We start from the raw sequence: 97398 nt of genomic DNA on the forward strand, positions 1-97398 counted from the left end.
ATCACCAAGAAGAACCGGCGCAACGACCCCGACCGCCTCGCCATCAAGAAGTTCTGCCCGAACTGCGGCACCCACCGGGAACACCGCGAGACCCGCTGACGTGCCCGACCCGTCCTACGTCGGACGGAGCCTTCCTCCGGCCGAGCCGTACCAGGTCAGCAGAGAGAAGATCCGCGAGTTCGCCTCGGCCATCGGGGAGGACGCGCGGATCTGTCATGAGGTGGACGCCGCGCGCGCCGCGGGCCACCCCGACCTCGTCGCCCCGCCCACGTTCGCGGTGACGTTCACGATGCCGCTCATCGAGGCGTTCCTGCGCGACCCCGACTTCGGCTGGGACTACAGCCGGATGGTCCACGGTGACCAGTCGATCACGCTGTACCGGCCGATCCGCGGTGGCGATGAGCTGGTCACGACGATCCACGTCGAGGACCTCAGCACCCGGGCGGGCAGCCATCTGTTGACCCTGCGGTGCGAGATCGCCGGACTCGCCGGCGAACCCGTCGCCACCACCAAGGCCTTGCTCGTCACCCAGGCGGCATCGTGAGCGCCTCCGGCACCGACTGGTCCGCGATCGCCAAGGGCGATGAGCTTGCACCGCTTCAGCTGCGCATCACCCGTGCCGATCTGGTCCGGTACGCCGGCGCCTCCGGCGACTTCAACCCGATCCACTGGAGCGACCGCACCGCAGCCGCCGTCGGGCTGCCGGGGGTGATCGCGCACGGGATGCTGACGATGGCGCTCGCCGGGCGGTTGGTGACGCGCTGGGTCGGCGACCCGGCGGCGGTGCGCAGCTACTCGGTGCGCTTCACCCGCCCCGTGATCGTTCCCGACGACGACACGGGCGCCCTGCTGGAGCTCAGCGGAAAGGTCGGCGACGTCCACGCCGCGGACTCGGACGGCCGCCGGGTCGCCCGCATCGACATCACCGCCCGGTTCGACGGCAAGACCGTGCTCGGGCGGGCCGCGGCCGAGGTCGTCCTCCCGAAGTGAACCTCGACTTGCCCTGATCGCCCGTCGGGTCGATGCTGCCGAGGTCACCATTCCCGGCGGAGGGAGCACGACGTGAAGTTCGGCAAACTCGTGGACAAGGCCTGGGAGGACAAGACCGCGTCGGAGATCCTGGCCGCGCCCCCTTCTGCTCTCGAAGGTCTCACCGAGAAGCACGACGATCAGCTGAAGGCGCTCGGGATCACGACCATCGGCGACCTGGCGAACTGGAAGTACGCGAAGCGGGCGGCGGCGCTGGCGATGCTGGCCGAGACCGATCGGTGAGGGGCCGGACCGGGGCGAGCCCGAGCCGGCTCGCCCCGGTCCGGGCCGCTACTGCGCCTCGGCGAGCAGTTCGGCCATCCGGGCCACGCCGGTACGCAGGTCGTCGTCGCCCAGCGCATAGGACAGCCGGAAGAAGCCGGGGGTCCCGAAGGCCTCGCCCGGGACGACGGCGACCTCGGCGTGTTCGAGCACCGCGGCCGCCAACTCGACCGTGGTCTCCATCCGGGCGCCCCGGATCTGCTTGCCCAGCAGCCGGCGGACCGAGGGGTACACGTAGAAGGCCCCCCGCGGGGTCGGGCAGTGCACGCCCGGGATCGCCGAGAGCAGGTCGACGATGGTGCGCCTACGCCGGTCGAACGCGAGGCGCATCTGCGCCACGGCGTCGAGCGGACCCGACAGCGCTTCCAACGCGGCACGCTGCGCGACGTTGCAGACGTTCGACGACAGGTGGGACTGCAGGTTCGTCGCGGCCTTGACGACGTCGGAGGGCCCGGCCATCCAGCCCACCCGCCAGCCGGTCATCGCGTAGGTCTTCGCGACACCGTTGAGCACGACGCAGCGGTCGGCGATCTCCGGCACGACGACGGGCATCGAGACGGCCTCGGCGCCGTCGTAGACGAGGTGCTCGTAGATCTCGTCGGTGATCACCCAGATGCCGTTGTCGGCGGCCCAGCGTCCAACGGCCTCGGTGAGGGCGCGATCGGCCACCGATCCGGTCGGGTTGGACGGCGAGCACCACAGCAGCACCTTGGTCCGCTCGGTTCGGGCGGCCTCGAGCTGCTCGACGGAGGGCAGATAGTCGGCCTCGGGCTCGGTCTGCACGACGACGGGGACGCCACCGGCCAGCGCGATCGTCTCCGGATAGGTGGTCCAGTAGGGGGCGGGCAGGATGACCTCGTCACCCGGGTCGACGAGCGTGGCGAAGGCCTGGTAGACGGCCTGCTTGCCACCGTTGGTGATGAGCACCTGGCCCGCGGTGATCTCATAGCCGGAGTCGCGCCTGGTCTTGGCGGCGACGGCCTCGCGGAGCTCGGGAAGCCCGGCCGCGGGCGAGTAGCGATGGTTGCGGGGGTCCGCACAGGCGGCCGCCGCGGCGGCGACGATCGGCTCCGGGGTCGGGAAGTCGGGCTCGCCCGCGCCGAAGCCGATGACCGGCCTGCCCGCCGCCTTGAGCGCCTTGGCCTTCGCGTCGACGGCCAGCGTGGCTGACTCGGCGATACCACTGATGCGGGCCGAGATCCGGTTTCTGGTGTGGGTGGGCGAAGCGGTGGCCATGGGGTCATCCTTCCGCACCGGGCGGCGGTGCTCGGCAATGGGTTTGCCGAGGGTTTCCCGACCGGTTCCCGATGTGTGGGTGTGCGATTTCGGGTGTCGATGCGGGTGCCGTACACTCGGCGGAGCCGGGCGCATCCGACTGGTTCTGGTGCGCCCGCCCTGTGTCGGCCGAACAGGGCTCAAGGCTGGCTTAGGGGTGTAGCTCAATTGGCAGAGCAGCGGTCTCCAAAACCGCAGGTTGCAGGTTCAAGTCCTGTCACCCCTGCCACCGTGACATGCAGGGAGATCAGTAGGGACGGTGTGGACGAGCGGCGGGCAGCACACGCGCGCTGCTGAGCGGAGGAAACGGGTGTGAGTGAGCGGGCGAGCCCACCACCCGACGCGGCAGCGATGCGTACACGGCCGACGAGCGGCAGCGAGGAGATCCCGTGAGCGAGGAGCGCGAGCCGGGCCGGCTCGGGCGGGAGCGCCCGAGCACCGCGGCCGACCGGCGCGGGCGGCGTACCGTTCCGACATCCGCGATGGGCGGCGGGGTGGCCAAGGGCCGCCCCACACCGGCCCGGGCCACCACCCGCCCGGCGAAGGGCTCGCCGCTGGAGCGGATCAGGCGGTACCTGCGCGAGGTCGTCGCCGAGCTCCGCAAGGTGATCTGGCCGACACGCAACGAGATGGTGACCTACACCATCGTCGTGTTGATCTTCGTGTCGTTCATGGTCGCGCTGGTGGCACTGATGGACTTCGTGTTCGGGCAGGGCGTGATGTTCCTGTTTGGAACGTGATCCGGCCGCCGAGCGCGCGAAGCACGCAGACGAAGGAAGCGAGACGCAGGTGACCTCCTCAGAAGGCGGCCAGCGGCTGACCGACAGCGAGCTCGAGGCCGAGCAGGCCGACGAGGCCGCGATCGAGGCCGCGGCCGACCACAGCGACACCGGGACCGAGGACGTGTCCGCGCAGGAAACGGCCGAGGCCGAGGACGGCGGCACCGCCGAGGCCGGGGCGCCCGACGAGGATGAGGTCGACCCGGCCGAGGAACTGCGCGCCGCGCTGCGCCGTGCGCCCGGCGAATGGTATGTCGTCCACTCGTACGCGGGCTACGAGAACAAGGTCAAGACCAACCTCGAGACCCGGGTACAGACCCTGGGCGTCGAGGACTACGTCTATCAGGTCGAGGTGCCCACCGAAGAGGTCACCGAGATCAAGAACGGTCAGCGCAAGCAGGTGCAGCGCAAGGTGCTGCCCGGCTACATCCTCGTGCGCATGGAGCTGAACGACCAGTCGTGGGGCGCGGTGCGCAACACGCCGGGCGTCACCGGGTTCGTCGGCGCGACCTCGAAGCCGTCTCCGCTGAGCATCGACGACGTCGTCAAGTTCCTGGTGCCCAAGACCGAGCAACCGCGCAAGGACGTCGCGGGCAAGTCCGCCGCCGCGGCCGCCGCGGGCACGACGCCGGTCGAGGTCGACTTCGAGGTCGGCGAGTCCGTGACGGTGATGGACGGCCCATTCGCCACGCTGCCCGCGACGATCAGCGAGGTCAACGTCGACGGGCAGAAGCTCAAGGTGCTGGTCTCCATCTTCGGCCGGGAGACCCCGGTCGAGCTCACCTTCAGTCAGGTCTCGAAGATCTGACCCCGTTACCCGCGCCCGGCAGGCAGGTCCGCGGCGTACCCCCGAGCAGGGATCGAAGAGGAACACGACATGCCACCCAAGAAGCGGAAGCTGTCCGCGATCATCAAGCTCCAGATTCAGGCGGGGGCGGCCACCCCCGCCCCGCCGGTCGGCCCCGCGCTGGGTCAGCACGGCGTCAACATCATGGAGTTCTGCAAGGCCTACAACGCCGCCACGGAGGCGCAGCGCGGCAACGTGGTGCCGGTCGAGATCTCGGTGTACGAGGACCGCTCGTTCACCTTCGAGCTCAAGACCCCGCCCGCGGCCAAGCTGCTGCTCAAGGCGGCCGGCGTGGAGAAGGGCTCCGGTGAGCCGCACCGCAACAAGGTCGCCACGGTGACCATGGACCAGGTGCGGGAGATCGCCCAGACCAAGATGCAGGACCTCAATGCCAACGACCTCGACCAGGCCGCGAAGATCATCGCTGGCACCGCGCGGTCGATGGGGATCACCGTTTCGGGCTGAGGCGTCCGTACGCGTGGGAGAGCCGGGCGCGGCTCGAACCACGACCTGACCAGCGGTCCCGCCCAGGGGCCGCGGAACCGAGGACAGAGATGAAGCGCAGCAAGAACTACCGCAAGGCCGCCGAACTGGTCGACCGCGATCGGCTCTACAGCCCGCTCGAGGCCGCCGGACTGGCGAAGGAGACCGCCGCCCTCTCGAAGATGGACCCGACCGTCGAGGTCGCGATGCGCCTGGGCGTCGATCCGCGAAAGGCCGACCAGATGGTCCGCGGCACCGTGAACCTGCCGCACGGTACCGGAAAGACCGCGCGCGTGATCGTGTTCACCACCGGTGACAAGGCCGCCGAGGCCGAGGCGGCCGGGGCCGACGTGGTGGGCGCCGAGGACCTCATCGAGCGCATCCAGGGTGGCTGGCTCGAGTTCGACGCCGCGATCGCGACGCCGGACCAGATGGCCAAGGTCGGCCGGATCGCCCGGATCCTGGGCCCGCGCGGCCTGATGCCGAACCCGAAGACCGGCACGGTCACTCCGGACGTCGCCAAGGCGGTCGGGGACATCAAGGGCGGGAAGATCAACTTCCGGGTCGACAAGCAGGCGAACCTGCACCTGATCATCGGTAAGGCGTCGTTCGACACCACCAAGCTGGTGGAGAACTACGGTGCCGCGCTCGAGGAGATCCTGCGGGCCAAGCCGTCGGCGGCCAAGGGGCGGTACATCAAGAAGGTCACGATCTCCACGACCACCGGTCCGGGTATCCCGGTGGACCCGAACCGCACGCGAAACCTGCTCGTCGACGAGGCGCACGGCGCCTGAGTCACCCCGTGAGTGCGTAACAGTGTTAGAACACTGTTACGCACTCACGGGGCGGGACCACGTGCGGAGAATGTCGTCGAGGGTCTCCGTGGCGCCCGGCTGTGGCGGGACGGCCGCCGGTGTGCGGGAGAAGCGTGGGGCGGGCGCGGCCTGTGGCACCCCGTCCGGCGCGACGATCGTCGAGCGCGCGGCGAGCTGCGGATGCTGGGCGGCCTCGCCGAAGGCCAGCACCGGCGTCACACACGCGTCGGTGTCGGCGAACACCTCGGCCCACTCGTCGCGGGTCCGGGTGGCGAAGGCCTCGGCGAAGCGGGCGCGAATCGCCGGCCAGCCGTGCGGGTCCAGCTGCTCGGGCAGTTCGTCCGCGGCGATCCCGAGACCCACCAGGAGCTGGGCGTAGAACTGCGGCTCGATCGCGCCGACGGCCACGTGCCTGCCGTCGGCGCAGGTGTAGGTGTCGTAGAACGGGGCGGCGCCGTCGAGCAGGTTGCTGTCCGGTCGGTCGGTCCAGACCTTCTTGGCCAGCATCGACCAGATCATCTGGGTCAGCAGACTCGCGCCGTCGATCATCGCGGCGTCGACGACCTGACCCTGTCCGGAGCGCTCGGTCTCCCACAGTGCCGCGAGCACGCCGATGACCAGCAGCATCGAACCCCCGCCGAAATCACCGACCAGGTTGAGCGGGGGAACCGGGCGTTCCCCGGTGCGTCCGATGGCGTGCAGCGCGCCGGTGAGCGAGATGTAGTTGATGTCGTGGCCGGCCCGTGGGGCCAGCGGACCGTCCTGGCCCCATCCGGTCATCCGGGCGTACACCAGTCGGGGATTGCGGGCGTGGCAGTCGGTCGGGCCGACGCCCAGCCGCTCGGTGACGCCGGGTCGGTAGCCCTCGAGCAGCACGTCGGCGTGCTCGGCCAGGCGCAGCACGGTCTCGCGGCCCGCCGGGTCCTTGAGATCGGCGGCGACCCGGCGGCGACCGCGCAGCAGCGGGTCGACGGCCTCGGGGGAGCCGAGCGTCAGACCGCCCGGCCGATCGATGCGCACGACGTCGGCCCCGAGATCGGCCAGGATCATCGCCGCGTGTGGTCCGGGTCCGATCCCCGCCAGCTCGAGCACCCGAAGCCCTGCCAGTGGTCCGTTCCGCAGCGCCACCGCTACCTCCAACCGATCGACCGTTCATCGGACCTTAGGGCAGCGCGACCCCCGTCTCGGCATGACTCAGACCACGGCGACCGGTTCGGTCTCACCGGAGCCGGCCGTGGCGTCCAGGCCGTTCCAGGCCGTGGCCAGCCGCACCAGCGCGATGTCCATCCGCTCCCGGCGCAGCGTGTAGGGGAGTCGGAGAAACCGCTCGAACGCACCGTCGACGCCGAACCGGGGACCGGCGGCGAGCAGCACACCGCATCGGCGGGCGGCCGAGGTGAGCAGGCTGGACACGGGAGCGCCGAGATCGACCCACAGGCTCAGCCCACCGGTCGGACGGGACGGCCGCCAGCCGGGGAACAGCTCCTCGAGCCTGCTCAGGAGGTGATCGCGCGCCACGGTGAGCTCACCGTGGCGCGCGGTCCGGATGGAGTCGATGCCGTCGATCAGCCGGGCGGTGACGAGCTGGTCGAGGACCGCGCTGCCGAGGTCGAGAGCTGGGCGCAGCGCGCTGAGCCTGCGGATGATGGGCGCCGACGAGCGGATCCAGCCGATCCGCAGGCCGCCCCAGAAGATCTTGCTGGCCGAGCCGATGGTGAGGACGAGCGGTGAGTCCGCGGCCCCATGCGCCGCGACCGGCACCGGCGACGGTACCGAGAGCGACAGCTCGGCGAGGGTCTCGTCGACGACGAGCGGGGTGCTCGTCCGGCGAGTCAGCGCGACCAGACCGGCGCGGGTCTCGGGGTCCATGAGCGCGCCGGTGGGGTTGTGAAAGTCCGGGACGACGTAGGCCAGGCGCGGTGCGGTGTCCCGGACCGCCGCGGTCACCAGATCGAGGTCCCAGCCTCGGTCGGGGGTGAGCGCGACCGGTACGGCCCGCGCACCTCGGGCGCGGATCGCATCCAGGGCGTTGGGATAGGTCGGGTGTTCGACGAGTACGCGGTCGCCGGGCCCGCTCAGCGCGGTGAGCACGAGCGCGATGGCCTGCTGCGCACCCGCGGTGACGAGCACCTGGTCGGCGGTGGTGGGCAGGCCGCGGTCGGTGAACCGCTTCGCGATCGACGTCCGCAGCTCCGCCAGCCCGGACAGGTGGACCCCATGGCCGCCGAGGTGGCCGTCCAGCTCGGCCACCGCTGCGGCGGCCGCCGAGCGGATCTCGTCGGCGGATCCGGGCAGCGCGGCGTGCGCGAGATCGAACAGGGTGTCGTCGGCTGCCGGGGAGAACGGGGTGACCGCGGATGCCGCGACGGCGGCGGCCGTGGCCTGCGGCGCGGGCAGCCGGGTCCAGCTGCCCGCGCCGCGCCTGCTGTGCAGGAACCCGGTCGCGCGCAGCGCGTCGTAGGCGGTCGCCACGGTCGTGCGGCTGAGCTCCAGTGCGGCCGCCAGCTCGCGCTCGGCGGGCATCCGGGTCTGGAGGGGCAGCCTCCCGTCCAGCACGAGCAGCCTGATCCGGTCGGTCAGCGCTGCGGCGAGCCGTCGGCCCTCGGGCGCTCGCCAGTCGCCGAGCAGCCGCGCGAAGCTGTGCGCGCCGATGCGCCGCTCGATGCTGACGCCCGCGTCGGGGCCGACCTCGCTGCACTCCCGGAGGGGGTCCACCGGTCCACTCTCTCAGAATTGGCCATCGAAAATAGGGCCAATACTCGGCACGATCGGGTGGTGACGATGCCACCTTGGCTCCTGTTGGCGATCCTCATCGTGATCGCACTGGCCGCGCCGCGCTACGGCGCCGACACCCGCGACGGTGCCGACTGGACGGCTCGTCCTGGTCCTGCGGCATGTCCGCCGCCACGTCCGGTGCTTCAGCACACCGTGACCGGTGATCTCGTGCGCCTGGCGCGCGCTTGCCGCCGGGTGTTCAGGGGGCCGCGGCGGTCCTGATCCGGGCCCAGCCGAGTAGACCGCTCCGTGCCGGGGCACCGCGGGCTCGGGTCGTCACCGGTGCGCCCCATGATCGGCTCTTGGGAACCGGTAACCGCGATATCCGCGGGTCCCGGCGCCCAAATGCTGATCAAGAAGCAGGGGTGGCTGCCGGCGCCCCATGGCCGATGTCCCGGCCCCGCGGTCGCTGACGTATCCTCGACGCCGGTTCCACCGAAGACCGCAGGTCTGCACCGCCCGCCCGGGCGGTGCGCGAAGGTCCCGCCACGGCGGGCGGCCCGCGCAGGAGGACGAGGTCATCCGGGCCGTTGCGGGCCCGTTCCGCCCCGTGCGCTCCTGCGCCGGGGCGTTCGTCGTTCTCGGGGCCGGAGGCGGTGGTACCCGCACCGACACCGAGAGGAGGCAAGGGATGGCCCGACCCGACAAGGTCGAAGCGGTCGACGAGATCGCCGACCGTTTCCGGGGCGCGACCGCCTCGGTGGTCACCGAGTACCGCGGCCTCACCACGGCACAGCTCACCACGCTGCGTCGCGCGCTCGGCCCTGACACCACGTACCGCGTTGCCAAGAACACCCTGGTCAAGCGGGCGGCCAAGGATGCAGGAGTCGAGGGTCTCGACGCGCTGCTCACCGGCCCGACGGCCATCGCCTTCATGCAGGGCGAGCCCGTCGACGCGGCCAAGGCGCTGCGCGACTTCGCCAAGGACAACAAGGGCCTGGTGATCAAGGGCGGCTTCATGGACGGCCGCGCGCTGACCGTCGACGAGGTCAACCGGCTCGCCGACCTGGAGTCCCGCGAGGTTCTGCTGGCCAAGCTGGCCGGCGCGATGAAGGCCAACCTGAGCAAGGCCGCGGCGCTGTTCCAGGCGCCCGTGGCGCAGGTCGCCCGGCTCGCCCAGGCACTGGCGGACAAGCGCGAATCGGAGGGCGGCGCACCGGCCGCCGCGGACAGCGAGAGCTGACCACCACCACCCACATCACCCAGTCGCAGAGAAGAGAGGCCAACAATGGCGAAGCTGTCCACCGACGAGCTGCTCGAGGCGTTCAAGGACCTGACGCTGATCGAGCTGTCGGAGTTCGTGAAGAAGTTCGAGGAGACCTTCGAGGTCACCGCGGCCGCCCCGGTCGCCGTCGCAGCCGCGCCCGGTGCGGCCGCCGGTGCCGCCCCGGCCGAGGCCGCCGAGGAGAAGGACGAGTTCAACGTCGTCCTCGAGGCCGCAGGCGACAAGAAGATCCAGGTCATCAAGGTCGTCCGCGAGCTGGTGTCGGGCCTGGGCCTGAAGGAGGCCAAGGACCTGGTCGAGTCGGCTCCGAAGCCGATCCTGGAGGCCGTGGCCAAGGACGCCGCCGAGGCCGCCAAGACCAAGCTCGAGGAGGCCGGCGCCAAGGTCACCGTCAGCTGACCTCGCGCACCCGCGGCAGTACACGAGGGGCGGCACCCGATCGGGTGCCGCCCCTCGCGGCTGTGCGGGCCGCAGGTCCGCTCAGGCCTGCTCGCGGGCCCGCAGCTCGCGGCGCAGCAGCTTGCCGGTGACGGTCTTGGGAATCTCGTCGAGGAACTCGATCTGCCGCGGGTACTTGTAGGCGGCCATCCGTTCCTTGCAGAACGCGATGAGCTCCGGCTCGGTGGCGGTGCGGCCCGGCCGCAGGCTGACGAAGGCCTTGACGGTCTCGCCGCGGTACTCGTCGGGCACCCCGACCACGGCCGCCTCGCGGACCGCCTCGTGCTCGTAGAGCACGTCCTCGACCTCGCGCGGCCAGATCTTGTAGCCGCCGACGTTGATCTGGTCCTTCTTGCGGTCGACGATGTAGAACCAGCCGTGGGCGTCCATGTACCCGACGTCGCCGGTGTGCAGCGCGCCGCCCGGGATCGCGTTGGCGGTCTCGTCCGGTTTACCCCAGTACCCGGGAACGACCATCGGCCCGCTGGTGACGATCTCGCCGATCTGTCCGGCCGGGAGGTCGTGGCCGTCGTCGCCGACGACCCGCACCACCGTGTTGAAGATCGGCACCCCCACCGAGAGCGCCCCCGACGCTTCGTCCACCGGCGCCTCGGCGTGGAAGGGCACACCGTGGCTCGGCGAGGTGGTCTCGGTCAGCCCGTAGATGTTGTGGATGTACTGGCCGAACGCCGCGGAGAACGCCTTCACCGTCGACGGCGGGATCGGCGCCCCACCCGACCAGATCTTGGTCAGCGAGGTCAGGGCGTCCGGGTCGGCGTTCGGCGCGTTCATCAGCGCGATGAACACGGTGATCGACCCGACGGTGAACGTCGGCCGCTCCGAGCGGATGGTGTCGATCGCGACGGACGGCTCGAATCGGTGGAACAGCACCAGCGGGGCACCCAGCAGCAGCGAGATCGTGATGTGCGCGATCAGGCCGGTGATGTGGAACAGCGGGGCCACCCCGAGGATGACGTCCTCGTCACCCAGCCCGCACCACTGCCGGTAGGCCTGGGAGTTGAACACCACATTGCCGTGGGTGTTCATGGCACCCTTCGGCGGCCCCGTGGTTCCGGAGGTGTACGTGAGAATCGCCGTGTCGTCCGGGGTGAAGGACATCGGCGGCGGCCGGCGGCCACGGAACCGGCCGATCAGCTCCGTCATGTCGAGGGTGTGCCCGTCGCGAATGCGTTCCACCCCGGCGAACACCCGCTGGTCGTTGCGGGTCTGGTACTCCAGCTCGGAGGTCGTGATGACGGTCTGTACGTCGGTCCGGCCGACGACCGTCGCCGCGACGTCGCGGTGCAGGCTCTCGAGCGCGACCAGCACCCGTGCCCCGGAGTCGCGCAGCAGCAGTTCCAGCTCGCGCTCGCGGTTCATCGGGTTGATCGACACGGCGATCCCGCCGGCCTTCCAGGTCCCGACCAGCCCGATGACGAACTGCGGCACGTTCTGCAGGTACAGCGCCACGCGGTCACCGGGCGTGACCCCGCTGTCGAGCAGGCCGACCGCGAACGCGTCGGTCAGCTCATCGAGCTCGCGCAGCGTGATCCGCCCGTCGAAGTAACGGATGGCGTCCCCGTCGGGATTGCGGGCCACGGCCGCGGCGAACATCGCCAGCGCGTCGGTGAACTCAGGCGTGATCTCGTCGGGCTGCCCCTTGTCGTATATGCCCAGCCAGGGCTTGTCGTCGTAGATGGTCATGACCGTGTCCTCGCCGGTTACCGGATGGCGAGCGGGTTGACCGGCGCCCCGGTTCCCTTGACCACCTTGAGCGGCGCCGCCGCGTACAGGAAGCTCCACCGCCCGTCCGCGGCGCAGGCGTCGGCGAGGTCGTCGAGCCAGGCGATCTCGGTGAGCGCCACGCCGAGGTTGCGCATCAGCGCGCAGTGCAGCGGCAGCGCCACACCCGTCTCGGGTTCGTAGGTGACCTCGTTGGCGATGGTGTCGGTGACCAGGTTGGGGATCTCCCGGCTCTGGAACCACTCCACCAGCTCGCGGGAGTAGGTCAGCCCGGGCTCGTTGAACCCGTCGTAGAACTGTTCCTTGTCGTTGAGCTCGTACCAGTACCTCAAGAACCCGGTCCGGACGCACAGGATGTCGTGCGGCTCGATCTCCACGCCCTGGGCCTTGGCCGCGGCCTCCAGGTCGTTGTGGTCGAAGGTCTCGCCCTTGTCCAGCCAGTCCTTGCCGCGGTGGCGGGCCATGTCGATCAGCACCCCGCGCCCGACCACGCCCTTCTCGGCGATCGGCAGCACCGAGGCCTTCTCCATCCCCTCCACGGTGGTGCGCGCGTCGTAGCCGTTCCAGAGCTTGCCGTCGTACCAGACGTGGCCGAGGGCGTCGTACTGGGTGGAGCCCTGCAGGAAGATCAACGCGGTGTCGTCGGCGTAGTGCAGCCCGCCGGGGAACTGCGGCGCCCCTTCGCCGTCCCAGGTCGACTCGTCCAACACGTTCTGCCGCCTGATCCCCTCGCGGCCGGGCCACAGCGGGTCGCCCGGACCGTCGGTGCGACCCATCTGGATCTGCAGCGTGAACACCTCGCCCGACCTGATGTGCTGCACCCCGCGCAGCACCTCCCCGGGGTCGAGGTAGTTCAGGCAGCCCAGCTCGTCGTCCGGACCCCACTTGCCCCAGTTGCTCGGCGCATCCGCGCCCAGGAGATCCCGCATGGCAGGAGCGTCGGACATCGTCGTCCTCCTCGGGTCGATGATTCATGCGACTGCTTGATCGTTGTTCTGCCACTCCTGGCGTGTCAAGGACGGCTGACGAGTCCGCTCGACATGCCGCCGACCTCCGGTTCCCGGGGGTGATGGGTGCGGCACTACGGGTGATCGGTACGATCCGGCACGGTCGGCACGGCGACGGATGGCGCGAGTCCCGGCGTCCGGGTGAACGGGTCGTCGCGGCTGCCGGGGTCTGGGTGTCGCCGGAGCGCTCCGCGTTGCCTGCCTCCGAGGGACCATTACCGGTCGTCCTTCGAAACAGACCACTTATCGACGCGTAGAGTCTTGACTCACTGCGCCGCGCAGGTCACTCTTAGATCTCTGATGGTTACCTTGGTGACCTGTCTCGACAGCGGCTGCGATTGCGGCTAGACTGGCTCTTTGCGCTGCCTTCGTCCAGGTACTGCGCGCGCCGCCGGAAACCCGACCCGGAAGGTCTGGCCGCGAGCGTGGGCCCTGGCTGTCGGCTGCGCCACGACAACAGACGGCGTGCACCAGATCCAGGCAGCTCGACGGCCGCCGCCCGGCCTCCCACTCCGGGCGATCCGACCAGACGGTAGCGCGAAGGACGGGGTGCCGCCAGACGAGAGCGTAGTTCTCGGAAGGACGCATCTTGGCTGTCTCCCGCGCCACCGTGACCACTGCGACCCCCGCCTCCGCTGTTTCGGCGAACCCGAACTTCCCGGGTGCACCGACCCGCGTCTCGTTCGCGAAGATCCGCGAGCCGTTGGAGGTGCCCGACCTCCTCGATCTGCAGATCCAGTCCTTCCAGTGGCTGATCGGTGACGAGGCCTGGTTCCAGCGGCGGATCGACGCCGGTGACGACGATCCCGTCGGTGGCCTCGAGGAGATCCTGGCGGAGATCTCCCCGATCGAAGACTTCTCCGGCTCCATGTCCCTGTCGTTCTCCGACCCTCGCTTCGACGACGTCAAGGCCTCCGTCGAGGAGTGCCGCGACAAGGACATGACCTACGCGGCCCCGCTGTTCGTCACCGCGGAGTTCACCAACAACACCACCGGCGAGATCAAGAGCCAGACGGTGTTCATGGGCGACTTCCCGATGATGACCAACAAGGGCACGTTCATCATCAACGGCACCGAGCGGGTCGTCGTCTCCCAGCTCGTCCGGTCGCCGGGCGTGTATTTCGACCACACGATCGACAAGACGACCGAGAAGGACGTCTACTCGGTCAAGATCATCCCGAGTCGTGGCGCGTGGCTGGAGTTCGACGTCGACAAGCGGGACACCGTCGGCGTCCGGATCGACCGCAAGCGCCGCCAGCCGGTCACCGTGCTGCTCAAGGCGCTGGGCTGGACGGCCGAGCAGATCCAGGCCCGCTTCGGCTTCTCCGAAACGGTCCTCGCCACGCTGGAGAAGGACCACACCGCGGGCCAGGACGAGGCGCTGCTGGACATCTACCGCAAGCTGCGCCCGGGCGAACCGCCGACGCGCGAGAGCGCGCAGACCCTCCTGGAGAACCTGTTCTTCAAGGACAAGCGCTACGACCTCGCCAAGGTGGGCCGGTACAAGGCCAACAAGAAGCTCGGCCTCTCCATCGACACCTCGGTCGGCACGCTCACCGAGGAGGACATCGCGACCACGATCGAGTACCTCGTGCGGCTGCACGCGGGCGAGACCTCGATGACGGTGGGCGAGGGCGAGGACGCGGTCACGATCCCGGTCGAGACCGACGACATCGACCACTTCGGCAACCGCCGCCTGCGCACGGTCGGCGAGCTCATCCAGAACCAGGTCCGGGTCGGCCTGTCCCGGATGGAGCGGGTCGTCCGCGAGCGGATGACCACCCAGGACGTCGAGGCCATCACGCCGCAGACCCTGATCAACATCCGGCCGGTCGTGGCCGCGATCAAGGAGTTCTTCGGCACCTCGCAGCTGTCGCAGTTCATGGACCAGCACAACCCGCTGGCCGGGCTGACCCACAAGCGCAGGCTGTCCGCGCTCGGCCCCGGTGGACTGTCCCGCGAGCGCGCGGGCTTCGAGGTCCGCGACGTGCACACCAGCCACTACGGCCGGATGTGCCCGATCGAGACCCCGGAGGGTCCGAACATCGGCCTCATCGGGTCGCTGTCGACGTTCGCGCAGGTCAACCCCTTCGGCTTCATCCAGACGCCGTACCGCAAGGTCTCCGACGGCCGGGTCACCGAGCAGATCGACTATCTGACCGCCGATGAGGAGGACCGCTTCGTCATCGCGCAGGCCAACGCGCCGCTGACGGACGACGGGCACTTCCAGGAGGACCGGGTCCTGGTCCGGCGCAAGGGCGGCGAGGTCGACTACATCTCGCCGAGCGGCGTCGACTACATCGACGTCTCGCCGCGGCAGATGGTCTCGGTCGCGACCGCGCTCATCCCGTTCCTCGAGCACGACGACGCGAACCGCGCGCTGATGGGCGCCAACATGCAGCGCCAGGCCGTGCCGCTGCTGCGCAGCGAGGCGCCGCTGGTCGGCACCGGGATGGAGCTGCGGGCCGCGGTCGACGCCGGCGACGTGCTGGTGGCGGACAAGCCCGGTGTGGTCGAGGAGCTGTGCGCCGACTACATCACCGTGATGTCCGACGAGGGCGACCGGCAGACCTACCGGCTGAACAAGTTCCGCCGGTCCAACCAGGGCACCTGCAACAACCAGAAGCCCATCGTCGACGAGGGCCAGCGGGTCGAGGCGGGTCAGGTGCTCGCCGACGGGCCGTGCACCGAGAACGGCGAGATGGCGCTGGGTAAGAACCTGCTCGTGGCGATCATGCCGTGGGAGGGTCACAACTACGAGGACGCGATCATCCTCTCGCAGCGCCTTGTCCAGGACGACGTGCTGACGTCGATCCACATCGAGGAGCACGAGATCGACGCCCGCGACACCAAGCTGGGCGCCGAGGAGATCACCCGAGACATCCCGAACGTCTCCGAGGACGTCCTCGCCGACCTCGACGAGCGCGGCATCGTCCGCATCGGTGCCGAGGTCCAGCCCGGCGACATCCTGGTCGGCAAGGTCACGCCCAAGGGCGAGACGGAGCTGACCCCGGAGGAACGGCTGCTGCGTGCGATCTTCGGGGAGAAGGCGCGCGAGGTGCGCGACACGTCGCTGAAGGTCCCGCACGGGGAGAACGGCAAGGTCATCGGCATCCGGGTGTTCTCCCGTGACGACGAGGACGAGCTCGCCCCGGGCGTCAATGAGCTGGTGCGGGTCTACGTCGCGCAGAAGCGCAAGATCTCCGACGGTGACAAGCTGGCGGGCCGTCACGGCAACAAGGGCGTCATCGGCAAGATCCTGCCCGTCGAGGACATGCCGTTCCTGCCGGACGGCACCCCGATCGACATCATCCTGAACACCCACGGGGTTCCGCGCCGGATGAACATCGGCCAGATCCTGGAGACCCACCTCGGCTGGATCGCCAAGTCGGGCTGGGAGATCGAGGGCAAGCCGGACTGGGCGTCGAAGCTGCCCGAGGAGCTCTACTCGGCGACCCCCGGTACGAACACCGCGGTGCCGGTCTTCGACGGCGCCCGGGAGAACGAGATCACCGGGCTGCTCGGCGCGACGCTGCCCAACCGGGACGGCGAGCGGATGGTCGGTGCGGACGGCAAGGCCACCCTGTTCGACGGGCGCTCCGGCGAGCCGTACCCGTTCCCGGTGGCGGTCGGCTACATGTACATCCTGAAGCTGGCTCACCTGGTCGACGACAAGATCCACGCACGGTCGACCGGCCCGTACTCGATGATCACCCAGCAGCCGCTCGGCGGTAAGGCCCAGTTCGGTGGCCAGCGCTTCGGGGAGATGGAGTGCTGGGCGATGCAGGCCTACGGCGCGGCCTACACCCTGCAGGAGCTGCTCACCATCAAGTCGGATGACGTGGTGGGCCGGGTGAAGGTCTACGAGGCCATCGTGAAGGGGGAGAACATCCCCGAGCCGGGCATCCCGGAGTCGTTCAAGGTACTGCTCAAGGAGCTGCAGTCGCTGTGCCTCAACGTCGAGGTGCTGTCCAGTGACGGTGCGGCCATCGAGATGCGCGACGCCGACGACGAGGACCTCGAGCGGGCCGCGGCGAACCTGGGCATCAACCTGTCCAGCCGCCCGGGTTCCGATTCGATCGGCGTCGACGATGTCGTCAACTGATGCCGGCTCCGTCCTGGTCACCACGTGACAACCGCTATTGATTCAACTTCGGGGAAACTGAGGACACACGTGCTCGACGTCAACTTCTTCGACGAGCTGCGCATCGGCCTGGCCACCGCCGACGACATCCGCCAGTGGTCCCACGGCGAGGTCAAGAAGCCCGAGACCATCAACTACCGGACGCTGAAGCCGGAGAAGGACGGGCTGTTCTGCGAGAAGATCTTCGGCCCCACCCGGGACTGGGAGTGCTACTGCGGCAAGTACAAGCGCGTCCGGTTCAAGGGCATCATCTGCGAGCGCTGCGGTGTGGAGGTCACGCGCGCCAAGGTGCGGCGCGAGCGGATGGGGCATATCGAGCTGGCCGCCCCGGTCACGCACATCTGGTACTTCAAGGGTGTGCCGAGCCGGCTGGGCTACCTGCTCGACCTGGCGCCGAAGGATCTAGAGAAGATCATTTACTTCGCCGCCTACGTGATCACGTCGGTGAACACGGAACTGCGGCACAACGACCTGACCACGCTCGAGAACGAGATGAGCGTGGAGCGCAAGCGGGTCGAGCAGCGTCGCGACACCGATGTGGAGGCCAGGGCCCAGAAGCTGGAGGCCGATCTGGCCGAGCTCGAGGCGGAGGGCGCCAAGAGCGACGTCCGTCGCAAGGTCAAGGAGGGCGGCGAGCGTGAGATGCGCCAGCTCCGCGACCGCGCCCAGCGCGAGCTCGACCGGCTCGACGAGATCTGGACGACCTTCACCAAGCTCGAGGTCCAGCAGCTGATCGCCGACGAGGGGCTCTACCGTGAGCTCTACGACCGCTACGGCGACTACTTCACCGGCGCCATGGGCGCCGAGGCGATCCAGACCCTGCTGCAGAACTTCGACATCGACGCCGAGGCCGAGAACCTGCGCGAGGTCATCCGCAGCGGCAAGGGGCAGAAGAAGCTGCGCGCGCTCAAGCGGCTCAAGGTCGTCGCGGCGTTCCAGGCCACCGGTAACTCGCCGATGGGCATGGTGCTCGACTGCGTTCCGGTCATCCCGCCGGACCTGCGCCCGATGGTGCAGCTCGACGGTGGTCGCTTCGCGACGAGCGACCTCAACGACCTGTACCGGCGGGTCATCAACCGCAACAACCGCCTCAAGCGGCTGATCGACCTCGGCGCGCCCGAGATCATCGTCAACAACGAGAAGCGGATGCTGCAGGAGGCCGTCGACGCGCTGTTCGACAACGGCCGCCGCGGACGTCCGGTGACCGGTCCGGGCAACCGCCCGCTCAAGTCGCTCTCGGATCTGCTCAAGGGCAAGCAGGGCCGGTTCCGCCAGAACCTGCTCGGCAAGCGCGTCGACTACTCCGGCCGTTCGGTCATCGTGGTCGGCCCGCAGCTCAAGCTGCACCAGTGCGGACTGCCCAAGCAGATGGCGCTGGAGCTGTTCAAGCCGTTCGTCATGAAGCGGCTGGTCGACCTCAACCACGCGCAGAACATCAAGTCCGCCAAGCGCATGGTCGAACGCGGCCGCTCGCAGGTGTGGGACGTGCTCGAGGAGGTCATCACCGAGCACCCGGTGCTGCTCAACCGCGCGCCGACGCTGCACCGGCTCGGCATCCAGGCGTTCGAGCCGCAGCTGGTCGAGGGCAAGGCCATCCAGCTGCACCCGCTGGTCTGCGAGGCGTTCAACGCCGACTTCGACGGTGACCAGATGGCGGTCCACCTGCCGCTGTCGGCCGAGGCCCAGGCCGAGGCCAGGGTGTTGATGCTCTCGAGCAACAACATCCTCTCGCCGGCGTCGGGCCGCCCGCTGGCGATGCCGCGGCTGGACATGGTCACGGGGCTGTTCCACCTGACCCGCGAGCGCTCCGGGGCCCCGGGCGAGGGACATTACTTCAGCTCGCCCGCCGAGGCGATCATGGCCTTCGACCGCAAGGTGCTCGATCTGCAGGCGAAGATCACGGTCCGGCTCGCCGACGTCGTGCCCGGCGTGGGCGTGACGCTCGCCGACGACGAGGCCTGGCGGGCCGAGACGACGCTGGGCCGGGTGCTGTTCAACGAGCTGCTGCCGCCGGACTACCCGTTCGTCAACGAGCCGCTGCCGAAGAAGCGCCAGGCGGCGATCATCAACGACCTGGCCGAGCGGTACACGATGACCGAGGTCGCCCAGGTCCTCGACCGGCTCAAGGACGCCGGCTTCTACTGGGCCACCCGCTCCGGCGTGACGCTGGCGATCGATGACGTCGTGGTCCCGCCGACCAAGCAGGAGATCCTCGACCAGTACGAGGCCAAGGCCGACCAGGTCAACAAGCGCTACCAGCGGGGCGCGCTGTCCCACCAGGAGCGCAACGACGAGATGGTCAAGATCTGGTCCCAGGCCTCCGAGGAGGTCGCCAGGGCCATGGAGGAGAACTTCCCCGAGGACAACCCGATCCCGACGATCGTGAAGTCGGGTGCCGCGGGCAACATGACCCAGGTCCGGCAGCTGGCCGGGATGCGGGGTCTGGTGGCCAACCCGAAGGGCGAGTACATCCCCCGTCCGATCAAGGCCAACTTCCGTGAGGGCCTGTCGGTGCTGGAGTACTTCATCTCCACGCACGGCACCCGCAAGGGTCTGGCGGACACCGCGCTGCGGACCGCGGACTCGGGCTACCTGACCCGGCGCCTCGTCGACGTCTCGCAGGACGTCATCGTTCGCGAGGTCGACTGCGGGACCGAGCGCTCCATCGTCATGCCGGTCACCGAGGACGCCGGCGATGGTTCGCTCATCCCGCATCGGTACCTGCGGACGTCGGTGTATGCGCGCTCGGCGGCCGAGGACGTCGTCGGGCCCGACGGCGAGTTCGTCGTCCGGCGTGGCGACGACCTGGGGGATCCGGCGCTCGATGCCCTGGTGGCGGCGGGCGTGCGGCAGATCAAGGTGCGCAGCGCGCTGACCTGCGCGTCGGCCACCGGTATCTGCGCCATGTGCTACGGCCGATCGATGGCCACCGGCAAGCTGGTGGATGTCGGCGAGGCCGTCGGCATCGTGGCCGCGCAGTCGATCGGCGAGCCCGGCACGCAGCTGACGATGCGTACCTTCCACACCGGTGGTGTGGCCGGTGACGACATCACGACCGGTCTGCCGCGTGTCCAGGAGCTGTTCGAGGCGCGTATCCCGCGCGGTAAGGCGCCCATCGCCGACGTCGATGGCCGGATCCGGATCGAGGACGGCGACCGCTTCTGGAAGATCACCCTCATCCCGGACGACGGCGGCGAGGAGATCGTCTACGACAAGCTGTCCAAGCGGCAGTGGCTGGCGATGACCACGGTCGACGGCCAGGAGCGTCCGCTGGCCGACGGTGACCATGTCCAGGTGGGCCAGCTCCTGCTGGAGGGCACCGCAGACCCGCACGAGGTGCTGCGCGTCATGGGCCCGCGCGAGGTGCAGCTGCACCTGGTGCGTGAGGTGCAGAAGGTGTACCGCACGCAGAGCGTGGACATCCACGACAAGCACATCGAGGTCATCGTCCGGCAGATGCTGCGCCGGGTGACGATCATCGACTCGGGCTCGACCGAGTTCCTGCCCGGTGCGCTGGCCGAGCGGGCCGAGTTCGAGGCGGAGAACCGGCGGGTGGTGGCCGAGGGCGGCGAGCCCGCCTCGGGTCGCCCGGTGCTGATGGGGATCACGAAGGCGTCGCTGGCGACGGAGTCGTGGCTGTCCGCGGCGTCGTTCCAGGAGACGACCCGGATCCTGACCGATGCCGCGATCAACGGTAAGCGCGACAAGCTTGTCGGGCTGAAGGAGAACGTGATCATCGGCAAGCTGATCCCGGCCGGTACGGGCATCAGCCGGTACCGCAACATCCAGGTGCAGCCCACCGAGGAGGCCCGCGCGGCCGCCTACGCCCTGCCGAGCTACGACGACGGGTACTACAGCCCCGACGTGTTCGGCACCGGGACCGGTGCGGCGGTTCCGCTGGACGACTACGACTTCGGGCGCGACTACCGCTAGCCGGTAGCGCCCGAGGTACGGCCCACGACGGGGCCGGTGACCGTTCTCCCGCGGCGGTCACCGGCCCCGTCGCTGGTTCCGGCCGGATCGGCCTCGTCTCTTCAGCCGGCTCAGCCCGGCCGATGATCGGCGTTCCGGCGCCGCGAACTGCGGTTTCCGCGGTGGAGCATTCCCAACCGTCGATCGTCATGACTCGGTCGGGCCAGGTCGTGAGGGCGACGTGGGCGGGGTCACGCAGCGCCTGTCGGGGAGCGACGCGGCTGCGGCGAGTGGACGTTGTTGCGCGGCGAACGGGCGAGTCGGCTTGCGAAGCGGATACGGGTGCGGCACCCTGCGCACAACGACCGGCATTGACCACGGACCCGTTTTGACCCCCTTGCCGCGGGGCGAGTACGCTGTGGTCTTGCGCTCGACCATGGTCGAGCCGATCCGTGTGCCTGTTGGTCACCGGCTCCGCGCGCCAGCGTCGAGCAGGTTCTCGCGGGCAGCGGGCCCCGGACTCGCTGCAGGGTTTGGTTTCTCGATCCTGACACGAGGCCCCCGGGTGCGACACGCCCGACCTCGGGTACGGGGGGCCGGTTTCCGCCGGTCGCTCGCCGAGTCTCCAGAGCACGAGATCAGTACAGCCGAGCAAGCCGACGGGAAGAAGTAAACGGTCCATGCCCACGATCCAGCAGCTGGTCCGCAAGGGCCGTCAGGACAAGGTCACCAAGACCAAGAGTGCCGCGCTCAAGGGGAGTCCTCAGCGCCGCGGGGTCTGCACGCGCGTGTACACCACGACGCCCAAGAAGCCGAACTCCGCGCTGCGCAAGGTGGCCCGCGTCCGGCTGACCAGTTTGATCGAGGTCACGGCCTACATCCCCGGTGAGGGGCACAACCTGCAGGAGCACTCTATCGTGCTCGTGCGCGGCGGCCGGGTGAAGGACCTCCCGGGTGTCCGCTACAAGATCGTCCGCGGGTCGCTGGACACCCAGGGCGTCAAGAACCGCAAGCAGGCGCGTAGCCGCTACGGCGCGAAGAAGGAGAAGAGCTGATGCCCCGCAAGGGTCCCGCCCCGAAGCGGCCGCTGGTCTCCGACCCGGTTTACGGCTCTCCGCTGGTCACCCAGCTGGTGAACAAGGTGCTCAAGGACGGCAAGCGCTCGCTCGCCGAGCGGATCGTCTACGCCGCTCTCGAGGGCACCCGGGAGAAGACCGGAACCGACCCGGTCGTGACGCTCAAGCGGGCGATGGACAACGTCAAGCCGGCCCTGGAGGTCCGCAGCCGCCGGGTCGGTGGCGCGACCTACCAGGTGCCGGTCGAGGTGCGTGCGCCGCGGCAGACCACCCTCGCGCTGCGGTGGCTGGTGACGTTCGCGGGGCAGCGCCGGGAGAAGACGATGGTCGAGCGGCTGATGAACGAGCTGCTCGACGCCAGCAACGGGCTGGGCGCGAGCGTCAAGCGGCGCGAGGACATGCACAAGATGGCGGAGTCCAACAAGGCCTTCGCCCACTACCGCTGGTGACGGGCCGACCGTCCGCGCCGACTGACTGGGGAGAGCGACAGACGTGGCACGGGACGTGCTGACGGACCTGGGCAAGGTTCGCAACATCGGCATCATGGCGCATATCGACGCCGGCAAGACCACCACCACCGAGCGGATCCTGTTCTACACGGGGATCAACTACAAGATCGGTGAGACGCACGACGGCTCCGCGACGATGGACTGGATGGAGGAGGAGCAGAAGCGCGGCATCACGATCACGTCCGCCGCGACGACCTGCTTCTGGAAAGACCACCAGATCAACATCATCGACACCCCGGGTCACGTGGACTTCACCGTCGAGGTGGAGCGGTCGTTGCGGGTGCTCGACGGTGCCGTCGCGGTCTTCGACGGCAAGGAGGGCGTCGAGCCCCAGTCCGAGCAGGTCTGGCGGCAGGCGACCAAGTACGACGTCCCGCGCATCTGCTTCGTCAACAAGATGGACAAGCTGGGCGCGGACTTCTACTTCACGTTGCGCACCATCGAGGAGCGCCTGGCCGCCCGGCCGCTGCCGCTGCAGCTGCCGATCGGCTCCGAGAGCGACTTCATCGGCGTGGTCGACCTCGTCGGGATGCGCGCGCTGACCTGGCGGGGCGAGGTCCAGAAGGGCGAGGACTACGCGGTCGAGGAGATCCCGGCCGAGCTGGCCGACCGGGTCGCCGAGTACCGGGAGAAGCTCATCGAGGCCGTCGCCGAGACCGATGACGCCCTGATGGAGGCCTACCTCGGCGGCGAGGAGCTCACCGTCGACCAGATCAAGCACGGCATCCGGAAGATCGTGAACGACCGGATCGCCTACCCGGTGCTGTGTGGCTCGGCGTTCAAGAACAAGGGCATCCAGCCGATGCTGGACGCGGTCATCGACTACCTGCCCTCGCCGCTGGACCTGCCGCCGGTCGCGGGCACGCTGCTGGACGGGGAGACCCCGGCCAACCGCGCACCCAGCAAGGACGAGCCGTTCTCGGGGCTGGCGTTCAAGATCGCTGCGCACCCGTTCTTCGGCAAGCTCACCTATGTCCGGGTCTACTCCGGCCGGGTCGCTGCCGGTACCCAGGTCCTCAACTCGACCAAGGACCGCAAGGAGCGCATCGGGAAGCTCTTCCAGATGCACGCCAACAAGGAGAACCCGGTCGACGAGGCCCAGGCCGGGCACATCTACGCGGTCATCGGCCTGAAGGACACGACCACGGGCGACACGCTGTGCGATGCGCAGGCGCCGATCGTCCTGGAGTCGATGACCTTCCCGGACCCGGTGATCGAGGTCGCGGTCGAGCCGAAGACGAAGGCCGACCAGGAGAAGCTCTCCACGGCGATCCAGAAGCTCGCCGAGGAGGACCCCACCTTCCAGGTCGCCCTCGACGAGGAGACCGGCCAGACGATCCTCAAGGGGATGGGTGAGCTCCACCTCGAGGTGCTCGTCCACCGGATGAAGAGCGACTTCAAGGTCGAGGCCAACATCGGAAAGCCGCAGGTCGCCTACCGGGAGACGATCCGGCGCACGGTGGAGAAGTTCGAGTACACGCACAAGAAGCAGACCGGCGGCTCGGGCCAGTTCGCCCGGGTGATCATCAAGCTGGAGCCGCTCGGCACCGCCGACGGTGCGCTGTACGAGTTCGACAACCAGGTCACCGGTGGCCGCATCCCGCGGGAGTACATTCCCTCGGTGGACGCCGGTGCCCAGGACGCCATGCAGTACGGCGTGCTGGCGGGCTACCCACTGGTCGGCCTGAAGGTGACGCTGCTCGATGGCCAGTACCACGAGGTGGACTCGTCGGAGATGGCCTTCAAGGTCGCCGGTTCGATGGCCCTGAAGGAGGCTGCGCGCAAGGCCGACCCGGCGCTGCTCGAGCCGATGATGGCCGTGGAGGTCACGACGCCCGAGGACTACATGGGCGACGTGATCGGCGACCTGAACTCCCGCCGCGGCCAGATTCAGGCCATGGAGGAGCGGGCCGGCGCCCGCGTCGTGAAGGCGCTGGTGCCGCTGTCGGAGATGTTCGGCTACGTCGGCGACCTGCGGTCGCGGACCCAGGGCCGGGCGAACTACACGATGGTCTTCGACTCGTACGCGGAGGTTCCGACCAACGTGGCCAAGGAGATCATCGCCAAGGCGACGGGCGAGTGAGCGGTGCTGGCCGCGGACCGGTAGGGTCCGCGGCCGTTCCGGCGACGGACCCCGCACGAATCACCAGACCTGCCGTCAGCACGGCGGACAAGAAGAACTGAAGTCCAGGAGGACCCTGCAGTGGCGAAGGCGAAGTTCGAGCGGACCAAGCCGCACGTCAACATCGGCACGATTGGTCACATCGACCACGGCAAGACCACGCTGACGGCGGCCATCACCAAGGTTCTGCACGACAAGTACCCGAACCTGAACGAGGCGTCGGCATTCGACATGATCGACAAGGCGCCGGAGGAGCGCCAGCGCGGCATCACGATCTCGATCTCGCACGTCGAGTACCAGACCGAGAAGCGGCACTACGCGCACGTCGACTGCCCCGGCCACGCCGACTACATCAAGAACATGATCACCGGTGCGGCGCAGATGGACGGCGCCATCCTGGTGGTCGCCGCGACCGACGGCCCGATGCCGCAGACCCGCGAGCACGTGCTGCTCGCCCGTCAGGTCGGCGTGCCCTACATCGTGGTCGCGCTGAACAAGGCCGACATGGTCGACGACGAGGAGATCCTCGAGCTCGTCGAGCTCGAGGTCCGCGAGCTGCTGTCGTCCCAGGAGTACCCGGGTGACGACCTGCCGATCGTGCGCGTCTCCGCGCTGAAGGCCCTCGAGGGCGACGCCGAGTGGGGCGCCAAGCTGCTCGAGCTGATGGACGCGGTCGACGGGTCGATCCCGGAGCCGGTCCGCGACACCGACAAGCCGTTCCTCATGCCCGTCGAGGACGTCTTCACGATCACCGGCCGCGGCACCGTGGTCACCGGCCGCATCGAGCGCGGTGTGGTCAAGGTGAACGAGGAGGTCGAGATCGTCGGCATCCGCGACAAGTCGCAGAAGACCACCGTCACCGGGGTCGAGATGTTCCGCAAGATCCTCGACGAGGGCCGTGCGGGTGAGAACGTCGGTCTGCTGCTGCGCGGTATCAAGCGCGAGGACGTCGAGCGCGGCCAGGTCGTGGTGAAGCCGGGTTCGATCACCCCGCACACCGAGTTCGAGGGCCAGGTCTACATCCTGTCCAAGGACGAGGGCGGTCGGCACACGCCGTTCTTCAACAACTACCGTCCGCAGTTCTACTTCCGGACGACGGACGTGACGGGCGTCGTGACGCTGCCCAGCGGCACCGAGATGGTGATGCCCGGTGACAACACCTCGATGAGCGTTCAGCTGATTCAGCCGATCGCCATGGAGGAGGGCCTGCAGTTCGCCATCCGCGAGGGTGGTCGGACCGTGGGCGCCGGCCAGGTCACCAAGATCATCAAGTAGCACCCCCGGTCGAGGACACCGCACGCCGGTGTGGCATCCTTGACGGGTTGCGCGTAGGACGCGGCGCGTGGGACCTCGGTCTCGCGCGCCGCGTCCGGCGCCAGCCCAGACCACCGCACCCCCCCAGGGGTACGTGACCTGGGGACCAGTGTGAGGTTCAAGCGCGACACGCCCGACCTCGTGGACCGGAGCCCGGCGACTGCAGACCTGTACGGCAGGGCGCGCGCCGGCCCCGGTGGCCGGAGGCCCCGCGGGCCACGTGGCCGGCGCCGCGGGAGTTCCCGGCGCGGTAGCCGGCGGAACGAGGACGGACGCCGGCGGGGCGGGTAAGACATAGCGGCAGAAGAAGAGGACGACCGACGACCATGGCGGGACAGAAGATCCGCATCAGGCTGAAGGCCTACGACCACGAGGCAATCGACGCGTCTGCTCGCAAGATCGTCGAGACGGTGACGCGTACCGGTGCCAGGGTCGTCGGGCCGGTGCCGCTGCCGACGGAGAAGAACGTCTACTGCGTCATCCGCTCGCCGCACAAGTACAAGGACTCGCGCGAGCACTTCGAGATGCGCACCCACAAGCGGCTGATCGACATTCTCGACCCGACGCCCAAGACGGTCGACGCGCTCATGCGCATCGACCTGCCGGCCAGCGTCGACGTGAACATCCAGTAGGGCTGACCACGCGATGACTGCATCGATTTCCAAGCAGACCAGGCAGATCACCGGGATTCTGGGCACCAAGCTCGGAATGACCCAGGTGTTCGACGAGAACAACCGGGTGGTGCCGGTCACCGTGGTCCAGGCCGGGCCGAACGTCGTGACCCAGATCCGCTCCCCGGAGAAGGACGGATACAGCGCCGTCCAGCTCGCCTACGGCGCGATCGACCCGCGCAAGGTGAACAAGCCCGAGACCGGCCACTTCGCCAAGGCGGGTGTCACGCCGCGTCGCTACACGGTCGAGCTGCGTACCTCGGACGCCGGCGACTACACCATCGGCCAGGAGATCACGGCTGAGGTGTTCGAGGCGGGCGCCACGGTCGACGTGGTCGGCACCAGCAAGGGCAAGGGCACCGCGGGCGTGATGAAGCGCCATGGCTTCGGTGGCCTGGGCGCCAGCCACGGCACCCAGCGCAAGCACCGGTCGCCGGGCTCGATCGGCGGCTGCGCGACGCCGGGCCGGGTCTTCAAGGGCCTTCGGATGGCCGGGCGGATGGGTGTCGCACGGGTGACGACCCAGAACCTGACCGTGCACCGGGTCGACGCCGAGCGCGGCCTGCTGCTGATCAAGGGCGCCGTCCCCGGGCCGCGCGGTGGTCTCGTCGTCGTGAAGACGGCTGCGAAGGGTGGTTCGGCGAAGTGACCAGTAGCAACGTCATCGAGATCAAGACCCCGGACGGCGCGTCGAGCGGAACCGTCGAGCTGCCCGCGTACGTCTTCGACGTGGCGGTGAACATCCCGCTGATGCACCAGGTCGTCGTGGCCCAGCAGGCGGCCGCGCGCCAAGGCACCCACGACACGAAGACCCGTGGTGAGGTCCGCGGCGGTGGCCGCAAGCCGTACCGGCAGAAGGGCACCGGTCGCGCCCGCCAGGGCTCGATCCGGGCGCCGCAGTTCACCGGCGGCGGGGTCGTGCACGGGCCGACGCCGCGCGACTACTCGCAGCGGACCCCGAAGAAGATGAAGGCCGCGGCCCTTCGCGGAGCCCTCTCCGACCGGGCCCGCGCCGGCCAGGTGCATGTCCTGTCCGGGATCGTCGCCGGGGACACCCCGTCCACCAAGGCCGCGCGCAAGGTGATCGAGAACGTGGTGACCTCCGAGCGCACCCGGGTGCTGGCGGTCGTCGGCCGCGAGGACACGGTCAACCTGCTGAGCCTGCGCAACCTGCCGAACGTGCACCTGATCGCGCCCGACCAGCTGAACACCTACGACGTGCTCGTCAACGACGTCGTGCTGTTCACCGCGGACGCGCTGAACACGTTCCTGGCCAGCCCGGTGGCCCAGCCGAAGCCGAGCAGGCGCGACGCCGGCGCTGACGCTGTGTCCGGTGAGGAGGAAGGCAAGTGATCCCCGACCCGCGCGACGTGCTGCTCGCACCGGTCGTCTCGGAGAAGAGTTACGGGCTGCTCGAGGAGCGGCAGTACACCTTCCTCGTCCGGCCCGACGCGAACAAGACAGAGATCAAGATCGCCGTGGAGAAGGTGTTCGGGGTCAAGGTGCTCAGCGTCAACACGCTGAACCGCCCGGGCAAGCGCAAGCGCTCCCGCACCGGCTACGGCAAGCGCAAGGACACCAAGCGCGCGATCGTCACGCTTTCCGCGGAGAGCCGGCCGATCGACGTGTTCGGCGGCCCGGCGAGCTGAGGGAGCGAGTAGAGCATGGGCATTCGCAAGTACAAGCCGACCACCCCGGGCCGGCGCGGCTCATCCGTCTCCGACTTCGCCGAGATCACCCGCTCGACCCCGGAGAAGTCGCTGGTCCGTCCGCTGCACAGCAAGGGCGGCCGGAACGTGCACGGCCGGGTGACCACCCGCCACCAGGGCGGCGGCCACAAGCGTGCGTACCGCGTCATCGACTTCCGGCGCCACGACAAGGACGGGGTCCCGGCCAAGGTGGCGCACATCGAGTACGACCCGAACCGCACCTCGCGGATCGCGCTGCTGCACTACGCCGACGGGGAGAAGCGCTACATCATCGCGCCGTCCCGGCTCAAGCAGGGCGACGTGGTGGAGAGCGGCCCGAAGGCCGACATCAAGGTCGGGAACAACCTGCCGCTGCGCAACATCCCGACCGGCACCGTGGTGCACGCGATCGAGCTTCGCCCCGGCGGCGGCGCGAAGATCGCGCGCGCGGCGGGTTCCGGGGTGCAGCTGGTCGCCAAGGACGGGCCGTACGCGCAGCTGCGCATGCCGTCGGGTGAGATCCGCAACGTCGACGTGCGCTGCCGCGCGACCGTCGGCGAGGTCGGCAACAGCGACCACGCGAACATCAACTGGGGCAAGGCGGGCCGGATGCGCTGGAAGGGCAAGCGCCCGGTGGTCCGCGGGGTCGCCATGAACCCGGTGGACCACCCGCACGGTGGTGGTGAGGGTAAGACCTCCGGTGGCCGCCATCCGGTGAACCCGGCCGGTAAGCCGGAGGGCCGTACGCGCCGTCGCAAGGCGTCCGACGCGTTGATCGTCCGCCGGCGTCGTACCGGCAAGAAGCGCTGAGCAGGGAGGTAAGAGATGCCGCGCAGCCTGAAGAAGGGCCCCTTCGTGGACGACCACCTGCTCAAGAAGGTGGACGCCCTCAACGAGTCGGGCAAGAAGACCGTCATCCGGACCTGGTCCCGGCGGTCCACCATCATCCCGGACATGATCGGTCACACGATTGCGGTGCACGACGGCCGCAAGCACGTGCCGGTGTTCATCTCCGATGCGATGGTCGGCCACAAGCTGGGGGAGTTCGCTCCCACCCGGACCTTCCGGGGCCACGTCAAGGACGACCGCAAGGCGCGCAGGCGCTGAGGCGGCCGAGTAGCGACAGGAGAAGGTGGAAGTAGATGGCTGAGAGCCAGAACGCCGCCGGCGCCGCGCTCGAGCTGCCTCGCGCGTTCGCCAGGGCACGGTTCGTCCACATGTCCCCGACCAAGGTGCGGCGGGTGGTCGAGCTGATCAGGGGCCGAACGGTCCAGGAGGCGCTGAGCGTGCTGCGGTTCAGCCCGCAGGCGGCGGCCGAGCCGGTGGCGAAGGTCGTGGCCAGCGCCGCGGCCAACGCCCAGAACAACTTCGACATGGATCCCGACACCCTCGTGGTGGCCACGGCGTATGTCGATGAGGGCCCGACGCTCAAGCGCATCCGGCCGCGCGCGCAGGGCCGCGCGTACCGGATCCGCAAGCGGACGAGCCACATCACCATCGAGGTCGAGTCGCGGCCTGCGGCCTCATCCGGCCGCCGCGGCGCTCGGGGTGCGAAGGGGAGGGCCCGCTGATGGGGCAGAAGATCAACCCGCACGGGTTCCGGCTCGGCATCACCACGGACTGGAAGTCCCGCTGGTACGCCGACAAGCAGTACGCCGAGTACGTCAAGGAGGACGTCGCGATCCGCCGCATGCTCTCCAAGGGCATGGAGCGGGCCGGCATCTCCAAGGTCGAGATCGAGCGGACTCGCGACCGCGTGCGCGTGGACATCCACACCGCGCGTCCGGGGATCGTGATCGGCCGCCGTGGCGCCGAGGCCGACCGCATCCGCGGTCAGCTCGAGAAGCTGACCGGCAAGCAGGTCCAGCTGAACATCCTCGAGGTGAAGAACGCCGAGTCGGACGCGCAGCTCGTCGCCCAGGGCGTCGCGGAGCAGCTGTCCAACCGGGTGGCCTTCCGCCGCGCGATGCGCAAGGCGATCCAGTCGGCGATGCGTTCGCCGCAGGTCAAGGGCATCCGGGTGCAGTGCTCGGGCCGCCTCGGCGGCGCCGAGATGTCGCGCTCGGAGTTCTACCGCGAGGGGCGCGTGCCGCTGCACACGCTGCGCGCGGACATCGACTACGGCCTGTTCGAGGCCCGTACCACCTTCGGCCGGATCGGCGTGAAGGTGTGGATCTACAAGGGTGATGTGGTCGGCGGCCGCCGCGAGGGCGTGCCCGCTGCGGCCGAGCCCAGCCGTGGTGGGCGTCGTGAGCGTCCGCCGCGCCGCCGTTCCGGTGCCTCCGGCACGACGGCCACGAGCACCGATGCCGGCCGGGCGGCAGCCGGTCAGGGTGGCGGCGGGGTCGCCACCGAGACCGGGCCGGCCGACAGCCCGCAAGGGGAGGCCTGAGCCATGCTGATCCCGCGCAAGGTCAAGCACCGTAAGCAGCACCGTCCGCACCGGACGGGGATCGCGTCCGGCGGTACCCGGGTCACCTTCGGTGACTTCGGGATCCAGGCGCTCGAGCCGGCGTACGTGACCAACCGGCAGATCGAGTCGGCGCGTATCGCGATCAACCGGCACATCCGCCGCGGTGGCAAGGTGTGGATCAACGTCTTCCCGGACCGGCCGTTGACCAAGAAGCCTGCGGAGACCCGGATGGGTTCCGGTAAGGGTTCTCCGGAGAAGTGGGTGACCAACGTGAAGCCCGGCCGGGTGCTCTTCGAGATGAGCTACCCGAACGAGCAGACCGCTCGCGAGGCGCTGCGTCGCGCCATCCACAAGCTGCCGATGAAGTGCCGGATCGTGACCCGGGAGGGTGGTGACATCTGATGGCACGCACGGGGACGGGGACCTCCGCCGCCGAGCTGCGGGAACTCTCCGACGAGGAGCTCGCGCTGCGCGTGCGGGAGGCCAAGGAGGAGCTGTTCAACCTCCGCTTCCAGATGGCGACCGGGCAGCTGGACAACAACCGGCGGCTGCGGACCGTCCGGCACGACATCGCGCGGATCTACACCGTGATGCGCGAGCGCGAGCTGGGTCTGTCCTCGGCGCCGACCGATGACGAGGGCGCGGCATGAGTGAACAGACGACCCAGCAGGGTGGAACGGTGACGCGCGGGGAGCGGAAGGTCCGCGAGGGGCTCGTCGTGTCCGACAAGATGGACAAGACGATCGTCGTCTCCCTCGAGGACCGGGTGAAGCACCCGCTGTACGGCAAGGTCATCCGGCGGACGAGCAAGGTCAAGGCGCACGACGAGAACAACTCGGCGGGTATCGGCGACCGCGTCCGGCTGATGGAGACCCGGCCGCTGTCGGCCACCAAGCGCTGGCGGCTGGTGGAGATCCTGGAGAAGGCGAAGTGATCCAGCAGGAGTCACGGCTGCGCGTCGCCGACAACACCGGGGCCAAGGAGATCCTGTGCATCCGGGTGCTGGGTGGTTCGGCGCGGCGCTATGCGGGGATCGGCGACACCATCGTCGCGACGGTGAAGGACGCCATCCCGGGGGCCGGGGTGAAGCGCGGTGACGTGGTCAAGGCCGTCATCGTGCGCACCGTCAAGGAGAAGCGTCGTCCGGACGGCAGCTACATCCGGTTCGACGAGAACGCGGCCGTGCTGATCAAGCCGGACGGCGAGCCGCGGGGGACCCGCATCTTCGGACCCGTCGGTCGCGAACTGCGCGACAAGCGGTTCATGAAGATCATCTCCCTCGCCCCGGAGGTGCTCTAGTGAGCGAGCGCAGCGAGGTGATCGCATGAAGGTGAAGAAGGGCGACACCGTACTGGTGATCGCGGGCAAGGACCGCGGCGCGAAGGGCAAGGTCATCCAGGCCTACCCGCAGCGGGACCGGGTGCTCGTCGAGGGCGTGAACCGGATCAAGAAGCACACCCGGGTCAGCCAGAACCAGCGCGGTGCGCAGTCCGGCGGCATCGTCACCCAGGAGGCGCCCATCCACGTCTCGAACGTGATGGTGATCGACTCCGACGGCAAGCCGACGCGGGTGGGCAAGAAGGTCACCGAGGACGGCAAGCGCGTGCGGATCTCCCGCCGGACCGGGAAGGAGATCTGACGTGACCACCGTCGAGAAGACCACCCCGAGGCTCAAGCAGCGCTACCGCGACGAGATCGCGGCCGGGATGCGCGAGGAGTTCGCCTACCCGAACGTCATGCAGATCCCGGGCGTCGTGAAGGTCGTCGTGAACATGGGCGTCGGCGAGGCCGCCCGGGACTCGAAGCTGATCGACGGCGCGGTCCGCGACCTCGCGACCATCACCGGTCAGCGTCCGCAGATCCGGCGGGCGACCAGGTCGATCGCGCAGTTCAAGCTGCGCGAGGGCATGCCGATCGGGGCCAAGGTGACCCTGCGCGGTGACCGGATGTGGGAGTTCCTGGACCGGCTGCTGACGATCGCGCTGCCGCGTATCCGGGACTTCCGGGGGCTCTCGCCGAACCAGTTCGACGGCCGGGGCAACTACACGTTCGGTCTCAACGAGCAGTCGATGTTCCACGAGATCAACCCCGACACGATCGACCGGCCGCGGGGGATGGACATCACCGTCGTGACCACCGCGACCACGGACGAGGAGGGCCGGTCGCTGCTGCGCAGGCTGGGCTTCCCCTTCAAGGAGAGCTGAGCAGGCGATGGCCAAGAAGGCGCTGATCATCAAGGCGGCCAAGAAGCCGAAGTTCGCCGTCCGCGGCTACACCCGCTGCCAGAAGTGCGGGCGGCCGCGTGCGGTGCTGCGCAAGTTCGGGCTGTGTCGCGTCTGCGTGCGCCAGATGGCGCACGCGGGCGAACTGCCCGGTGTGAGCAAGAGCAGCTGGTAATGCACCTCGGGTCCGTGAGTGCGCGGTGGCGTCGTGTCCACCGGCACTCGCGGGCACGGAGTCCAATCGCCACAGGCCCCGCGGGGAACCAGGGCGGGAAAGTGACGTCACCATGACGATGACCGATCCGATCGCAGACATGTTGACCCGTCTGCGGAACGCGAACTCGGCGTACCACGACCGTGTCGTGATGCCTCACTCCAAGCTGAAGGTGGCGATCGCCGAGATCCTTCAGCGGGAGGGCTACATCGCCTCGCACCGCACCGAGGACGCCGAGGTCGGCAAGTCCCTGGTGATCGAGCTGAAGTACGGGCGCAACCGGGAGCGCAGCATCGCCGGCGTGCGTCGGGTCTCCAAGCCGGGGCTGCGGGTCTACGCGAAGTCCAACAACCTGCCGCGGGTGCTCGGCGGCCTCGGCGTCGCGATCATCTCGACGTCGAAGGGGCTGCTGACCGACAAGCAGGCCAACCGCGACGGCGTGGGCGGGGAAGTCCTCGCCTACATCTGGTGAGAGGGGAGGAGTAGCGATGTCTCGCATCGGGAAACTGCCGATCACCGTTCCGTCCGGCGTCGACGTGACCATCGAGGGCCGCACGATCACCGTCAAGGGCCCCAAGGGCACCCTGTCGCACACCGTGGTCGAGCCGATCACGGTGGAGCGCGGCGAGGACGGCGCGGTGCTGGTGAAGCGCCCGGACGACGAGCGCAAGACCAAGGCCTACCACGGCCTGTCCCGCTCGCTCGTGAACAACCTCGTCATCGGCGTGACGGCCGGTTACGAGAAGAAGATGGAGATTCACGGCGTGGGCTACCGCGTCGCGCTGAAGGGCTCCAGCCTCGAGTTCGCGCTGGGCTACAGCCACCCGGTCCTCGTCGAGGCCCCGGAGGGCATCACCTTCGCGGTGGAGTCACCCACCCGGTTCTCCGTCTCGGGAATCGACAAGCAGGTGGTCGGTGAGACCGCCGCGAACATCCGGAAGCTGCGCAAGCCCGACCCGTACAAGGGCAAGGGCGTGCGGTACGCCGGTGAAGTGGTCCGCCGCAAGGTCGGGAAGACGGGTAAGTGATGGCCGACACGAGTTCCGCAGCCACGATCTCGTCGGCTGCCAACAAGCGGTCCGGGTCGACGGTGTCGAGCAAGCGCAGGCTCGCCAGGACGCGCAGGCACGCCCGGCTCCGCAAGAAGATCCAGGGCACCCCGCAGCGTCCGCGGCTCGCCGTTCACCGCAGCTCGCGGCACATGTTCGTGCAGATCATCGACGACCTTGCGGGCCGTACGCTCGCCTCGGCCTCGTCGATGGAGGCCGACGTCCGGGCTCTGGAGGGCGACAAGAAGGCCAAGGCGGCCAAGGTGGGTGCGCTGCTCGCCGCGCGGGCTCGCGAGGCCGGTGTGACCGCCGTCGTCTTCGACCGGGGCGGTTACAACTACCACGGCCGGATCGCGGCGTTGGCGGACGCGGCGCGCGAGAACGGGCTGGAGTTCTAGTGCAGGCGAGGATTCGTGCGGCTGGCTCGAAGGGCCGAACCATCAAGACAACGGAAGGGAACGCCTGATGCCGGGACGTGCACGGCGTGACGGCGGAGGACCCGGTGGCGGCGGCGAGAGCCGGGACCGCCGGGACCGCCGGGACGGAGGCCGTGGCGGGGCGGCCCAGGACAAGACCCCGTACATCGAGCGGCTGGTCACGATCAACCGCGTGGCCAAGGTCGTCAAGGGTGGTCGGCGCTTCAGCTTCACCGCTCTGATGATCGTGGGCGACGGCGACGGCCTCGTCGGCGTCGGCTATGGCAAGGCCAAGGAGGTGCCCGCGGCGATCGCCAAGGGTGTCGAGGAGGCGAAGAAGAACTTCTTCCGCGTCCCGCGGATCGGCGGCACGATCGTGCACCGGGTCCAGGGCGAGGCGGCCGCCGGCGTGGTGCTGCTGCGTCCGGCCAGCCCGGGTACCGGTGTCATCGCGGGTGGTCCGGTCCGGGCGGTGCTGGAATGCGCCGGCATCCACGATGTGCTCTCGAAGTCGCTGGGCAGCGACAACGCGATCAACATCGTGCACGCCACGGTGGCCGCGCTCAAGCAGCTGCAGCGTCCTGAGGAGGTCGCGGCCCGCCGCAACCTGCCGCTGGAGGACGTCATGCCCGCCTACATGATGCGTGCCCGGGCCGCCGCGGCCCAGGGTTCGAGGGCGTGAGCACCATGGCGCAGACGGCTCAGAAGCTGAAGATCACCCAGGTGCGAAGCGTCATCGGCAGCAAGCAGAACCAGCGGGCGACCCTGCGGTCCCTCGGGCTTCGCAAGATCCGCCAGAGCGTGGAGCGCGAGGACACCCCGCAGATCCGCGGGATGATCAATATGGTGCGGCACCTCGTGACGGTGGAGGAGGTCGGAGCCCGATGAGCGAGCCCATCAAGATCCACCACCTGCGTCCGGCGCCCGGGGCCAAGACCGCGAAAACGCGGGTCGGCCGGGGTGAGGGGAGCAAGGGTAAGACGGCGGGACGCGGAACGAAGGGCACCAAGGCCCGGAAGAACGTCTCCGTCGCCTTCGAGGGCGGGCAGATGCCGCTGCACATGCGGCTGCCCAAGCTCAAGGGCTTCAAGAACCGGTTCCGGGTGGAGTACCAGGTCGTGAACGTGGGCGATCTCGCGGAGCTGTTCCCGCAGGGCGGCACGGTCGGCCCGGACGAGCTGGCCGCAGCCGGCGCCGTCCGCGCCAACCGGCCGGTCAAGGTGCTGGGCAACGGTGACATCGACGGGATCGCGCTGACGGTGCGTGCGCACGCGTTCTCCGGCAGCGCTCGCGACAAGATCACCGCCGCCGGCGGCACCGCCACCGAGCTGTAGCCCCGAACCCGCCGCCCGTGCCCGCCCTCATGGACACCGTCCATGAGCCGGGGGTACGGGCGGCGGTGTCGTTGGCCGGGGCCGCTGTTAGAGTCGTTCGCGCGCCGCGACCGCAGGTCGGTCTCGGGTGCAGGGCGGAAGCAGGTGGCAGCGCTGAGCGAGCCGCCTCCCGTCCCCGTGGGCCGGAGGGATCCGGCCAGCGGCGGCAGTGCGCCGCTGACGTACAGGAGGGGCCCGAGTGCTCAGCGCTTTCCGGTCGGCACTTGCGACGCCCGACCTCCGGAAGAAGATCCTTTTTACCCTGGGCATCGTCGCGGTGTACCGCCTCGGCGCCAACATCCCCTCGCCGGGAGTCTCCTATCCCAACGTGCAGGAGTGCATCCGGCAGATCGAGGGGGAGAACTCCAGCGTCTACTCGCTGATCAACCTGTTCTCCGGCGGGGCGCTGTTGCAGCTGTCGATCCTCGCCCTGGGGATCATGCCGTACATCACGGCCAGCATCATCATCCAGCTGCTCACCGTCGTCATTCCGCGGTTCGAGCAGCTGAAGAAGGAAGGGCAGTCGGGTCAGAACAAGCTGACCCAGTACACCCGATATCTGACGATCGCGCTGGCGATTCTGCAGTCCACGAGCATCGTGGCGCTCGCCGACCGCGGCCAGCTGTTCGGCAACTGCTCCCTGCCGGTCATCCCCGACTCGAGCGTGTACAACCTCTCGATAATCGTCATCGTGATGACGGCCGGCACCGGTGTCGTGATGTGGCTGGGTGAACTGATCACCGAGCGGGGCGTCGGTAACGGCATGTCGTTGCTGATCTTCACCTCGATCGCGCACCGCATCCCGGCCGAGGGCAAGAACATCCTCGACAACTCCGGCGGCCTGGTGTTCGCGGGTGTCTGCGTCTTCGCACTGGCGATCTTTGCCAGCGTGGTGTTCGTCGAGCAGGGCCAGCGGCGGATCCCGGTGCAGTACGCCAAGCGCATGGTCGGCAGGCGCATGTACGGCGGCACGTCGACCTACCTCCCGTTGAAGGTCAACCAGGCCGGCGTCATCCCGGTCATCTTCGGCAGCTCCCTGCTCTACATGCCCCAGCTGTTGTCCCAGCTGGCCGGCAGCGAGGGCGGTGGGTTCCAGCAGTTCGTGCAGACCTACCTGGTCGACCAGTCCAACTGGCTGCACATCACGCTGTACATCGCGCTCATCGTCTTCTTCACCTACTTCTACGTCGGAATCACGTTCAACCCCGATGAACGGGCCGACGAGATGAAGAAGTTCGGCGGCTTCATCCCGGGCATCCGGCCGGGGCGCCCGACGGCCGAGTACCTGCATTTCGTGCTCTCCCGCATCACGCTGCCCGGATCGCTGTACCTCGGCATCGTCGCCGTGCTGCCGAACTTCTTCCTCGGCATCACCGGAAGCGGCCAGAACCAGAACTTCCCGTTCGGTGGCACCGCCGTGCTGATCATGGTCGGTGTGGGGCTGGACACAGTGAAACAGATCGAGAGCCAGCTCATGCAGCGCAACTACGAGGGGTTCCTGCGTTAAGGTGCGGTAACGGATTCCCGGCCATGCGGCGTTGCGGTGGTGCTGTGCGCCTATGCGGGGCTCGGACCCGCGCCCTGCCCCTCGGCAACGGCGACCCACAGGACAGAAGATCGACCAGGGAGGTTTGGTTCGCGTGCGACTCGTTCTGGTTGGCCCGCCGGGAGCGGGCAAGGGCACCCAGGCGGAGCGTCTGGCCGAGCGCCTGGACATCCCCCACATCTCGACCGGCGACCTGTTCCGCGCGAACCTTCGCGACGAGACGCCGTTGGGTCTCGAGGCGAAGCGTTACATGGACGCCGGCGAGCTCGTTCCCGACTCGGTGACCGTGGGGATGGTCCGCGATCGGCTGGCGCAGCCGGACGCCGCCAAGGGCTTCCTCCTCGACGGGTTCCCGCGCACCGTGCCCCAGGCCGAGTCCCTGGCGAGGCTGCTGGCGGAGAACGGCGATGAGCTCGACGCGGTCGTCGAGTTCGTCGTGCCGGAGGACGAGCTGGTGCAGCGACTGCTCGGTCGCGGCCGCTCCGACGACACCGAGGACGTCATCCGGCGCCGGCAGCAGGTCTACCGCGAGGAGACCTCGCCGTTGCTGGACTTCTACCGCGACCGGCTGCTGACGGTCGATGCGGTGGGAACGGTCGAGGAGATCACCAACCGGGTGTTCGAGGTGCTGCCGGACCGGCGCTGAGGCCGTCGGCGTCCTGGGCAGGGCGGGGCGCCGCGCAAATGTACGCTGCGGATGGCGGCGCCGATCACACCGGCGCCGGGACGACGGACAGACGGGAGCACGGCCGTGAACGGTGACCGAGTGGGTGTCCGCCGGGCACTCGCCCGGTTGCGCGGCCGCGACATCGAGATCAAGAGCCAGGGCGAGCTCGAGGTCATGCGGGCCGCCGGCGCGCTCGTGGCGAAGGCGCTGGCGGCGGTGACCGCGCTGGCGCGGCCCGGGGTCACCACCGCCGAGCTGGACGCGGTGGCCGAACAGACGATTCGCGACGCCGGCGGGGTCCCGTCCTTCCTCGGCTACCACGGCTACCCGGCGTCGATCTGCGCATCGGTGAACGACCAGATCGTGCACGGGATCCCAGCGGCGTCGACGGTGCTCGCCGACGGCGATATCGTCTCCGTCGACTGCGGAGCGGCCCTCGACGGCTGGCACGGTGACGCCGCGGTCACCATCCCGGTCGGAGCGGTCTCGGAGGCCGACCTCGCGCTGTCGGCGGCCTGCCGGGAGTCGCTGCGCGCGGGGATCCGTGCCGTGCGGGCCGGCGGTCGCCTCTCGGACATCTCACACGCCGTGCAGGTGGCCGTCGAGCAGGCCGCGAAGGCCAACGGCGCCGACTACGGCATCGTCGCGGAGTACGGCGGCCACGGCATCGGCTCGTCGATGCACATGGACCCGTTCCTGCCCAACTTCGGCAAACCGGGCCAGGGACCGCGCCTGCGCCCGGGCATGGCGCTGGCCATCGAACCGATGCTGACCGCGGGCGACCCGCAGACCCAGGAGCTGGCCGACGGCTGGACGGTCGTGACCGTGGACGGGAGCCGTGCCGTGCACTGGGAGCACACCGTCGCGGTGACCGAGGACGGACCCTGGCTGCTCACCGCCTCGGCCGACGCCTCGCTCGAGGCAACCGGCTAGAACGCTCACCAAGGAGGCCCTGACAACGTCCTCGCCGACACGTCGGTGGGCCGGCTTGGTGAGTCCGACGAGGCCGCTCGCGCGCCCGGGCACCCCTCGTCGGCCCGAGACCGGATTCCGCACCGGCCAGAGCTACTCGGTCAACGGCGGCCGACACATGTGACCGGCGCCCGGGCCATGACCCTTAGGGTGGGCCAGCGCACGACTCGAGGTATGGAGCTGACAGTGATCATCGGTGTGGTTCGGGAGTCCAAACCCGGTGAGACGCGCGTGGCGGCGACCCCGGCGACGGTGCGGCAGTTGCTGAAGCTGGGGTATGAGGTGGTGGTCGCCCCGGGAGCGGGGGACGGCGCGGACTTTCCGGACGCGGGGTTCGCCGACGCCGGCGCGACCCTGGGCGACCCCTGGAAGTGCGATGTCGTGTTCGCGATCAACACGCCGTCGGAGGACGAGCTCGAGCAGATGAAGCCCGGCTCGACGCTGATCGCGCTGCTGGCTCCGGCGTTGAACGCGGACATCGTGGATGTGCTGGCCCGCCGCCCGATCACGGCGCTGTCGATGGACGCGGTCCCGCGGATCTCCCGGGCGCAGTCCCTGGACGTGCTCAGCTCGATGGCCAACATCGCCGGCTACCGGGCCGTGATCGAGGCCGCGCACGAGTTCGGCCGGTTCTTCACCGGTCAGGTGACCGCCGCCGGCAAGGTGCCGCCGGCGAAGGTACTGGTGGTCGGTGCCGGGGTTGCCGGGCTGGCGGCGATCGGCGCGGCCGGGTCGCTGGGCGCGATCGTGCGGGCCACCGACCCGCGGCCGGAGGTGGCCGACCAGGTGCGCTCGCTCGGCGGGGAGTACCTGGCGGTCTCGGACGAGACCGAGGTCAGCACGACCGGCTACGCCAAGGAGATGGGCGAGGACTACAAGGCGCGCGAGACGAAGCTCTACAGCGAGCAGTGCCGCGACGTCGACATCATCATCACCACCGCGCTCATCCCGGGACGGCCGGCGCCGCGGCTGATCACCGCCGAGATGGTGGAGTCGATGAAGCCGGGTTCGGTGATCGTCGACATGGCCGCGTCCAACGGCGGCAATGTCGAGGGCTCGGTGGCCGGGGAGAAGGTCGTCACCGCGAACGGAGTCACGATCATCGGCTACACCGATCTGGCGGGCCGGTTGCCGGCGCAGGCGAGTCAGCTGTACGGCACGAACCTGGTCAACCTGATGAAGGTGCTCACCCCGGGCAAGGACGGGCAGTTGGTGCTGGACTTCGATGATGTCGTGCAGCGCTCGATGACCGTGGTGCGCGACGGCGAACGGACCTGGCCACCGCCGCCGGTGTCGGTGTCGGCCGCTCCGGTGGCAGCGTCCGCCGTGAGCCCACCGGTCGAGGCGCCCGGCACACAGGTCACGCAACCCATGTCCCCGGCCCGCCGGTACGGCATCGTCGGCGCCGCCGGGCTCGCCCTGTTCGCGATCATCGCGCTGTCGCCCCCCGCGTTGATCGGGCACCTGGTCGTGTTCGCGCTGGCCATCGTGATCGGCTTCTACGTGATCGGGAACGTGCACCATGCGTTGCACACCCCGCTGATGTCGGTGACCAACGCGATCTCCGGAATCATCGTCGTCGGCGCGTTGCTGCAGATCGGACGGCACAGCCTCGAGGTCACGATCGTGGCGGCCGCCGCGATCCTGTTGGCCACCATCAATGTCTTCGGCGGTTTCGCCGTGACCCGCCGCATGCTCGGCATGTTCCGTCGGAGCTGATCGAAATGACTGTCGACACCGCGGCCACCGCCGCCTACATCGTCGCCGCACTGCTGTTCATCCTTGCCCTTGCCGGGCTGTCCCGACACGAGACGGCGCGGGCCGGCAACGCGTTCGGTATCGCCGGGATGGCGATCGCGCTGGTCGCCACCCTGGCCCTCGCGCTGGCCCGCGGGATCGATCCGGTCGGGATCGGGTTGCTGATCGGGACGGTGCTGATCGCCGCGGTGATCGGCCTGATCCGGGCCGCCCGGGTGCCGATGACCGGCATACCCGAGTTGATCGCGCTGTTCCACAGCTTCGTCGGCCTCGCGGCGGTTCTGGTCGGCTGGAACGGCTATCTGGAGGTCGAGGCCCGCGGCGGCGCGGGCTTTCCCGCGGAGTTGCTCGGCATCCACCACGCCGAGGTGATGATCGGCGTGTTCATCGGGGCGGTCACCTTCACCGGTTCGATCGTCGCGTGGGGCAAGCTGGCCGCACGGTTCTCCTCGCGCCCGTTGATGCTGCCCGGCAAGAACGCACTGAACCTCGGCGCGCTGGTGGTGTTCGTCGCGCTCACCGTCTGGTTCGTGATCGACCCGACGCTCACCGCGCTGGTGGCGGCCACCGTGATCGCGCTGGCGTTGGGCGTGCACCTCGTCGCCTCCATCGGCGGCGGCGACATGCCGGTCGTGGTGTCCATGCTCAACAGCTACTCCGGGTGGGCTGCCGCCGCCTCGGGCTTCCTGCTCGGCAACGACCTGCTGATCATCACCGGCGCCCTGGTCGGCTCCTCCGGTGCCTACCTGTCCTACATCATGTGCAAGGCGATGAACCGCTCGTTCATCTCCGTGATCGCCGGCGGATTCGGCATCGTGGCCTCGTCCGGCGCGGAGAAGGACTACGGCGAGCACCGTGAGTCCACCCCCGACCGGGTGGCCGAGCTGCTCGCCAACGCCTCCAGCGTCATCATCACCCCCGGCTACGGCATGGCCGTCGCCCAGGCCCAGTACCCGGTCGCCGAGCTCACCCGACGCCTGCGGGAGTCGGGTGTCACCGTCCGGTTCGGCATCCACCCGGTCGCCGGCCGTCTGCCCGGCCACATGAACGTCCTGCTCGCCGAGGCCAAGGTGCCCTACGACATCGTCCTGGAGATGGACGAGATCAACGACGATTTCGCCGACACCGACGTGGTCCTGGTGATCGGGGCCAACGACACCGTCAACCCGGCGGCCGCCGAGGACCCGGGCTCCCCGATCGCCGGCATGCCGGTCCTCAAGGTCTGGGAGGCCAACGACGTCATCGTCTTCAAACGGTCGATGGCTGCCGGTTACGCGGGCGTTCCCAACCCCCTCTTCTACCGCGAGAACAGCCAGATGCTGTTCGGTGATGCTCGGGACCGCGTCGAGGACATCGTCAAGGCCCTCTAGCGCCTACCCCAGGTGCAGCCGTGGGCGCAACACCCGTACACTGGAGCCTCGGCGCACCTCGTGTCGCCGGTTCCGGCCGTGCCCTCTCGCACTCCTTCGGTTCCGTCGCCCCGTCGTGCGTCGTGCGCCGGCCACCGCGTCACCGCGCCGGTGCGGCACGAGACAACCGACAATCTGTCATGGAACGCGGAGGACATGGCCAAGAAGGACGGGGCGATCGAGGTCGAGGGCCGGGTCGTCGAACCCCTGCCGAACGCGATGTTCCGCGTGGAGCTGGAGAACGGGCACCGGGTCCTCGCTCACATCAGCGGGAAGATGCGGCAGCACTACATCCGAATCCTCCCCGAGGACCGGGTGGTCGTGGAGCTCTCTCCCTACGACCTGACCCGCGGCCGCATCGTCTACCGCTACAAGTGACGTCCGCGGGGACGCAGCTTCTGCGAACCCCAGAAGAGAAAGATCGACGACGTGAAGGTCCAGCCGAGCGTCAAGAAGATCTGCGACAAGTGCAAGGTGATCCGCCGGCACGGCCGGGTCATGGTGATCTGCGAGAACCTGCGCCACAAGCAGCGTCAGGGCTGAGCGGCACCACCTGAGCACGTCGCGGTCCTCTCGACCGCCCCAGCACAGCAAGACAGGCAACACCGCGGAACTCCGCGCACCTGCCGCGCCATCCGGGCGCGGTCCACCCCCGGAACCAGGCCGGGGCCGGGTCCAGCCGAGCGAGTCGGACCCGGGACGGGCGCGGAGCAGACCTGGGACCAGAGTGAATCAGGAGAACCCGCCGCATGGCACGACTCGCCGGCGTCGACCTCCCCCGCGAGAAGCGGATGGAGATCGCGCTCACCTATATCTACGGGATCGGCCGGTCTCGCTCGAAGGAGATCCTCGAGGCCACCGGGATCAGCGCCGACCTGCGTACGCGCGACCTGAGCGACGAGGACCTCGCGAAGCTGCGCGAGTACATCGAGAACAACTACCGCGTCGAGGGCGACCTGCGCCGCGAGGTCCAGGCCGACATCCGGCGCAAGATCGAGATCGGCTGCTACCAGGGGATCCGGCACCGCCGGGGCCTTCCGGTGCGCGGCCAGCGCACCAAGACCAACGCCCGCGGCCGCAAGGGACCGAAGAAGACGGTCGCCGGCAAGAAGAAGGCAGGTAAGAAGTAATGCCGCCCCGCACGCGCACCGGCGCCGGCCCCAAGAAGGTCCGGCGCAAGGAGAAGAAGAACGTCGCGCACGGCCATGCGCACATCAAGAGCACCTTCAACAACACCATCGTGTCCATCACCGACCCGAACGGTGCGGTGATCGCCTGGGCCTCGGCCGGGCACGTCGGTTTCAAGGGCTCGCGCAAGTCCACCCCGTTCGCCGCGCAGATGGCGGCGGAGAACGCCGCCCGCAAGGCCGCCGAGCACGGGATGAAGAAGGTCGACGTGTTCGTGAAGGGCCCGGGATCGGGCCGCGAGACCGCGATCCGTTCGCTGCAGGCCGCGGGTCTCGAGGTCGGCACGATCTCCGACGTCACCCCCCAGCCGCACAACGGTTGCCGTCCGCCCAAGCGGCGCCGGGTCTAGGGAAGGGAGCACTTCGACATGGCTCGTTACACCGGACCCATGACCCGCAAGTCCCGTCGGCTGAAGGTCGACCTCGTCGGCGGCGACCAGGCGTTCGAGCGTCGTCCCTACCCGCCCGGCCAGCACGGCCGGATCCGGATCAAGGAGACGGAGTACCTCCTGCAGCTGCAGGAGAAGCAGAAGGCGCGCTTCGCCTACGGTGTGCTGGAGAAGCAGTTCCGCCGGTACTACGAGGAGGCCAACCGGCGGCCCGGCAAGACCGGTGACAACCTGCTGCAGATCCTCGAGTCGCGACTGGACAACGTCGTGTACCGGGCAGGCCTCGCGCGCACCCGCCGGATGGCGCGTCAGCTCGTGAGCCACGGCCACTTCCTGGTCAACGGCGCGAAGGTGAACATCCCGAGCTACCGCGTTTCGCGCTACGACATCATCGATGTCCGGCCGAAGTCGCTGAACACGGATCCGTTCATCATCGCCAAGGAACTGCTGGGCGACCGGCCGGTTCCCGCGTGGCTGCAGGTCGTCCCGTCGAACCTGCGCATCCTGGTCCACCAGCTGCCGGAGCGGGCCCAGATCGACACCCAGGTCACCGAGCAGCTGATCGTCGAGCTCTACTCGAAGTAGCGCGTCGACCCCCCTGGCTCCGCAGGGAGGAGCCAGGGCACCGCGCGCGGCATCAAATAGCGGTTGCCGCGTGGAGAAGGAGGCACCACACCCATGTTGATCTCTCAGCGTCCCACTCTGACCGAGGACTCGGTCACCGACACCCGGTCGCGGTTCGTCATCGAGCCGCTGGAGCCGGGCTTCGGCTACACGCTGGGCAACTCGCTGCGGCGCACGCTGCTGTCCTCCATCCCGGGGGCCGCGGTGACCAGCATCCGAATTGACGGCGTGCTGCACGAGTTCACCACCGTGCCCGGCGTCAAGGAGGACGTCACCGACATCATCCTCAACCTCAAGGAGCTCGTCGTCAGCTCCGAGGAGGACGAGCCGGTGACCATGTACCTGCGCAAGCAGGGCCCCGGCCCGGTGACCGCCGGTGACATCGTGCCCCCGGCCGGCGTCACGGTGCACAACCCGGACCTGCACATCGCGATGCTGAACGACAAGGGTCGGCTGGAGGTCGAGCTCGTCGTCGAGCGGGGCCGCGGCTACGTCCCCGCGATGCAGAACAAGGCCACCGGCGCCGAGATCGGCCGGATCCCGGTCGACTCGATCTACTCGCCGGTGCTCAAGGTGACCTACAAGGTCGAGGCCACCCGGGTCGAGCAGCGCACCGACTTCGACAAGCTGGTGCTCGACGTCGAGAGCAAGCCCTCGATCACCCCGCGGGACGCGCTGGCCTCGGCCGGCAAGACCCTGGTCGAGCTGTTCGGGCTGGCCCGGGAGCTCAACGTCGACGCCGAGGGCATCGAGATCGGTCCGTCGCCGCAGGAGGCGGACACCATCGCGGCGTTCGCGATGCCGATCGAGGAGCTGGACCTCACCGTCCGCTCCTACAACTGCCTCAAGCGCGAGGGCATTCACACCGTGGGCGAGCTGGTGGGCCGCAGCGAGGCCGACCTGCTCGACATCCGCAACTTCGGTGCCAAGTCGATAGACGAGGTCAAGATGAAGCTCGTCGGCCTCGGCCTGGCCCTCAAGGACAGCCCGCCCGGATTCGACCCGTCGGCCGCCGCCGCGGACTTCGGCTCCGACGGGTTCGACCCCGACACCTTCGGGGACGACGGCCAGGACTATGCAGAAACGGAGCAGCTGTAGCCATGCCACAGCCCACGAAGGGGCGCCGTCTCGGCGGCTCGCCCGCCCACCAGCGGCTGATGCTGGCGAACCTGGCGACCTCGCTGTTCGAGCACGGCCGGATCACGACGACCGAAGCCAAGGCCCGGCGGCTGCGCCCCTATGCCGAGCGTCTGATCACCAAGGCCAAGCGTGGCGACCTGCACAACCGCCGCGAGATCCAGAAGGTGATCCGGGACAAGGACGTCGTGCATCGGCTCCTGGCCGAGATCGGTCCGTTCTTCGCCGACCGGCCGGGTGGCTACACGCGGATCACCAAGACGCTGCCGCGTCAGGGTGACAACGCCCCGATGGCCGTGATCGAGCTCGTCTCGCAGAAGACGGTCACCGACGAGGCCGAGCGGGCCCGCCGGGTCGCTGCCTCCCAGGCCGCGGCGCAGGCTGCGGCCGAGCCGGTGGCGCCGCCCGCCGCGGAGGCGGCGAGCGATGCCCCGGCGACCGAGGTGGAGGAGTCCGCGTCCACCGACGAGGCTCCCTACGGCGAGGGCAGCCACGCCCCGCTGGCCGATCCCGCGCAGGCCCCCGAGGGCTTCCCGATCAAGGGCAACGAGGATTCGATGCTCTACCACGTCCCCGGTTCGGCGCACTACGACCGCACCGTGGCCGAGGTCTGGTTCGCCACCGCCGAGGCCGCCGAGGCCGCCGGATTCTCGCTGCCCGGCTCGCAGCAGGAGGCCTCCGCGGAGGATGGGTCCTGACCCATCAGCCCAGCCGCAGCGAGCCCGTCGTCCAGCCGGACGGCGGGCTCGCTGCCGATTGCGACGCGGTGCGCCGGTTCCGCCTCGACATCGGATACGACGGCACCGGCTTCTCCGGCTGGGCCATCCAGCCGGATCGGCGCACGGTCTGTGGGGTGCTCACCGACGCGCTGACCCGGGTGCTGCGCAGGCCCGTCGCCCTGACCGTGGCCGGGCGGACCGACGCCGGGGTGCATGCCAGCGGGCAGGTCGCGCACGCCGACCTGCCGGCCTCGCTGGATCCGGAACGGCTGCCCCGGCGACTGGCCCGGCTGCTGCCCGTGGACCTGCGGGTCCGGGCGGTGCGGGCGGTACCCGAGGCGTTCGACGCCCGGTTCTCGGCGCTGCGCCGCCACTACGCCTACCGGATCGCGACCGCGCCCTGGGGCGCCGAGCCGCTGCGGGCCCGGGACACACTCGCCTGGCCGCATCCGCTCGACCTCGATGCGCTCAACGCCGCCTCCGCCGGTCTGCTCGGCGAGCACGACTTCGCGGCCTTCTGCAAGCGCCGCGAAGGGGCGACCACCATCCGGCACCTGCAGCGCCTGAGCTGGACCCGCGGAGCCGACGGGGTGGTCGTCGCCGCGGTGGCGGCGGACGCGTTCTGCCATGCGATGGTCCGTAGCCTCGTCGGCGCGCTGCTCGACGTCGGGCGGGGGCGCCGGGCGGTCGAGTGGCCCGCGCGGCTGCTGGCCCGCGGTGAGCGGGTCAGCGACGTCGCGGTCGCCCCGGCGCACGGGCTCACGCTGGTCGGGGTGGACTACCCGCCCGACGACGAGCTCGCCGCCCGCGCCGCGACGACCCGCAACCTGCGGCTGCCCCGCCCGTGACTGCGCGACGGTGTGCTGCCGCCGTTGTCGCGCCGAGGGGATTTCTCCGAACCGGCCATGACTCCGCTGCCGTGCGGCTAGCGTCCGTTCGTGCCACGCGACACCGCCACCCGGGCCCCGGCGACCCGCGACCACGCCGACGCCTACCGCTACGGGGTGCGCCGGCTCGAGTGCGCTCTCGTCTCCGGTGATCCCGTCCCGCTGCACGAGCAGATCCGCTCCCAACGCCGGGCCGCGTTCGCCGGGGTCCTGCTCGGGCTGCTCGCGCTCGGCGGGGTCGCGATCTACGCACTGATCGTTCCGCGTCCGGACTGGACGCGACAGGCGCTCGTCGTCGGTGACCGTTCGGGATCGATGTACGTGGTCGCCCACGATCCGGATCGGCTCGTCCCGGTCGCGAACCTGGTCGCGGGGCGGCTCGTGCTCGCCGCTCTCGGGGACGGGGCCGGCGCCACGGCCGTTCCGGTGGTCGTCCGCGACGAGGACCTCGCCCCGGCGCCCCGCACCCCCACCGCGGCGGTGGCCGGCGCGGTGGGGGTGCAGCCCGACGGCCCGGGCATCGTCCCCCGCTGGGCGGTCTGCGACCGTACGAGCACCACGGGAAGGCCCCGGCTTCTCGGCACGACGGTCATCGCGGGCGCCGCAGCCACCGCTCCCACCACCGGGGTGGGTGTGCTGCTCAGCGTGCCGGACGGGGGCACCTACGCGGTGATCGACGGGCATCGGCATCGCATCGGACTGTCCGACCGGCCGGTTCTCGCCGCGTTGGGCCTGGACGGGCGCAGCCCGCGGCCGGCAAGTCCCGGGATGGTGTCCGGTATCCCGGAGGGCGCGCCGCTGGCCACGCCCGACCTGCCGGACGGACGCGGCCCCGCGGGGGTGCCTGGCCAGGTCGGTGACGTCCTCACCGCCCGCCCGATCGGCGCCCCCGCGCGCTACTACGTGGTGCTACCCGGTGGGCTTCAGGAGGTTCCGGCGCTGGCCGCAGCGGTGATCGCGGCGGCCGCGGGCAGCGATCCCGTCGAGGTCGCGACGGGCGTCCTCGCGAGCGTCCCGTTCGTGGACACCCTCGACGTCACCGGATGGCCGGCCCCGCCCACCCGCTGGGCTGAGCCTGCCGACGCCCCGGCGCTCTGCTGGACGTGGACCCTGGAGGCCACGTCGGTGCACGTCGGGAGCGATGTCCCGGCACCGGCCGGGGCGGTGACCCTCGAGCTGGCGCAGGCCGACGGCCCCGGGGCCCGAGCGGACACGGTGATCCTCGGGCCCGGTGGCGGTGGACCGGTCCGCTCGACCGCACCCGGACAGCCGGCCGGGACCGGCAACCTCTGGCTGATCTCGGCCACCGGGGTCGGCTACGGCGTGGCGGATCCCCGCTCGGCCGAGGCACTCGGTATCACCCGCGCCGAACCCGCCCCGGAAACGGCCCTGCGGCTGCTGCCGACCGGACCGACGCTGGACCTGGCGGCCGCGGCTCGGGTGGTCGACGTCGTGACACCCGCCATCCCCCAAGCCGTGCCGCAGTGATCGCCGCGACGCCGAGCAGGAGGGCCGCGACCGGGACCACTGAGGGCGCCTGATCGGTGCGGGCGGTCGGGTTCGCCCCGGCCCCGGTCAGCTCGGCGGTGGGCCGAGCCGCGGGCTCGGTCGGGTGCTGCGCGGCCGCCGGCACGAGCGGCTCCGCGGTGAGCGCGGCAAGCGGATCGACCACGCCGTGCCCGACGGTGTCGCCGACCCCGGCGGCCGGCCTGCGTGCCGTGGTGACGATCCGGTCGACCACCTGGCGGGCGGTGAACCGCGGGAACCGTTCCCGCACCAGCGCGGCGGTGCCGGCCACCCACGGGGCGGCGAAGCTCGTTCCACCCAGTTCCGGTCGGGTCATGCCGCCGTCGGCCGCCAGCGACCGCAGCCCCGTCCCCGGCGCCGCGATGTCCACCCACGGGCCGGGCAGACTGACCGCCGCCGGCGCCCCGCCCGGCTCCACCGCACCCACGGTGAGCACCTCGTCCGACAAGGCGGGCAGCGGCACCAGCCCGGCATCCCCACAGCCGCCGACACCGATGTTGCCCGCCGCGGCGACGACCACGACGTCGGATGCGGCGGCGTGACGCAGCGCGGCCTGCAATCTCGTCCCGGCCTGTGCCGCCTGGGCCGGGGGCAGGCAGACCGCGCTGGAGATGTTCACGACCGTCGCGCCCCGCCGCACGGCGAGCACGACCGCGTCGGCCAGCGTGTCGGTGTTGCCGCCCGGCTCCGCGGTGCCATCGGCGCCGCGGACGGTGAGGACGGTGCTGGACTGGCGGATCGACAGCACCCGTGCGCCGGGTGCCATCCCGGTGAAGTCGTCGGTGTCGCCGGGCGCGGCGGCGAGCAGCCCGGCGACGGCGGTGCCGTGCCCCTCGCAGTCGTCGAGGCCGTCGCCGCCCAGCAGGTAGTCCCCGACCCCGGTCAGCCGTCCGGCGAGCCGCGGGTGCGGACTGACCCCGGTGTCGATCACGGCGATCCGCTGTCCCTCCCCGGTGGCCAGCCGGTGCACGGCGTCGAGTTGGAGGCCGGCCGCGGCGACGTCCACGCCCGGTTCGGCGTCGCCGGTCCCCGCGGGCGGCGCGCAGCGTTCGGGTACCTGGAGTCCGGCGGTCGGCCCGGGCGCGCGGTCGGCCGGGAGGTCACCGCCGCCCGGTGGGGGAGTCGGCGTGATCGCGAGGGCGAGCGTCACCAGGATCGCCGCACTCACCATCCGCGCACCAGTCCGTAGAGCCCGGCCGCACCCACCGCCAGCGGGATCGCGATGACGACGAGTCCCACCTCCAGCAGGTCCATGGCGCGGCGGGTGACCGGCGACCAGGCGCGCTCGGCGCGGGAGACGATCGTCGCCGTCCCGGCCGCGGCAGCCAGCAGCGCGAACCCGACGGCGCCCCGGACCCCGGGACCGGTGGTGAGCGCGACCGGCGCCAGGGCGCCGAGGGCCGCGGCGGCCCCGCCGAGCTGCAGCGCACGGGCGGGCGCCGGGTCGGCGAAGCCGCGGGACCGCAGCAGCAGCGCCGCGGCGGCCGTCGCCGCGAAGGCCGGGCCGACCCACCCGGGCACCCCGCCGGCCAGCCACGCGCCCACGGCCACCGCCGCGGCGCCGCCACCGACCAGACCGGCGAGGTAGCCACGGGCCAGCTCGGCCCGCTCCGCGAACTCGGCGGGTGGCACCAGCTCCACCCCCCGGTCGGCGGCGACGAGCTCCCTCGCGTCGGTGGGCACCTGCGGTCGCGGTATCGCGGCCAGTCGCAAGGCGCATCCGGGCAGCAGCGGTCCGATCGCCAGCGCTGCCGCGGCCACCCCGCTGCCCACCGCCCCCGCGGCGGCGCCGGTCCAGCGCAGGGCCAGCGCGCCGAGCCCGGCGGCCACCGCCACCACCACCAGACCGACCAGCAGCGGTGTCACCACCCGGACCGCCAGCTGACCGACCGCCGCGACGGTGCCGGTTGCGACGGCGGCCAGGAGCAGGTGGCTGGGTCCCGGCGGTCCGGGCAGCGTCGCCCACCCCGCCGCGGCGGCGAGCGGAACCGCGGCCAGCACCGCGGTGAGCGCGCCGAGCCGGTCGGGAGTGTCCGCCTCGCTGAGCCGGGCCGCGTGCAGAACCGCGGCGACCGCGGCGAACGCGCCGACCACGACCGCGAGCGCGACCAGCCACGGCCCCGCCGCCGACGTGCGGATTCCGGCCAGCATCAGCCCCGAGACACCGGCCAGCACCACCACCGCGGCCGGACCGAGACCGCGCCCGCGGGACGGGCCCGCACCGGTGTGCGCGGCAGCGGTGGCGGCCAGCGCGTCGGCGGGATCGTCGAAGACCGGCGCGGGCGGCGGCGGGACATCCGGGCCGATCCGCAGCAGCTCGCCGTCGAGGATGCCGAGCTGGGCCAGTGAGGCATCGGGCGGCAGGGGGCCGCCCGCCGGGCCGCTGAGCCGCCACGGCACGGGATGCCGTCCGGGTCCGCTGCGCGCGGGCTCGCCGATCAGTTCGAGCACCATCGGCACGAGTTCGGCGAGTGGGACGTCGGCGGGCAGCGCGAGATCCACGCGACTGCGCGGAGCCAGCACGCTGAGCCGACAGAACGTCGGGTTCGACTGCACGGGCGATCCTCAATTGCGCCAAACGGCCCTGGTGGGGCCGCACCGTTGCCTAGTATCGCCACGCCCGGCCCGCCACAAGGGCCGTTCCGGACAACTCGTCGACGACAGCGGGAGGGTTGCGGTGCGCACGGTGGGGGTGACGCGGCCGCGCCGCACACCGCTACCGGTTCCGGGTGGTGAACTGGCGCTGGAGCCGCCGCCGGAGCCCGAGCGCGTCATCCCGGCCGGGGTGCTGAGCCGGCTGCTCCCGGTGGTGATGATCGTGGCCTCGATCGGTTTCATCGCCGTTCTCGGGCCGGGTAACCCGACGTCGTGGCTGTTCGGCGGGATGTTCATGATCTCGACGCTCGGCATGCTGCTCAGCGGCGGCGGCCGCGGTGGCGGGCAGCGCGCCGCCGGGATCGACGAGGACCGCCGCGACTACCTGCGCTACCTCGCCTCGATGCGCCGCCGGGTGCGCGAGATCGCCGAGGCGCAGCGCAGCGCGCTCGAGCACACCCACCCCGATCCCGCGGCGTGGCCCTCGGTGCTCGCCGCGGGCAGGCTGTGGGAACGCCGCGTCACCGACGCCGACTTCGGCCAGCTGCGTATCGGCTGCGGGGCCCAGCGGCTCGCGACCCGGCTGATCGCACCGCAGACCGGCCCGGTCGAGGGGGTCGAGCCGGTCACCGCGCTCGCGCTGCGGCGGTTCCTGACCGGCCATTCCGTGGTGGCCGATCTGCCCGTCGCGGTCTCGGTGCGGCACAGTTCCACGGTCTGGCTGGAGCCCGCCGACCACGACCTGGCCCCGGCCCGGGCGCTGGCCAGGGCGATGGTCGCGCAGTACGCCCTGTGGCACAGCCCGGCCGACGCGCTGCTGGCGGTCGTCGCACCGCCGTCGCTGGCCCCGGAATGGGAGTGGGCGAAATGGCTGCCGCACGTCGCGCACCCCCGGCTGCGCGATGCCATCGGGCCGCTGCGCATGTTCACCGCCGACCCCGATGAGCTGCGCCGCTGGTGGATCACCGAGTTCGCCGGGCGCCCGCCGGGACCCGGCGAGGGCGAACCGCATCTGCTCGTCGTCGTCGACGGACTGACCGCGACACCGGGACCGTGGGCGGGCGTGGCCGGGGTGACCGTGCTGCGCGTCGGTGCCCCGCCCGGACGGCGGGCCGCGCCGTCCGTCGTGCGGCTGGCGGTGGGGCCGGACCGGCTCGGCCGGTTGAACCGCACCGATCCCGCGGACGGCGAGACCGAACCGATCGGCCGACCGGATGCGCTGTCGGTCGCCGAGGCGCGTGCGCTGGCCCGCAGGCTCGCCCGGTTCCGCCCGGCGGGTTTCGCGTCCGACGACGCGGATTCCGTGGACGGTCCCGCCGGGCTGCCCGCTCTGCTCGGGATCGCGGAGCGGCCCGGTCCGGACACCGTCGACGAGCTGCGCGACCGCTGGCGGACGACCGAGGCCGACCGGCTGCGGGTACCGATCGGCGTCGACGAGCGGGGGCAACCCGTGGCCCTGGACCTCAAGGAGTCGGCGCACGGCGGCAGCGGCCCGCACGGGCTGTGCGTCGGCGCGACGGGATCGGGCAAGAGCGAACTGTTGCGGACCCTCGTCCTCGGGCTCGTCGCCACGCATTCGTCGGCCGATCTCAACCTGGTGCTCATCGACTTCAAGGGCGGCGCCACGTTCCTGGGATTCGCCGAGCTGCCCCATGTCTCCGCGGTGATCACCAACCTGGTCGACGAGCTCACCCTCGTCGACCGGATGGCCGACGCGCTGGCCGGGGAGATCACCCGGCGGCAGGAGCTGCTGCGGGCCGCGGGGAACCTCACCGACATCACCGAGTACGCCGCCGCCCGGCGGGCCGGCGCGGACCTGCCGCCGCTACCCGCGCTGCTGGTTGTCGTCGACGAGTTCTCCGAACTGCTCGCCCAACGTCCCGAGCTGATCGACCTGCTCGTCACGATCGGCCGGTTGGGCCGCTCGCTCGGGCTGCACCTGCTGCTCGCCTCGCAACGTCTCGACGAGGGCAGGCTGCGCGGCCTGGAGTCGCATCTGTCCTACCGGATCGCGCTGCGCACGTTCTCCGCCGCGGAGTCGCGCGCGGTGCTCGGCGTGCCCGATGCCCACCAGCTGCCACCCGCGCCGGGCTCGGCGTTCCTGGCCACCGGCACCGGGGAGTTGGTGCGCCTGCGCAGCGCCTATGTCTCCGGTCCGCTCGAGAGCGGGCCGGGGCCGGTTCGGTCCGGACGGCCCGGGGCGTTGCCGTTCCGGGCGGGGCGGGTGCGCTCGTCGTGCGTGACCGGCTCGTCCGCCGCGCCGGACGATGCCGCGCCGGACGATGCCGCGCCGACCGTGCTGGACTCGATGCTGGGTGCGCTGCTGGGCCGCGGTCCGGCCGCGCACCGGGTGTGGCTGCCCCCGCTGCACGTCCCGCCCTCGCTGGATGAGCTGCTCGGCCCGATCGCCCGGACACCCGATCGGGGGCTGAGCGCACGCGGGCCGGTCGGGACGCTCCAGGTGCCGATCGGGTTGATCGACCGGCCCTACCAGCAGCGCCGGGACTCGCTCATCGCGGATCTGTCCGGGGCCGCCGGACACGCCGTCGTCGTCGGGGGTCCGCGCTCGGGCAAGTCGACGGCGCTGCGAACCCTGGTGCTCGGCCTTGCGCTCACCCACACCCCCGCCGAGCTGGGCGTGCACGTGCTCGACTTCGGCGGTGGCGGGTTGGCGGGGCTTGCCGGGCTGCCGCACGTCGGCACCATCGCGGACCGTCAGCAGCCGGACCTCGTGCGGCGCACGCTTGCCGAGGTCAACGCCGCGTTGTCCCGCCGGGAACGGCTGTTCCGGGACGCGGGCCTCGGTGCGGTCGAGGAGTTCCGGGCGCGCCGGGCGCGCGGAGAGTTCGCCGAGGAGCCGGCCACCGATCTGCTCCTCGTGCTCGATGGGTACCTGACGCTTCGTGCGGAGTTCGAGGACCTCGAGGCCAGGCTGCTGCAGCTGGCCACCCAGGGGCTGGCCTACGGCGTGCATGTGGCGCTGTCGGCGAGCCGCTGGACCGAGCTGCGCCCGGCGCTCAAGGACGTGCTCGGCACGCGGCTGGAGCTGCGGCTGGGGGAGCCGTCGGAGTCGGAGTCGGATCGGCGCAAGGCGGCCGGGGTGCCGACCCGGCCCGGGCACGGACTGGCCGCCGACGGCGCCCCGATGGTCCTGGCCGCGCCTCGTTGTGCCGAGCAGGCCGACACCGCGTCGCTGGTCGAGGCCATCGCGAGCGCATGGTCGGGCCCGCCGGTCGCGCCGGTTCGGCTGCTGCCGACCCGGCTGGAGCATTCCGCGCTGCCGCCGGGGGATCCCACGCGGATCCCGCTCGGCGTCGACGAGGAGCAGCTCGCACTCGTCGAGCTCGACTTCACCGCCGAGCCACACCTGCTCTGCTTCGCCGACGCGGAGAGCGGAAAGACCACTCTGCTGCGGCTGCTCGCGCGCGGGATCGTGGACCGGCTCACCCACGAACAGGCCCGGGTCGTGCTGGTCGACTACCGACGCGGGCTGTTCGGGGCCGTCGCACCGTCGCACCTGATCGGCCACGCCAGCACCGCCGACACCGCGGCGGCGGCCATGCGCGAGGTCGCCGAGTCGCTGCGCCGCAGGCTGCCGGGCCCCGAGGTGACCGCCCGACAGCTGCGGGAACGCAGCTGGTGGTCGGGGCCGGAGGTGTTCGTGCTCGTCGACGACTACGACCTGGTCGCCCCGGTCGGGGGCAGCGTGGCCAACCCGCTGTTACCGCTGGTCGAGTTCCTGCCACAGGCCAAGGACGTCGGACTGCACCTGGTGGTGACGCGGCGCTGCGGCGGCGCCGGGCGGGTGATGTTCGATCCCGTGCTCGGCAGGCTGCGCGAGCTCGCCGCCCCAGGTCTGGTGATGAACGGCAGCCCGGACGAGGGCGCCCTGGTCGAGTCGGTGAAGCCGGCGCCGATGCCACCGGGACGGGCCGTCCTCGTCGACCGCAGGCACGGCCCGCGCCGGGTGCAGCTCGCCTGGCTGCCCGAGCCCGTCGACGTGCCGTGAACGGTGCCCCGCGACTGGTCGCGGTCCATCCCGGGACCGGGACGACGCGGGTCGCCGTCACCGATCTCGATGGTGCGCCCCGGCTGCTGGCCGAGCTACCGGGCCACGTCGAGGTCGACGACGCGCTTGCGGCGCTGTTCGCCGACCCCCGGCCCGAGCCGGTGGTCGTGGGTGCGGCGGGGGTGCCCGTCGCCGTCGCGGTCGGCGGTGCGCTGCCGCGGATCGTGGTGGACGCCGGGATCCGCGGCACCGAGGTGACCCGGGTCGGCCCTGACGGGATGGGCCCGACCCGGACCGTCGACGTGGGTGGGGCCCGCTGCGACGCGGTCGTGTGTGAGCTGCTGGGTGGGGTGTCGGCCGCGGCGGCGCGCCGGGCACGCGAGCACCTCTCGCTGCGCAGTGAGGTGATCAGCGAGGAGGGCGGTGCCCGGCTCGACGCCCTCGCGCTGCGCCGGGCGCTCGCCGAACCGCTGTGGCTGATCGTCGATGCCGCCGTCGAGCTCGCCGACGGCGGCATCGCGGAGGTGGTACTCGTCGGCGGGCTGGCCCGCACCCCGCTGCTGGCCGAGTTGTTCGACGCGGCGGGGCTGGGACCGGTGCGGGTGCCACCGCTCCCCGACGCCGCCGCGGTCCTGGGCGCCCTCACCCTTCCCCCCGCGAGTCGCGGTATTTCCGCGTCCGAGTCGGGGGATTCATGCGACCGAGTCGGGGTCTCTGCGCGTCCCCACCTGCTGCCGGTGCCGCCGCGTCCGCACCGCCTCCGGCGCGCCGCGCTGGGCCTCGCGGGCCTCGTCGCGCTGCTGGGTGTGGGCGCGGTGCTGGCCCCCGACCGGCATCGCGCGAACGCCGCGGGCGAGCTCGTCCAGTACGGCTACCGGCTGGCGCGGCCCGCAGGGTGGGCGCACACCGGCGGACTCCCCGAACGCCGCCGTACGGTGCTCACCCCGGCCAGGGCGCCCGCCGGCAACGAGCTGGTCTCGATCGAGCTGAGCGAGCTGGGCTACGACACCGCCGCCGAGCCCGCCCGCGCCCGCGCCGAGCTGCGGTCGGCCTTCGACGCCGCGGTGGCCGGCGGGGAGCGGCTCACCGGATTCGACCCGGACGACCGCTACGCCGGCCGCGCGGTCGCCGTCTACCGGCAGGACCTGGCGGACACGGTCGTCGACTGGTACGTCGTCTTCGACGGTGGCGCGCAGCTCAGCGTCGGGTGCCGGCACACACCGTCGGGTGCGGCCGCGGTCGATGCGGCGTGCGCGACCGTCGTCGCCTCGGTCCGGCGGGCGTGAAGCGCGGCGGGCGGCGCTGCACCGCGGGAACCGGGGCGGACCACGGTGTCGCGATCCGGTGGGGTGACCAGCGTGCCCCGATCGCCCGGCGTCTGATCGACGAGGTGCCGAACCAGCCCGTCGTCCGCGCCACCGACCAGCCGACGGGCTCCTTCGGTAGCGGTTTCTCGATTGCGAACCCGATCCTTCGAATCGCCCCGTCTGCGGCCTTGTCCTGCGACGGTGTCCCCGCTCGCGACACCGACACGCTGACATGAGGGGTTGATCGGTATGGCAGGTGGCTTCGGGACGACCACCGAGGAGATGGCCCGGGCGGGCCGGCATGTGCTGGAGGTGAACGACGCCGTGCAGTCCGAGCTGTCGGTGCTGCGCGGCAGGCTCGCTCCGCTCGCGGGAGCCTGGCGCGGCGACGCGGCGGCCGCGTTCACCTCGCTGATGGCCCGCTGGGACGCCGACGCGCGATCGCTCAACGAGGCGCTTCGCGGGATCGGCGACGCGATCAACGGATCGGCGCAGGACTACCAGCGCCAGGAGGACGAGCAGGCCGGCTGCCTCTCGTCGATCCGGTCGGCACTGGGCTGAGGACGGCGGAGAACATGTCCGAGATCAAGGTCACCTTCGGCGAGCTGGCGTCGGCGCAGAGCACTGTCGCAACGACGGCCCAGCGCATCTTCGGTCAGCTCGACGATCTCAAGCGTTTCCTGGCACCGCTCGCCGCGACCTGGGAGGGACAGGCCGCGACCGACTATCAGGCGCGTCAGCGGCAGTGGGACTCCGCGGCGAACGACCTGGCGTCCGTGCTGTCCCGGATCGGTGTCGCGTTGGGCGCCGCGAACGAGAACTACCAGCAGGTCGAACAGACGAACGCGCGCCGCTGGCAGTGATGGACGGCGTCGAGGGGACCTGTCCGGGGGTCGCTTTGACCCGCATTCGGGGGGGCAGGTACCCTCGACTCTCGATGTGCGGCGGGTGAGCTGCGGCTGTCCACGGATGGCGCGCTGACCTTCCGGCCGTTCCGATGCGGTCGGCCGCACCCGTGCGACGACAGGCATCCCGAGCCGAGAACGACGAGGTAGGTCCGTGCCCACGTACAGCCCCAAACCCGGCGATATCACCCGCGCCTGGCACGTGATCGACGCCACCGATGTGGTGCTCGGCCGGCTGGCCTCGCATGCCGCGACGCTGCTGCGCGGCAAGCACAAGCCGACCTACGCCCCGCACGTGGACACCGGTGACTTCGTCGTGATCGTGAACGCCGAGAAGATCGCGGTGTCCGGTAACAAGCGCGAGAACAAGTTCGTCTACCGCCATTCGGGCTACCCCGGTGGTCTTCGGCGGCGCTCGGTCGGCGAGATGATCGAGAAGCACCCGGACCGGCTCGTCGAGAAGGCGATCAAGGGCATGCTGCCCAAGAACCGGCTCGGTCGTGCGATGGCGAAGAAGCTGAAGGTCTACGCCGGGCCGACGCACCCGCACGCTGCGCAGAAGCCGCAGGCCTTCGAGATCACCCAGGTCGCGCAGTGACGACCGCCGACCCGAGCAACGAAGAGGGACAGCACGTGACCACCCCTGAGCCCGAGGCCGACGGCGACGTCGTCGCGGCCGAGGCCGTCGACACCGAGGCCGTGGAGTCCTACGAGTACCCGGCCGACGACGCGTTCGTCACCGAGACCCCGAGCGTCCTGCCGGACCGGCCCATCCAGACCGTCGGTCGGCGCAAGGAGGCCGTGGTCCGGGTTCGGCTGGTCCCCGGTTCCGGGGCCTTCACGCTCAACGGCAAGTCGCTGGAGGCCTACTTCCCGAACAAGCTGCACCAGCAGCTCGTCCGGGAGCCCTTGGTCACCGTCGAGAAGACCGAGCGGTACGACGTCTTCGCCAACCTCACCGGTGGCGGAACGTCCGGTCAGGCCGGGGCGCTGCGCCTGGCGATCGCCCGCGCGCTGGTCGAAGCCGACGCGGAGGACCGGCCGCCGCTCAAGCGCGCAGGCTTCCTGACCAGGGACGCCCGTGTCACCGAGCGGAAGAAGTACGGCCTGAAGAAGGCCCGTAAGGCTCCCCAGTACAGCAAGCGCTGACCCGCACCGGATGCGTCGCCTCTTCGGAACCGACGGCGTCCGGGGCCTGGCCAATGGCGAGCTCCTCACGCCGGAGCTCGCCCTGGCCGTTGCGGCCTCCGCCGCCCGGGTCCTGGTCGAGCACGATCCGTCGCGCCGCCCTGTCGCCGTCGTGGGACGCGACCCGCGGGCCAGCGGTGAGATGCTGGAGGCCGCGGTGGTCGCCGGCCTCACCTCCGCAGGCGCGGATGCCGTCCGCGTCGGGGTGCTGCCCACCCCGGCGGTCGCCTTCCTCGTGGCCGATCTGGGTGCCGACCTCGGTGTGATGATCTCTGCCTCGCACAACCCGATGCCGGACAACGGGATCAAGCTGTTCGCGGCGGGTGGGCACAAGCTGCCCGACGATGTCGAGCTGGCCATCGAGGACGGGCTCGAACCACCGGCCATACGGCCGACCGGGTCCGCGGTCGGCCGGGTCCGCGACCTCCCCGACGCCGTCGATCGCTATATCGCCCATCTCCTGACGAGCACGCCGCAGCCGCTCGCGGGGCTTCGGGTGGTCGTCGACTGTGCCCACGGCGCGGCGTCCACCGTTGCGCCGGCCTGCTACGCCAAGGCGGGTGCCGAGGTCGTCGCGCTGCATGCGACGCCGAACGGGATCAACATCAACGACGGGGTCGGTTCGGCGCATCTCGGGCCGCTGCGCAAGGCCGTCGTCGTGCACGGCGCGGACCTGGGCATCGCGCACGACGGGGACGCCGACCGGTGCCTGGCTGTCGATGCCGCCGGCAACGAGATCGACGGCGACCGGATCATGGCGATTCTCGCCCTGGCCATGCGCGAGGCGGGCGAGCTCGCGGCGGACACCCTCGTCGCGACGGTCATGAGCAACCTCGGCCTGCACCTGGCCATGCGCGACGCCGGGATCGCGGTACGCACCACCGCCGTCGGGGACCGGTATGTGCTCGAGGAACTGCGGGCGGGCGGATACAGCCTGGGCGGTGAGCAGTCCGGGCACGTCGTGCTGCCGACGTACGCCACCACCGGGGACGGCCTGCTCACCGCGCTTCGGCTGATGGCGCGGATGGCGCGAACCCGCTCCTCGTTGGCCGAGCTCGCCGCGGTGGTCAAGCCGTTGCCGCAGGTGCTGCGCAACGTGCAGGTCGTCGACAAGGTCGCCGCCGTGGCCTCGGACGCCGTCCGGGCGGCGGTCGCGGCCGCGGAGGCGGAGCTGGGCGATACCGGCCGGGTGTTGTTGCGTCCGTCGGGCACCGAGCAGTTGGTGCGCGTGATGGTCGAGGCGGCGACGGCCGAGCAGGCCGAGCGCACCGCCGCGCGACTGTCCGAGATCGTCGCCGCCACCCGCTGACCCCCTCCCCGCGAGTCGGGGTATTCCCGTGCGCGAGTCGCGGTGTTTCCGCGACCGAGTTGCGAGGACCGGGGTTGCGAGGACCGGGCTGGTGACTTGACCGGAACCACCCCACGAACCGCGCCGGGTGCGCCAGGCTTGGCCCATGCCACCGGACATCCATCTCGATGGCGACCGGCTGCGGGCGCACGCGTCTCGGGTGGCCGCGCTCGCGGAGCGGCTGCTGACACATCCCGCGCCGGAGGCCGCGCACACGCTGGCCCGTTCCGGGAATGTGACTGCCGCGGCGCTCGTGGCCGACGTCGATCGGCTGACGGCGACGCTTGAGCGAGCCGCGCACCACCTCATCGAACTCGGTTGTGCCCTGTGCATCGCCGCCACCGACGCGCAGGCGCTGGATCAGGGGATTCGAGACCAGGTGCTTCGCGCGGGATGGGAGTCGAGCCCGTGAGCGTCCCGCAGGACGAACCGGCGGCGATGCTCGCGGCGTTCGAACAGGTCGAGGAGTGGCTGGACGATCTCGTTGATCTTCTCGACGACGGGATGCGGGAGATCCGGCGGTTGCTGACCGCCGTTGCCGAGGACTGGCCGGACGCGCGGGGCCGTGAGTGGTGTTCCCAGGCCGATCATCTACATCGAGGGCTCGAACGGGAGTGGGATCTCGGCCTGGAGCTGTCGCGGGCGGTCGGCCGGATGGCCGACGAGATCGGCGCAGCGGTGGCACAGGCGCAGGCCGAGACGCGGCCGGGGCAGCCGGAGGGGATTCGGCTCGGCGGGACCGAGGGGAGCCGAGTGGGCGACCGCTCCGGGGTGTGGATCGCGACGCTGCCCGATCCTGACGCGCCGGCCCGTTGAGACCGTCGCCGCGAGACCGGATCGCGGAAATACCCCGACTCGCGCACGGAAATACCCCGACTCGCGGGGGGGGGGAGGGTGGTGGGGACTAGCGCTCGCGGGTGGTGAGCTCGGTGCCGGGGACCTTGCCGTTGACCAGCTCGTCGACCCGATCCTCACCGCAGAGGTGATGGAGCAGGAACGCGGTGACGAGCGCCCGGGTGATCCGCCGGCTGCGCTCGTCCCGCTTGGTCGCCAGCAGCAGGTCGCTCCAGTGCCCGCCCTCGAGGAACGCGGTGTGGCCCGCCTTGGGCAGCGTCCGTACCCACACCTTTCCGCCCGCCGCGAGCGAGATCGCCTCGGCGTGCCCGGCCGGCGGGGCCACCGTGTCGCGGCCCGCCACGACGTGCAGCGTCGGCACCGTGACGGCGCGGGCGGCGTCGACCGCGGACGGCCGCGTCTGCGCCGGGGCGAGCGTGACGACGGCCGCGACCCGCGGGTGCGCGGCGGCGGCCACCAGCGCCGCACCGGCGCCGATGCCGTGCCCGGCCAGCGCCATGCGGCGCGAGTCGACGCTGATCTTCCCCTCGCCCAACCGGACTCCCGCGCAGGTGTCCAGGGCGGTCCGCAGGTCGGCGGAGAACCTCGCGACGCTCGGCAGCGGCCCGCGGTGACTCGCCGGGGCGGCCACGACGAAGCCCCAGGAGGCGAGGTGGCGGAGCAGTTCGCCGTAGCGGGCGGGCGGCTGCAACCAGTCGTGCCCGAACGCCACCGCGGGCAGTCCGAGCCCCTCGGCGGGCGCGTACACGACGCCGGGCACCCCGACCAGCCCGAGATCTCCGCGCAGCACGATGTTCGGGCCGGGACGCGAGAGCTGCGCGAGGGCGTCCTTGGTCTTGCGCACCGGCTCCGGCCGGGTGAAAGTGCTGGTCCGGGTCACAACGCAGCACCGTACCGCCGACGATCACGCCCCGCCTACTCTGGGCGCCATGTGCGGCATAGTCGGATACGTCGGTCACCGCCCAGCGCTGGAGGTCGTCCTGGCCGGTCTGCGCCGGCTCGAGTACCGCGGGTACGACTCGGCCGGCGTCGCCGTGCTGAACGGCCGCGGCGAGCTGGCCGTCGAGCGCAAGGCCGGACCGCTGGGCAACCTCGAGGCCCGGTTGGACGAGGTGGGCCGCGAGCGGCTGACCGGCACGACCGGCATGGGACATACCCGCTGGGCCACGCATGGTGCCCCGACCGATCGCAACGCCCATCCGCATCGCAGCGTCGCCGGAGACGTTGCCGTGGTGCACAACGGGATCGTCGAGAACTACCTGCCGTTGCGCAGCGAGATCGAGGCCGCAGGGATCGAGCTGACCAGCGCCACGGACACCGAAGCGGTCGCGCATCTGGTCGCGCTGGCGTACGCGAACGGTCCGACCGAGGGCGATCTGGAGGCCACCGTGCGCGTCATCGCGCGCCGGTTGGAGGGCGCGTTCACGCTGCTGATCACGCACGCCGAGCACCCCGGCACGATCGTGGCCGCGCGCCGCTCCTCGCCGTTGGTACTGGGCCTCGGGACGGGCGAGACCTTCCTGGCCTCCGACGTCGCCGCGTTCATCGAGTTCACCCGCTCGGCCGTCGAACTGGGCCAGGACCAGATCGTCACGATCACCCCGGGCGGCTACTCGGTCACCGACTTCGACGGCAACCCGGTCGAGCCGACCCCGTTCGAGGTGACCTGGGACCTCGCGGCCGCCGAAAAGGGCGGGCACGACTACTTCATGCTCAAGGAGATCGAGGAGCAGCCTGCCGCGGTCGCGAACACGCTGCGCGGGCACTTCGTGAACCACCGGATCGTCCTGGACGAGCAGCGGTTGTCCGATCAGGATCTGCGCGACGTCGACAAGGTCTTCGTCGTCGCCTGCGGGACGGCCTACCATTCCGGGCTGCTGGCCAAGTACGCGATCGAGCACTGGACCCGGCTCCCCGTCGAGGTCGAGCTCGCCAGCGAGTTCCGCTACCGCGATCCCGTGCTGGACCGCTGCACGCTCGTCGTCGCGATCTCCCAGTCCGGCGAGACGGCCGACACCCTGGAGGCGATCCGGCACGCCAAGGACCAGAAGGCCAGGGTGCTCGCGATCTGCAACACCAACGGCGCGCAGATCCCCCGCGAGTCCGACGCGGTCATCTACACCCACGCGGGCCCCGAGATCGGGGTCGCCGCCACGAAGACCTTCACCGCTCAGATCGCCGCGAACTACCTCGTCGGCCTCGCGCTCGCCCAGGCTCGGGGCACCAAGTACCCCGACGAGGTGGCCCGCGAGTTCCGCGAGCTGGAGGCCATGCCCGCCGCGGTCGCCCGCACCCTGGACAGCCTGGAGCAGGCCCGCACCCTCGGCGGCGAGCTCGCCGACTCCAAGGCCGTGCTGTTCCTCGGGCGTCACGTCGGCTACCCGGTGGCGCTGGAGGGCGCGCTCAAGCTCAAGGAACTCGCGTACATGCACGCCGAGGCGTTCGCGGCCGGTGAGCTCAAGCACGGCCCGATCGCCCTGATCGAGGACGGCCTGCCGGTCATCGTCGTGATGCCCTCGCCGAAGGGGCGGGCCGTGCTGCACGCCAAGTTGCTGAGCAACATCCAGGAGATCCGGGCCCGCGGCGCGCACACGGTCGTCATCGCCGAGGAGGGTGACGAGACGGTGCGGCCGTTCGCGACGAACCTGTTCGAGGTGCCCGCCGTACCGACGCTCCTGCAGCCGCTGGTGTCGACGATCCCGCTGCAGGTGATCGCCGCGGAGATCGCCAGGGCCCGCGGGTACGACGTGGACCGGCCCCGCAATCTGGCGAAGTCCGTCACGGTGGAGTAGGCCGGTCCCGCTAGCGTCGGGGTTGTGAAGGGCGTATGGACCACCCGGCAGATCCGCGAGGCGGAAAGCGTGCTGCTCGGCCGCATGCCCGAGGGCGCGCTGATGCGGCGCGCGGCGTTCGGCCTCGAGGTGGTCGTTCGCCGGATGCTGGCCGGACGAACCGCCGGGATCTGCGGGCGGCGCGTGGTGCTGCTGGTCGGGGCGGGCAACAACGGGGGTGACGCACTGTGGGCCGGCGCGGGGCTGCGCCGGCGCGGGGCGGGCGTCACCGCGGTGCTGCTCAGCCCGGACCAGACACATCCGGCCGGTCTCGGGGCGCTGCGCCGCGCCGGGGGCCGGGTGCTCACGGCCGACGACGCCGCCGCGCGGCGAGCTGTGGCCGGGGCCCACGTCGTGGTCGACGGGATCGTCGGCATCGCGGGACGGGGTCCGCTGCGCCCGGCCGCCGCGGTCCTCGTGGCGGCCGCCGAGGAGGCCGGGGTGCCGGTCGTGGCGGTCGACCTGCCCAGCGGCGTCGATCCCGACACCGGCGCGGCCGACGGGCCCGCGGTCGCGGCCGCCCGGACCGTCACGTTCGGCGGACTCAAGCCGGTGCACGTGCTGGCGGCACCCCGGTGCGGCCCGGTGGACCTGGTCGACATCGGGCTCGGCCCACTGCTCCCCGCCCCGCACGCGCAGGTGCTCGACGGCGCGGACGTCGCGGCCGACTGGCCGCTTCCCGGTCCGGCCGACGACAAGTACACCCAGGGCGTGGCCGGCGTCGCGGCCGGGTCGGCGGTCTACCCGGGCGCGGCCGTGCTCACCACCGGCGCCGCCGTGCTGGCCACCAGCGGGATGGTCCGCTATGCCGGTCCCGCCGCCCATGAGGTGCGGGCCCGCTGGCCCGAGGTCGTGGCGTCCGACACTCTGGAGACGGCCGGTCAGACCCAGTCCTGGGCGGTGGGGCCGGGGATCGGTCTCGACCCGGCCGCGCGTGCAACGCTGGGCACGGTGCTCGACCGCGGCGTCCCACTGTGCATCGATGCGGACGCGATCACGTTGCTGTCCCGGCACGAGGACCTCCGCCGTGCCGTGCGGGGCAGGCCGGTGCTGCTCACCCCGCACGCCGGGGAGTTCGCGCGGCTGTGCGGCGACGTCGGGACCGACCGGATCGCGGCCGTTCGCCGCGCGGCCGCCGACCTGGATGTCACGGTGCTGCTCAAGGGCAATGCGACGGTCGTCGCGGCGCCGGACGGGCGGGTGCTGGTGCATGCCTCGCCGGAGTCGTGGGCGGCGACGGCCGGATCCGGTGACGTGTTGTCCGGGATCGTCGGTGCCCTGCTCGCCGCCGGCCGGGAGCCGTGCTGGGCGGGCGCCGCGGCGACGTTCCTGCACGGCAGGGCCGCGGTGCTGGCCGCCCGGGGCGCCCCGGCGCCCGCGTCGATGATCCAGGAGGCGATCCCGGCGGCGATCCGGGCGCTACGGGGTGCCGAGTGCCGGCGGGCCGGGTGATCCGTCTCGGGTCGGCCGCGCACCGACAGTCTGTCGGGGCCGGATGCGATGATGCGGACGTGGCAGATCCAGGAACCTCCGCCCCGGGACCGCGCGCCGAGGCCGTGATCGATCTTGCCGCGATCCAGCACAACGTCGGCCTCCTGGCACGCATGGCGGCAGCGTCGGGCGCGCAGACGATGGCCGTGGTCAAGGCCGATGGTTACGGCCACGGTGCGGTGCCCGTCGCCCGCGCCGCGCTGGCGGCGGGAGCGAGCTGGCTGGGCGTGTGCACCCTCGACGAGGCCATGGTGCTGCGCTCGGCCGGTATCACCGCGCCGGTGCTGTCGTGGCTGCACCTGCCCGACGAGGACTTCGCGCCCGCAGTGGGCGCCGATGTCGACCTCTCGGTCTCCTCGCGTGCGCATCTGGCCGCGGTGCTCGACGGGGCGCGCAGGGCGGGCCGCCCGGCCAGGGTGCACCTCAAGATCGATACCGGGCTGAGCCGCAACGGGGCGCAGCCCGCGGACTGGCCCGATCTCGTCGACGACGCCACGAAGGCGGCGGCCGATGGCGTCTGCGAGGTCGTGGCCGTGTGGTCACATCTCGCGCACGCCGACGCCCCGCACCATCCGGTGATCGACCGGCAGGCCGAACGGCTGAACGCGGCCTGGCAGGCCGTCTGCGACCGTGGTCTGCATCCGATCCGGCACCTGGCCAACTCCGCGGCCACGATGACCCGGCCCGACCTGCACTTCGACCTGGTGCGCCCGGGTATCGCCGTCTACGGCCTCGACCCGCTCGACCGACCCGTCGGCGACACGTCGCTGCGCCCGGCGATGACGCTGCGGGGGCGGGTGGTGCTGGTCAAACGGGTGCCGGCGGGCGAGGGAGTGTCATACGGGCACGAATGGACCACCCCGCGCGAGACCACGCTGGCGCTGATCCCGCTGGGCTATGCCGATGGGGTGCCGCGCAGGCTCAACCGGGCGGGCCGGATGCGGGTATGGCTGGCCGGACGGTCGCGGCCGGTCGTCGGCCGGGTGTGCATGGACCAGATCGTCGTGGACTGCGGGGACGATCCGGTGACCGAGGGGCAGACCGCGGTGCTCTTCGGAACCGGCGATGGTGGCTCCCCGACCGCGAAGGAGTGGGCCGACGAGGTCGGCACCATCCACTACGAGATCGTCACGGGCGTGCGCGGGCGGGTACGCCGGACGGTCGTCGACGGGCCGGGCCCCCGGTGAGACGCGCGGTATGGCAGGGGCTCGGCATGGCGAGCGGGGCCGCCGGTGCGGCGTTCGGGATCGGTATGGCGGCGCATCGGCGCTCCCGGCACGCGGCGGAGCGGCACCGGCTCGCCGCTGAACTGTCCGGTCGGACGGTCCTCGGTGCGCTGCCGCCGGGGGAGGACTGTTCGGTCATCGCCGACGACGGGGTCCGGCTCGCCTGCGAAGAGATCATGCCGGTCGGTGGGCGACGGCCGGTGCTGACCGTCGTGCTCGTCCACGGTTTCGCGCTCGACCGGCGAACCTGGCTGCTCCAGCGCCGGGCGCTGGCCGAACTCGCCGACCCGGCCGTTCGGCTGGTGCTGTACGACCAGCGCAGCCACGGGCGTTCCGAGCGTGCGTCCCGGGAAAGCTGCACGCTGGAGCAGTTGGGCCACGACCTCGACGCCGTCATCCGTGCGATGGCCCCGGACGGTCCGCTGGTTCTGGTCGGACATTCGATGGGCGGGATGGCGCTCATGGCGTTCGCGGAGCAGCATCCGCACATCGTCACCGAGCGGGTGGCCGGCATGGCCTTCATCTCGACCTCGGCCGGGGAGATCGCGAGCCAGGGGCTTCCCGGGACCCTGCTGTCCCGGCACAACCCGTTGACCCGGGGCATCGGGTTGCTGGCCCGGGCGCAGCCTCAGCTCGTCGAGGGCGTTCGCCGGGTGGCCGGCGAGCTGATCTGGACGGTCACCCGCAGCCTCGCCTACGCCGACCGCCAGATCGATCCAGCTCTGGTCGACCTCGTCGACGAGATGATCCGCAGCAACGCGGTCGATGCGCTGACCGATTTCGTCGACACCCTGGGCAGCCACAACCGGATCGCGGCGCTGCCTGCGCTGGCCGGTTCGGAGGTGCTCGTCGCGGCCGGCACCGCCGACCGCGTCATCCCGTTCAGCCACAGTCTTCGGATCGCCGCCGAGCTGCCCGACGCGAAGCTGCTGCAGTTACTCGAGACCGGGCATATGCCGATGCTGGAGCGGCCCACGCTGATCGACGAGGCCCTGGCCGAACTGATCATCCGTAGCGCCGGGCGGACCCGGCCCGGTACCCGGCTGCGCCGGCTGCGGTGGCGAGCATGAGCGACATCGTCCTGCGCTGGAACGCCGAGATCGAGCTGCCCGAGGCAGCCGACACCGAGGCGCTCGGGGTCGCGCTGGCCGCGCAGGTGCGGGCGGGAGATCTGGTCGTGCTGTCGGGGCCACTGGGAGCGGGCAAGACGGTGCTGGTCCGTGGCCTGGCGCGGGGACTGGGGGTCACCGGGCCGGTCACGTCGCCCACGTTCGTCATCGCCCGGGAGCATCGGCCGGCGCCGGGCGGCGCGGGAGTGCCGCTGGTGCATGTCGACGCCTACCGACTCGGGGGGCCGGACGAACTGGACGACCTCGACCTCGACACCGACCTGTCCGATGCCGTCGTCGCGGTCGAGTGGGGGGAGGGGGTCGCCGAACGGCTCGCCGAACGGCATGTGCTGGTGCGGCTGTGGCGCCGCCCCGACGATGTGCGCGTCGCGTCCGTGGAACGCGTGGGAGCGGCGTGATCGAGGCGGGGTGCGGCCGGTCGCGCCCCGGCCGGCCCTCGTAGGCTCTGTGCTGTGCTCGTGCTCGCCGTGGACACCGCGACATCCGCCGTGACCGCTGGGGTCGTGGAGCTGGCATCGGGACCCGCGAATCCGGTGCGGACGCGCGCGGCTCGGGTCGCGTACGGCGCCCGCAGTCACGGTGAGCTGCTCATGCCCGCCGTCCTCGACGCGTGCGCGGCGGCGGATACGCCGCTGCGTGACCTCGATGCGATCGTCGTCGGCACCGGCCCGGGCCCGTTCACCGGACTGCGTGTCGGCATGGTCACCGCGTTCGCGCTCGCCGATGCTCTCGACGTTCCGGTGCACGGCGTCTGTTCCCTCGACGCGATCGCGGCCGACGCCGCTGCGGCGCCCGGCGGGCGTTTCCTCGTGGTCACCGATGCCCGGCGCCGCGAGGTCTACTGGGCCGCCTACGACGAGCAGGGCGGTCGGCTCAGCGGTCCGCACGTCGAGGCACCGGCCGCGCTGGCCGAGCGGCTGAGCGCGCTGAAGGCGGTGGCGGCGGCGGGTGGATCGGCCGGGCTGACCGGGCTGCCGGTGCTGGAACCGGCCTCACCGAGCCCAGGGGGCCTGGTGACGGTCGCCGCCGACGCGGTGCGCACGGGCCGTTCCGACGGGCCGCCGCAACCGCTCTACCTGCGCAGGCCGGACGCGGTCGCCGCCGGGACGCGGAAGCGGGTGAGCGCGCCGTGACCTCCGAGTCCGACCTGCGCGGATTCACCATCGGCCCGCTCTACCGCGCCGATGCCGAGCGGTGCGCCGAGTTGGAGCATGTGCTCTTCCCTGGTGACGACCCGTGGAGTGCCCAGGCGTTTCGCGCCGAGGTCGGCGCCGGCCACCACTACCTCGCCGCGCGCGACGACCAGCGGCTCATCGGGTATGCCGGGCTCGCGTTCGTCGCGGCACCGCCCCGCGCCGAGGCGGAGATCCATACGATCGGGGTCGACCCCGTCCACCAGCGGCGCGGGATCGGCCGCGCGCTGCTGCGGGCGCTGCTCGAGCCGGCCGACGCCGTTGGCGCAACGGTGTTCCTCGAGGTGCGGACCGACAACGCGGCCGCCCGCGCACTGTATGAGGCCGAGGGCTTCATCGTTGTCGGACTGCGCAAGCGCTACTACCGGCCGAGCGGGACGGACGCCTACACGATGCGAAGGGACCCGCGGTGAGCGGCCTTGTGCTGGGTATCGAGACGTCGTGCGACGAGACTGGCGTCGGTCTGGTGCGTATCGACGGCGGCGGTCACGTGACGCTGCTCGCCAACGAGATCGCCTCCAGTGTGGACGAGCACGCCCGGTTCGGTGGGGTCGTGCCGGAGGTGGCGTCGCGGGCGCATCTGCAGGCGATGGTCCCGGCGGTGCGTCGGGCGATGGCGACGGCGGGGGTGCGGCCGCACGATGTCGATGCGGTGGCCGTCACCGCCGGGCCGGGACTGGCCGGGGCGCTGCTGGTCGGCGTCGCGGCGGCCAAGGCGTATGCGGCGGCCTGGGATGTGCCGCTCTACGGGGTCAACCACCTGACCGCGCACGTCGCCGTCGACACCGTGCAGCACGGCCCATTACCCCCCGCCCTGGCTCTGCTGGTCTCCGGAGGGCATTCCAACCTGCTCGACGTGCCCGACCTCGCCGGCCCCATCACCTCCATCGGCGCCACGATCGACGATGCCGCAGGCGAGGCGTTCGACAAGGTCGCCCGGCTGCTCGGGCTGCCCTTTCCCGGCGGCCCGCATATCGACCGGGTGGCCCGCGACGGGGACGAGGCCGCGATCGCCTTCCCCCGCGGACTGACCGGCCCCAGGGACGCGCCGTTCGACTTCTCGTTCTCGGGGTTGAAGACCGCCGTCGCCCGTCATGTCGAGGCTCTCGAGCACGCCGGAACGCCGATCCCGGTGGCCGACGTCGCGGCGAGCTTTCAGGAGGCCGTCGTCGATGTGCTCACCGCGAAGGCCGTCCGGGCGGCGAGGGAGCGAGGGATGGACACGCTGCTGCTGGGCGGTGGGGTGGCGGCCAACTCGCGGCTACGCGAGCTGGCTCAGGAGCGCTGCGATGCGGCCGGGCTGGTGCTGCGGGTGCCGAGGCCCGCGCTGTGCACCGACAACGGTGCGATGGTCGCAGCACTCGGCGCCCATCTGCTTGCTGCGGGGACCAAGCCTTCCGACCTCGACCTCGCCTGTGAGTGCGTAACAGTGTTCTAACGCTGTGCGGCACTCACCGGAAATACCCCGACTCGCGCGCGGAAATACCCCGACTCGCGCGCGGAAATACCCCGACTCGCGGGGGTCGACTCCCACGTTGAACGGTTGGCACTCTCATGGGTAGAGTGCCAATCGCACAGTTCCGGTCGGGTCCTCGACACCCGCGACGGCGGGGCCCTGGTCGGCTGTCAGTTGCCAATGACGAGCAGGTAAGCACCCCAGGAAGGGGAGGTCATCCAGTGGCGAACCTCAAGCCGCTCGAGGACAAGATCGTCGTCCAGGCCAGCGAGGCGGAGACCACCACCGCCTCCGGCATCGTCATCCCGGACACGGCGAAGGAGAAGCCCCAGGAGGGCAAGGTACTCGCCGTTGGCCCGGGGCGGATCGACGACAACGGGAACCGCGTCCCGCTGGACGTGAAGGTCGGTGACGTCGTCATCTACTCGAAGTACGGTGGCACCGAGGTCAAGTACAACGGCGAGGAGTACCTCATCCTGTCCGCTCGCGACGTTCTCGCCGTCGTCAACTGACACGCTCGGCTGATCGCAGCCAAACCCGCGCCGCCCCGGCCGTCCGTCGACCCACGGGCAGCCGGGGCGGCGTCGTGTGGCCGGTGCCCCGACACCGAGTGCGCTGTCGATCTGGCTCGTAGCTCTGACCTCGTAGCTCTGACCTCATAGATCTGACCTCACAGATCTGATGCTGTAGATCCTGGAGAGAGGCGAACATGCCGAAGCAGATCAGCTTCGACGAGACGGCGCGCCGGGCGCTGGAGCGCGGGGTGAACCAGCTCGCCGACGCGGTGAAGGTCACCCTGGGTCCACGCGGCCGGAACGTCGTGCTGGACAAGAAGTTCGGCGGTCCGACGGTGACCAACGACGGCGTCACCATCGCCCGTGACATCGATCTGGACGACCCATTCGAGAACCTGGGCGCCCAGCTGGTCAAGACCGTCGCCACCAAGACCAACGACGTCGCGGGTGACGGCACCACCACCGCCACCGTGCTGGCTCAGGCGCTGGTCCGCGAGGGCCTGCGCAATGTGGCTGCCGGCGCCAATCCGGCCGGGTTGGGCCGGGGGATCGCCGCGGCGGCGGAGAAGGTCGCCGAGGCGCTCGCGGAGAAGGCCATTCCGGTCGACGGTTCCGCGCGGATCGCGCAGGTCGGCGCGATCGCCTCCCGCGAGGAGACGATCGGGCAGCTCATCAGCGAGGCCCTCGAGCAGGTCGGTTCCGACGGCGTCATCACCGTCGAGGAAGGCTCCACGCTCGCGACCGAGCTGGAGCTGACCGAGGGCCTGCAGTTCGACAAGGGCTACCTCTCGCCCTACTTCGTGACCGATGCGGAGTCGATGGAGGCGGTGCTGGAGGACGCCTACGTCCTGCTGCACCGCGAGAAGATCAGCGCCATCGCGGACCTGCTCCCGCTGCTGGAGAAGGTCCTTGCCGACGGCAAGCCGCTGCTGATCGTGGCCGAGGACATCGAGGGTGAGGCGCTGTCCACCCTCGTGGTCAACTCGATCCGCAAGACCATCAAGGTCGCCGCGGTGAAGTCGCCGTTCTTCGGCGACCGGCGCAAGGCGTTCATGGAGGACCTCGCGATCGCCACCGGCGGCCAGGTCATCAACCCCGAGGTCGGCCTGAAGCTGTCCGAGGCGGGTCTGGACCTGCTGGGCAAGGTTCGCCGCGCGGTCATCACCAAGGACACCACGACCCTGGTCGAGGGCGCGGGCGGCAAGGACGCGACCGACGGCCGGATCGCGCAGCTCAAGCGGGAGATCGAGGAGAGCGACTCCGACTGGGATCGGGAGAAGCTGCAGGAGCGCCTGGCCAAGCTGGCCGGGGGCGTCGCGGTCATCAAGGTCGGCGCCGCCACCGAGATCGAGCTCAAGGAGCGTAAGCACCGCATCGAGGACGCGGTCTCGGCAACCCGGGCGGCAGTGGAGGAGGGCATCGTCCCCGGCGGCGGCTCGGCGCTGATCCACGCAGCCGCCGCGCTGACCGACAACCTCGGCCTGACCGGTGACGAGGCGACCGGCGTCGCCATCGTGCGCCGCGCGCTGTCGGCTCCGCTGTTCTGGATCGCCGCGAACGGCGGTCTGGAGGGTGCCGTCGTGACGGCCAAGGTCGCCGACCAGGAATGGGGTCACGGCTTCAACGCCCAGACCCTGGAGTACTCCGACCTGGTCGCCGACGGCATCATCGACCCGGTCAAGGTCACCCGCTCCGCGGTGGTCAACGCGGCGTCGATCGCCCGGATGGTGCTCACCACCGAGAGCGCGGTCGTCGACAAGCCTGAGCCGCCGGCACCCGCGCCCGCCGGTGGCCACGGCCACGGGCACGGCCACGGGCACTGACCGCCGGCCCGCCCTTTTGTCTCGTTCGGGGCCCGATCACCGGGGGAACGATCCGCCGTGGCGCCGGACAGCCGACCGGACACCGCAGCCCACCGGCGAACGCGCCGGAGGCACGGACCCAGACAGGTATCACCCTCGAGCGACCCGAACGGCGGGCGCCGATGGGGGAGTCGACACCGCTTCTCGGGTGGCGCGCGGTAACCTAGTTACTCCGTTCGGAGCTTCGTCACCCACTTGATGAGTGCCACTCGGCGAAAACCTCCCGAATGGAGGGCACAAGTCGCCCTGATCGTGTCAAGGTGAAGCTGTCACCCTCCGGAGCGGAGGGTGACAATCACCCGGCTGCAGGAAGCTGCAGGAAGGAATCGTCGTGACGACGGTACTCATTTGCGACGATCGTCGCAGCGTCCGCGAAGGCCTGACCCGCGTGATGTCCGCGGTACCGGGGGTGCACCGGATCGACTGTGTCGCGCACGGGGACGAGTTGTTGGCCCGGTTCTCCCGGCAGCCGGTCGACGTCGTTCTGGTGGGCACCCAGCGCGCGGTGCCCACCGGGGTGGAGGCAACGCGGCGGCTCGTCGCCGCGCATCCACAGGCGAACGTCATCGTCTTCGGGGCTCCGGACGACGCGGGAAGCATCGCCGCGGCGATCGCGGGCGGCGCCCGCGGCTACCTGCGGTGGGATGCCTCCCGTCCCGAGCTCGTCGCCGCGCTCGCCCATACGCTCGCCAGCACCGCGGTCCCTACCCCGCGCACGCCCGCCGACCCGGGCGTCCAGCTCACCGAGCGCGAGTTGCAGGTGTTGCGCGGGATGAGCCAGGGCAAGAGCAACGGCCAGATCGGGCGCGAGCTCTACCTGTCCGAGGACACGGTGAAGACGCACGCACGCAGGCTCTTCCGCAAGCTCGGGGTGCGCGACCGGGCGCAGGCGGTCGCCCACGGGTTCCGCCGCGGCCTCGTCTCCTGACGCACCCGATGTATCCGAACCGGTCACGGGCGCCCTGACCGCGGCGCGCCGGAGGCGGCCAGGGTGCGGCGTGGCCCTCGACGTCCACGCCCGAGCCGCGGCGACCGAGGAGGGCCGGGCCGCCGTCGACACACGACGCAACCCCGCCTCATGCCCGCGCGTCTGCATCCGTGAGGACACCTCCACGGTTCGCCGAGTGGCTTCGCTACGGTGGTCCGCGCCGAGGATGCGAACCGACACACTCCGTGTTCGGCCTCACGAACGGATGATGACGACCATGCTGCGTAACGCCCGGACGACACTGCGCGATGAGTGAGTCGACAGACGTTCTCGACGAGCTGGTGGCGCCCGCGATGGCGGGCGACCGCAGAGCGGTCGAACGTGTGCTGGCCATCATCCGGCCGCTCGTCGTCCGCTACTGCCGGGCGCGGCTCGGTCGGCTGGACCGATCGTCCGTCTCGGCGGACGACGTCGCGCAGGAGGTGTGTCTGGCGGTGCTGACGGCCTTGCCCGGCTATCGCGTACAGGGTCGCCCCTTTCTGGCGTTCGTCTACGGCATTGCGTCACACAAGGTCATCGATGCGCACCGCGCCGCGACCCGCAACCGGGCCGAGCCGGTCGCCGACATCCCGGATGCCGCCGCGTCCACCGATGGGCCCGAACAACGGGCACTGCGCATCGAGCTGTCCGGCCAGATGGGCAGGCTGCTGGACCAACTCCCGGACAAGCAGCGCGAAATTCTGGTCCTGCGGGTCATCGTGGGGCTCTCGGCCGAGGAGACGGCCGCCGCCGTCGGATCGACATCGGGAGCGGTCCGGGTCGCCCAGCATCGGGCGCTTGCCAGGCTCCGCAAGTCAATGCCTGAGGAGGAGGTGGTCTGACATGCGCGATGCGAGTAGGCGTGATTCCGGTAGTGACCACTTCGACGGCACCGAGATCGACGATCGCGACGAGGCCACCGCGACCAACGGTGTTCCCGTCGAGGGCCTGCTGGCCCGGCCCGTCCCGCTGGAGGACGTCGCGGAGGAACCGATCGACCTCGTGGCGGTTCAGGCCGACGACGAGCTGATCGAGGCCCTGGCGGCCGGACTGCCCGTCTCGGAGCCCGGCGTCGACGGCTACGACGACGATGATCGCTTCGTCGCGATGCTCGCCGCCTGGAAGGCCGAGGTCGACGCGGCGCCGATTCCGGAGCTCGTCGGCACCGAGACAGCGGTCGCCACGATCGACGCGGCCCGTCGGTCGTCCCGGCACCGCACCCGGCATCTCGTACCGCTGGCCGCGGCCGCCGCGCTGATCGTCTTCGCGATCACCGGGGTCTCGCTCGGCGCGCACAGCGCCCATCCCGGCGATCCGCTGTTCGGCGTGACCCAGGTCCTCTATCGGGAGACCGCCCAATCCCGGCAGGCCGCTGTCGAGGCGGAGGCAGGCATCTCCGCGGTGAACATGTCGTTGGCGCGGGGCGAGACCAGCAAGGCCGCCCAGCAGCTCACGGCGATCGAGCAACTGGTGAGCAAGGTGAAGCCGGAGGACGGTGCCGCGGAGCTGGCCGCGACCCAGCGATTCCTCAGCGCGAAGCTGCAGGAGACACCCGCCGGGATGCCCACCGATCCGCAGGCGCCGCTCAAGGATGGCACCCCGCGGCCCGTGGCGCCCGATATCGACGGTGATGTGCCGACGACGTCGGGTCCGCTCGGCACGACGCCGCCCCGGACCGCCACCACCCCGCCGAGAACCGGTCCGAGCTCGTCGCCGACGGCGGACCCGCGGATCGTGGGGGTGCCGCCGACCACGGCGTCGCCTGCTCCCACCGGCAGCACGCCGAGTCCGTCGACCAAACCGTCCACCGAGGGCCGTCCGGACTCCGGTCAGCAGCAGCCGAGCTCGGGTCCTGGTTCGTCGACCATGTCGAGTTCCGCGGCAGCGGGGTCGACCACGGCCATGCGGGGCGGCACCGCACCGGCCGGCGAGAGCGCGTCGAACCCCGCCTGACCGCGACAACCCACCGCGACCCCAACGTGTGGGTCGTCGTGGGCGATCGGTGGCTCAGATTGGCGGCTCAGCTGTCGCTGAGCAGCGCGTCCGCGTAGCCCCGGCAGTACTCCCAGGTGACGTAGTCCGCCGGGTCGGGGTCGAAGGCGGGCTCGTGCGGCCGCATCTGCCCCTCGTCGAGCAACTGCTGGAGGCTGGCCCGCAGCAGGCTCCACTCGTGGAAGTGCTGTTCGCCGCAGTCCCCGCAGTCGACCACGATGCCGCGCACGCCCCGGCTCTCCAGGAGAGCCTGGTACACGGCCAGGTCAGCCAGATCGGCGACGATCTCCTCGCGCTCCTGCTCGCTCAGCACCTCCGGCTCGGCGGCGTCGGGCCCGTCAAGGGATAGCGCCGGATCGTGGGGGTCTCCGGCGAACGGGTCAGGTGGCAGTGCGTCAGGTGACACGGCTACACGGTACCCCGCTGGCTGGACATCCCTCAGTGCGGCCGGACGAGTCGCGCCGATCCGGCGGCCACCCGCGCCCGGCGGAGCCGACGCCGGGCTGTAAGCACCGCCTCGCCCGCACGGACACACCGGGTCCCGGCGCCCGGATACGATAGCGGTCGGCGGCACGCCCGCGCCGCCACATCATGCGATTGGTGAGGGGCTGAAGGCCAGCGATGACTAGCGATTCCGCCGGACTGCCGCCCAAGTTCGCCATGTTGGGCCTGACTTTCGACGATGTCCTGCTGCTGCCCGCGGAGTCGGATGTCGTGCCGAGCGCCGTGGACACGGGTACCCAGCTGAGCAGGCGCGTGCGGCTACGGGTGCCGCTGGTGTCCTCGCCGATGGACACCGTCACCGAGGCGCGGATGGCCATCGCGATGGCCCGTGCCGGCGGGTTGGGAGTGCTGCACCGCAACCTCTCGCCCGAGGAGCAGGCCTCACAGGTCGAGGTGGTCAAGCGGTCCGAGGCCGGGATGGTGACCGACCCGGTGACCTGTGGGCCGGACGCCACCCTGGCCGACGTCGACGCGCTGTGCGCGAAGTACCGGATCTCCGGGGTCCCGGTGACCGACGCCGGCGGGCACCTCGTCGGCATCATCACCAACCGGGACATGCGCTTCGAGGTGGATCACACCCGGCCGGTCCACGAGGTCATGACGAAGGCCCCGCTCGTCACGGCGCAGGTCGGGGTCACCGCTGAGGCCGCACTGGGCCTGCTGCGCCGGCACAAGCTGGAGAAGCTGCCGATCGTCGACGGCGACGGCCTCCTCCGCGGGCTCATCACGATCAAGGACTTCAGCAAGACCGAGAAGTACCCGCTGGCCACCAAGGACCCGGACGGCAGGCTCGTCGTGGCCGCCGCCGTCGGGGTCGGCGAGGACGCCCACGCCAGGGCGATGGGTCTGGTCGAGGCGGGTGTCGACGTGCTGATGGTCGACACCGCGCACGGACACTCCCGGCGGGTGCTGGAGACCGTCGCGAAGCTGCGCGCCGTCGTCGGCGAGTCCGTCGACGTCGTCGGCGGCAACGTCGCCACCTACGCCGGGGCGCGGGCCCTGGTCGACGCCGGAGCCGACGCGGTCAAGGTGGGGGTCGGGCCCGGCTCGATCTGCACCACCCGGGTCGTCGCCGGGGTCGGCGCCCCGCAGATCACGGCGATCTACGAGGCCGCCAGGGCCTGCACCCCCGCCGGGGTGCCGGTGATCGGCGACGGCGGCATCCAGTACTCCGGCGACATCGCCAAGGCCATCGCGGCCGGCGCGTCGACGGTCATGCTGGGCAGCCTGCTCGCCGGCACCGCCGAGTCTCCCGGGGAGCTGGTCTTCGTCGGTGGGAAACAGTTCAAGACCTACCGCGGGATGGGTTCGCTGGGTGCGATGCAGTCTCGGGGGAACACCACGTCGTACTCCAAGGACCGCTACGCCCAGGACGACGTGCTCAGCGAGGACAAGCTGGTGCCCGAGGGGATCGAGGGCCGGATCCCGTTCCGCGGCCCGCTGCATCAGGTCGTGCACCAGCTCGTCGGCGGGTTGCGCTCCGGGATGGGGTATGCGGGAGCACAGACCATCCCCCAGCTGCAGCAGGCGCAGCTGGTGCGCATCACCGCGGCCGGGCTCAAGGAGAGCCATCCGCACGACATCACCATGACCGTCGAGGCACCGAACTACGCAGCTCGGTAGGCGTCTACGCTGGTCACCGTGCGTGACCTCGTGGAGATCGGGATGGGCCGGACGGCCCGTCGCAGCTTCGACCTGCATCAGATCGAGATCGTTCCGTCGCGGCGGACGCGAAGCTCGAAGGAGGTCTCGACGGCCTGGCAGCTCGACGCCTACCGGTTCGAGATCCCCCTGGTGACCCATCCGACCGACGCGGTGGTCTCGCCGGCCACCGCGATCCGGGTGGGCCAGCTCGGCGGGCTGGGTGTGCTGAACGCCGAGGGCCTGTGGGCGCGGCACGCCGACCCCGAGAGCGCGCTGGCCCGGATCGTCGCGGCCGCCGACGACGAGGACCCGGCGGCCGCGGTCCGGGCGCTCCAGGAGCTGCACTCCGCGCCGATCCAGCTCGATCTGCTGACCGAGGCGCTCAAGCACGTCCGCGAGGCGGGGGTCACCGTCGCGGCGCGGGTCAGCCCGCAGCGGGCCAGGGAGCTCACCCCGGTCTTGCTGGCGGCGGGAGTCGAGGTACTCGTCGTCCAAGGGACGATCATCTCGGCCGAGCACGTCTCGGCGGGTGAGCCGCTCAACCTCAAGGACTTCATCGCCGGGCTCGATGTCCCGGTCGTCGCCGGTGGGGTGGGCGACTACCGCACCGCGATGCATCTGATGCGCACCGGCGCCGCGGGCGTCATCGTCGGCTACGGCCAGTCCAGCGCCACCACCACTGACTCGGTCCTTGGCATCGGCATCCCGATGGCCACCGCGATCGTCGACGCCGCCGCGGCCCGCCGGGACTATCTCGACGAGACCGGCGGCCGGTACGTGCACGTCATCGCCGACGGCGGGATGGACGGCTCCGGAGACATGGCCAAGGCCATCGCCTGCGGCGCCGACGCCGTGATGCTCGGCGAGCAGCTCGCGGACGCGGCCGAGTCGCCCGGCATGGGCCTGTACTGGACCTCCGCCGCCGCTCACCCCTCGCTGCCCCGTTCGGAGGTCAGCGGGTTCGTGCCCAGCGGCCGTTCGCTCGAGACCGTGCTGTTCGGCCCATCGACCAGCCCCTACGGCAACGTCGATCTGTTCGGCGCGTTGCGCAGGGCGATGGCCAAGACCGGATACTCGGATCTCAAGGAGTTCCAGCGGGCCGGACTCACGATCCGGGGGTGACGATCCAAGCGTGACCAGCGGAGATACCTTGGTCGACTTCGCAGAAGTCCTCGAATGGTGCACACTGCGCTGGTGGGAGAGGCGAACGTGGAGCTGCTCGATCGTCCGGTCTACGGCATGAGCCAGGCCGCTCGCCTCCTTGGGTTGCGCGTCGATGGCCTTCGGCGCTGGATCGACGGCTACGAGCGGCAGGGCACGGGCTACGCGCCGGTCATTCGTGAACGCCGCACCGGCGTCGACCTCGTGACGTGGGGCGAGTTCATCGAGGCCGGCTATCTGCGCGAGTACCGCGCCAAGAAGGTCAGCCTGCAGTACCTGCGCCCCGTGATCGGCCTCATGCGGGAGCGGTTCAACGTTCAGTACCCACTGGCGACCCTGCGTCCCTATACGTCGGGTAAGCGGCTGGCCCTGGAGGTCCAGGAACTTGTTGGGCTGGACCCCGAGCTCCGAATCGTCATCATGGGGCGAGATGGATCGCTGCAGCTCGCGGACAGCGCTGCCGCCTTCCTCGACAAGGTGGAGTTCACCGACGCGAGTGGAATCGCTGGACGGTTGTTCCCCCTCGGCCGGAAGAAGCCGATCGTCCTTGACCCGGATCGTAGCTTCGGCGAGCCGACCGTCCCATCGGGTGTGCGGACGGACATCCTCGCTGAGTTGATTGCGGCCGGCGAAGACCCTGTCCACGTCGCAGAGATCTACTCAATGCCCGTCGAGCACGTCCGGTCCGCTGTCGCTTACGAGCGGAGCCGGGGCACGCTGGCTAACGCAGCCTGACCTCAATCGTGCCCGCCACAGCCCAGCCTCCGCGCTGGTTCTTCGATGAGAACGCCTTGGGGGTCGCTCAGGCCCTCCAGTACGTTCGAGGGATATCACTTGGCCGGGCGGCCCGGGCGGTCTCGTCGAGAAGGGCGCCAAGGATCCACAGTGGCTCCCCGTCGTCGGTAAGGCCGGTCTGATCGTCCTTACCCGGGACAAGCGGATTCGGCGGCGGCCGCTGGAGCGTCGGGCCCTGCTGGACAACGGAGTGCGCGCGGTCTTTCAGACGACCGGAGCGCACCTCGACCTGTTCGACCAGTTGCGGCTCTGGTTGAGGTACTGGTCGGAGATCGAGAAGTTGGTCGAGGACATGCCAGGGCCCTGGCTCGCCAGCGTGACGCGCGGCGGTGTGAGCATCTTCGACGGGCCTGCCAAGGAGTAGGCCCGACCGCGAGTGCCTGCTCCGGCTTCCTCGTTCTCGTCGTACAGCCGCCGGACCGTGGCGAGCTTGGCCGGGCTTCGCAGCCAGCCGCAGTGAGCGCGTCGAGCTGGGCGGCGAGGTTCCGGTCCTGGGTGGAGACCCGCGCGTATCCGATGACCGCCGCGGCCCATTCGGGGCTTGAGGCAGGGTGAACCGGCAACCGCTGGTCGTCGAGCAACTCCACCAGCAGCGGCACCGTGCGAACCTGCCGGGAGGTGGGGCCGGCCCGAACAACTCACCGGGCTGGCGCCGGGACCGGGTGGGGCTGTGCGGTCGAGGACCGGCGGGGATACGCGGACCGGTCATCGCCTTCGACGCTCCCCCGCGTACCGCGCACCCGGAAGGTCGAGATGTGTGTCCGCGGCCCGAACCGCACACACTGTGCCCGACCTGTGTGGGAACCGGTCGGGAAGCGGATACCGAATCCGCGGGTTGCGGGACGTGGCAGGCGCTTCTCGGCCGGGGCGGCTGCCCGTCACTCGGCCTTCGACCAGGTGCAGCCGCCGGTGGCCTTGAAGTACTTCCCCTCGCGTAAGGTCACGACCCCGGGACCGGAGATGTTGTCGTTGTGGTCGATCCCCGACAGGCTCCCGCTGCCGTCAGAGACCTCGAAGTAGCACGAGCCAGCCGCGCCCGGCCCGGGGGTCTTGTACTTACCCGGTGCCATGTCCGGGCCGACCTCGTAGATCCCGTTCGAGACCGACGTCCGCGGCCCTGTCGTGGCCGCAGCGGTCGGCTCCGGCGTCCACGCGATCGCCGGTGCCGTTGAGTAGCTCTTCTCCGGGCAGTACGACCGCTCTGCCGCGCCCACGAGGACTTCGGCTACCTGGGGCCCGAACTTCGTCGTCCCGATCACCCCGACGAGGACCTCCCGGGTGATCCCGGGGGTGCCGATCGCATCGCATGTGTGCCGCCCGAGTTCGATGATCTCGCTATGCGGCATGTCGGTGCTCAGCCCCGGCGTGTTGAGGACGTCCTGGAGGAAACGCTGCCCTGGGTCGGTCGGCGTCCAGGGCGGCGGGAACGTCGGCGCGGCTGATCGGGGACGGACCTACCGCGACCAGGGCCGGATCGCCCCCGTCGAGCAGCTTCTGGCGGCGCGCGGGGCCAACCTGGTCCGGCTGCGGCTGTGGGTGAACCCGCCGCCCGGCACCAGCGACCTCGGCACCGCCTTGGTGCTCGGTCGGCGGGCGAACGCCGCGGGCTGCCACCTCCTGCTCGACCTGCACTACTCCGACTTCTGGGCGGACCCGGGCACCCAGACGACGCCGGCCGCCTGGACGGGGCAGGACCTGGCGCAGCTGAGCCGGACCGTCCACGACTACACCCGCGACGTCGTCACCGCCTTCGTCGCCCAGGACACCCCACCGTTGATGATCCAGATCGGCAACGAGATCTCCCGCGGGATGCTCTGGCCGGTGGGCGCGATCCATCGCGACGGGGGCGAGCGCTGGGACGCGTTCGCCGAGCTGGTGAAGGCCGGGGTGGCCGGTGCACGCGAGGGCGCACCGAGCGGGATCACGACGATCGTCCACCTCGAAACGGGTGGGGACAACGACGCCTGCCGGCACTTCTACGACAACATCGGCCGCCGCGGCGTCGAGTTCGACGTCATCGGGCTGTCCTACTTCCCGTGGTGGCACGGGTCGCTGTCGATGCTGCGCAGCAACATGACCGACCTGGCCGCGCGCTACGACAAGGGCGTGCTGATCGTCGAGACCGGATACCCGTGGATCCTGCCCGAGGCCAACGGCGTGTCCTACTACGTCCGGAGGGCCACCCAGCTACCCGACCGCGACCGCTTCCCGGCGACCCCCGAGGGGCAGGCCGCGTTCTTCGAGCAACTGCGTGCGATCCGCTCGGAGGTCCCGGACCGGCGTGGGCTCGGGTTCGTCGCGTGGGAGCCCGCCTGGATGCCGGAGGTCCGGGCGAGCGAGGGCGAGGAGAACCGCTACGCCAACATCACGATGTTCGACTGGCACGGCGCCGGGCTGCCGTCGCTGGCCGCCTTCCGGGCCTGAGTACCGGTCTGAGTACCGTGACAACGTGCAACCGCCGACCGTCCTCGTCGTCGACTACGGGGCGCAGTACGCCCAACTGATCGCCCGCCGGGTGCGGGAGGCGCAGGTCTATTCCGAGATCGTCCCGGCCACCACCTCGGTCGCCGAAATCGTCGCCCGTGCTCCGGCCGCGGTCATCCTCTCCGGCGGCCCGGCCAGCGTCTACGCCGAGGGCGCTGCGCGCGTCGACCCCGAACTGTTCGAGACCGGCATCCCGGTCCTCGGGCTCTGCTACGGATTCCAGGCCATGGCCCAGGCGCTGGGCGGCGAGGTCGCACCGGACGGCACCCGCGAGTACGGCCGTACCGAGCTGCGGCTGACCGGGACCCCGGGGGCGCTGCACGCGGGCCTGCCGGTGCGCCACCCGGCGTGGATGAGCCACGGCGACTCGGTGGTGCGCGCGCCCGAGGGCTTCACGGTGACGGCCTCGTCGGACCGGGTGGCCGTCGCGGCGTTCGAGGACACCGAACGGCGGCTGGCCGGGGTGCAGTACCACCCCGAGGTCGGGCATTCCCCGCACGGCCAGGAGGTGCTGCGGCGGTTCCTGCACGAGGTCGCCGGCATCAGCCCGGGCTGGACCACCGCGTCGATCATCGACGAGACGGTGGCGGCGGTCCGTGCCCAGATCGGTACCGGCCGGGCGATCTGCGGGCTGTCGGGCGGGGTGGACTCCGCCGTGGCCGCCGCGCTCGTCCAGCGAGCCATCGGGGACCGTCTGACCTGTGTGTTCGTCGACCATGGGCTGCTGCGCGCGGGGGAACGGGCGCAGGTCGAGCACGACTTCGTCGCGGCGACCGGGGCCACGTTGCACACCGTCGACGCCCGTCAGCGGTTCCTCGACGCGCTCGCCGGGGTCACCGACCCCGAGCAGAAACGCAAGATCATCGGCCGCGAGTTCATCCGCGTGTTCGAGGCCGCGACCGCCGAGGTGGTCGCCGACGCGGGCGCGGCCGAGGCGCCGCCCGTCGGATTCCTGGTTCAGGGCACGCTCTACCCGGACGTCGTCGAGTCGGGTGGGGGATCCGGCACCGCCACGATCAAGAGCCACCACAACGTCGGCGGGCTGCCCGACGACATCGAGTTCGAACTGGTCGAGCCGCTGCGGGCGCTGTTCAAGGACGAGGTGCGCCGGGTCGGGACCGAGCTCGGGCTGCCGGAGACGATCGTCGCCCGCCAGCCGTTCCCCGGGCCCGGCCTCGGCATCCGGATCATCGGCGCGGTCACCGCGGACCGTCTGGAGACGCTGCGCGCCGCCGACGCGATCGCCCGCGAGGAGCTCACCGCTGCGGGGCTCGACGGAACGATCTGGCAGTGTCCGGTGGTGCTACTGGCCGACGTGCGCAGCGTCGGGGTGCAGGGCGACGCACGCACCTACGGTCATCCGGTGGTGCTGCGCCCGGTGAGCTCCGAGGACGCGATGACCGCCGACTGGACCCGGCTGCCCTACGACGTGCTGGAGCGGATCTCCACCCGGATCACCAACGAGGTGGCCGAGGTGAACCGCGTCGTGCTGGACGTGACCAGCAAGCCCCCGGGCACCATCGAATGGGAGTAGCGGTCATGATGTCGGCATGAGCGTCGTCACGGCGATCGCGCCGGAGACGCCCGGGAAGCTGGCCGACGCGCTGCGCTCCGGGCGGTTCGCGGTCACCGCGGAGATCGGGCCACCGCGCGGGGCCGACCTCGAGCCGATCCAGCGGGCGGCCGAGGTGCTGCGGGGCTGGGTCGACGCGGTGAACGTCACCGACAACCAAGGTGCCACGGTGCGGGTCTCCAGCCTGGCCGGGAGCCTCGCCCTGCGGGACGCCGGGGTCGAGCCCGTCATGCAGATGACCTGCCGCGACCGCAACCGGATCGCGCTGCAGTCCGACCTGCTCGCCGCGGGCGCGCTCGGCATCCCCAACCTGGTGCTGATGAGCGGTGACCGCCCCGAGCACGGCGACCATGCCGCCGCCAAGGCCGTCTTCGACCTCGACTCGGCCGCGCTGATGTCCGCCGCCCGCGGGCTGCGCGACGGCGGGACGTTGCTGTCGGGACGCGCGGTCGAGCCGCCGCCGCGGTTCCTGCTCGGCGCCGTGGACAGTCCCGTGCTCGGCGCCGACCGGCTCGCCCAGAAGATCGACGCGGGCGCCGAGTTCGTGCAGACCCAGTTCGTCTTCGACCTCGACGCGTTCCGGGGTTGGCTGGACCGGGTCCGCGACCAGGGGCTCGACGCCCGGTGTGGGATTCTCGCCGGCGTCGGGCCGGTGCGCTCGCTGCGCGCGCTGGAGTTCCTCGCGCGCCTGCCGGGGGTGAGCGTCCCGCCTGCGCTGGAGCGGCGGCTGCGTGGCGTGCCGCCCGATCGGGTGGCCGCGGAGGGCGTGCGGGCCTGCGTGGAGACGGTGCAGGCGCTGCGCGAGATGCCCGGCGTGGCCGGGGTGCACGTCATGGTGGTCGGCGACGAACAGGGGGTCCCGGAGATCCTCGACGCCGCCGGACTTCGCCGAGGATAGGCCGGACAGGTCGAAGGGCACGGACGCATCGAGACGTCCGTGCCCTTCGCGCGGTCGCCCGGCCCCGTGCGGCCCGCCCCCAGCGGCCACCCGGACGACCTGGCCGGCGGTCCTGGCCAGGACCGCCGGCGGCTCGTCAGCGGTCCCGGTTGCGCAGGCTCCCCACCAGCAGCAGGACCCCCAGCCCGACCGCGGCGCCGGCGAGCAGCCAGCGCGGGTCGACCCCGTTCGCCCAGGGGACGAAGCCGACGAAGGCGGTGCCGGCGACACCCAGGGTGAACAGTCCGACCAGCAACGTCAGCAGATCGGGCAGTCGGCGCCGAGTCGTGGTCACGTCGGACATCTCACGCTCCTGATGGTCAGCCACGTTGCACCCGAACCTCTCCCAGAGCCGCCCGCAGATCGAGCTCGATCGGGTGGCCGGACCGGACGCCGTCCACCCCCAGGTCGTCGGTGACGCTCAGCGCCGCATGCCGACCGTCACTGCGCTGCGTTCCGTACTCGACATTGCCCGTGCCCGCGGAGCCGTGGAAGGTCAGGTCCGCCTCTGCGGGCACCAGCACCACGATGGTTCCCATGCCGACCGATGCGGAGGTCCGCACCGGCGGGAGTCCCGTGGGGTCGGTGCCGGGAGGCCCCGAGAGGTCGAGGTGGCGCAGGTCGAGCTCGATCGCGCCGATGGCCCGGTGGTACTCGGGGGCGAGCACCGTGATCGTGGTCGGAGCCACTCGCGTCTCGCCGACGCCGCCGTGCATCGCCGTGAGCGGTACCGCCATCGAGCCCCAGGTCAGCACGGACATCAGCAGGGCGAACGGGATCAGCCCGCGCCCGCCGTGGACGAACGAGCCGATCACCAGCCCGCCGCCGAGGATCGCGAGCACGATCCCGAACAGCATCGGCAGCGAGGTCACGCCGATCCCGAGCAGCAGCATCAGGCCGCCCAGCACACCGCCGGTGAGCAGCGCCAGCGCGAGGGTCACCGCGGTCACCGTGGAACGCCGGCGCACCGCGGGCGCGGGCGGAGCCGATGCGGGCGAGGGCTCGGGAAGATCCCAGGCGAACGGCGCGGCGCCCAGCGGATCCCAGGAGGGCGGGGTCCGGCGCGGCTGGCCGGTCATCGGGTCGAGCTCGGTGGTCGGCCCGTCCGATCCGCCGGCCGGGGTCTGCGGTTCGCCGGTTGCTGCGGTCGGTGCCGTGGCCGGGCCGTCCGGGGCCGGCGCAGCAGCCGATCCCGCAGGCACCTGCGCTGCCGGTCCGCGGTGGCCGCGGGTCCGGTGCAGCAGGAACAGCAGCCCGAACGTGGCGATCGCGGGAAGCAGCACACCACCGTCCCGGCCGAAGAACCCCCCGGTGGCGATGATCAGTAGCACGACCAGGCCGATCATCACCAGCGGATTCGGGGCCGGGTGCCGGGCGGGCTCGGTCGTACCGGGGACCCCTGCCCCATCGGTCGGGTCGTCCTCACGCGCGGCGGGGAGCAGGACCCAACCTGCGATGTACAGCGCGACGCCGATCCCGTACAGGGCAGCAACCACGAAACCGACGCGGACCAGCACCGGGTCGATGTCATAGCGCCGCGCGATCGCTGCCGCCACCCCGGCGATCTTGCGGTTGTGCCGGGGGCGGGAGGGGCGCGTCTCCCACATCTCGCGCAGTGTCGTCTGCACGTCCGTCCCGTTCATGGCTCCCAGCCTGGCCCACCCGCGGGGGTGTGCGTATCGGGGAAGGCCCTGAGCCGCCCCGGAGCTCGTCCCCGATGTCCGGCACCCCCAGACCGTGTGACGATGGTGCGGTGAGCAAGTCCGTCACCGCCAACGCCCCGGTCGCCGGTCGGGAGCCGATGGTGCGCCGTCGTTCCGGGCGGCTGGTCGCCGGTGTCGCCGGCGGGGTGGCCGACCATCTCGGCGTCGACGTCCTGTGGGTGCGTTCGGCGTTCGTCATCCTCGCCGCCGCCAACGGCGCGGGCGTGATCGCCTACGGGTTGTTGTGGATGTTCGTCCGGCAGGAGAGTGCCGACGTCACTCGCGCGATCGGGCGCGCCGAGCGGCAGCAGGCGATGGGCCTGGCCGCGCTCGGCATCGGCGTGGGGCTGGCCGCGGCGGCGCTGGGCAACTCATTCGTCGGCTGGATCGTCGGACCGCTCGGGGTGGCGATGGTGGGGGCCGCCGTCGTCTGGCGCGAGGCGGACGAGTCGCAGCGGCGCAGATGGGCGGCGGGGGCCCGGTCTGGGGTCAACGGCCTGACCGGCAGCGGGCGCACCGCGCTGCTGCGCGTGCTGGCCGGGGTGCTGTTCGTCGCCCTCGGTATCGGCGTCTTCCTGGTCGGCAATCTCGATCTCGGCCAGTTGCAGTTCGGCCTGCTCGCCGTGCTGGCCACCCTCGTCGGGGTCACGGTGCTCACCGTGCCGTGGTGGGTGCGGCTCGCCCGGGATCTCGGTGAGGAGCGCCGAAACCGGATCATCGAGGCGGAACGCGCGGAGATCGCCGCGCATCTGCACGACTCGGTACTGCAGACCCTCGCGCTCATCCAGCGCCAGTCCGACCAGCCGCGCGAGGTGCTTCGGCTGGCCCGCGGCCAGGAGCGGGAGCTGCGGCATTGGCTCTACGGGCCCACCGGATACGGCCGGGCAAGCACGAAGAACCCCGCGCTGGACGAGGGGTTGGCCGAGGCGTTGACCCACGCGGCGGCGGAGGTGGAGGACGCCTACGCGATCACCGTGAGCCCTGTGATCGTCGGTGCCGACCGTCCGCTCGACGACGACCTGCGCGCCCTCGTTCTGGCCACCCGGGAGGCGATGGTCAATGCCGCCAAACATGCCGGGGTCGGCGAGATCAGCGTGTATGTGGAGGTCGAGGCCGACGAGGTGAACGTGTTCGTCCGGGACCGCGGCGTCGGGTTCGATCCCGACGCGGTGCCCGCCGACCGGCACGGGCTCAGCGACTCCATCCGAGGCAGGATGGAGCGTCACGGTGGCACGGTCAGGTTGCGCAGCGCGGCGGGGGAGGGCACCGAGGTGCATCTGTCGATGCGGCTCGCGGTCGAGACCGAACGAGAAGGGGCGGCGTCATGACCGTCGGCGAGGCGAGCGGAGTGCAGGGCGAGGACGCCCCGGTCCGGGTGTTTCTGGTCGACGACCACGGGCTGTTCCGCGCCGGGGTGCGCGCGGAGCTGGACCGGGTCGATCGCGTGGAGGTGGTCGGGGAGGCCGGTTCCGTCGACGAGGCGGTGGCCGCGATCCGGCATCTGCGTCCGGACGTCGTGCTGCTCGACGTGCACATGCCCGAGGGTGGCGGGGCCGAGGTGCTGCGTCAGGTCCGCCCCGATCTGCCGGGCGTGGTGTTCCTGGCGCTGAGCGTGTCCGACGCCGCGGAGGACGTCATCGCGGTGATCCGGGCCGGGGCGCGTGGATACGTCACCAAGACGATCTCCGGACGGGACCTGGCGGATGCGGTGCACCGGGTCCACGGTGGTGACGCGGTGTTCTCGCCGCGGCTGGCCGGCTTCGTGCTCGACGTGTTCTCCGACCGGCCCGGCGCTGCCCCGCCCGGCGACCCCGAGCTGGACATGCTGACCCCGCGAGAGCGGGACGTGCTGCGGTTGTTGGCGCGCGGGTACGCCTACAAGGAGATCGCGGGTGAGCTGTTCATCTCGGTGAAGACCGTCGAGACGCACGTGTCGAGCGTGCTGCGCAAGACGCAGCTGTCGAACCGGTACGAGCTGTCGCGCTGGGCTTCCGACCGGCGGCTCGTGTAGGCCGCGTCACGGGCCTTCAGGCCCGTGGCGGTCGGTCTCAGCCGGTCGATCTCAGCCGAGGACACCGCGGGTCAGGCTGCCCACGGTCTGGCCCGCGCCCTCGGCGATCCCTCCGACGCCGTTGAGGAGCGTCGTGCTGACGGCCTCCGGGGGCCCGTCCGCGTTCGTCGCGCCGGCCCCGTCGGCCTCGGCCGGGGGCGCCAGCAGGTCGGTCACGGGCTTGGCGGCGGGCACCACGTTGGTCGCGATGGCGGAGACCGGAGCGGTGACCGGCTCGGCGAGCTTCTGCACGGTGCCGACGGCGGCGTCGGCGGTGTGGCCGAGGCCCGTGCCGGCCTCGGTCACAGTGGAGCCGAGCTGTCTGACCGGGCCACCCACCGGCTCCGGCGCGGCGTCACCGAGGCTCTCCACCGTGCCGCCCACCGCGGCCGTCACTCCGGAGACCGCACCCCCGACCGGCCCGGTCGGGGCGGGGGCCAGGGGTCCGCTCCCACCGGACGGGCCGCGGTCGTCGACGACCGCGGGGGTGGTGCTCGGGAGGGTCGGCGAGCCCGTCCGGGGGCCGGCCGACCGAGCGGCGTCGCCGCCGGGCCGATCGGCGGCCGCCGCGGTGTTCAGCTGGGTGGGAAAGGCGACGGGCATCCACGATGTCGGCGCGGCGGTCCCGGCGTCGAGGCCGCCGGGTACCGCGCCGCCGTCGGCCAGCAGTCCGTTCGGCCCGCCGCCGCGGAGGCCGTGACCGGGGTAGCTGCCGTCGAGGCCCTCCTGGGCCGCCGAGCTGTTGGACGCCGCCTGGGTGAACACGGCCGCGCCGAGCACGGAGCCGACCGCGACCAGGGTGCCCGCGGCGATGGTGGCCCGGCGGCCTGCGGTCGAGCGGCCGATGGCCTGACCCTCATCGCCCGGTGCCGGGTTCCGGTTGCCTCGCGGGACCAGCGGGCGATCGGCCGCGCGTGGGGCCCGGCCCTCCCGGCGCAGCAGGCTCGGGACGGAGATGAACTCGGCGGAGGTGGGCCCGTCGGTGTCGGTGCCGACGCGCTGGGCCGGGACGTTGCGGCTCAACAACTCGGCAACGGTGACCACCCTGGCAGGCTCGGCAGGGGCGCTGCCAGGTCGAACGATCTCGGCCACGGGCTCGAGGTCCTCTCTCGGGTGAAACGACTTCTGGATGTTTACCGGGTACACCCGAGATTGACCAAGTGTCATTCATCCGCTCATCGAGATCACCCGTTCAGGCGAATTCCGCTCGTCGATCATTACCGACCGCTAGTCGATGGATGCGCTGCGGCGCGGCCTGCTCGCGCGGGGCCGTCCCGCCTGGTCAGGCGCCTGCCACAGCGCTGTCGGGGAGTCTGGCCGGAACCGGACATACGGATTCGCCGAACGGCGGCGGTGGGCGTCGCGCCGCGCCCGTCGGTGGCCGCCGGGTTCAGGGAAGCTGGCGGCGGAACTCTCGCCGGGTCGAGTCGAGCGCCTGCTTGGCGGCCAGCCCCGCGCCGCCACCGATGATCAGTCCCAGGACATCGGGCACGAAGCCGCCGCTGGTGAGCAGGAGCCCGAGCAGCGCGACCGCGGCCGTGATGCCGGCGACCTTCCAGCGGCTGTTGACATAGTCGATCGTGGCGCCGCCGGAGATGCCGCGCTTCTTCGCACTTCCGTTCAGCATGGCCAGGTAGCCCACGTGGCCGAGCGCGGTCAGCAGGCCGATCAGAGCCACCAGCGTCGCAACGATTCCGAAGACGGTCCCCATGGTTCCACACTGCCACGGTTCGGCCCCGGCGCGGCGGGCAACCTCAGCGTGTTCCCAGCCGGCCGCGGCCGAGTCGCAGCAGCAGCATGCCGAGCTCGCGGCCCTCGCTGCCGAGGTCGCGGAAGCGGGCGAGCACGGCCATCTCCCGGCTGTAGACGATGCGCGGACCGCCGGCGGCCATCCGCGCGGCGCCGATGCGCCGGGACACCTCGGTGCGGCGCTTGATCAGCTGCAAGATCTCCGTGTCCAGGCGGTCGATCTCGCACCGAAGCTCGTCGATCTCCGCCGCGGCGGGAGCATCCTCGGCGCGTTCCTGGTCGGTGGTCACGGACATGGTCTCCTCCTCATTCGGGGTCCATCGGCCCGTGACAGACACCCGCCCCGGGTCCTCGTGGACACCGGGGCGTCGGGCTGTGGTCAGGCGGCGACGGGAACCGGGGTCCGGTACCCGTAAAAAAATCGTCCGCGCTGAACTGCCACGTCCGGCAGTGTGCCACACCCGCGGTGCCGAGTGCACCGTCGGGTCTCGCCGGTACCGTGTCCTCTTACGATGAGTGCGCTGTTCGAACTCCCCGCCCAGAACACGGCCACCCCGGCCACGGCCCGCGGCGCGGCCCTGCTCGAGGGCCTCAACCCGCGCCAGCGGGAGGCGGTGACGCATTCCGGATCTCCGCTGCTGATCGTCGCGGGGGCAGGCTCGGGCAAGACACGCGTGCTCACCCACCGGATCGCCTACCTGCTCGCCGAGCGGGGGGTGCATCCGGGGGAGATCATGTCGATCACCTTCACCAACAAGGCGGCAGCCGAGATGGCCGAGCGGGTCGGCGCGCTCGTCGGCCGTCGCGCGAACGCGATGTGGATGTCGACGTTCCACGCGATGTGCGTCCGGATCCTGCGCCGGGAGGCCAAGCACTTCGGCGTGCGCAGCGCGTTCTCGATCTACGACGCCGACGACACCCGCCGCCTCGTCGGTCTCGTCGCGCGCGACCTCGGGCTCGACCCGAAGAAGTTCTCCGCGCGCGGGCTCGCCGGCCAGATCTCGAACCACAAGAACGAGCTGCTGTCCGCCGAGGACGTCGCGGCCAAGGCCGGTAACGACTTCGAGCGCACGATCGCCGAGGTCTACGCCGCCTACCAGGCCCGGCTGCGGCAGGCCAACGCCTTCGACTTCGATGACCTGATCATGGAGACGGTGGCGCTGCTGCAGCGGCTGCCCGCCGTTGCCGAGTACTACCGGCGCCGGTTCCGGCACGTGCTCGTCGACGAGTACCAGGACACCAACCACGCACAGTATGTGCTGGTCCGAGAGCTGGTGACGGCCGGCGCGCGGGACCTGCCCGGTGGACAGCTCTGCGTCGTCGGCGACGCCGACCAGTCGATCTACGCGTTCCGCGGGGCCACCATCCGCAACATCATCGAGTTCGAGCAGGACTTCCCCGACGCCCGCACGATCCTGCTGGAGCAGAACTACCGCTCGACGCAGACCATCCTGTCCGCGGCGAATGCGGTGATCGCGCGCAATCCCGACCGCAGGGACAAGCGGCTGTGGTCGGAACAGGGCGACGGGGAGAAGATCGTCGGCTACGTGGCCGACAACGAACACGACGAGGCCGCGTTCGTCGCCGCCGAGATCGACCGGCTCGTCGACACCGGTGCGGTCCGCAACAGCGACGTCGCCGTCTTCTACCGGACCAACGCCCAGTCCCGGGTGTTCGAGGATGTGTTCCTGCGCGTCGGGTTGCCCTACAAGGTCGTTGGCGGGGTGCGGTTCTACGAGCGTCGCGAGATCCGGGACGCCCTGGCCTACCTGCGGGTGCTGTCCAACCCGCAGGACACGGTCAGCCTGCGCCGGATCCTCAACGTGCCCAAGCGCGGTATCGGCGAGCGGGCCGAGGCGCTGGTCGCCGAGTACGCGGAGCGGGAACGCATCTCGTTCGCGGCGGCCCTGTCGGTCGCGGCCGAGCAGCCGGAGCGGATGCCGACGCTGGCCACCCGCTCCCAGCGCTGTATCGCCGGGTTCGTCCGGGTCCTCGACGAGCTGCGGGAACTCGTGGAGCGGGGGGAGGAGACCGCCGCCATCCTGGAGGCGGTCTACGCGCGCACCGGTTACACCGCCGAGCTGGAGGCCAGCGAGGACCCGCAGGACGGTTCGCGACTGGAGAACCTGGCCGAGCTCGTCACGGTCGCCCGGGAGTTCGCCGGCGACGCGGCGGTCGCCGATCTGGACGACTCCGACGTCGCGGCAGGAGCCCCGGAACCGGGGTCGCTGGCGGCGTTCCTGGAGCGGGTCGCGCTCGTCGCCGATGCCGACTCCATCCCCGACGACGACTCCGGCGTCGTCACCCTGATGACCTTGCACACGGCCAAGGGCCTGGAGTTCCCGGTCGTGTTCCTCACCGGCTGGGAGGACGGCGTCTTCCCGCATCTGCGCGCCCTCGGTGACGTGGGCGAACTGGCGGAGGAACGCCGGTTGGCCTACGTCGGGATCACCCGGGCCATGCGGCGGCTGTACCTGTCGCGCGCGATCGTCCGGTCGGCGTTCGGGCAGCCGAGCACCAATCCGGCCTCGCGGTTCCTCGACGAGATCCCAGCCGAGCTCGTCGACTGGCAGCGCTCGGTGTCCGAGCGGCCCTCGGCGCCCGTCAGCCGGTTCGGCTTCGGTCGGCGCGGCGGCGGTGGCGACCGGGGCGACTGGCGCGTCCCCGAGCGCACCCTGACACCCACCCTCAGCCTGGACGTGGGGGATCGGGTCAACCACGACAAGTACGGTCTGGGCACCGTCGTCGCGACCGACGGGGCGGGGCCACGATCGACCGTGACGATCGACTTCGGCAGCGCGGGCACCGTGCGACTGATGCTCATCGGCGGGGTGCCGCTGCAGAAGCTGTAGCGGTTCGGCGCGTTATGGAGCCATGACGCGCTGGGGATCAGCCCCCACCGAGGATGCGCAGGCCATGGGCGGCGAGCCAGGGCAATGGATTGATCTTGGTTCCGTCGGCGCGCCAGATCTCGAAGTGCAGGTGCGGCCCGGTGGACTGGCCCCGGTTGCCCATCTCCGCGATCTGCTCGCCCGCCGAGACCTGTTGCCCCGCCTTGACCAGCGAGCGATTGATGTGCCCGTACACGCTGTGGGAGCCGTCGCGGTGCCGCAGCACCACCCACATCCCGAAGCCGCTGGCCGGGCCGGACTCCTCCACGACCCCATCGGTGACGGCGTAGATCGGGGTGCCGATCCGGTTGGCGATGTCGACGCCGTAGTGCATGACGCCCCAGCGCCCACCGAAGCCGGACGTCAGCTGCCCGAGGGTGGGCAGCACATAGGCGGTGCCGCCAGACAGCGCCGCCTGCGGGGCGCCGGCCGCGAGTGCGGACTGCAGAAGGGCCGCCTCACTCGCGAGGCGGGCACCGATGTCCACGGCCTTGGTCAGGTTCCGGACGTCGGTCTGGGAGCGCGGGTCGATCTCAGGAAGTGAAAGGGAGTCCGGGGCGAGTTGGTCACCCCCGATCGCCGGGATCGCGGCCGGACCGCCGCCACCGGTGGCGGCGGTCTCGAGGCCCGTCACGGGGATCAAGGCACTGGCGGCGAGCTTCCGGTAGGCGTCCTCGACGGGATCGGCCGGGTGCAGCGAGACCATCGACTGCGCGGCGGCGACGACGGCGCCCGTCGCGACGGCGGCGATCGTCGCACGGCCGCGCAGCGACGCGGACGGTGGCGCCGGAAGCCGGTGAGCCCCCCGAACATCGAGCGCGCACGTCGGCGCTCCGTGGTCGGGGTCCGGTTGGGCGCCGCTTGGGGAGCGGTGGCGCGCCAAGACCTGCCCTTCTCGACAGCGATGTGGCGGTCCGTGGCCCGGGGTCGCGGCGATGCCGGGTGGGGATCCCGCAGATCCGCTCGGGGTCGGATCTGTTCACCGCCGTGATCAGCCTGTGACACGGACCGGGGGACCGTAGCGAGGTCCGGGGCTGATCGGCAACTCCCCCGAAAGTGTGTCGCCCGATTCACTCCGTCCGGATGTCACGCCGGTGAGGACTCGGTGGGCACGCCCCCCCCCGGACCCGGTCCAGGTACTCGTACCTGTGTCGAAACGGGTGGTCCTCGGTGTGGGGCTGGGCCAGCCGGGTCGCCACCCAGTGCACGGTCTGCGGGTCGATCGGCAGCGAAAGGTGACCCACATCACGTAGTTCGAGCTCTTCGACGTGCAGATCGGAATGAAGCAGACGGGCGTTGCGCTGCGGCAGGATCATCTGGTCCATCCGGCTCCACACGACGAGGAAGCGGGTCGTGCAGCCCGGAGCGGGCCGGGCGAGCTCGGTGAGGACGTCGGAACCGGGGCGCAGCTGCCGGGCCAGCGGCGTGGGCATCGCGTAGGCGGCCAGCGTGCCACCGTGCGGACTGCCCAGCGTGACCAGCGTGTCGACGTTCGCCGAACCGCCCATCAGCTGCACGTAGTAGCGGGCGATCATCCCACCGAGCGAGTGCCCGACGATATGGACCTTCTCGGCTCCGGTCTGCTTGCGCAGCCGCTCGACGTGACCGTGCAGCTCCTGCGCGGCGGTGCGCAGGTCGCCGGTCAGGACGCTGTAGTTCACGGCGTGTACCGCGCCGAATCCGCGCCTGCGCAGTGCGATCCGGAACACGGTGAACACCGAGCGGTTGTCCAGGATCCCGTGCACCAGCAGGATCGGCGTGCCCGCCGCCGCCACGTCGGCGACGACCAGGCTGCGCTGGTTCAGCTGGAGTGCGTCGGTGCGGTAGACGCCGTTCTCCTTGATCGGCTCCCGGAACAGCCCCAGCGGGTAGGACGCGAGGTGGGCGGCGAGCCAGGTGCTCTCCACGGCGATACCGCGCAGGCCCGAGAGGGAGCCGAAGGTCCGAACGGCGTAACCGGTCGCCCGGGTGAGATCGGCGGCCGCCGATCGGAGCCCACCCGCGACGTCGGCCAGGTGGGCCAACCCACACTGGACCGGCTCCATAATTCGACGGTAAGTCATGTTCGGTCACGGTGCTCCCGACGGGGCCCAATTCGTTACCTTCCGCCGAGGGCCCGGAGTAAACCGTGATTGGTGTCACCAGGGCAGGTCAGGGCAGGTCCCGGCGGCGTCGCTAGGGTCCTTTCAGCATCAGCTCATCGGGCCCCTGCGGGGTGGTGCCGGGCACGCACACCCTCGCCCGTGGCCACCGGGAATGACGGATCGAGCAGGAGAGCCGAGTGGACCTGTACGAGTACCAGGCGAAGGAACTCTTCGCCGCGCACGGAGTCCCGGTGCTGCCGGGCAAGACGGTGGAGACGGCCGACGACGCGGCCGCCGCCGCCACCGAGATCGGCGGGACCGTCGTGGTCAAGGCACAGGTGAAGACGGGGGGTCGAGGCAAGGCCGGCGGCGTCAAGCTCGCGGAGACGCCCGACGAGGCGCGCGAGAAGGCCGGCGCCATCCTCGGGATGGACATCAAGGGCCACACCGTGCACCAGGTCCTGGTCACCGAGGCCAGCGACATCGCCCAGGAGTACTACTTCTCGTACCTGCTGGACCGGTCGAACCGGACGTTCCTCGCCATGGCGTCGGCCGAGGGCGGTATGGAGATCGAGCAGTTGGCCGTCGAGCGGCCCGAGGCGTTGGCGAAGGTGCCGGTCGACCCGATCGCCGGGGTGGACCGGGCCAAGGCCGACGACATCGTCGCGCAGGCCAAGCTCCCGGCCGAGATCGCGGACGAGGCCGCGCAGGTGATCGTCAAGTTGTGGGAGACGTTCGTCTCCGAGGACGCGACGCTGGTCGAGGTCAACCCGCTGGTGCGCGACCCTCAGGACCGGATCATCGCCCTCGACGGCAAGGTCACCCTCGACGACAACGCCGCGTTCCGCCAGCCGGCGCACGCCGGCCTCGTCGACCAGCGCACCGAGGACCCGCTGGAGGCCAAGGCCAAGGCGAAGGACCTCAACTACGTCAAGCTCGACGGCGAGGTCGGCATCATCGGCAACGGCGCGGGCTTGGTCATGAGCACCCTCGACGTGGTCGCCTACGCGGGGGAGCGGCACGGTGGCGTCAAGCCGGCGAACTTCCTCGACATCGGCGGCGGCGCCTCGGCCGAGGTGATGGCGGCCGGTCTGGACATCGTCCTCGGCGACCCGGACGTGAAATCCGTCTTCGTCAACGTGTTCGGGGGTATCACCGCGTGTGACGCGGTGGCCAACGGCATCGTCGGGGCGCTGAAGATGCTCGGGGACGACGCGACGAAGCCACTGGTCGTCCGGCTCGACGGGAACAACGTCGAGGAGGGCAGGCGGATCCTTCAGGAGGCGAACCACCCGCTGGTCACGCAGGTGGGCACGATGGACGACGCGGCCGACAAGGCCGCGGAGCTGGCAGCGGCGGGAGCCTGAGAGATGTCGATCTTCCTCAACGAGAACAGCAAGGTCATCGTCCAGGGCATCACCGGCTCCGAGGGCACCAAGCACAGCACCAAGATGCTGGCCGCCGGGACGAACATCGTGGGCGGCGTGAACGCCCGCAAGGCGGGCCAGACGGTCACCATCGGCGACAAGGACCTCACGGTGTTCGGCACCGTCGAGGAGGCGATGAAGGAGACCGGCGCGGACGTCAGCGTCGTGTTCGTCCCGCCGAAGTTCGCCAAGGACGCGGTGATCGAGGCGATCGATGCGGAGATTCCGCTCGCCGTCGTCATCACCGAGGGCATCCCGGTGCACGACTCGGCCTACTTCTGGGCGCACGCCGTCGCCAAGGGCGGCAAGACCCGCATCATCGGCCCGAACTGCCCCGGCATCATCAGCCCTGGCAAGTCCAACGCCGGCATCATCCCGGCCGACATCTCCGGCGCCGGACCGATCGGGCTGGTGTCGAAGTCGGGCACGCTGACCTACCAGATGATGTTCGAGCTGCGTGACATCGGTTTCTCCACCGCGATCGGCATCGGTGGTGACCCGGTCATCGGAACGACGCACATCGACGCGCTCGAGGCGTTCGAGGCCGACCCCGAAACCAAGGCGATCGTCATGATCGGCGAGATCGGTGGTGATGCCGAGGAACGAGCGGCCGACTTCGTCAAGGCCAACATGAGCAAGCCGGTCGTCGGCTATGTCGCCGGGTTCACGGCGCCCGAGGGCAAGACGATGGGTCACGCGGGGGCGATCGTGTCCGGCTCGGCGGGCACCGCGCAGGCGAAGAAGGAGGCCCTCGAGGCGGCCGGGGTGAAGGTCGGCAAGACGCCGAGCGAGACCGCGGCGCTGATGAAGGAGGTCATCGCCGCGCTCTGACGGCGAGGACAGCCGGTCCTGCGGGGCGGCCACCGGGGAACCGGTGGCCGCC

The 97398-nt window shown here is 70.9% G+C and carries 101 protein-coding genes, 1 tRNA gene and 1 pseudogene (1 of these 103 only partly in view); 86 read left to right on the forward strand and 17 right to left on the reverse strand.

Annotated features, from left to right (window positions below):
- From rpmG to ACFQE5_RS00290, 4 genes are all read left to right on the forward strand, one after another.
- A protein-coding gene (gene rpmG / locus ACFQE5_RS00275) for a 50S ribosomal protein L33 (protein ID WP_094926598.1) crosses the window boundary here: on the forward strand, positions 1-99 show its 3' portion. It extends 69 nt beyond the left edge of the window; the window shows 99 of its 168 coding nt (coding positions 70-168); the start codon falls outside the window, past its left edge; the stop codon is at positions 97-99.
- Between the two features lies 1 nt (position 100).
- Positions 101-544: an FAS1-like dehydratase domain-containing protein gene (locus ACFQE5_RS00280; protein ID WP_379581407.1), complete on the forward strand. Its 444-nt coding sequence runs from the start codon at positions 101-103 to the stop codon at positions 542-544.
- On the forward strand, positions 538-990 hold the full coding sequence (locus tag ACFQE5_RS00285) for a MaoC/PaaZ C-terminal domain-containing protein (protein WP_379581794.1): 453 nt from the start codon (positions 538-540) through the stop codon (positions 988-990). The genes ACFQE5_RS00280 and ACFQE5_RS00285 overlap by 7 nt, the downstream gene beginning before the upstream one ends.
- 72 nt (positions 991-1062) lie before the next feature.
- Positions 1063-1272, forward strand: coding sequence for a hypothetical protein (locus ACFQE5_RS00290; protein ID WP_379581409.1), 210 nt, complete (start codon positions 1063-1065; stop codon positions 1270-1272).
- A gap of 48 nt (positions 1273-1320) precedes the next feature.
- Here the strand turns inward: ACFQE5_RS00290 and ACFQE5_RS00295 are convergent, their stop codons facing one another.
- Complete coding sequence (locus tag ACFQE5_RS00295; RefSeq protein ID WP_379581411.1) at positions 1321-2547, reverse strand: pyridoxal phosphate-dependent aminotransferase; 1227 nt, start codon at positions 2545-2547, stop codon at positions 1321-1323.
- A gap of 192 nt (positions 2548-2739) precedes the next feature.
- Here ACFQE5_RS00295 and ACFQE5_RS00300 point away from each other — a divergent pair.
- From ACFQE5_RS00300 to rplA, 5 genes are all read left to right on the forward strand, one after another.
- Positions 2740-2815, forward strand: a tRNA-Trp gene (locus ACFQE5_RS00300).
- 160 nt (positions 2816-2975) lie between these two features.
- Positions 2976-3326, forward strand: a complete 351-nt coding sequence (gene secE, locus ACFQE5_RS00305) for a preprotein translocase subunit SecE (protein ID WP_379581413.1) — start codon at positions 2976-2978, stop codon at positions 3324-3326.
- Between the two features lie 49 nt (positions 3327-3375).
- The gene (gene nusG / locus ACFQE5_RS00310; RefSeq protein ID WP_379581415.1) at positions 3376-4173 is read left to right on the forward strand and encodes a transcription termination/antitermination protein NusG; all 798 of its coding nucleotides are present in this window, start codon (positions 3376-3378) and stop codon (positions 4171-4173) included.
- 69 nt (positions 4174-4242) lie between these two features.
- Complete coding sequence (gene rplK / locus ACFQE5_RS00315) at positions 4243-4677, forward strand: 50S ribosomal protein L11 (protein ID WP_379581417.1); 435 nt, start codon at positions 4243-4245, stop codon at positions 4675-4677.
- 89 nt (positions 4678-4766) lie between these two features.
- On the forward strand, positions 4767-5489 hold the full coding sequence (gene rplA / locus ACFQE5_RS00320) for a 50S ribosomal protein L1 (RefSeq protein ID WP_379581419.1): 723 nt from the start codon (positions 4767-4769) through the stop codon (positions 5487-5489).
- 36 nt (positions 5490-5525) lie between these two features.
- Here the strand turns inward: rplA and ACFQE5_RS00325 are convergent, their stop codons facing one another.
- Together ACFQE5_RS00325 and yczR are read right to left on the reverse strand one after the other, a co-directional pair.
- Positions 5526-6632, reverse strand: coding sequence for a CaiB/BaiF CoA transferase family protein (locus ACFQE5_RS00325; RefSeq protein WP_379581796.1), 1107 nt, complete (start codon positions 6630-6632; stop codon positions 5526-5528).
- Positions 6633-6704: 72 nt separating this feature from the next.
- Positions 6705-8225: a MocR-like transcription factor YczR gene (yczR, locus tag ACFQE5_RS00330; protein WP_379581421.1), complete on the reverse strand. Its 1521-nt coding sequence runs from the start codon at positions 8223-8225 to the stop codon at positions 6705-6707.
- A 691-nt stretch (positions 8226-8916) separates the two neighbouring features.
- On the opposite strand from yczR, the gene rplJ reads away from it, so the two are divergent.
- Together rplJ and rplL are read left to right on the forward strand one after the other, a co-directional pair.
- Complete coding sequence (gene rplJ / locus ACFQE5_RS00335; protein WP_379581423.1) at positions 8917-9468, forward strand: 50S ribosomal protein L10; 552 nt, start codon at positions 8917-8919, stop codon at positions 9466-9468.
- A 45-nt stretch (positions 9469-9513) separates the two neighbouring features.
- Positions 9514-9909: a 50S ribosomal protein L7/L12 gene (gene rplL, locus ACFQE5_RS00340; RefSeq protein WP_379581425.1), complete on the forward strand. Its 396-nt coding sequence runs from the start codon at positions 9514-9516 to the stop codon at positions 9907-9909.
- A gap of 81 nt (positions 9910-9990) precedes the next feature.
- Here rplL and ACFQE5_RS00345 read toward each other — a convergent pair whose 3' ends face one another.
- Both ACFQE5_RS00345 and ACFQE5_RS00350 read right to left on the reverse strand, forming a co-directional pair.
- Positions 9991-11652, reverse strand: coding sequence for a class I adenylate-forming enzyme family protein (locus ACFQE5_RS00345; protein ID WP_379581427.1), 1662 nt, complete (start codon positions 11650-11652; stop codon positions 9991-9993).
- Between the two features lie 17 nt (positions 11653-11669).
- Positions 11670-12638, reverse strand: coding sequence for a cyclase family protein (locus ACFQE5_RS00350; RefSeq protein ID WP_379581429.1), 969 nt, complete (start codon positions 12636-12638; stop codon positions 11670-11672).
- A 649-nt stretch (positions 12639-13287) separates the two neighbouring features.
- Between ACFQE5_RS00350 and rpoB the strand changes: the two genes are divergently transcribed.
- From rpoB to eccB, 41 genes are all read left to right on the forward strand, one after another.
- Positions 13288-16803, forward strand: coding sequence for a DNA-directed RNA polymerase subunit beta (gene rpoB, locus ACFQE5_RS00355; protein ID WP_379581431.1), 3516 nt, complete (start codon positions 13288-13290; stop codon positions 16801-16803).
- A gap of 69 nt (positions 16804-16872) precedes the next feature.
- The gene (locus ACFQE5_RS00360) at positions 16873-20775 is read left to right on the forward strand and encodes a DNA-directed RNA polymerase subunit beta' (RefSeq protein ID WP_379581433.1); all 3903 of its coding nucleotides are present in this window, start codon (positions 16873-16875) and stop codon (positions 20773-20775) included.
- A gap of 659 nt (positions 20776-21434) precedes the next feature.
- Positions 21435-21809, forward strand: coding sequence for a 30S ribosomal protein S12 (gene rpsL, locus ACFQE5_RS00365; RefSeq protein ID WP_028929160.1), 375 nt, complete (start codon positions 21435-21437; stop codon positions 21807-21809).
- On the forward strand, positions 21809-22279 hold the full coding sequence (rpsG, locus tag ACFQE5_RS00370) for a 30S ribosomal protein S7 (RefSeq protein ID WP_379581436.1): 471 nt from the start codon (positions 21809-21811) through the stop codon (positions 22277-22279). Before rpsL ends, rpsG begins: the two co-directional genes overlap by 1 nt.
- A 43-nt stretch (positions 22280-22322) precedes the next feature.
- On the forward strand, positions 22323-24422 hold the full coding sequence (fusA, locus tag ACFQE5_RS00375; protein WP_379581438.1) for an elongation factor G: 2100 nt from the start codon (positions 22323-22325) through the stop codon (positions 24420-24422).
- A 120-nt stretch (positions 24423-24542) separates the two neighbouring features.
- On the forward strand, positions 24543-25736 hold the full coding sequence (gene tuf / locus ACFQE5_RS00380) for an elongation factor Tu (protein ID WP_379581440.1): 1194 nt from the start codon (positions 24543-24545) through the stop codon (positions 25734-25736).
- 365 nt (positions 25737-26101) lie between these two features.
- Positions 26102-26407, forward strand: coding sequence for a 30S ribosomal protein S10 (rpsJ, locus tag ACFQE5_RS00385; RefSeq protein WP_003938093.1), 306 nt, complete (start codon positions 26102-26104; stop codon positions 26405-26407).
- A gap of 13 nt (positions 26408-26420) precedes the next feature.
- A complete protein-coding gene (rplC, locus tag ACFQE5_RS00390; RefSeq protein WP_379581442.1) occupies positions 26421-27095 on the forward strand; it encodes a 50S ribosomal protein L3 in 675 nt (224 codons plus the stop codon).
- On the forward strand, positions 27092-27799 hold the full coding sequence (gene rplD / locus ACFQE5_RS00395) for a 50S ribosomal protein L4 (protein ID WP_379581444.1): 708 nt from the start codon (positions 27092-27094) through the stop codon (positions 27797-27799). Before rplC ends, rplD begins: the two co-directional genes overlap by 4 nt.
- Positions 27796-28095, forward strand: a complete 300-nt coding sequence (gene rplW / locus ACFQE5_RS00400) for a 50S ribosomal protein L23 (protein ID WP_379581446.1) — start codon at positions 27796-27798, stop codon at positions 28093-28095. Before rplD ends, rplW begins: the two co-directional genes overlap by 4 nt.
- A gap of 15 nt (positions 28096-28110) precedes the next feature.
- Positions 28111-28944 carry a 50S ribosomal protein L2 gene (gene rplB / locus ACFQE5_RS00405; RefSeq protein WP_379581448.1) on the forward strand — a complete coding sequence of 278 codons (834 nt, stop codon included), beginning with the start codon at positions 28111-28113 and terminating at the stop codon, positions 28942-28944.
- A gap of 15 nt (positions 28945-28959) precedes the next feature.
- Positions 28960-29241: a 30S ribosomal protein S19 gene (gene rpsS / locus ACFQE5_RS00410; protein WP_379581450.1), complete on the forward strand. Its 282-nt coding sequence runs from the start codon at positions 28960-28962 to the stop codon at positions 29239-29241.
- 35 nt (positions 29242-29276) lie between these two features.
- Complete coding sequence (gene rplV / locus ACFQE5_RS00415; protein WP_379581452.1) at positions 29277-29705, forward strand: 50S ribosomal protein L22; 429 nt, start codon at positions 29277-29279, stop codon at positions 29703-29705.
- Positions 29705-30526 carry a 30S ribosomal protein S3 gene (rpsC, locus tag ACFQE5_RS00420; RefSeq protein ID WP_379581454.1) on the forward strand — a complete coding sequence of 274 codons (822 nt, stop codon included), beginning with the start codon at positions 29705-29707 and terminating at the stop codon, positions 30524-30526. Before rplV ends, rpsC begins: the two co-directional genes overlap by 1 nt.
- A gap of 3 nt (positions 30527-30529) precedes the next feature.
- Positions 30530-30949 carry a 50S ribosomal protein L16 gene (gene rplP, locus ACFQE5_RS00425; protein ID WP_379581456.1) on the forward strand — a complete coding sequence of 140 codons (420 nt, stop codon included), beginning with the start codon at positions 30530-30532 and terminating at the stop codon, positions 30947-30949.
- Complete coding sequence (gene rpmC, locus ACFQE5_RS00430; protein ID WP_379581458.1) at positions 30949-31197, forward strand: 50S ribosomal protein L29; 249 nt, start codon at positions 30949-30951, stop codon at positions 31195-31197. Before rplP ends, rpmC begins: the two co-directional genes overlap by 1 nt.
- Complete coding sequence (gene rpsQ / locus ACFQE5_RS00435) at positions 31194-31481, forward strand: 30S ribosomal protein S17 (RefSeq protein WP_379581460.1); 288 nt, start codon at positions 31194-31196, stop codon at positions 31479-31481. The genes rpmC and rpsQ overlap by 4 nt, the downstream gene beginning before the upstream one ends.
- On the forward strand, positions 31478-31846 hold the full coding sequence (rplN, locus tag ACFQE5_RS00440; protein WP_028929174.1) for a 50S ribosomal protein L14: 369 nt from the start codon (positions 31478-31480) through the stop codon (positions 31844-31846). The genes rpsQ and rplN overlap by 4 nt, the downstream gene beginning before the upstream one ends.
- A 25-nt stretch (positions 31847-31871) precedes the next feature.
- A complete protein-coding gene (rplX, locus tag ACFQE5_RS00445) occupies positions 31872-32186 on the forward strand; it encodes a 50S ribosomal protein L24 (protein ID WP_379581462.1) in 315 nt (104 codons plus the stop codon).
- 1 nt (position 32187) lies between these two features.
- Positions 32188-32751, forward strand: coding sequence for a 50S ribosomal protein L5 (gene rplE / locus ACFQE5_RS00450; protein ID WP_379581464.1), 564 nt, complete (start codon positions 32188-32190; stop codon positions 32749-32751).
- Positions 32752-32758: 7 nt separating this feature from the next.
- Positions 32759-32944, forward strand: a complete 186-nt coding sequence (locus ACFQE5_RS00455; protein ID WP_379581466.1) for a type Z 30S ribosomal protein S14 — start codon at positions 32759-32761, stop codon at positions 32942-32944.
- Positions 32945-33056: 112 nt separating this feature from the next.
- Entirely contained in the window at positions 33057-33455 is a 399-nt protein-coding gene (gene rpsH / locus ACFQE5_RS00460) for a 30S ribosomal protein S8 (protein WP_379581468.1), read from the forward strand.
- A gap of 16 nt (positions 33456-33471) precedes the next feature.
- Entirely contained in the window at positions 33472-34011 is a 540-nt protein-coding gene (rplF, locus tag ACFQE5_RS00465) for a 50S ribosomal protein L6 (RefSeq protein WP_379581470.1), read from the forward strand.
- Complete coding sequence (gene rplR, locus ACFQE5_RS00470; RefSeq protein ID WP_379581472.1) at positions 34011-34430, forward strand: 50S ribosomal protein L18; 420 nt, start codon at positions 34011-34013, stop codon at positions 34428-34430. The genes rplF and rplR overlap by 1 nt, the downstream gene beginning before the upstream one ends.
- Positions 34431-34497: 67 nt before the next feature.
- On the forward strand, positions 34498-35130 hold the full coding sequence (gene rpsE / locus ACFQE5_RS00475; protein WP_379581474.1) for a 30S ribosomal protein S5: 633 nt from the start codon (positions 34498-34500) through the stop codon (positions 35128-35130).
- A gap of 5 nt (positions 35131-35135) precedes the next feature.
- On the forward strand, positions 35136-35336 hold the full coding sequence (rpmD, locus tag ACFQE5_RS00480; protein WP_379581798.1) for a 50S ribosomal protein L30: 201 nt from the start codon (positions 35136-35138) through the stop codon (positions 35334-35336).
- Complete coding sequence (rplO, locus tag ACFQE5_RS00485; RefSeq protein WP_379581476.1) at positions 35333-35782, forward strand: 50S ribosomal protein L15; 450 nt, start codon at positions 35333-35335, stop codon at positions 35780-35782. Before rpmD ends, rplO begins: the two co-directional genes overlap by 4 nt.
- A gap of 238 nt (positions 35783-36020) precedes the next feature.
- The gene (gene secY / locus ACFQE5_RS00490) at positions 36021-37328 is read left to right on the forward strand and encodes a preprotein translocase subunit SecY (RefSeq protein ID WP_379581479.1); all 1308 of its coding nucleotides are present in this window, start codon (positions 36021-36023) and stop codon (positions 37326-37328) included.
- Positions 37329-37461: 133 nt separating this feature from the next.
- Complete coding sequence (locus ACFQE5_RS00495; protein WP_379581482.1) at positions 37462-38013, forward strand: adenylate kinase; 552 nt, start codon at positions 37462-37464, stop codon at positions 38011-38013.
- A 105-nt stretch (positions 38014-38118) separates the two neighbouring features.
- Positions 38119-38967, forward strand: a complete 849-nt coding sequence (map, locus tag ACFQE5_RS00500) for a type I methionyl aminopeptidase (RefSeq protein WP_379581483.1) — start codon at positions 38119-38121, stop codon at positions 38965-38967.
- A 213-nt stretch (positions 38968-39180) separates the two neighbouring features.
- Positions 39181-40725, forward strand: a complete 1545-nt coding sequence (locus ACFQE5_RS00505; protein ID WP_379581484.1) for a Re/Si-specific NAD(P)(+) transhydrogenase subunit alpha — start codon at positions 39181-39183, stop codon at positions 40723-40725.
- A 5-nt stretch (positions 40726-40730) separates the two neighbouring features.
- Complete coding sequence (gene pntB, locus ACFQE5_RS00510; protein WP_379581485.1) at positions 40731-42134, forward strand: Re/Si-specific NAD(P)(+) transhydrogenase subunit beta; 1404 nt, start codon at positions 40731-40733, stop codon at positions 42132-42134.
- Between the two features lie 195 nt (positions 42135-42329).
- Positions 42330-42551, forward strand: coding sequence for a translation initiation factor IF-1 (infA, locus tag ACFQE5_RS00515; protein ID WP_028929190.1), 222 nt, complete (start codon positions 42330-42332; stop codon positions 42549-42551).
- A gap of 51 nt (positions 42552-42602) precedes the next feature.
- On the forward strand, positions 42603-42716 hold the full coding sequence (rpmJ, locus tag ACFQE5_RS00520; protein ID WP_010148647.1) for a 50S ribosomal protein L36: 114 nt from the start codon (positions 42603-42605) through the stop codon (positions 42714-42716).
- 206 nt (positions 42717-42922) lie between these two features.
- A complete protein-coding gene (gene rpsM, locus ACFQE5_RS00525) occupies positions 42923-43303 on the forward strand; it encodes a 30S ribosomal protein S13 (protein WP_379581487.1) in 381 nt (126 codons plus the stop codon).
- Positions 43303-43710 carry a 30S ribosomal protein S11 gene (gene rpsK, locus ACFQE5_RS00530; protein ID WP_379581489.1) on the forward strand — a complete coding sequence of 136 codons (408 nt, stop codon included), beginning with the start codon at positions 43303-43305 and terminating at the stop codon, positions 43708-43710. The genes rpsM and rpsK overlap by 1 nt, the downstream gene beginning before the upstream one ends.
- Positions 43711-43728: 18 nt before the next feature.
- Positions 43729-44334 carry a 30S ribosomal protein S4 gene (gene rpsD / locus ACFQE5_RS00535; protein WP_379581491.1) on the forward strand — a complete coding sequence of 202 codons (606 nt, stop codon included), beginning with the start codon at positions 43729-43731 and terminating at the stop codon, positions 44332-44334.
- A gap of 93 nt (positions 44335-44427) precedes the next feature.
- The gene (locus tag ACFQE5_RS00540) at positions 44428-45471 is read left to right on the forward strand and encodes a DNA-directed RNA polymerase subunit alpha (protein ID WP_379581493.1); all 1044 of its coding nucleotides are present in this window, start codon (positions 44428-44430) and stop codon (positions 45469-45471) included.
- A gap of 2 nt (positions 45472-45473) precedes the next feature.
- Positions 45474-46208, forward strand: coding sequence for a 50S ribosomal protein L17, sunset domain variant (gene rplQ, locus ACFQE5_RS23170; RefSeq protein WP_449301256.1), 735 nt, complete (start codon positions 45474-45476; stop codon positions 46206-46208).
- Positions 46209-46276: 68 nt separating this feature from the next.
- The gene (gene truA, locus ACFQE5_RS00550) at positions 46277-47077 is read left to right on the forward strand and encodes a tRNA pseudouridine(38-40) synthase TruA (RefSeq protein ID WP_379581495.1); all 801 of its coding nucleotides are present in this window, start codon (positions 46277-46279) and stop codon (positions 47075-47077) included.
- Between the two features lie 90 nt (positions 47078-47167).
- Positions 47168-48604 carry a type VII secretion protein EccB gene (gene eccB / locus ACFQE5_RS00555; RefSeq protein WP_379581497.1) on the forward strand — a complete coding sequence of 479 codons (1437 nt, stop codon included), beginning with the start codon at positions 47168-47170 and terminating at the stop codon, positions 48602-48604.
- A gap of 16 nt (positions 48605-48620) precedes the next feature.
- Here eccB and mycP read toward each other — a convergent pair.
- Positions 48621-49814: pseudogene (gene mycP, locus ACFQE5_RS00560) on the reverse strand (type VII secretion-associated serine protease mycosin); the annotation flags it as partial.
- Positions 49808-51199, reverse strand: a complete 1392-nt coding sequence (eccD, locus tag ACFQE5_RS00565; RefSeq protein ID WP_379581499.1) for a type VII secretion integral membrane protein EccD — start codon at positions 51197-51199, stop codon at positions 49808-49810. The gene eccD and the pseudogene mycP, both read right to left, overlap by 7 nt.
- A 121-nt stretch (positions 51200-51320) precedes the next feature.
- On the opposite strand from eccD, the gene eccCa reads away from it, so the two are divergent.
- The 9 genes from eccCa to ACFQE5_RS00610 all read left to right on the forward strand — a co-directional run bounded on the left by eccCa (position 51321) and on the right by ACFQE5_RS00610 (position 60811).
- Positions 51321-55247, forward strand: coding sequence for a type VII secretion protein EccCa (gene eccCa / locus ACFQE5_RS00570; protein ID WP_379581502.1), 3927 nt, complete (start codon positions 51321-51323; stop codon positions 55245-55247).
- Positions 55244-56533 (forward strand): type VII secretion-associated protein, encoded by a 1290-nt coding sequence (locus ACFQE5_RS00575; RefSeq protein ID WP_379581505.1) that lies wholly within the window; start codon positions 55244-55246, stop codon positions 56531-56533. The genes eccCa and ACFQE5_RS00575 overlap by 4 nt, the downstream gene beginning before the upstream one ends.
- 270 nt (positions 56534-56803) lie before the next feature.
- Entirely contained in the window at positions 56804-57115 is a 312-nt protein-coding gene (locus tag ACFQE5_RS00580) for a WXG100 family type VII secretion target (protein WP_379581507.1), read from the forward strand.
- Positions 57116-57129: 14 nt separating this feature from the next.
- Positions 57130-57417: a WXG100 family type VII secretion target gene (locus ACFQE5_RS00585; protein WP_379581509.1), complete on the forward strand. Its 288-nt coding sequence runs from the start codon at positions 57130-57132 to the stop codon at positions 57415-57417.
- 196 nt (positions 57418-57613) lie between these two features.
- Positions 57614-58057 carry a 50S ribosomal protein L13 gene (rplM, locus tag ACFQE5_RS00590; RefSeq protein ID WP_379581511.1) on the forward strand — a complete coding sequence of 148 codons (444 nt, stop codon included), beginning with the start codon at positions 57614-57616 and terminating at the stop codon, positions 58055-58057.
- Between the two features lie 35 nt (positions 58058-58092).
- Positions 58093-58608 carry a 30S ribosomal protein S9 gene (gene rpsI / locus ACFQE5_RS00595; RefSeq protein WP_379581513.1) on the forward strand — a complete coding sequence of 172 codons (516 nt, stop codon included), beginning with the start codon at positions 58093-58095 and terminating at the stop codon, positions 58606-58608.
- 10 nt (positions 58609-58618) lie between these two features.
- Complete coding sequence (glmM, locus tag ACFQE5_RS00600; protein ID WP_379581515.1) at positions 58619-59956, forward strand: phosphoglucosamine mutase; 1338 nt, start codon at positions 58619-58621, stop codon at positions 59954-59956.
- A 145-nt stretch (positions 59957-60101) separates the two neighbouring features.
- A complete protein-coding gene (locus tag ACFQE5_RS00605) occupies positions 60102-60407 on the forward strand; it encodes a hypothetical protein (RefSeq protein ID WP_379581517.1) in 306 nt (101 codons plus the stop codon).
- Complete coding sequence (locus ACFQE5_RS00610; RefSeq protein ID WP_379581519.1) at positions 60404-60811, forward strand: hypothetical protein; 408 nt, start codon at positions 60404-60406, stop codon at positions 60809-60811. Before ACFQE5_RS00605 ends, ACFQE5_RS00610 begins: the two co-directional genes overlap by 4 nt.
- Before the next feature lie 88 nt (positions 60812-60899).
- Here the strand turns inward: ACFQE5_RS00610 and ACFQE5_RS00615 are convergent, their stop codons facing one another.
- Complete coding sequence (locus ACFQE5_RS00615) at positions 60900-61730, reverse strand: poly(ethylene terephthalate) hydrolase family protein (protein WP_379581521.1); 831 nt, start codon at positions 61728-61730, stop codon at positions 60900-60902.
- 49 nt (positions 61731-61779) lie between these two features.
- On the opposite strand from ACFQE5_RS00615, the gene glmS reads away from it, so the two are divergent.
- The 13 genes from glmS (at position 61780) to ACFQE5_RS00680 (ending at position 75474) form a co-directional block, all read left to right on the forward strand.
- Positions 61780-63642, forward strand: a complete 1863-nt coding sequence (gene glmS, locus ACFQE5_RS00620; protein WP_379581523.1) for a glutamine--fructose-6-phosphate transaminase (isomerizing) — start codon at positions 61780-61782, stop codon at positions 63640-63642.
- A gap of 24 nt (positions 63643-63666) precedes the next feature.
- Complete coding sequence (locus ACFQE5_RS00625) at positions 63667-65133, forward strand: NAD(P)H-hydrate dehydratase (RefSeq protein ID WP_379581525.1); 1467 nt, start codon at positions 63667-63669, stop codon at positions 65131-65133.
- A gap of 59 nt (positions 65134-65192) precedes the next feature.
- Positions 65193-66359 (forward strand): alanine racemase, encoded by a 1167-nt coding sequence (alr, locus tag ACFQE5_RS00630; RefSeq protein WP_379581527.1) that lies wholly within the window; start codon positions 65193-65195, stop codon positions 66357-66359.
- A gap of 26 nt (positions 66360-66385) precedes the next feature.
- Positions 66386-67468, forward strand: coding sequence for an alpha/beta fold hydrolase (locus ACFQE5_RS00635; protein WP_379581529.1), 1083 nt, complete (start codon positions 66386-66388; stop codon positions 67466-67468).
- The gene (gene tsaE / locus ACFQE5_RS00640; RefSeq protein ID WP_379581531.1) at positions 67465-67926 is read left to right on the forward strand and encodes a tRNA (adenosine(37)-N6)-threonylcarbamoyltransferase complex ATPase subunit type 1 TsaE; all 462 of its coding nucleotides are present in this window, start codon (positions 67465-67467) and stop codon (positions 67924-67926) included. Before ACFQE5_RS00635 ends, tsaE begins: the two co-directional genes overlap by 4 nt.
- 54 nt (positions 67927-67980) lie before the next feature.
- A complete protein-coding gene (tsaB, locus tag ACFQE5_RS00645) occupies positions 67981-68661 on the forward strand; it encodes a tRNA (adenosine(37)-N6)-threonylcarbamoyltransferase complex dimerization subunit type 1 TsaB (protein WP_379581533.1) in 681 nt (226 codons plus the stop codon).
- A complete protein-coding gene (gene rimI, locus ACFQE5_RS00650; RefSeq protein ID WP_379581535.1) occupies positions 68658-69134 on the forward strand; it encodes a ribosomal protein S18-alanine N-acetyltransferase in 477 nt (158 codons plus the stop codon). The genes tsaB and rimI overlap by 4 nt, the downstream gene beginning before the upstream one ends.
- The gene (gene tsaD, locus ACFQE5_RS00655; RefSeq protein ID WP_379581537.1) at positions 69131-70159 is read left to right on the forward strand and encodes a tRNA (adenosine(37)-N6)-threonylcarbamoyltransferase complex transferase subunit TsaD; all 1029 of its coding nucleotides are present in this window, start codon (positions 69131-69133) and stop codon (positions 70157-70159) included. The genes rimI and tsaD overlap by 4 nt, the downstream gene beginning before the upstream one ends.
- Positions 70160-70398: 239 nt before the next feature.
- Positions 70399-70689: a co-chaperone GroES gene (groES, locus tag ACFQE5_RS00660; RefSeq protein WP_379581539.1), complete on the forward strand. Its 291-nt coding sequence runs from the start codon at positions 70399-70401 to the stop codon at positions 70687-70689.
- 197 nt (positions 70690-70886) lie between these two features.
- Complete coding sequence (groL, locus tag ACFQE5_RS00665) at positions 70887-72515, forward strand: chaperonin GroEL (protein ID WP_379581541.1); 1629 nt, start codon at positions 70887-70889, stop codon at positions 72513-72515.
- Between the two features lie 370 nt (positions 72516-72885).
- Positions 72886-73482 (forward strand): response regulator transcription factor, encoded by a 597-nt coding sequence (locus ACFQE5_RS00670; RefSeq protein WP_013677394.1) that lies wholly within the window; start codon positions 72886-72888, stop codon positions 73480-73482.
- A gap of 308 nt (positions 73483-73790) precedes the next feature.
- Complete coding sequence (locus ACFQE5_RS00675; protein ID WP_379581543.1) at positions 73791-74363, forward strand: sigma-70 family RNA polymerase sigma factor; 573 nt, start codon at positions 73791-73793, stop codon at positions 74361-74363.
- A 1-nt stretch (position 74364) separates the two neighbouring features.
- Positions 74365-75474, forward strand: coding sequence for an anti-sigma-D factor RsdA (locus tag ACFQE5_RS00680; RefSeq protein ID WP_379581545.1), 1110 nt, complete (start codon positions 74365-74367; stop codon positions 75472-75474).
- 67 nt (positions 75475-75541) lie between these two features.
- Here the strand turns inward: ACFQE5_RS00680 and ACFQE5_RS00685 are convergent, their stop codons facing one another.
- Positions 75542-75919 carry a DUF5319 domain-containing protein gene (locus ACFQE5_RS00685; RefSeq protein ID WP_379581547.1) on the reverse strand — a complete coding sequence of 126 codons (378 nt, stop codon included), beginning with the start codon at positions 75917-75919 and terminating at the stop codon, positions 75542-75544.
- A 215-nt stretch (positions 75920-76134) separates the two neighbouring features.
- On the opposite strand from ACFQE5_RS00685, the gene guaB reads away from it, so the two are divergent.
- The 4 genes from guaB to ACFQE5_RS00705 all read left to right on the forward strand — a co-directional run bounded on the left by guaB (position 76135) and on the right by ACFQE5_RS00705 (position 79981).
- Positions 76135-77640, forward strand: a complete 1506-nt coding sequence (gene guaB / locus ACFQE5_RS00690) for an IMP dehydrogenase (protein WP_379581549.1) — start codon at positions 76135-76137, stop codon at positions 77638-77640.
- A gap of 18 nt (positions 77641-77658) precedes the next feature.
- Positions 77659-78783 (forward strand): GuaB3 family IMP dehydrogenase-related protein, encoded by a 1125-nt coding sequence (locus ACFQE5_RS00695; protein WP_379581551.1) that lies wholly within the window; start codon positions 77659-77661, stop codon positions 78781-78783.
- A 72-nt stretch (positions 78784-78855) separates the two neighbouring features.
- A complete protein-coding gene (locus tag ACFQE5_RS00700; RefSeq protein ID WP_379581553.1) occupies positions 78856-79557 on the forward strand; it encodes a DUF433 domain-containing protein in 702 nt (233 codons plus the stop codon).
- A gap of 94 nt (positions 79558-79651) precedes the next feature.
- Positions 79652-79981 (forward strand): PIN-like domain-containing protein, encoded by a 330-nt coding sequence (locus ACFQE5_RS00705; RefSeq protein ID WP_379581800.1) that lies wholly within the window; start codon positions 79652-79654, stop codon positions 79979-79981.
- Between the two features lie 514 nt (positions 79982-80495).
- Here ACFQE5_RS00705 and ACFQE5_RS00710 read toward each other — a convergent pair.
- Positions 80496-80963 carry a DUF732 domain-containing protein gene (locus tag ACFQE5_RS00710; RefSeq protein WP_379581555.1) on the reverse strand — a complete coding sequence of 156 codons (468 nt, stop codon included), beginning with the start codon at positions 80961-80963 and terminating at the stop codon, positions 80496-80498.
- On the opposite strand from ACFQE5_RS00710, the gene ACFQE5_RS00715 reads away from it, so the two are divergent.
- From ACFQE5_RS00715 to ACFQE5_RS00725, 3 genes are read left to right on the forward strand one after another with little or no spacing between them, the layout of a single operon-like run.
- Positions 80962-82041: a glycoside hydrolase family 53 protein gene (locus ACFQE5_RS00715; protein WP_379581557.1), complete on the forward strand. Its 1080-nt coding sequence runs from the start codon at positions 80962-80964 to the stop codon at positions 82039-82041. The genes ACFQE5_RS00710 and ACFQE5_RS00715 overlap by 2 nt on opposite strands.
- A gap of 25 nt (positions 82042-82066) precedes the next feature.
- Positions 82067-83635 carry a glutamine-hydrolyzing GMP synthase gene (guaA, locus tag ACFQE5_RS00720; protein ID WP_379581559.1) on the forward strand — a complete coding sequence of 523 codons (1569 nt, stop codon included), beginning with the start codon at positions 82067-82069 and terminating at the stop codon, positions 83633-83635.
- Between the two features lie 16 nt (positions 83636-83651).
- On the forward strand, positions 83652-84572 hold the full coding sequence (locus ACFQE5_RS00725) for a methylenetetrahydrofolate reductase (RefSeq protein WP_379581561.1): 921 nt from the start codon (positions 83652-83654) through the stop codon (positions 84570-84572).
- Positions 84573-84708: 136 nt separating this feature from the next.
- Here the strand turns inward: ACFQE5_RS00725 and ACFQE5_RS00730 are convergent, their stop codons facing one another.
- Positions 84709-84915 (reverse strand): hypothetical protein, encoded by a 207-nt coding sequence (locus tag ACFQE5_RS00730; protein ID WP_379581563.1) that lies wholly within the window; start codon positions 84913-84915, stop codon positions 84709-84711.
- A 16-nt stretch (positions 84916-84931) separates the two neighbouring features.
- Positions 84932-86254, reverse strand: a complete 1323-nt coding sequence (locus ACFQE5_RS00735) for a PspC domain-containing protein (protein ID WP_379581565.1) — start codon at positions 86252-86254, stop codon at positions 84932-84934.
- A 74-nt stretch (positions 86255-86328) separates the two neighbouring features.
- Between ACFQE5_RS00735 and ACFQE5_RS00740 the strand changes: the two genes are divergently transcribed.
- Together ACFQE5_RS00740 and ACFQE5_RS00745 are read left to right on the forward strand one after the other, a co-directional pair.
- Complete coding sequence (locus ACFQE5_RS00740; RefSeq protein ID WP_379581567.1) at positions 86329-87642, forward strand: PspC domain-containing protein; 1314 nt, start codon at positions 86329-86331, stop codon at positions 87640-87642.
- A complete protein-coding gene (locus tag ACFQE5_RS00745) occupies positions 87639-88325 on the forward strand; it encodes a response regulator (RefSeq protein WP_379581569.1) in 687 nt (228 codons plus the stop codon). Before ACFQE5_RS00740 ends, ACFQE5_RS00745 begins: the two co-directional genes overlap by 4 nt.
- 51 nt (positions 88326-88376) lie before the next feature.
- Here the strand turns inward: ACFQE5_RS00745 and ACFQE5_RS00750 are convergent, their stop codons facing one another.
- The 3 genes from ACFQE5_RS00750 to ACFQE5_RS00760 form a co-directional block, all read right to left on the reverse strand.
- Complete coding sequence (locus tag ACFQE5_RS00750) at positions 88377-89408, reverse strand: hypothetical protein (protein ID WP_379581571.1); 1032 nt, start codon at positions 89406-89408, stop codon at positions 88377-88379.
- Between the two features lie 346 nt (positions 89409-89754).
- Positions 89755-90075 carry a hypothetical protein gene (locus ACFQE5_RS00755; protein WP_379581573.1) on the reverse strand — a complete coding sequence of 107 codons (321 nt, stop codon included), beginning with the start codon at positions 90073-90075 and terminating at the stop codon, positions 89755-89757.
- A 43-nt stretch (positions 90076-90118) separates the two neighbouring features.
- Positions 90119-90736 (reverse strand): chorismate mutase, encoded by a 618-nt coding sequence (locus ACFQE5_RS00760; protein ID WP_379581575.1) that lies wholly within the window; start codon positions 90734-90736, stop codon positions 90119-90121.
- On the opposite strand from ACFQE5_RS00760, the gene pcrA reads away from it, so the two are divergent.
- Entirely contained in the window at positions 90626-92965 is a 2340-nt protein-coding gene (gene pcrA, locus ACFQE5_RS00765) for a DNA helicase PcrA (protein WP_379581577.1), read from the forward strand. The two genes, ACFQE5_RS00760 and pcrA, sit on opposite strands and share 111 nt — an antisense overlap.
- 37 nt (positions 92966-93002) lie before the next feature.
- On the opposite strand, the gene ACFQE5_RS00770 is transcribed toward pcrA, so the two are convergent.
- Both ACFQE5_RS00770 and ACFQE5_RS00775 read right to left on the reverse strand, forming a co-directional pair.
- Positions 93003-93887, reverse strand: a complete 885-nt coding sequence (locus ACFQE5_RS00770) for a M23 family metallopeptidase (protein WP_379581579.1) — start codon at positions 93885-93887, stop codon at positions 93003-93005.
- Between the two features lie 187 nt (positions 93888-94074).
- Positions 94075-95049 (reverse strand): esterase/lipase family protein, encoded by a 975-nt coding sequence (locus ACFQE5_RS00775; protein ID WP_379581581.1) that lies wholly within the window; start codon positions 95047-95049, stop codon positions 94075-94077.
- Positions 95050-95267: 218 nt separating this feature from the next.
- Between ACFQE5_RS00775 and sucC the strand changes: the two genes are divergently transcribed.
- Entirely contained in the window at positions 95268-96455 is a 1188-nt protein-coding gene (sucC, locus tag ACFQE5_RS00780; RefSeq protein WP_379581802.1) for an ADP-forming succinate--CoA ligase subunit beta, read from the forward strand.
- Positions 96456-96458: 3 nt separating this feature from the next.
- A complete protein-coding gene (gene sucD, locus ACFQE5_RS00785) occupies positions 96459-97346 on the forward strand; it encodes a succinate--CoA ligase subunit alpha (protein WP_379581583.1) in 888 nt (295 codons plus the stop codon).
- The last annotated feature ends 52 nt before the right edge of the window (positions 97347-97398 follow it).

Origin of the sequence: Pseudonocardia hispaniensis (assembly GCF_042658695.1) — a bacterium.
Taxonomy (GTDB): Bacteria; Actinomycetota; Actinomycetes; order Mycobacteriales; family Pseudonocardiaceae; genus Pseudonocardia; species Pseudonocardia hispaniensis.

Coding starts and splice junctions, on each gene's coding strand:
- ACFQE5_RS00295 (WP_379581411.1), bottom strand. CDS start 2,547: ATGGCCACCGCTTCGCCCACCCACACCAGAAACCGGATCTCGGCCCGC.
- rplK (WP_379581417.1), top strand. CDS start 4,243: ATGCCACCCAAGAAGCGGAAGCTGTCCGCGATCATCAAGCTCCAGATT.
- rplA (WP_379581419.1), top strand. CDS start 4,767: ATGAAGCGCAGCAAGAACTACCGCAAGGCCGCCGAACTGGTCGACCGC.
- rplJ (WP_379581423.1), top strand. CDS start 8,917: ATGGCCCGACCCGACAAGGTCGAAGCGGTCGACGAGATCGCCGACCGT.
- rplL (WP_379581425.1), top strand. CDS start 9,514: ATGGCGAAGCTGTCCACCGACGAGCTGCTCGAGGCGTTCAAGGACCTG.
- ACFQE5_RS00345 (WP_379581427.1), bottom strand. CDS start 11,652: ATGACCATCTACGACGACAAGCCCTGGCTGGGCATATACGACAAGGGG.
- ACFQE5_RS00350 (WP_379581429.1), bottom strand. CDS start 12,638: ATGTCCGACGCTCCTGCCATGCGGGATCTCCTGGGCGCGGATGCGCCG.
- rpsL (WP_028929160.1), top strand. CDS start 21,435: ATGCCCACGATCCAGCAGCTGGTCCGCAAGGGCCGTCAGGACAAGGTC.
- rpsG (WP_379581436.1), top strand. CDS start 21,809: ATGCCCCGCAAGGGTCCCGCCCCGAAGCGGCCGCTGGTCTCCGACCCG.
- rpsJ (WP_003938093.1), top strand. CDS start 26,102: ATGGCGGGACAGAAGATCCGCATCAGGCTGAAGGCCTACGACCACGAG.
- rplC (WP_379581442.1), top strand. CDS start 26,421: ATGACTGCATCGATTTCCAAGCAGACCAGGCAGATCACCGGGATTCTG.
- rplB (WP_379581448.1), top strand. CDS start 28,111: ATGGGCATTCGCAAGTACAAGCCGACCACCCCGGGCCGGCGCGGCTCA.
- rpsS (WP_379581450.1), top strand. CDS start 28,960: ATGCCGCGCAGCCTGAAGAAGGGCCCCTTCGTGGACGACCACCTGCTC.
- rplV (WP_379581452.1), top strand. CDS start 29,277: ATGGCTGAGAGCCAGAACGCCGCCGGCGCCGCGCTCGAGCTGCCTCGC.
- rpsC (WP_379581454.1), top strand. CDS start 29,705: ATGGGGCAGAAGATCAACCCGCACGGGTTCCGGCTCGGCATCACCACG.
- rplP (WP_379581456.1), top strand. CDS start 30,530: ATGCTGATCCCGCGCAAGGTCAAGCACCGTAAGCAGCACCGTCCGCAC.
- rpmC (WP_379581458.1), top strand. CDS start 30,949: ATGGCACGCACGGGGACGGGGACCTCCGCCGCCGAGCTGCGGGAACTC.
- rpsQ (WP_379581460.1), top strand. CDS start 31,194: ATGAGTGAACAGACGACCCAGCAGGGTGGAACGGTGACGCGCGGGGAG.
- rplX (WP_379581462.1), top strand. CDS start 31,872: ATGAAGGTGAAGAAGGGCGACACCGTACTGGTGATCGCGGGCAAGGAC.
- ACFQE5_RS00455 (WP_379581466.1), top strand. CDS start 32,759: ATGGCCAAGAAGGCGCTGATCATCAAGGCGGCCAAGAAGCCGAAGTTC.
- rpsH (WP_379581468.1), top strand. CDS start 33,057: ATGACGATGACCGATCCGATCGCAGACATGTTGACCCGTCTGCGGAAC.
- rplF (WP_379581470.1), top strand. CDS start 33,472: ATGTCTCGCATCGGGAAACTGCCGATCACCGTTCCGTCCGGCGTCGAC.
- rplR (WP_379581472.1), top strand. CDS start 34,011: ATGGCCGACACGAGTTCCGCAGCCACGATCTCGTCGGCTGCCAACAAG.
- rpsE (WP_379581474.1), top strand. CDS start 34,498: ATGCCGGGACGTGCACGGCGTGACGGCGGAGGACCCGGTGGCGGCGGC.
- rpmD (WP_379581798.1), top strand. CDS start 35,136: ATGGCGCAGACGGCTCAGAAGCTGAAGATCACCCAGGTGCGAAGCGTC.
- rplO (WP_379581476.1), top strand. CDS start 35,333: ATGAGCGAGCCCATCAAGATCCACCACCTGCGTCCGGCGCCCGGGGCC.
- ACFQE5_RS00505 (WP_379581484.1), top strand. CDS start 39,181: ATGGAGCTGACAGTGATCATCGGTGTGGTTCGGGAGTCCAAACCCGGT.
- pntB (WP_379581485.1), top strand. CDS start 40,731: ATGACTGTCGACACCGCGGCCACCGCCGCCTACATCGTCGCCGCACTG.
- infA (WP_028929190.1), top strand. CDS start 42,330: ATGGCCAAGAAGGACGGGGCGATCGAGGTCGAGGGCCGGGTCGTCGAA.
- rpsM (WP_379581487.1), top strand. CDS start 42,923: ATGGCACGACTCGCCGGCGTCGACCTCCCCCGCGAGAAGCGGATGGAG.
- rpsK (WP_379581489.1), top strand. CDS start 43,303: ATGCCGCCCCGCACGCGCACCGGCGCCGGCCCCAAGAAGGTCCGGCGC.
- rpsD (WP_379581491.1), top strand. CDS start 43,729: ATGGCTCGTTACACCGGACCCATGACCCGCAAGTCCCGTCGGCTGAAG.
- ACFQE5_RS00540 (WP_379581493.1), top strand. CDS start 44,428: ATGTTGATCTCTCAGCGTCCCACTCTGACCGAGGACTCGGTCACCGAC.
- rplQ (WP_449301256.1), top strand. CDS start 45,474: ATGCCACAGCCCACGAAGGGGCGCCGTCTCGGCGGCTCGCCCGCCCAC.
- ACFQE5_RS00580 (WP_379581507.1), top strand. CDS start 56,804: ATGGCAGGTGGCTTCGGGACGACCACCGAGGAGATGGCCCGGGCGGGC.
- ACFQE5_RS00585 (WP_379581509.1), top strand. CDS start 57,130: ATGTCCGAGATCAAGGTCACCTTCGGCGAGCTGGCGTCGGCGCAGAGC.
- glmM (WP_379581515.1), top strand. CDS start 58,619: ATGCGTCGCCTCTTCGGAACCGACGGCGTCCGGGGCCTGGCCAATGGC.
- ACFQE5_RS00605 (WP_379581517.1), top strand. CDS start 60,102: ATGCCACCGGACATCCATCTCGATGGCGACCGGCTGCGGGCGCACGCG.
- glmS (WP_379581523.1), top strand. CDS start 61,780: ATGTGCGGCATAGTCGGATACGTCGGTCACCGCCCAGCGCTGGAGGTC.
- ACFQE5_RS00635 (WP_379581529.1), top strand. CDS start 66,386: ATGGCGAGCGGGGCCGCCGGTGCGGCGTTCGGGATCGGTATGGCGGCG.
- tsaE (WP_379581531.1), top strand. CDS start 67,465: ATGAGCGACATCGTCCTGCGCTGGAACGCCGAGATCGAGCTGCCCGAG.
- groL (WP_379581541.1), top strand. CDS start 70,887: ATGCCGAAGCAGATCAGCTTCGACGAGACGGCGCGCCGGGCGCTGGAG.
- ACFQE5_RS00675 (WP_379581543.1), top strand. CDS start 73,791: ATGAGTGAGTCGACAGACGTTCTCGACGAGCTGGTGGCGCCCGCGATG.
- ACFQE5_RS00680 (WP_379581545.1), top strand. CDS start 74,365: ATGCGCGATGCGAGTAGGCGTGATTCCGGTAGTGACCACTTCGACGGC.
- guaB (WP_379581549.1), top strand. CDS start 76,135: ATGACTAGCGATTCCGCCGGACTGCCGCCCAAGTTCGCCATGTTGGGC.
- ACFQE5_RS00715 (WP_379581557.1), top strand. CDS start 80,962: ATGTCGGTGCTCAGCCCCGGCGTGTTGAGGACGTCCTGGAGGAAACGC.
- ACFQE5_RS00710 (WP_379581555.1), bottom strand. CDS start 80,963: ATGCCGCATAGCGAGATCATCGAACTCGGGCGGCACACATGCGATGCG.
- ACFQE5_RS00725 (WP_379581561.1), top strand. CDS start 83,652: ATGAGCGTCGTCACGGCGATCGCGCCGGAGACGCCCGGGAAGCTGGCC.
- ACFQE5_RS00730 (WP_379581563.1), bottom strand. CDS start 84,915: ATGTCCGACGTGACCACGACTCGGCGCCGACTGCCCGATCTGCTGACG.
- ACFQE5_RS00735 (WP_379581565.1), bottom strand. CDS start 86,254: ATGAACGGGACGGACGTGCAGACGACACTGCGCGAGATGTGGGAGACG.
- ACFQE5_RS00740 (WP_379581567.1), top strand. CDS start 86,329: ATGTCCGGCACCCCCAGACCGTGTGACGATGGTGCGGTGAGCAAGTCC.
- ACFQE5_RS00745 (WP_379581569.1), top strand. CDS start 87,639: ATGACCGTCGGCGAGGCGAGCGGAGTGCAGGGCGAGGACGCCCCGGTC.
- ACFQE5_RS00755 (WP_379581573.1), bottom strand. CDS start 90,075: ATGGGGACCGTCTTCGGAATCGTTGCGACGCTGGTGGCTCTGATCGGC.
- pcrA (WP_379581577.1), top strand. CDS start 90,626: ATGAGTGCGCTGTTCGAACTCCCCGCCCAGAACACGGCCACCCCGGCC.
- ACFQE5_RS00760 (WP_379581575.1), bottom strand. CDS start 90,736: ATGCGTCACCGCCTCCCGCTGGCGCGGGTTGAGGCCCTCGAGCAGGGC.
- ACFQE5_RS00775 (WP_379581581.1), bottom strand. CDS start 95,049: ATGGAGCCGGTCCAGTGTGGGTTGGCCCACCTGGCCGACGTCGCGGGT.
- sucD (WP_379581583.1), top strand. CDS start 96,459: ATGTCGATCTTCCTCAACGAGAACAGCAAGGTCATCGTCCAGGGCATC.